Annotated in this window: 76 protein-coding genes and 2 riboswitches; of the genes, 23 read left to right on the forward strand and 53 right to left on the reverse strand. The window is 47.7% G+C overall.

The window, feature by feature from the left end; all coding sequences use genetic code 11:
• Nucleotides 1-504: 504 nt before the first annotated feature.
• Together ABIE27_RS27975 and ABIE27_RS27980 are read right to left on the reverse strand one after the other, a co-directional pair.
• Nucleotides 505-1,881, reverse strand: a complete 1,377-nt coding sequence (locus ABIE27_RS27975) for an NCS2 family permease (RefSeq protein WP_123066895.1) — start codon at nt 1,879-1,881, stop codon at nt 505-507.
• Between the two features lie 38 nt (nt 1,882-1,919).
• Nucleotides 1,920-2,051: a hypothetical protein gene (locus tag ABIE27_RS27980; protein ID WP_429352057.1), complete on the reverse strand. Its 132-nt coding sequence runs from the start codon at nt 2,049-2,051 to the stop codon at nt 1,920-1,922.
• A gap of 13 nt (nt 2,052-2,064) precedes the next feature.
• A riboswitch (purine riboswitch) is annotated at nt 2,065-2,164 on the reverse strand.
• Between the two features lie 545 nt (nt 2,165-2,709).
• Between ABIE27_RS27980 and ABIE27_RS27985 the strand changes: the two genes are divergently transcribed.
• Nucleotides 2,710-3,978 (forward strand): hypothetical protein, encoded by a 1,269-nt coding sequence (locus ABIE27_RS27985; protein ID WP_123066894.1) that lies wholly within the window; start codon nt 2,710-2,712, stop codon nt 3,976-3,978.
• Between the two features lie 194 nt (nt 3,979-4,172).
• On the opposite strand, the gene guaA is transcribed toward ABIE27_RS27985, so the two are convergent.
• The 5 genes from guaA to ABIE27_RS28010 all read right to left on the reverse strand — a co-directional run bounded on the left by guaA (nt 4,173) and on the right by ABIE27_RS28010 (nt 12,788).
• On the reverse strand, nt 4,173-5,711 hold the full coding sequence (guaA, locus tag ABIE27_RS27990; protein WP_123066893.1) for a glutamine-hydrolyzing GMP synthase: 1,539 nt from the start codon (nt 5,709-5,711) through the stop codon (nt 4,173-4,175).
• 718 nt (nt 5,712-6,429) lie between these two features.
• Complete coding sequence (locus tag ABIE27_RS27995; protein WP_161557047.1) at nt 6,430-8,907, reverse strand: DUF4129 domain-containing transglutaminase family protein; 2,478 nt, start codon at nt 8,905-8,907, stop codon at nt 6,430-6,432.
• Between the two features lies 1 nt (nt 8,908).
• Nucleotides 8,909-10,390, reverse strand: a complete 1,482-nt coding sequence (locus ABIE27_RS28000) for a DUF58 domain-containing protein (RefSeq protein ID WP_123066891.1) — start codon at nt 10,388-10,390, stop codon at nt 8,909-8,911.
• On the reverse strand, nt 10,387-11,379 hold the full coding sequence (locus ABIE27_RS28005) for an AAA family ATPase (protein WP_123066900.1): 993 nt from the start codon (nt 11,377-11,379) through the stop codon (nt 10,387-10,389). The genes ABIE27_RS28000 and ABIE27_RS28005 overlap by 4 nt, the downstream gene beginning before the upstream one ends.
• Before the next feature lie 104 nt (nt 11,380-11,483).
• On the reverse strand, nt 11,484-12,788 hold the full coding sequence (locus ABIE27_RS28010; RefSeq protein WP_161557046.1) for a polysaccharide deacetylase: 1,305 nt from the start codon (nt 12,786-12,788) through the stop codon (nt 11,484-11,486).
• Between the two features lie 250 nt (nt 12,789-13,038).
• Between ABIE27_RS28010 and ABIE27_RS28015 the strand changes: the two genes are divergently transcribed.
• The 6 genes from ABIE27_RS28015 (at nt 13,039) to ABIE27_RS28040 (ending at nt 19,123) form a co-directional block, all read left to right on the forward strand.
• Nucleotides 13,039-13,695 carry a DedA family protein gene (locus tag ABIE27_RS28015; RefSeq protein WP_123066890.1) on the forward strand — a complete coding sequence of 219 codons (657 nt, stop codon included), beginning with the start codon at nt 13,039-13,041 and terminating at the stop codon, nt 13,693-13,695.
• 174 nt (nt 13,696-13,869) lie between these two features.
• Nucleotides 13,870-15,384, forward strand: coding sequence for a spore germination protein (locus tag ABIE27_RS28020; protein ID WP_123066889.1), 1,515 nt, complete (start codon nt 13,870-13,872; stop codon nt 15,382-15,384).
• Nucleotides 15,385-15,404: 20 nt separating this feature from the next.
• Complete coding sequence (locus ABIE27_RS28025; RefSeq protein WP_123066888.1) at nt 15,405-16,604, forward strand: Ger(x)C family spore germination protein; 1,200 nt, start codon at nt 15,405-15,407, stop codon at nt 16,602-16,604.
• A 6-nt stretch (nt 16,605-16,610) separates the two neighbouring features.
• Nucleotides 16,611-16,847: a hypothetical protein gene (locus ABIE27_RS28030; protein ID WP_123066887.1), complete on the forward strand. Its 237-nt coding sequence runs from the start codon at nt 16,611-16,613 to the stop codon at nt 16,845-16,847.
• Between the two features lie 19 nt (nt 16,848-16,866).
• Entirely contained in the window at nt 16,867-17,982 is a 1,116-nt protein-coding gene (locus tag ABIE27_RS28035; RefSeq protein ID WP_429352058.1) for a GerAB/ArcD/ProY family transporter, read from the forward strand.
• Between the two features lie 16 nt (nt 17,983-17,998).
• Nucleotides 17,999-19,123: a GerAB/ArcD/ProY family transporter gene (locus ABIE27_RS28040; RefSeq protein WP_123066885.1), complete on the forward strand. Its 1,125-nt coding sequence runs from the start codon at nt 17,999-18,001 to the stop codon at nt 19,121-19,123.
• A gap of 112 nt (nt 19,124-19,235) precedes the next feature.
• Here ABIE27_RS28040 and bcp read toward each other — a convergent pair whose 3' ends face one another.
• The 4 genes from bcp to ABIE27_RS28060 form a co-directional block, all read right to left on the reverse strand.
• On the reverse strand, nt 19,236-19,700 hold the full coding sequence (gene bcp, locus ABIE27_RS28045) for a thioredoxin-dependent thiol peroxidase (RefSeq protein ID WP_123066884.1): 465 nt from the start codon (nt 19,698-19,700) through the stop codon (nt 19,236-19,238).
• Between the two features lie 122 nt (nt 19,701-19,822).
• Entirely contained in the window at nt 19,823-20,608 is a 786-nt protein-coding gene (locus ABIE27_RS28050) for an ABC transporter permease (RefSeq protein ID WP_123066883.1), read from the reverse strand.
• A 4-nt stretch (nt 20,609-20,612) separates the two neighbouring features.
• Nucleotides 20,613-21,407 (reverse strand): ABC transporter permease, encoded by a 795-nt coding sequence (locus ABIE27_RS28055; RefSeq protein WP_123066882.1) that lies wholly within the window; start codon nt 21,405-21,407, stop codon nt 20,613-20,615.
• 1 nt (nt 21,408) lies between these two features.
• Nucleotides 21,409-22,455 carry an ABC transporter ATP-binding protein gene (locus tag ABIE27_RS28060; RefSeq protein ID WP_090924538.1) on the reverse strand — a complete coding sequence of 349 codons (1,047 nt, stop codon included), beginning with the start codon at nt 22,453-22,455 and terminating at the stop codon, nt 21,409-21,411.
• A gap of 229 nt (nt 22,456-22,684) precedes the next feature.
• Here ABIE27_RS28060 and ABIE27_RS28065 point away from each other — a divergent pair, with 229 nt between their 5' ends.
• Complete coding sequence (locus tag ABIE27_RS28065; protein WP_123066881.1) at nt 22,685-23,725, forward strand: LCP family protein; 1,041 nt, start codon at nt 22,685-22,687, stop codon at nt 23,723-23,725.
• A 322-nt stretch (nt 23,726-24,047) separates the two neighbouring features.
• Entirely contained in the window at nt 24,048-25,364 is a 1,317-nt protein-coding gene (locus ABIE27_RS28070; RefSeq protein WP_429352059.1) for a glutamate-1-semialdehyde 2,1-aminomutase, read from the forward strand.
• 869 nt (nt 25,365-26,233) lie between these two features.
• Here ABIE27_RS28070 and ABIE27_RS28075 read toward each other — a convergent pair.
• Nucleotides 26,234-27,625 carry a PLP-dependent aminotransferase family protein gene (locus ABIE27_RS28075; RefSeq protein WP_240037220.1) on the reverse strand — a complete coding sequence of 464 codons (1,392 nt, stop codon included), beginning with the start codon at nt 27,623-27,625 and terminating at the stop codon, nt 26,234-26,236.
• A 247-nt stretch (nt 27,626-27,872) separates the two neighbouring features.
• Here ABIE27_RS28075 and ABIE27_RS28080 point away from each other — a divergent pair, with 247 nt between their 5' ends.
• The 4 genes from ABIE27_RS28080 to ABIE27_RS28095 all read left to right on the forward strand — a co-directional run bounded on the left by ABIE27_RS28080 (nt 27,873) and on the right by ABIE27_RS28095 (nt 32,685).
• Nucleotides 27,873-28,808, forward strand: a complete 936-nt coding sequence (locus ABIE27_RS28080) for a DMT family transporter (RefSeq protein WP_429352060.1) — start codon at nt 27,873-27,875, stop codon at nt 28,806-28,808.
• A gap of 163 nt (nt 28,809-28,971) precedes the next feature.
• The gene (locus ABIE27_RS28085; RefSeq protein WP_123066877.1) at nt 28,972-30,081 is read left to right on the forward strand and encodes a GerAB/ArcD/ProY family transporter; all 1,110 of its coding nucleotides are present in this window, start codon (nt 28,972-28,974) and stop codon (nt 30,079-30,081) included.
• Nucleotides 30,062-31,531 carry a spore germination protein gene (locus ABIE27_RS28090; protein ID WP_429352061.1) on the forward strand — a complete coding sequence of 490 codons (1,470 nt, stop codon included), beginning with the start codon at nt 30,062-30,064 and terminating at the stop codon, nt 31,529-31,531. Before ABIE27_RS28085 ends, ABIE27_RS28090 begins: the two co-directional genes overlap by 20 nt.
• Nucleotides 31,531-32,685, forward strand: a complete 1,155-nt coding sequence (locus ABIE27_RS28095) for a Ger(x)C family spore germination protein (RefSeq protein ID WP_429352062.1) — start codon at nt 31,531-31,533, stop codon at nt 32,683-32,685. Before ABIE27_RS28090 ends, ABIE27_RS28095 begins: the two co-directional genes overlap by 1 nt.
• Before the next feature lie 133 nt (nt 32,686-32,818).
• Here ABIE27_RS28095 and ABIE27_RS28100 read toward each other — a convergent pair whose 3' ends face one another.
• The 14 genes from ABIE27_RS28100 to ABIE27_RS28165 all read right to left on the reverse strand — a co-directional run bounded on the left by ABIE27_RS28100 (nt 32,819) and on the right by ABIE27_RS28165 (nt 49,534).
• Complete coding sequence (locus ABIE27_RS28100) at nt 32,819-33,214, reverse strand: sensory rhodopsin transducer (protein WP_123066874.1); 396 nt, start codon at nt 33,212-33,214, stop codon at nt 32,819-32,821.
• A gap of 433 nt (nt 33,215-33,647) precedes the next feature.
• Nucleotides 33,648-34,832, reverse strand: a complete 1,185-nt coding sequence (locus ABIE27_RS28105; RefSeq protein ID WP_123066899.1) for a rhamnogalacturonan acetylesterase — start codon at nt 34,830-34,832, stop codon at nt 33,648-33,650.
• A 205-nt stretch (nt 34,833-35,037) separates the two neighbouring features.
• Nucleotides 35,038-35,877: a carbohydrate ABC transporter permease gene (locus tag ABIE27_RS28110; RefSeq protein ID WP_090924547.1), complete on the reverse strand. Its 840-nt coding sequence runs from the start codon at nt 35,875-35,877 to the stop codon at nt 35,038-35,040.
• Between the two features lie 2 nt (nt 35,878-35,879).
• Nucleotides 35,880-36,782 (reverse strand): carbohydrate ABC transporter permease, encoded by a 903-nt coding sequence (locus tag ABIE27_RS28115; RefSeq protein WP_090924548.1) that lies wholly within the window; start codon nt 36,780-36,782, stop codon nt 35,880-35,882.
• 139 nt (nt 36,783-36,921) lie between these two features.
• Nucleotides 36,922-38,211, reverse strand: coding sequence for an ABC transporter substrate-binding protein (locus ABIE27_RS28120; RefSeq protein ID WP_123066872.1), 1,290 nt, complete (start codon nt 38,209-38,211; stop codon nt 36,922-36,924).
• Nucleotides 38,212-38,460: 249 nt separating this feature from the next.
• On the reverse strand, nt 38,461-40,014 hold the full coding sequence (locus ABIE27_RS28125) for a response regulator transcription factor (RefSeq protein ID WP_123066871.1): 1,554 nt from the start codon (nt 40,012-40,014) through the stop codon (nt 38,461-38,463).
• On the reverse strand, nt 39,989-41,776 hold the full coding sequence (locus ABIE27_RS28130; RefSeq protein WP_123066870.1) for a sensor histidine kinase: 1,788 nt from the start codon (nt 41,774-41,776) through the stop codon (nt 39,989-39,991). The genes ABIE27_RS28125 and ABIE27_RS28130 overlap by 26 nt, the downstream gene beginning before the upstream one ends.
• Before the next feature lie 1,023 nt (nt 41,777-42,799).
• A complete protein-coding gene (locus tag ABIE27_RS28135) occupies nt 42,800-44,125 on the reverse strand; it encodes a stalk domain-containing protein (RefSeq protein WP_123066869.1) in 1,326 nt (441 codons plus the stop codon).
• A 266-nt stretch (nt 44,126-44,391) separates the two neighbouring features.
• Nucleotides 44,392-44,709 (reverse strand): hypothetical protein, encoded by a 318-nt coding sequence (locus ABIE27_RS28140; RefSeq protein WP_123066868.1) that lies wholly within the window; start codon nt 44,707-44,709, stop codon nt 44,392-44,394.
• A 34-nt stretch (nt 44,710-44,743) separates the two neighbouring features.
• Entirely contained in the window at nt 44,744-45,607 is an 864-nt protein-coding gene (locus ABIE27_RS28145) for an inositol monophosphatase family protein (RefSeq protein WP_240037218.1), read from the reverse strand.
• Nucleotides 45,608-45,716: 109 nt separating this feature from the next.
• On the reverse strand, nt 45,717-46,718 hold the full coding sequence (gene uvsE, locus ABIE27_RS28150; protein WP_123066866.1) for a UV DNA damage repair endonuclease UvsE: 1,002 nt from the start codon (nt 46,716-46,718) through the stop codon (nt 45,717-45,719).
• 195 nt (nt 46,719-46,913) lie between these two features.
• Nucleotides 46,914-47,237, reverse strand: coding sequence for a hypothetical protein (locus ABIE27_RS28155; protein WP_123066865.1), 324 nt, complete (start codon nt 47,235-47,237; stop codon nt 46,914-46,916).
• Between the two features lie 65 nt (nt 47,238-47,302).
• Nucleotides 47,303-48,397 (reverse strand): D-alanine--D-alanine ligase, encoded by a 1,095-nt coding sequence (locus ABIE27_RS28160; RefSeq protein WP_123066864.1) that lies wholly within the window; start codon nt 48,395-48,397, stop codon nt 47,303-47,305.
• 138 nt (nt 48,398-48,535) lie between these two features.
• Nucleotides 48,536-49,534 carry an amidase domain-containing protein gene (locus ABIE27_RS28165; RefSeq protein WP_429352063.1) on the reverse strand — a complete coding sequence of 333 codons (999 nt, stop codon included), beginning with the start codon at nt 49,532-49,534 and terminating at the stop codon, nt 48,536-48,538.
• 435 nt (nt 49,535-49,969) lie between these two features.
• On the opposite strand from ABIE27_RS28165, the gene acnA reads away from it, so the two are divergent.
• Nucleotides 49,970-52,684: an aconitate hydratase AcnA gene (acnA, locus tag ABIE27_RS28170; protein ID WP_123066862.1), complete on the forward strand. Its 2,715-nt coding sequence runs from the start codon at nt 49,970-49,972 to the stop codon at nt 52,682-52,684.
• Nucleotides 52,685-52,785: 101 nt separating this feature from the next.
• On the opposite strand, the gene ABIE27_RS28175 is transcribed toward acnA, so the two are convergent.
• The 7 genes from ABIE27_RS28175 to ABIE27_RS28205 all read right to left on the reverse strand — a co-directional run bounded on the left by ABIE27_RS28175 (nt 52,786) and on the right by ABIE27_RS28205 (nt 57,692).
• Complete coding sequence (locus ABIE27_RS28175; RefSeq protein ID WP_123066861.1) at nt 52,786-53,100, reverse strand: hypothetical protein; 315 nt, start codon at nt 53,098-53,100, stop codon at nt 52,786-52,788.
• Nucleotides 53,101-53,112: 12 nt separating this feature from the next.
• Nucleotides 53,113-53,520: a hypothetical protein gene (locus tag ABIE27_RS28180; RefSeq protein ID WP_123066860.1), complete on the reverse strand. Its 408-nt coding sequence runs from the start codon at nt 53,518-53,520 to the stop codon at nt 53,113-53,115.
• A gap of 475 nt (nt 53,521-53,995) precedes the next feature.
• Nucleotides 53,996-54,205, reverse strand: a complete 210-nt coding sequence (locus ABIE27_RS28185; protein ID WP_123066859.1) for a hypothetical protein — start codon at nt 54,203-54,205, stop codon at nt 53,996-53,998.
• Nucleotides 54,206-54,284: 79 nt separating this feature from the next.
• Nucleotides 54,285-54,926 carry a VanZ family protein gene (locus ABIE27_RS28190; protein ID WP_123066858.1) on the reverse strand — a complete coding sequence of 214 codons (642 nt, stop codon included), beginning with the start codon at nt 54,924-54,926 and terminating at the stop codon, nt 54,285-54,287.
• 19 nt (nt 54,927-54,945) lie between these two features.
• On the reverse strand, nt 54,946-55,815 hold the full coding sequence (locus ABIE27_RS28195) for a M15 family metallopeptidase (RefSeq protein ID WP_123066857.1): 870 nt from the start codon (nt 55,813-55,815) through the stop codon (nt 54,946-54,948).
• A 79-nt stretch (nt 55,816-55,894) separates the two neighbouring features.
• The gene (locus ABIE27_RS28200) at nt 55,895-57,001 is read right to left on the reverse strand and encodes a HAMP domain-containing sensor histidine kinase (protein WP_123066856.1); all 1,107 of its coding nucleotides are present in this window, start codon (nt 56,999-57,001) and stop codon (nt 55,895-55,897) included.
• Nucleotides 56,994-57,692 carry a response regulator transcription factor gene (locus ABIE27_RS28205; RefSeq protein WP_123066855.1) on the reverse strand — a complete coding sequence of 233 codons (699 nt, stop codon included), beginning with the start codon at nt 57,690-57,692 and terminating at the stop codon, nt 56,994-56,996. Before ABIE27_RS28205 ends, ABIE27_RS28200 begins: the two co-directional genes overlap by 8 nt.
• Nucleotides 57,693-57,996: 304 nt before the next feature.
• Here ABIE27_RS28205 and ABIE27_RS28210 point away from each other — a divergent pair, with 304 nt between their 5' ends.
• The 5 genes from ABIE27_RS28210 to ABIE27_RS28230 all read left to right on the forward strand — a co-directional run bounded on the left by ABIE27_RS28210 (nt 57,997) and on the right by ABIE27_RS28230 (nt 61,943).
• On the forward strand, nt 57,997-58,947 hold the full coding sequence (locus tag ABIE27_RS28210) for a helix-turn-helix transcriptional regulator (protein ID WP_090924566.1): 951 nt from the start codon (nt 57,997-57,999) through the stop codon (nt 58,945-58,947).
• A gap of 80 nt (nt 58,948-59,027) precedes the next feature.
• Complete coding sequence (locus ABIE27_RS28215; protein ID WP_123066854.1) at nt 59,028-59,885, forward strand: zinc ribbon domain-containing protein; 858 nt, start codon at nt 59,028-59,030, stop codon at nt 59,883-59,885.
• A 502-nt stretch (nt 59,886-60,387) separates the two neighbouring features.
• On the forward strand, nt 60,388-60,555 hold the full coding sequence (locus ABIE27_RS28220) for a hypothetical protein (RefSeq protein ID WP_161557043.1): 168 nt from the start codon (nt 60,388-60,390) through the stop codon (nt 60,553-60,555).
• Between the two features lie 141 nt (nt 60,556-60,696).
• Entirely contained in the window at nt 60,697-61,374 is a 678-nt protein-coding gene (locus tag ABIE27_RS28225; RefSeq protein WP_123066853.1) for an aspartate/glutamate racemase family protein, read from the forward strand.
• 125 nt (nt 61,375-61,499) lie between these two features.
• On the forward strand, nt 61,500-61,943 hold the full coding sequence (locus tag ABIE27_RS28230; RefSeq protein ID WP_123066852.1) for a hypothetical protein: 444 nt from the start codon (nt 61,500-61,502) through the stop codon (nt 61,941-61,943).
• Nucleotides 61,944-62,597: 654 nt separating this feature from the next.
• Here ABIE27_RS28230 and thiC read toward each other — a convergent pair.
• The 3 genes from thiC to ABIE27_RS28245 form a co-directional block, all read right to left on the reverse strand.
• Complete coding sequence (thiC, locus tag ABIE27_RS28235; RefSeq protein WP_240037216.1) at nt 62,598-64,418, reverse strand: phosphomethylpyrimidine synthase ThiC; 1,821 nt, start codon at nt 64,416-64,418, stop codon at nt 62,598-62,600.
• A 65-nt stretch (nt 64,419-64,483) separates the two neighbouring features.
• Nucleotides 64,484-64,810 carry a hypothetical protein gene (locus ABIE27_RS28240; protein WP_151458122.1) on the reverse strand — a complete coding sequence of 109 codons (327 nt, stop codon included), beginning with the start codon at nt 64,808-64,810 and terminating at the stop codon, nt 64,484-64,486.
• A riboswitch (TPP riboswitch) is annotated at nt 64,807-64,920 on the reverse strand. It overlaps the preceding gene by 4 nt.
• Nucleotides 64,921-65,081: 161 nt before the next feature.
• On the reverse strand, nt 65,082-65,825 hold the full coding sequence (locus ABIE27_RS28245; RefSeq protein ID WP_090924571.1) for an IclR family transcriptional regulator: 744 nt from the start codon (nt 65,823-65,825) through the stop codon (nt 65,082-65,084).
• Nucleotides 65,826-66,248: 423 nt separating this feature from the next.
• Between ABIE27_RS28245 and ABIE27_RS28250 the strand changes: the two genes are divergently transcribed.
• Nucleotides 66,249-67,268 (forward strand): alpha/beta hydrolase, encoded by a 1,020-nt coding sequence (locus ABIE27_RS28250; RefSeq protein WP_429352064.1) that lies wholly within the window; start codon nt 66,249-66,251, stop codon nt 67,266-67,268.
• Nucleotides 67,269-67,566: 298 nt separating this feature from the next.
• Complete coding sequence (locus ABIE27_RS28255; protein WP_123066850.1) at nt 67,567-68,865, forward strand: Fe-Mn family superoxide dismutase; 1,299 nt, start codon at nt 67,567-67,569, stop codon at nt 68,863-68,865.
• A gap of 241 nt (nt 68,866-69,106) precedes the next feature.
• Here the strand turns inward: ABIE27_RS28255 and ABIE27_RS28260 are convergent, their stop codons facing one another.
• From ABIE27_RS28260 to ABIE27_RS28295, 8 genes are all read right to left on the reverse strand, one after another.
• The gene (locus ABIE27_RS28260; protein WP_090924575.1) at nt 69,107-69,331 is read right to left on the reverse strand and encodes a hypothetical protein; all 225 of its coding nucleotides are present in this window, start codon (nt 69,329-69,331) and stop codon (nt 69,107-69,109) included.
• Nucleotides 69,332-69,404: 73 nt separating this feature from the next.
• Nucleotides 69,405-70,277 (reverse strand): lipoate--protein ligase family protein, encoded by an 873-nt coding sequence (locus ABIE27_RS28265; protein ID WP_123066849.1) that lies wholly within the window; start codon nt 70,275-70,277, stop codon nt 69,405-69,407.
• Between the two features lie 275 nt (nt 70,278-70,552).
• Complete coding sequence (gene folE / locus ABIE27_RS28270; protein ID WP_090924577.1) at nt 70,553-71,146, reverse strand: GTP cyclohydrolase I FolE; 594 nt, start codon at nt 71,144-71,146, stop codon at nt 70,553-70,555.
• A gap of 56 nt (nt 71,147-71,202) precedes the next feature.
• Nucleotides 71,203-71,466, reverse strand: coding sequence for a YneF family protein (locus tag ABIE27_RS28275; protein WP_123066848.1), 264 nt, complete (start codon nt 71,464-71,466; stop codon nt 71,203-71,205).
• Nucleotides 71,467-71,642: 176 nt separating this feature from the next.
• Nucleotides 71,643-72,668: an HD-GYP domain-containing protein gene (locus tag ABIE27_RS28280; protein WP_123066847.1), complete on the reverse strand. Its 1,026-nt coding sequence runs from the start codon at nt 72,666-72,668 to the stop codon at nt 71,643-71,645.
• A gap of 15 nt (nt 72,669-72,683) precedes the next feature.
• Nucleotides 72,684-74,633, reverse strand: coding sequence for a tRNA epoxyqueuosine(34) reductase QueG (gene queG, locus ABIE27_RS28285; protein WP_429352065.1), 1,950 nt, complete (start codon nt 74,631-74,633; stop codon nt 72,684-72,686).
• Between the two features lie 184 nt (nt 74,634-74,817).
• Nucleotides 74,818-75,423 carry a signal peptidase I gene (gene lepB, locus ABIE27_RS28290; protein WP_429352066.1) on the reverse strand — a complete coding sequence of 202 codons (606 nt, stop codon included), beginning with the start codon at nt 75,421-75,423 and terminating at the stop codon, nt 74,818-74,820.
• Between the two features lie 300 nt (nt 75,424-75,723).
• On the reverse strand, nt 75,724-76,149 hold the full coding sequence (locus ABIE27_RS28295; protein ID WP_090924581.1) for a GNAT family N-acetyltransferase: 426 nt from the start codon (nt 76,147-76,149) through the stop codon (nt 75,724-75,726).
• A 418-nt stretch (nt 76,150-76,567) separates the two neighbouring features.
• On the opposite strand from ABIE27_RS28295, the gene ABIE27_RS28300 reads away from it, so the two are divergent.
• Nucleotides 76,568-77,179, forward strand: a complete 612-nt coding sequence (locus ABIE27_RS28300) for a superoxide dismutase (protein ID WP_429352067.1) — start codon at nt 76,568-76,570, stop codon at nt 77,177-77,179.
• A gap of 64 nt (nt 77,180-77,243) precedes the next feature.
• Here the strand turns inward: ABIE27_RS28300 and mutY are convergent, their stop codons facing one another.
• From mutY to ABIE27_RS28325, 5 genes are all read right to left on the reverse strand, one after another.
• Nucleotides 77,244-78,512, reverse strand: coding sequence for an A/G-specific adenine glycosylase (mutY, locus tag ABIE27_RS28305; protein ID WP_123066844.1), 1,269 nt, complete (start codon nt 78,510-78,512; stop codon nt 77,244-77,246).
• 173 nt (nt 78,513-78,685) lie between these two features.
• On the reverse strand, nt 78,686-79,102 hold the full coding sequence (gene acpS / locus ABIE27_RS28310) for a holo-ACP synthase (protein ID WP_123066843.1): 417 nt from the start codon (nt 79,100-79,102) through the stop codon (nt 78,686-78,688).
• A gap of 303 nt (nt 79,103-79,405) precedes the next feature.
• Nucleotides 79,406-80,215 carry an ammonia-dependent NAD(+) synthetase gene (gene nadE, locus ABIE27_RS28315; protein ID WP_123066842.1) on the reverse strand — a complete coding sequence of 270 codons (810 nt, stop codon included), beginning with the start codon at nt 80,213-80,215 and terminating at the stop codon, nt 79,406-79,408.
• 187 nt (nt 80,216-80,402) lie between these two features.
• Complete coding sequence (locus tag ABIE27_RS28320; protein WP_123066841.1) at nt 80,403-80,837, reverse strand: BrxA/BrxB family bacilliredoxin; 435 nt, start codon at nt 80,835-80,837, stop codon at nt 80,403-80,405.
• A 221-nt stretch (nt 80,838-81,058) separates the two neighbouring features.
• The gene (locus ABIE27_RS28325; protein ID WP_161557042.1) at nt 81,059-82,753 is read right to left on the reverse strand and encodes a two-component system sensor histidine kinase NtrB; all 1,695 of its coding nucleotides are present in this window, start codon (nt 82,751-82,753) and stop codon (nt 81,059-81,061) included.
• Between the two features lie 195 nt (nt 82,754-82,948).
• Between ABIE27_RS28325 and ABIE27_RS28330 the strand changes: the two genes are divergently transcribed.
• On the forward strand, nt 82,949-84,217 hold the full coding sequence (locus ABIE27_RS28330; protein ID WP_123066839.1) for an NAD(P)/FAD-dependent oxidoreductase: 1,269 nt from the start codon (nt 82,949-82,951) through the stop codon (nt 84,215-84,217).
• A gap of 960 nt (nt 84,218-85,177) precedes the next feature.
• On the opposite strand, the gene ABIE27_RS28335 is transcribed toward ABIE27_RS28330, so the two are convergent.
• The 4 genes from ABIE27_RS28335 to ABIE27_RS28350 form a co-directional block, all read right to left on the reverse strand.
• Nucleotides 85,178-85,588, reverse strand: a complete 411-nt coding sequence (locus ABIE27_RS28335) for a hypothetical protein (RefSeq protein ID WP_123066837.1) — start codon at nt 85,586-85,588, stop codon at nt 85,178-85,180.
• Between the two features lie 239 nt (nt 85,589-85,827).
• Nucleotides 85,828-87,081 carry an ABC transporter permease gene (locus ABIE27_RS28340; protein WP_429352068.1) on the reverse strand — a complete coding sequence of 418 codons (1,254 nt, stop codon included), beginning with the start codon at nt 87,079-87,081 and terminating at the stop codon, nt 85,828-85,830.
• Nucleotides 87,082-87,097: 16 nt separating this feature from the next.
• On the reverse strand, nt 87,098-87,835 hold the full coding sequence (locus ABIE27_RS28345) for an ABC transporter ATP-binding protein (RefSeq protein WP_123066835.1): 738 nt from the start codon (nt 87,833-87,835) through the stop codon (nt 87,098-87,100).
• A gap of 188 nt (nt 87,836-88,023) precedes the next feature.
• Nucleotides 88,024-88,452, reverse strand: a 429-nt coding sequence (locus tag ABIE27_RS28350; RefSeq protein WP_429352069.1) for a hypothetical protein, incomplete at its 5' end; no start/stop codon positions are given.

Below are 88,452 nucleotides of genomic sequence, written 5' to 3' on the forward strand. Positions count from 1 at the left end.
CTCTTTTTTTAAGTTTCTTTCGAAGCTTATTTTCAATTGCTTGCCGCACCGTGTAAACCGTGTTTTCTTGGCCGGAATTAGAATATACCATGTATAACTACCACTTGTAAAGCATTATTTTAAAAATACATGAACAGGTCATAACCTTTACGAGAAGATGCATTTCAGGTTAACTTTACAGCATCCATACTCTAACTTGGAAATGTAATGTAGCAGCAATAACTACCTCTTCCGAATATGTTTCTACTTAATCTCGCAGTTGTCTGGAATTATCATTTCCATTCTGAATTATTTTCATTCTTACAGTCGGAATAATCTTTTCCATTTGGATAAATGACTATATCATTTCATACACGACTCTTTGTCTCTGAAGTCGGAGCGAGTACAAAGGTTCAGAACTGATCCACTTTTCACTTCGCTTTTCAAACACTTATTATAGAAGAAACAAAAAAGCGAAGCTCGATGTGATATCGTAGCTCCGCTTTCTTCATATGCAAACCAAACTTATTCTCCGCCGATAAACACGTAACGGCATATAACGATAACGGCCAGCACCCACATCAGCCAATGTATTTTCACTTTACGCTCAGTAACCAAGTTACTGAACACAGCCAATATAACATAGGATACGATACCTGCCGAGATCCCGTTAGCGATTCCACCTGTAAATGGCATCAGCACAATTGTAAGGAATGCAGGGAAAGCCTGCAGAAAATCATCCCACTCAATACTGCGAACTTGGCTCATCATAAGTACCCCTACGATAATCAGAGCTGGAGCCGTTGCGGCAGAAGGAACAACCAAAGCAAGTGGCGCGATAAACAAAGCAAGAATGAACAGCAAACCTGTGGTTACTGAGGTTAACCCTGTACGCCCACCAGCTTCAACACCCGAAGCACTTTCAACATAAGCCGTAATCGTACTTGTACCCAGTGCCGCACCTGCGCTGACACCGACAGCATCGACGAGCATGGCTTTACCAATCGTTTTCTCACCTTTAGCTTTATCCTTCATAATCCCCATACGTGTTGCCGTTCCAACCATCGTACCGAAGGTATCAAACAGCTCAACGAATGTGAAAATGAAGATGATTTCGAACAATCCAAGGCTAATTGCACCTTTCAGATCAAGCTGTCCGACAGCCAGGTCACTGAAGTTAGGCAGCCAGCTCGCGCTGGACAGACCACTCAAATTGGTTACCCCCATCGGAATACCAATCAGCGTTGTTGCTACGATACCAATCAACAAAGCACCTTTAACACGCATTACCATAAGAATTGCAATCAACAATAACCCAATTAACGCAAGTAATGCATCATGATGTGTAATAAAGTTCCCAAGAGACAAGTTGAAGCTGCTACCTGGAATCGGTTGGCTCAAATCTGCATCCGGTGCGACATTCACGGTTACTGCCACTAGATTGGCAAGTTTAAAACCGATGATCGTAATAAAAAGACCGATACCTACAGTAATTGCCATTTTAATGGATTGCGGAACTGCTACAAGCAACATTTGCCGAACTCGGGTCACGGTCAGAATAATGAACACGATACCCGAAAGGAATACAGCACCGAGGGCAGCCTGCCAGCTAATCGCACCATTGGAGCTCAGAACCACGGTCATAAAGTAGGCATTCAAACCCATACCCGGAGCGAGTGCAATCGGAACGTTCACGAACAACCCCATAATAATTGTCATTAATCCAGCACCAACGGCTGTTGCAAAGAATACTGCATTGTCGGACATCCCTGCCCCATTTTGTCCTAAGAACAATGTGTTTACAAATAGAATGTAAGCCATTGTCATAAAGGTAGTCAGACCCGCAACAATCTCCGTTCTAACATTTGTTCCGTTTTCTTTGAGTTTAAAGAAACGATCCATAATACACTAACTCCTCCTTAGAGATGTTGAAGCCATATTTATTGAAAAACGACAAATGACCCTGAGAAGTACTTTCCCCAGAGTTCAGCTTGACCAGAAGCAGCCACACGGCCTGTGACCAAGAACAAAAAAAATCCTAATGTGCGCGGGTGACTTTCCACCGCAGTCATGTAGAATTCATGTGCTTAGCCTGCTCCTCTTCGTAGCCAGATCATTAGGGTGATCTCGTAGAGACTCCCGGGCCAATCCCCAGGATTATACGAATTAGTATGCGCTTTTTGTTTGTTTCCCATCACCCATTTTAGGAGGGGGCTTCTATTTTGTCAATGACAAAAACGAATGATATATCTATATCATTCAATTAACGTTCGTATTATTTAACAAATCAAACCAGTTCAGCGATTTACATCCCCGATACTTATGCAATTGATAACGGATTCAAGGCCGGATATGTTCATATTTTCAGAGCAGAGCATTCCTTGAGGGGCATCAAAAAAGCCACCTTTTCATTATAAGTAAAACGTGATGGAAACAGCCATTCATTTATTTTTTATTAGAAAAATATACTTGCCATAGGTTTCCGTAATAAAACCCGCTTAGGTACTTTAAACTCATTCGACATGTTACGCAGCATTCTTTAACATACTAGGGCCTAATATAGCTTACAGCTACATCCAAGGAAGACAATCTCTATTTACTTAGCTACCAATTCCAATTCCGGTTCTAAAGTAAGACTCATAGCTCTTCTGGAACCTACGCTGCGCTTCATTTTGTTACATCTCATACCGATATATTAGAGGATAAATCACTTATACCGGAGGTTAAGAAATGTTTTTCTCAAAAAAGATAATTTTAGTGTTCCTTGGAATTACCCTTGCAATGGGAGGCATAGCCAACGCTACCTCCGCTGCTGAGTCAGGAGAATTATCCGTAACCCTGACAGGCAATTCTACCTTAGTTCCTGGTGATGTCGAGCGGGTAGATGTTGCAATCTCTAACAGCCTGGATACTCCAAAAATTAAATCGGCAACTATCGTTTTGAGCTATGATGAAAACATGTTTACCCTTAATGAAGAAGATGAAGAAGACGGATTACTCCGATTTGATGAGAAGTTGAAAAAATACATATGGAGAGACGATACTTTTTACATCCCATCCCATCAGTATGCAAGCAAAGACGACTATATCATTCAAAATCCTTATCCCGAGGACCTTGTCCCAAATGATGGAAAACAAGAGATTGTACTTTCAATTACAGCCAAGGATGGTCATTTTCTGGATTCCGCAGCAGGCGATCCGATTGTATCCTTCACGCTTATTACCAAGGAAAGTAGTTTGAATATGCAATCTTCCATTCAAGTTCTTACGGATAAGACGGTGTTGACTGATCTTGCAGGAAATATAGTAACAGATTATAAAACAGCCTCAGTAGATGTTTTGGTAGCTTTACCTAAAGAAATTTATATCGTAGAGGGTACAATGCGGCCCAGCTTCTTACCATTCATCTTCCCTATTAATACGGGGCAAGAATTGAATGCACTCGCCTACTTCGAGAATGGAGATGTCTTCTACATAACAGATGCCGCAACATGGAAGTCAAGTAATCCCGCAGTGTTAAAACCACATGGAACTGGCAATGTTCAAGCTGTCGGTCTCGGTACAGCGATTTTAAAAGTCACTTATGGTTCTGTCACTGGTGAACATGAAGTTAAAGTGGTGACCGCTGCAACAGCGGCCAAATTAAACGAAGAACCTCAGCCCTATGCTTCGATCATTAGATCTGATGTCAAACCGGAAAAAATTAAAATTATCATTAATGACAAATTAACGCACACCGGCCTTCTCTACAATGGAACAGTATATATTCCAATTCGTTCTGTGAGTGAAGCATTCAATGTTTTCATAGGATATGACCCTGTTAAAAAATTGCCGGTTCTCTTTGGGAGTCCGATCACACAATCCAGAAATTTCGCAGGCACAGCTTATGTTGAGGCCAAAAACCTCCCTTCATTACTCGGTGCGAAAGTAGTCAAATGGGATAACAAGAATAAAACACTATATCTCGAGTACAATCCCAAGAAAGAAGCTGCAAAATAACAGGTTTAGCTAAAAGATATATATGAAAACTCCCATCGTTTTGCATCTGTCTTGCAGACGAGAGGGAGCTTTTTTGGCCCTTCATTTTGTTCGCAGTATCTACGTTACTGCGAACAAAAAAATTGCCGAAAAGCTTGGATTACCAAGCCCTTCGGCATTTGAATGTTATAAGGTTTAACGTCCTGTAGCTAAGCCTACTCCCACTCGATCGTTGCAGGTGGTTTGGACGTTACGTCATAGACGATCCGGTTCACATTGTCCACTTCGTTAACGATCCGTACAGAGATTTTCTCCAAGACGTCCCAAGGGATACGTGCCCAGTCTGCTGTCATACCGTCGATGGATGTTACAGCACGGATACCTACAGTGTAGGAATACGTACGAGCGTCACCCATAACACCAACACTCTTCATGTTAGGCAGGGCGGTGAAGTATTGCCAGATTTCACGGTCAAGACCGGCTTTGGCGATTTCTTCACGCAGGATGTAGTCGGAATCACGAACAATTTTCAGTTTCTCTTCCGTCACTTCACCAAGTACACGGATCGCAAGACCCGGACCAGGGAAAGGCTGACGGTGAACAATTTCATCTGGCAAGCCACACTCCGTACCTACTTTACGTACTTCGTCCTTGAACAGTGTATTCAAAGGCTCGATCAGCTTGAAGTTCATGTCTTCCGGCAGACCGCCCACGTTGTGGTGGGATTTGATCGTCTGTGCCGTAGCTGTACCACTCTCCACGATGTCCGTGTACAGTGTACCTTGAGCCAGGAATTCAAAGTCATCAAACTGCTTGGACTCTTCATCAAATACGTAAATAAACTCGTTACCGATAATTTTACGTTTTTGCTCTGGATCATCCACGCCAGCGAGTTTGGACATGAAGCGTTCTTGTGCATCGATTTTGACAACCTTCATATCGAACTTGCCAACAAACGTCTCCATTACACTCTCTGCTTCACCTTTACGCAACAGACCGTGGTCGATAAACATACATGTCAGCTGATCGCCGATCGCTTTGTGCAGCAATGCCGCAACAACGGATGAATCGACACCGCCGCTGAGTGCACACAGCACTTTACCGTCGCCCACTTTTTCACGAATATCTCTAATCGTGTCATCAATAAAGGTTTCCATTGTCCAGTTACCTTCGCAACCACAGATTTCGAACAAGAAGTTGCGAATCATATCGTTACCGCGAACGGAGTGACGTACTTCCGGGTGGAACTGAACTGCATACAATTTGCGCTCGTCGTTACTCATCGCAGCGATTGGCGCACTTTCCGTGCCTGCATCCAGTTTGAAGCCCGGAGGCAATGTGACAACATGGTCACCGTGACTCATCCATACGGTATGTTCACCTTCGATGCCTTTAGCCAGTGCCGCACCTTCAGCAAACGCCAGATCAGCTTTACCATATTCACGTTTCTCGGAGCGCTCTACTTTACCTTCAAGCTGCTGTGCCATCAGTTGCATGCCATAACAGATTCCGAAGATTGGCAGTCCAAGATCATAGACACCCGGATCAACGTGTGGTGCATTCTCAGCGTATACGCTGGATGGGCCACCGGAGAATACGATCCCTTTTGGCGCCATTTCAGCAATTTTCTCCGCTGGTGTATTATACGGCAAAAGCTCGCTGTATACGCCAAGATCCCGGATTCTTCTGGCGATTAACTGGTTGTATTGCCCTCCAAAGTCAAGGACAACCACAATTTCATTTTGCTTATTCATTACCGTGCCTCCCTCAATTAATGAAACTAATTATACGCAACGACAAAACCTACCGTCAAGGAAAGACAAAACTCCATTTTTCGAGCATATAACGCAGAGATGTGACATCAGGCGACAACTGCTTCCATTCCCTGACCTGAAACTCTCCGGATGCACCTTTGTTCAACAACACCTGCACATATGCTCTACCCCTTATGTCCTCTTATAATTGGGTAAAAGCACCGATTTCATCCGCCATTTGCATAGAATAAAAGTCATTGCAAAGTCATCGTTATCAGCCGAGATGGTAAGTTGGTATTAAAGTTTGAAGAGCACATGTGCCGGCGGCATCACCAAATGAATTTGAACACGCTAACGATCACATCGAACCTTATTTTGCGCTCTAAGCAGTACTTGAAATTCTAACGATCCTCAGAAGCGTTATTTGGACTAGAACTCCCTAAATCAAGCCAAAACCATGTCATTTCAAGTAAATAAGGTTTCTGGTGATCGTTAGAATTTTAAAATAGCAACAAAAGGCTAAATAGCGTCGCTGGTGATCGTTAGAAATTGCGAAGTCTAATCTCGGTACACTGAGGTTTGAAAATAGACTATTGTTCATCTTCCTGTTCACTTCCAACGAGATTCGTTAGCATCCGCTCCGTTGCATCTCGATAGAGTGTAGTGGTGTAAATTAAAAAATCTCGTTCACCCTTGGGCAAACGAGACTGGTCAGGACTTAGCGCTGGCGTCTGGGGGAACGTCGGGCCAGGCGGAGTGCCCGGCGCAAGAAATCAAGACTGTCCGCGCGCAGCGGACGGTCTGGCCCGTATAGCAGCCGCTCCCAGTCGGCTGCAAAGCGCGCGACGTCCGCGCCGTCCGTGCCTGCGGCCACGGCGGGTGACGCTGCGTATTCCCGCAGCGTCATGCCCGGCGGCCGCGGGCCGTACCGGCGCGCAAGCGCGTGCCAGACCGGAGCGGCAGCCTGCAGCAGCCGCTCGCGGTCCGGGAAGCTGCTGCGCGGCCACGCCAGCAGCAGCCCAAGCCGCAGCGCGGGGCGAAGCCGCCGCGTGCAGGCCCATGCAGCGGCGCACAGCAACGCCGCTGCCGCAAGTGCCGTCGCGGCTGGCCACGGCGCCGCGACAAGGGCACGTGCGTGCGCGGCAAGCCATGCGCCCGCACGCTCCAGCCCGCCGCTGCCTGCACCCGGCAGCGGGGCTCCGTCGCCTGGCTGCGCCGAGGCGACCCCTGCGGCGCTGGCATCCACAGCCTGCGCCGAATCAAACCCCGGCGTAGCCTCAAACGGCATCCAGCCCACGCCGGGAAAATACACCTCCACCCAGGAATGGGCATCGCCTTGGGTGACGACAACACGCCCCGGGTTCTGCGGATCCGCTTGTCCTGGGGCATAACCTTTCACCCAACGTGCCGGTATACCCTCGGCACGAAGCAGCACAACCATGGCGGTGGAAAAATGGTTGCAATACCCCGCACGGGTCACAAATAAAAAATCATCCACAAAATCCGTCCCCCGTGGAGGCATTCGGGTATTCAGCGAGTAACGAGCGTTCGCTTTCAGATAACTGCGCACGGCCTGTACAGCATCGTACCGTGTTGCACTTGAACCAATGATCTCGGCAGCAAGATCCCTTACCCTCTCTGGAAGCGTATCTGGAAGCTGTAGATCCTTTCGGCGAATAGAGGCAGGATCGGATGTATTATTTCCGCCAGCATGCTTCTGTCCGCTCACGCTAGAGTTCTTCTTTCCATCCTTACTATCCTTGTCATCCTTGCCAGCACTCTTCCAATCCATTCCTGCACGCTGCCTGAGCTGTTCTGGTGTCACATTCGGCACCATCACATCTACCGTATAATTCCGGACAAGCTCATTCCTGTCCCTTCCCCCTGTAAGCCATAATGTGCCCGTAGATTCATTAGACAGCAGTCGCTTTTCATTCTTTTTATTAAAGGCATCACCATCCTGAAAAGACATACTTACCGGTAATCCTCCCGCAAAAAGTGGATTCGGACCACGCCACTCCCGTTCCATCGTGATGATCTGACGAACACGTTGCCAATAAGGATGCTCCTCCCATCCATCGGAACGTATCAGATCTGATGTGTTCACATAACGAAAGTGTTGCTCCGTATCACTCCAGGCACTCCCATTGTAGTAAGAACGGGTTTCCCCGCGCCAATACGTAGAGACAGGCGTCTTTGCTACAAATACAGGTTCATTCCCCTGTACCAGCGGTGCCCCCATAGGCGCATCAACCGTGCTATATCCCGTCATACTTAGAGAAGCCGGTACACTGCCTGAAGGAGTGTATCCTGCCCATCTAGCCAAACGCTCGACCGTATCCATAACAGAGAGTTGTCCGGCAGGTGACACAACACTGAGCCGTGCAGGAAGTGTAGATATCAACACCACACAGAACGCCGTACCCACCGATACAGCCATCCAATACAAATAAATCTTGCTCCGTATCCGATGGGAGCTGTTCTTTTTACGTCGTGCCACCCTATTGAATGCACTTTCCTGATCCTGCGCATCATGACCTGTTCCTTCCGAAAGTCGCAGCAGGTGAAGCATGCCCTGGATGCATAGCAACCAGCATACCGAACGAACCACCGAGCCATAAGCATCATATCCGACAACACTCTCCAGCAGGATAAGATAAACTAACGTTCCCGTGCCAAACAGAGATATGCTGCGACGAAGCAATACCAAGTACTGTACCGAAGCAAGCAACATGCTCCAGCCGCACAACATAAATAAACCTCTGGTTTCCCTGCTCATCACACGAAAACGTCCTGTGTCGATCCACTCCCCCAGATCAGCATTAAGCACCCCAGGATAAGATAAGCCCCATTCGACAGGATGACTCCCCCCATACATCACACACAGTGCAACGTATATCATAGGGATGCGTAGCGCGATACTGGCCATCCAGCCTGTACGTAGCAGGCCAGCGGATAGAAGGATGGCTGAATAGCCAGCCATGACAGTGGCAAATCGCTCACTGCCTACCTGACCATCAGTAGTCACAGGATATATCCATTCCATGCACAATCCGAGCAGTCCCGCTGTGATAAGCCATAGATATAACACAGGAGTTGAGAGATACATAGACGAAAACAAGAACGGTTTTATTTCCGATCGCTGTGCCTGCACTGACTGTCCAGCAAGAACTGCAGCGTCGGGTTGCTGTTTCATTTTACGCCCCCACATCAACAATCCTCACCTTTCCGCCCAGCAAAGTTCCAACGGTTGTAACAGACTCCTGATAGACCATCTTTACCCCTTTGGATACAAGGCGTTCAGTCCACGCTTGCGAACGGTTCGCCTGTACTACAGACGAACTCAGTGCAGCTGATGCTCCAGGAGGTTCCTCCCCTTTACCCGCCGCTCCCCTCATCTGTCCGTTCATGTGAACTCGCTGACTCGCTCTCTTCCCCGCAGCCTGATTCTCCCGTGAATGAGAGGACAAATATCCGCCGCTTCCGGAGTCTCCATCCATTGTTACGGAATTCCCTGTTAGATAAACACTGGCCTGGAGGCCAAGTGCCAACGCATACTCGATCCATTCGACCAAACGTTCATCCAGCTGTCCGGTGAAGACCATGATACTTGATCCATGTGGAAGATGCTCCAGTCTGTCCACGCCAAGCCGTTCTCCAATCCACCCCTGTTCCTGATGTAATCGGGCATAAGCAAGTCGTCTTAGCGCATCGTCCAAACTGTCGGCATGTTCTCCACCATCCCTCTTTCTTTCACGAACTGCGTAACTGCTACGGTTCGTTTGAGTTTCGTACCCTGCATTCCCTTCTAAAGGCATGTCCAGTTTACCTGCCAGTTCATCTCCACTTAACCAAAGCTGACAAGGCATTTGTGCGTCTATTGCTTCACGTACCCAACTCGCCGCACCAATCACTGCTCGTTCGAACACTTCCTGATCACTTTCCTCTGCCCCAAACCTCTCGTATCCTGAGCTCTCTTCGTATACCATGATTGCGAGTGAGGTACTTTGCGGCATGTCAGGAATCAGCGTATGCAACTTTCCGCTTCTCGCTGAGCTCTTCCAATGAATTCGGTTAAACGAATCCCCTGGTCTATATTCACGAATTTCTGTTCCGGGGACGCCTTGCAACGGATGTAGCACTCCCATACCTTCGCCATGATCCGTCCAAGCTTCCGGCCAGATTGATGTTCCAGCATTCCCGGTTCCAGGCACTACAACAACAGGCTCTTCACCTTTAATTATAGTGTAGACTCTGTTCCAACCAAAAACATCCCCCCAGTACACTCGCCCTTCCTCCCAAACATGCACTCCTCGGGTAAGACCTGTTATCTCATACTGATAAGACCATCGTCTTTTGAAGCCTGGAAAAAGCAATTTGCGATGTATACCCCCAGGGGTGTTATCGCATACCACGAGCCATAGTAGCGGAAGCGGACACCTCACCTGTAAATCAACCCGAACACGGATGCTTTCTCCTGCTGTGATCTGTCCTTGTCGTAAATGTCTGTGTATTTCTATGTGACGGGGACCAAACACTCGCAGGAGTATTCCATATATCACAACAAGCACGGATACCGCTGCCAAGAACAACGCTGATTTTCCGCCATGCCAGAAATAGAGACCACACAGAAGAAGAGCTATCAGCACTTGAGCTATATTCCCGCGAAACCCGCTCATGCGCGTCGTCCCCTTCCCTGCCCACTCATCTGCACAGGTACAGGCACAGACGACAATACTTCACGGATGACTTGCTCTTGCACTGCACTTCCGTCTGCTCTGTTCATTGATTTCAACTGAATTCGGTGGGCGAGAACCGGTACAGCGAGGGATTGCACATCATCCGGCACAACGTAACTACGACCTTGTAAGTAGGCATATGCCTGCACGGCTGTCATCCAGGCCAGCGTCCCACGGGGACTGATGCCCAGTCTTACGGCGTCATGACTTCTCGTAGCTACAGCGACAGCCACAAGATATTGCTTGATCACGGCATCCACATGTACCTGCCTTACTTCACGCTGCATGGCCACCACTTCCTCAGCCAGCATAATCGGACGCATGTTCTCTAACATATCCTTGCTACGCTCACGAGAAAGCAGTTCTACCTCCTGCTCCGGCTCGGGATATCCTAGCGTAATCCGCATCATGAAGCGATCCAACTGCGCTTCCGGCAAACGGTAGGTACCTTCGAATTGCAACGGGTTCTGGGTTGCAAGCAGCAGAAACGGTTTCGGCAATGCGTGAGTTGTGCCGTCTACGGTCACACTGCGTTCCTCCATGGCTTCCAATAACGAAGACTGTGTCCGGGGAGATGCCCGATTAATCTCATCCGCAAGCACGATATTGTTCATCAGCGGCCCGGGTCTGAAGCTAAACTCTCCTGTAGATGCGTGATATATAGATACACCCGTCACATCGGCTGGCATGACATCCGAAGTACATTGAATGCGCCCCATCGCACAGCTTAATGACGAAGCCACGGTGCGAATCAGCATCGTTTTCCCTGTACCCGGTACATCCTCCAACAGAACATGGCCTTCACTAAGCATAGCAGCAATGATATATTGAATTTCCTGTTTCTTGCCAATGATCACATCAGCAATTCGATTGCTGAGCCTGTTTAACAGTTCGGCAGCATGATCATGCTCTATTCTCACTCTGGTCACCTGAACCACACTCTCCTTCCTTGCCTATGAATCCTGATTATCATAATCTATGATTCATTGTTGCCCGGAAGTAGAGAGAATAGTCAGCTGAACTGCTGTTTCTTTCAAATTATGCTATAAAAATGCCTGTGCTCCATAGACGTCCAAGGCGGCTCCACGGTGATTACCCACCCACTGCCCTTGGATTGGACTGTATACTTCTTTGCTCCAAGTTGCTCTATCAAATCACCCGCTGACACCCAGATCGTGCCATCACGGCTCTCCATCACAGCTTGAACCGTCTGGCCATCCTGATCATGCAATCGTTTGGACGTCAATGTTCCCATCGCCGGATTAACTTGCACTATGCGATCTTTCCACCATGTGGTTGCCGTACCTGACGTTTGATCCCAGCTTATACTGCCTTCCAGCTTGTTCATATAACCGCGCAAGGGAACCAATATCGTCTGGTCTTTGATGCGATATTCGTCCGGCTTGAGTTCGACGGTCATATTTCCCAATTGAATTTTGAGTGGTTTGGCTACGATCCATTGCTCTGCATTTGTGTTTACATGTTTGGCAATCCAGCTTGCCGACGGAGACTGGCGATATTTATATTTCACCGCAGGTTTGACCTGGAATTGCACAGGTTTGTCCGAAGCTTGCATCACTTCAAAACGATACCCCTGCTGTTTGTAGTATCGAATAATATCCGGCAATGCCTTGACGGTCTCGGCATGCGCACCCCCATCATGCATCAGCACAACAGCAGAAGACACGCCTGCTGGTACATCTGTTGCATGAGCGACAATGTCGCTAGCGGGCACATTTCTCCGTTTGGAATCCCCGCTGTCAACGTTCCAGTCCATGACAGCGTATCCTCCCTTTTTCAACAGATCAAAATAAGTATGGTCAAAATGTCCATATGTTCCACCAGGCGCTCTGACAAGTGCAGGGCGAATGCCTAAAATGTTGTTAATGATATCTTCCGTGCGCTTGATCTGCTGCCAGAACGTTTGAAAGTTCCGGTATAACTCTTTATATTCATGGTTATATGTATGATTGCCGATAACATGTCCTTCACTTGCAATTCGTTTGATCATTCCCGGCATGCGTTCTGCCTGCTCTCCCAGCACATAAAAAGTAGCCGGAACATCCTCATCGCGTAAAATATCCAATACCTCAGACGTATGTTTGCCCGGACCATCGTCAAAACTCAAGTAGACAACCTTGTCTGATGTTTTGCTTTTCCCCGCTGCTGCTGCGGACGGCACGTTAGCTCCAAACACACCTGCCAGTAGCAATGCAGCGAGTGTGAACCATAAGGATAAATATTTCCGCATACGTACTCTTCCACAGGAATGATTTGAAGTTTGCTGCTCAATCAACTGCCCATTTCGTTGCATCATCTCGTGAGATCCCTGCGTCATTTGTAAATCAACCTCCAGCACTCTATTGAATTTGCTGATAGACTTCAGCAGATTTGTTAGAATTATATGGAGGCAGGTCGCAAAAAAGACGTCAACTCATCTATTATTTTCAACAAATATACCTGACTTCAATATGGGGACATTGATTCTTAATCAGCAATTCGGTAGCATTAGGAAATAACGAACATGAAACGGGCATCATCTACTTCGAAGGCCTGATTCATATGACACCACCAGGAGTGTGAATCTATTGGAATTACTTGAGAAGGTCCAGCAACTATTTGGGTCTTACGGATATAGTGTATTGTTCTTCGGCCTGCTGCTGGAGTTTATTGCTCTTCCCTTCCCAGGCGAAACAACGATGGCATATGCGGGTTACTTGTCGTACAGAGGACAGCTTGATATCGGAACGCTTATCATTCTAGCCTTTCTTGGGACAACGATTGGCATGACCATTACGTATTTTATTGGGGCCAAAGCCGGGCTGCCTTTTATTGTGAAATATGGAAAATGGTTTTTACTCAAACCGGACAAGCTGGACAAGACGCAAAAATGGTTTGCCAAATACGGTTATGGCCTTATATTTATAGGATACTTCATCCCTGGAGTTCGCCATTTCACAGGTTATTTCTCCGGTATAGCTGCGATTCCGTTTCGCAAGTTTGCTTTATATGCCTATTCTGGTGCTTTGTTCTGGGTAGTGTTATTCCTTGGGATCGGTAAGGTGTTCGGTCCTGGATGGAGCGCGGTATTCACACTGGCTCATCAATATACAGCATACATCCTTGCCCTAATTGCATTGCTTGTGATCGCTGGGATCGTCTATCGTTACCGCAAAGCCTTGTTCACTCGTTCCCGTCGCAAGCGCCCCCCTGTTCGTCAGCGCCAAAAACAAAATGCGGACTAATGATGAGTCCATTTAACCTTTAAAAATACAGAAGCCGTGAATATGCGGCTTCTTTTTGTTTGCTTTTATTGGGATATGAAGACCGAATATCCTTTCATTCATATTTTTTTCATAAACTAAAACACTCCCGGTCATACTACTTTCAACTAAAGGATGGGTGAGGGGGAGAAATGGATGGCTAGAGATACACAAATTGCACATGAAACGCATGCCATTCATCCAGATCTGGCTGAGAATATTGCCTATTGCAAAAAAATGATGGGGAATAGCAATGACTTGATGATTCGTCCATTGCAAAGCCTGCACAAATGGCCTTCGATACTGCTATACATTGATGGACTCGTCGATACTCAAGTGGTAAACCAAGCCGTCCTTCACCCCTTGATGCAAGTGCGCAACTTGCCCGATTTCTCAGCGGATGATGAACACCTGAGCTATCTTCAGAATGATGTCCTCACCGCCAGTGAAGTACTGTTCATCGATGATATGGATGCTGCCTTGAAATCCATGCTGGCAGGCGAAGCTATCCTTCTGCTGGATGGATCTACCCGCGGGCTCAAAATCGGTGCTGCAGGTTGGGAAGACCGCGCTGTAGGCGAACCCGTCTCTCAAACCGTTGTGCGTGGACCAATGGAAGGATTCACAGAAAATTTGCGTACGAATACAGCTCTGATTCGCAAGCGCATTCGTGACCCTCAGCTTTGGATTGAGGAGCGTGAGATTGGACGTGTCACCAAAACCAGGGTAGCTGTCTTATATCTGGAGCACACCGTCAACGAAGATGTTGTTGATGAGCTCCGCAGACGGCTGGATGAAATTGATATCGACAGTATTCTGGAGAGCGGGTACATTGAGGAACTGATTCAGGACAAAACCACGACAATCTTTCCAACGGTTTACAACAGCGAACGTCCAGATACGGTATCTGCCGCACTGCTTGAAGGGCGAGTTGCCATCATTATAGATGGTACACCGTTTGTGCTGCTTGTACCTGCATTATTCATGCACTTCTTTCAATCTCCTGAAGATTATTATCAGCGTGCTGATATCAGTTCCCTTGTTCGTTTGCTGCGATATTTATCGTTTCTGATCGCGATGCTGGCTCCATCCTTTTATATCGCTATTTCGACATTTCATCAGGAGATGCTGCCAACCACCTTGTTGATCAGCTTGGCTGCCCAGCGTGAAGGTGTGCCTTTCCCAGCCTTCATTGAAGCGGTTCTGATGGAATTAACCTATGAAATACTGCGAGAAGCGGGCATTCGAATTCCGAGAACGGTCGGACAGGCCGTATCCATTGTAGGCACACTTGTTATCGGACAAGCCGCGGTAGAGGCAGGTGTTGTCTCGGCGGCGATGGTTATTATCGTTTCCATCACGGCGATCTCCAGCTATGTCATTCCGGAGAACGGATTGTCTATTTCGGTTCGTATTTTGCGTTTTATTCTGATGATGGCGGCGGCAGCTTTTGGATTCTATGGCATCCTGATTGCGTTGCTCATTACGTTGACTCACCTTTGCAGCTTGCGCTCTTTTGGGGTCTCGTACATGTCTCCTTTTGCCCCCTTCATTCAGAATGATCTGAAAGATACGCTGTTTCGTGTTCCGTGGTCACATATGAAAACCCGCCCGTTATCCAACGGCACTTCGAACGTAACGAGGCAGAAACGTAAAAAAACCAAGCGTTAGTGAAGGCAGGAGAACAAGTTATGATGAAATGTTTACGCGTCATGCTATCCCTCGTCGTTATACTGCCATTGCTGAGCGGTTGCTGGGATCGCCAGGAGCTGAATCAGCTAGGAATTATGCTTGGTCTGGGTGTAGACCGAGACGGCGACATGATTAAAGTTAGTGCACAAGTGGTTGTGCCTCGTGAGGTTGCCAAAGGCCAAGGAACTAATGCTACATCAGTTACCCAATACCAAGCAAGTGCCCGTACACTGCTTGAAGCGATTCAAAAACTTACCGAGACAAGCCCTCGCGCCATCTTTATGGCTCATATCCGGGTGTTAGTATTCGGAGAAGAGTTTGCGCGAAAAAATGGCATATATGACGTCATAGAAGCACTATTAAGGGAACCAGACGTACGTCCGGACTATTATGTGATGGTAGCTCGTAAAACGACGGCCTCCAACATTTTGAACGTGCTCACTCCGCTGGAAAACATTCCGGCAGAAAAATTGTTTAACGCTCTTGATATTTCCGCCAAAAGCTGGGCTCCGACAACAACCGTGACCAGTGACAAGCTGATGCAATACATTCTTACGCCCAGTATGTCCCCGGTCATTACTGGAGTCGAGCTTGTTGGAAATGAAGAGGGAAGTGGAGAAACCAAAAATGTTGAGAGCATCAAACCACCGGCATCTCTCCATTTTAGCGGCCTTAGCGTGTTTCGGAAAGATAAGCTGATTGGCTGGCTTGATCAGGATAAGTCTAAAGGCTACAACTACATTCGTGACAATGTGAAATCGACAATAGGACCAACCCAATGTCCAGGTGGGGGCTACGTTACTCTAAAAACACTCCGTACCAAGACCGATCATAAGGTCAAAATGGTTCGGGGCGAGCCCCAAATCCATCTGAAAGTCAATACGATCTCCGTCATCGGTTCCGTCGACTGTGAGATGGAGATCGGTTCGATGGAAGCCATCAAACAATTGGAGGAACTGGCACAGGACCGAATTGTCGAATTGATGAAAGGAACCGTAAGTCTGGTGCGTAGCAAATATAAAGTGGACATCTTCGGCTTCGGACAAGACATCTATCATAAACACCCGAAACTCTATAAAAGAGAAGAAAAGAATTGGGATAAATACTTTCAAAATCTAGATATTAAATATGAGGCTAACGTGCAAATCCGTCGCATAGGCACGTTGGACAATTCATTTATGAAAAAAGCCAAGGAGTGAGTGCGCTTGCTGCTATCGATTGCAGTTATCGTTATCGGGTGCCTGATGGGGGTGATCGATCTACCTAAGTTATGGAAAAACAAGGAGTGGAAAGAAGTCACTGTCTATTCCTTGTTATTGCTGACAGGCACCTTTTTTGGTGTTGTCGCGGTCAATCTATGGGAGTTTCCAAGCCCGCTCTACATTATCATCTGGATTTACAAACCCGTGAATCAATTACTGGCTTATATTACGGGGAGCTAGCCAAAGGGGAGTTGACAACATGCTGGAGCAAGGTCGGCTTGGCATTAGACAATTATGTATCTTGACCATTTTGATTATTGCCGGTGACATGATGATGATCTACCCCTCAGTGATCGCAACCTATTCGGGGCAAAATGCCTGGCTTTATGCCTTAATCGGTGTTCCTCTTGGCATGGGCTTAATGTATCTGTTCGTCAAACTCGCAGATACGTATCCAAATGAAAATTTAATTGGCGTTTTTCGCAAAATCCTTGGATTTTGGCCAGGTACAGTGTTATCCCTGTTTTACCTGATGTATTTTATTTTTAGCTCTGCAGCACAATCACGGGTTGTTGGTGATTTCATGACCAGTCAAATTTTTTTATATACGCCCATACGGGCTGTGCTTTTTATTTTTGTAATCCCTATCGGCTGGGCTCTGTATAACGGACTGGAAACCATCGGGCGAAGCAGTGAAATACTCGTACCGATTATTACTACTTTTATGTTTATTTTAGTCGTTTTTTTGTTGCCCGAGGTACAATTAAACCAGCTTGTACCCTTTACGGACACCACCTTTAGCCAGTTTACGCATGGGATTGTGATCGGTTTTATCTATCCGGTCGGTGAAGCCCTTCCCATTCTGATGATTCTTCCATATGCAAGTCAACAAGCTCACCGCACCCGTGATCTGATGATATCTGCCGGATTTGGTAATCTGCTCATGGCCATTCTGGTTACGATTTCTATGCTGGTTATGGGACTTTTTCTTACTCAGCACACGATTTTTGGTTCTTTTGTATTATCCCAAAAAATCAATATCGCTAATTTCTTTCAGCGTATTGAGGTTCTAATGGCTTCTTCCTGGTTGATATCCACCTACTTTAAAGCCACCGTTTATTTGTATGCCTTTGTTCTTGGTGTCGCTGAGCTTTTTCGCTTCAAAACCCACCAATTTCTCATTTTGCCATGCGTACTGATTGTGTATGCGCTATCTAACATTTTGACACCCAATATGCCCTTTTTTAATACAACCGTCATTCCCTATTGGCTCGAGTGGGATTTTACTGTGAGCCTGGTCTTACCTGTCTTGCTGTTAATCATTCATCTGATTAAATCCCGGTTAACAACCATAAAAGGTAAAACAAATTCATAAAAGGAGGGTGAAGATCATGCTAATTAAAGAGAAACTTACCGTAAGGCAATTCGCTGTTCTCACCTTCTTATGCCTGATCGGGGATATGATGCTAATCTATCCTACATTAATTACCTATTCCGGCCGCCAGGATGCTTGGATCTGTACAATCGTCTCTCAATTTATTGGCATGGCCATATTGTGGATTTTCTATAAACTGAATCAGACGTATCCTGGACTTACACTTATTGAAATTTGCTCTAAAATACTGGGCAAGTGGGTAGGTGGAATTTTAGCTGCTTCATACTTGTTTTACTTTCTGATCGGGTCGGTTATATGTATCCGCGAAGTCGGAGATTTTATGACCACTCAGATTTACCTCCACACCCCGATTCGGGCAATCATTCTTCTTTTTGTCATTGCGCTAGGCTGGTCAGCACTCAAAGGATTAGGAACTTTTGGCAGATCCGCAGAGATTTTAGCGCCATTTGTTATCCTTAGCTTGAGCATCTTCATTCTTTGCTTGCTCCCACAGATGGAAATATCCAATATCCAGCCCTTCTTCGACACACCCTTGTTTTCGTTTATAAGCGCGAGTATTCGAGGTGCTACAACTCCATACGGAGAACTTATCATTATCACCATGATTTACCCCTATGTAAATCACGGCATTCACAAGACGAGAGACATGTTTTTAGCCGGGTTGCTTGGCGGGGTCATATTAATATTCATCCTTCTGACCTCTCTGCTTGTGCTTGGGGCTGAACTGACCCAACACAACATCTATGTAACCTACATCCTTGCACAGAAAATTGACATCGGTGGCTTCCTGCAACGAATTGAAGCACTCTCTGCCATAGCCTGGCTCGTATCTACTTATTTTAAGACTTCTCTGTACACGTTTGGATTCATCTTAGGCCTTGCTCAGCTGTTTCGTCTCAAGTCATACCAGCCACTCATCCTGCCGACCACGCTATTATTATTTGGCATGGCTATTGTGCTTTCGCCCGATGTTCTTTTCTACACCCTCGGCATCATGTACCCTTGGTTCTATTGGGACATTACAGTCAGTATCGTCATTCCTTTGTGCTTGTTGCTGGTTTATCACATTAAAGGCCGATTCAAACAACCTAATAACGCAAATGCTGTTTCACAAAAATAAACAGGCTGCATCTCAAGTGGAATGTTATCCATAGATGTAGCCTGTTTATTGTTAACCATGCTAGCTGTATGCGCATGGCTCGTTTTATTTTCACAGCATCAGACCCGATGAATTACAGCCCTTTTACCGTATCCATCGCCTCTTCAATATGTCCCTTCACGCGTACCTTCGTCCATTGCTTGATCAGCTTGCCCTCTTCATCCAGCAGAAAGGTGGAACGCACGATGCCCATATACTCCTTACCGTACATCTTCTTCAACTGCCATGCGCCAAACTGCTCGGCAACCGTGTGCTCCTCATCCGATAACAGGATAAAAGGCAGTCCATATTTGGCAATAAACTTGTCATGTTGTTTCATCGGATCGGTGCTGATGCCTAGAATGACCGTATTCAGCCCCTGAAACTCCTCATGTCGATCCCGAAAATCACAGGCTTGCTGCGTGCAAGACGAGGTCATATCTTTGGGATAAAAATAGATTAGAACTCGCTTGCCGCGAAAATCAGACAACTTCACGGACTCACCCGTGCTGGATGGCAGTTCAAAATCCGGAACTTGTACACCTTCTGCTAAAGTCATTTTCATGTCCTCCTTGGAATTCAAATGATATGATCCTTCAGACTTGCGTGATGTAATCCTTTAAGCTCACTCTCAGAAACCACTGGAATTGGCGTTACGTGACGAAATGATTTCTTAGCAGGTCATGACCCTGCTCCCCGATACCGCTTCACACCGAAGTTCCACAGGGTAAGACCAATCGTTGCAAAAACTAGCCCCATAACCGGGGTGAGCAAAGCCATACGATGCATCTCAGCTCGATCAAGGAACAGTGCTGCCGGATAGATGCCAACAAAGGCAAACGGAATGATCCAGGTGAGCAGCACCTGAATGGCTCTGTTATAGATCGTTACCGGGTAACGTCCATACCCTTGAATATTGTACATCAGCGGCAAAATACCTGTCGGCGCATCGGAATAAAAGGATAGTGACGTCAATGTGGTATAGATGCCCGCATAGATTAGCACTGAACTTAGTGCCAATATAATCAATGCAGGGATATGCCACCATTCCAGTACAAGCCCCATCTCTGCTCCACTGATGATCATAATGATTAACCCGATGAACGACCCCACTAAGGAAGGGGGATCTACATTTTCAAGCAGAATCTGAAAGAGGTTATGTGCCGGTCTTGTCAGAATGCGATCCATCTCACCTTTGACAATGTACCGCTCGCTGAACCCCCACAGGTTGATAAAACAGCTGAAAATGCCGTATGGCACCATAAAGTACCCGTAAACAAACAATACTTCCGCTTCACTCCAACCGCCAAGGTTGTCCGTATGCCGGAAAACGACAAAGATAAAGATCAGATTGGTTGCCTGAAACAGCAGATCCGAGATAATCTCAACCCAGAAGTCGGCCCGGTAGGTCAGACGTGTCTTCATGTAATTTTTTAAATATTCCCAGATTAGACCGATATAGTACATCCGCTTATCCCCCTTGCACGAACAGACGCTTACGCGCCTGCCGCCAGATCAGCACCATGGGTATGAGAAGCAGGATAAACCAGAGCACCTGAATCCCGAGTACATTCCAGATGCCTGTGCCTTCCACTCTACCCGTGAAAACTGAGCCCGGCAGATAAGTAATAGCCTGAAATGGCAGCACCTTCATGATCGTAGACAACCAGTCCGGGTACAAACTGATTGGAATGATCAGGCCCGAAAACAGATCGACGACCACACGTTTCATGCGCATCATACCTTCGTTATTTTCCACAAAAAATGCGGCCAGTCCCGTAATGACATTAATCTGGGAATTAATGATGAAACTGAAGAACAACATGACGAGAAAACCGATCCACGCCGAAGGCGCTGTTGGAAGCTCCACCGGGAACAGCAGAATGGCAATGATCATGCCCGGAATCATAAGCAGTAAGAAGCGGAAAATACCTTCGCCAAGCCCCTGCATCATTTTGACCATCACATAGTTAATTGGCCGGATAAACTGAATCGCAATGGAACCATCCCGAATGTCAGCGGCAATTTCCCGGTCCAGATTGTTAAAGTAAAAAGCACGCGCCATCCACGAGACGGCAACATACGTTGTCATCTGTGCTGCCGTAAACCCGCCAATCTCTCCACTGCTTCCGTAAATAGCTTGCCACGTAAAGTAATACACGCCAATATTCAGCGTATATATCAAAATGCCGGAATAATAATTGACTCGATACGCAAGCATCGTCAGAAAACGAATGCGCATGAAATCGATAAATGCACTGTTCATCTTAGGTAGCACCTACCGCTTCTTTATCTGCCGACACAATCTCCGGGCGCTCCGCCGAACCGGACTGGTAAATGCTGCGCACAATCTCATCCGTATTCGTCTCAATGATCTGAATATCCGTGATATCCGCCTGACCCACCACACGTGCCAGCACATCCGAAACGTTCAGTTCCAGCGGAATCCACACGGAAGCAGACAACTCATTCTCCACAGTCCACCGCACAGGCATCGCCGCTGTCCATTCCTGCATCTGAGTCATCGTATGACCTGTACCAAATTTAAACCGAACCTCGCGCTCCGTGCCCCACTGGGACTTGAGGTGATCCAAGCCACCATCATAGATGATGCTTCCCGCATCCAACATGATGACTCGCGAACATAAGGCTTCGATATCCTGCAAGTCATGTGTCGTGAGCAGTATGGTTGTACCATGTTGCTCATTCATGTCTTTCAGGAACTCGCGGATTTCCGACTTTACCACGATATCCAGGCCAATGGTCGGCTCATCCAGGAACACAATGCCTGGATTGTGCAGCAAGGCCGCTACCAGTTCACAGCGCATCCGCTGTCCGAGACTAAGCTTGCGCACCGGGCGACTAAGCAGTTCCTGTAATTGCAAACGCTCCACCAGCTCGTCCAGCCGTTTGCGGAAGTCCTGCTCTCCCACACGGTACACTTTGCGAAGCAGATGGAAGGATTCAATGACACCGATATCCCACCATAACTGGCTGCGCTGTCCAAACACAACACCAATATTTTTGACAAACTTCTCCCGTTCCTGATACGGAACATACCCACCTACCGATAAATGCCCGGATGTAGGCACCAAAATGCCGGTCAACATCTTGATCGTTGTTGATTTGCCGGCACCGTTCTCTCCAATATATCCGCAGATTTCACCTTGCGGTATCTGAAATGAAATATCATTCACAGCCAATACTTCCTGGTATTGACGTTTGAACAGATCCTGAAACGCGCCCTTCAGCCCGCCACGGCTTTTCTGGACGTTAAACGACTTTCGCAAATCTTTGACATCAATCGCCAGCATGTTTATACCTCACTTGGATTTTGTTGAAATTGCTTGTAGCCCAAAAAGAAATTATAATAGTAACAGTCAAAATTCAGCAAGCTTTAAAAAATAGTTCGAAGTGGCCTCCTCTGCCTTGAGGTTTGGAGGGAAGGCGAACGGAAAGCTTCGAAACTATACGGAAATTCAACGCAACTTTACATGTACTGAAATCGTTTATTTTTTATCTCAAATACAAAGGAGCGCTAGCATGACCAGAAAGACGAAGAGGACCCTATGGATCTCTCTTGCCGCCTTCGTGTTAATTGTTGGAGGGGCAGCGGCCTATTATTTTGGTTCTATTCTTAATCAGTTGGATGGATTGCAGAAAAAAGGCGAGGATTCGCCATTTGCCAATATTGAAAATGTAGAGAAAGTGAAGGCACCCGACCCTCCAAAATGGGAAGGTACCGAAACTGTGAACATATTGGTTATGGGTGTCGATGCCCGCGGTTTGAAAAAGGGTGAAGTGCCGCGTTCCGACAGCATGATGGTGGTATCACTTGACCCGCTGACCAAAAAAATCAACCTCTTCTCGATCCTGCGTGATACTTACGTGACGATCGACGGATATGGTAAAGACCGGATTAACACAGCCATTACCCATGGCCCGAATGTAGCAATGGAAGCCGCAAGTGACTTGCTCGGCATCCCTGTTCAATATTATGTGTATACCGATTTCCAAGGATTCATCAAATTGGTCGATGCGGTTGGCGGTGTAGACTTTGATGTCGAGAAGGACATGCATTATGTGAGTAAAGCCGACAACAATGAGTACGATATTGATCTGAAAAAAGGCTACCAGCATCTCGACGGTAAAACAGCTTTGATGTATGTTCGTTTCCGTCACGATGCAATGTCCGACTTCGCACGCTCGGAGCGTCAGCGTGAGCTGCTCAAAGCGGTAACGGCCAAAATGCAGTCCACGACAACGATTGCCAAGTTGCCTTCCATCCTGGAAGAAGTTAGCCCGTTTGTAGATACCAATCTTACGCTTTCCGACATGTGGAAGCTGGGCGGACTTGGTTACCAGAGCAGCATGAACGGCAGTGAGCAGGTTCCGCCAATGAACCTGTTAAAAGAAGAACGGACTCCTGGTGGTGCACAAGTCTTGTCGGTAACCAGTGAAGAAAAACTGAAACAACATGTTCAGGATATCATTCACCCGCCAGCCAAGACGGAAGACGAAAAAGCCAAAGAAGACAAGACGGCCAGCGGCAATGAAAAGAATGCACAGCAACCCGCAGAGTAAATGGACTCTATGACACGGAGCACTAGTTATGCATGTATGCCATGACATAGGTCTGAGCTAACTTGGTAAATGGTTGATTGGATTAAAACATCAATTCGTGTGGCAGTAAAAGTCACGATACACGGTTACTCGATAAAGGGTACGTAGCCTGTGACTATAAAACATGCCATTTATAACATAGCGATGATCTCATTCATTCTCAGAAGGGCAGCCTATATGCTGCCCTTTCGCTATGCCTGTTCGCCAAAGTATGCGAAAATAATCATATCATGCTATTGTTTGGCTAGTTTAAACTAACGGAATTACGAAAGGAAGTTATCTCATGAATACACGAACGAACTCGGAGTTGTTATATACAGAAGCCCTGGAGCATATTGTAGGCGGCGTAAACAGCCCTTCTCGCTCATTTAAAGCGGTAGGCGGCGGGGCACCCGTTTTTATGAAAAAAGCGCAAGGTGCTCACTTCTGGGATGTTGACGACAACAAGTATATCGATTATCTCGCAGCATACGGACCGATTGTGACTGGACATGCCCACCCCCATATTACCAAAGCCATAACGGAAGCTGCTGCAAATGGTGTCCTGTACGGCACGCCAACGGAGCTTGAGATCAAGCTTGCCAAAATGCTCAAGGAAGCGATCCCGTCCATGGACAAGGTTCGCTTTGTGAATTCTGGCACGGAGGCCGTGATGACGACGATTCGCGTAGCTCGCGCATATACGAAACGGAATAAAATCGTAAAATTTGCCGGATGTTATCATGGTCACTCCGATCTCGTACTGGTCGCTGCAGGCTCAGGCCCATCTACGCTTGGCATTCCCGACAGTGCAGGTATCCCGACAAGCATTGCTCATGAAGTCATCACCGTTCCATATAACGACCTGGGTGGTCTGAAGGAAGCACTTGAACGTTGGGGTGACGATGTAGCGGCGGTTATGGTAGAGCCTATTGTCGGTAACTTCGGTATGGTTATGCCAGAGCCAGGCTTCCTGGAAGGTCTCTGTGCAATGACACGCGCGAACGGTTCACTCGTTATTTATGACGAGGTCATTACTGCTTTCCGTTTCCACTACGGCTCTACTCAGACGTATGCCGGGCTGGACAATCATGCGGAGATCGAACCTGACCTCACTGCACTTGGGAAAATCATTGGCGGCGGCTTGCCGATCGGTGCCTACGGCGGACGTAAACATGTCATGGAGCAGGTTGCTCCACTCGGCCCAGCGTATCAGGCCGGAACGATGGCAGGCAATCCGGCCTCCATCTCGGCGGGGATCGCTTGTCTTGAAGTGTTACAAGGCGCTGGCGTATATGAAGAGATGGAGCGTCTCGCCATCGATCTGACCGCTGGCTTGCAGGCTTCCGCTGACCGTCACGGCATTGATCTGACGATCAACCGCATTCGTGGTGCGTTCTCCACGCATTTCTGCAATCATCCAGTGACGAACTATGATCACGCACAAGACACGGACGGCGAACGCTTCGCGTCCTTCTTCCGCCACATGCTGAATCGCGGCATCAATCTGGCTCCTTCGAAGTATGAAGCCTGGTTCCTGACCACCGCTCATACAGACGAAGACATTGCTGTTACACTCGAAGCGGCTGAAGCTTCTTTTAAAGCCATGGCACAGGAGTAAGAGCAAGAGCCGTCGGGTAGCGTATAAGGTAAGGAAGCGTCGAGTTCTGGAAATAGTACATTGGGTAAAGTTCAGAGTGATGGAGTAGTACATTAGGGTAAAGCGTAAAAGTACATTGTGTAGTACTGGGTTTGAGCATAGCGTATGCGTACAGCTACCGGGTAATTCATGGCATTAATGCTGAGCCTTCGAGTAGCGATGGGAATTTGTGTAGATCTGTAGAGTAGCGCATAAAGAAAGGAAGCCTAGCCCTCTGGGCTAGGTTTTTTTATGGTGACATTGAAAATGGTGTCACTCCGGATGCACACCCTCGCCGCTGATCAACCAAACATAACTGCTTTAACTCGCACTTGCACTTGCGGTCGCAGTCGGCTAACACTCTCAAGTTGAATTGCTAATTGGTCAGCACTCTTGCTATTCAACCTGATGAGCATACTTTTCATCATATCATGCCCCTCCATGCTGCCGAAATTCTAACGATCACAGGAAGCCTTATTTTCCGCTTTTTGGTCGATTTTGAAATCTAACGATCACAGAAGACGTTATTTTGCAAAATGGAGCCCAATTCCCCCCCTCAAAGGGCCATTTCGGACAAAATAGCGTCGCTGGTGATCGTAAGAATATGGATTGGCTGAAAACTGGCCAAATAAGGCTTCTCAGGATCGTTAGAATTTTCCGGCCTAGAATAAGGGATAATGCAAGGCCGCAATCTCATTCAATCCGACAAGACCTAGCCTTTACTTCACCATCCCAATAATGTTTTGGAGATGACTTTATCTCAGGTGCGATGATAGCCCCCACTTAATACCCACCTTTCGCAACATAATTTAAAATTCTAGATAGACCAGCCCATTAAAGGTTGGTCTACTTCACGTTGTGGATCTAATCTGCAATCTCAATATCTCCTCCCGGATGATCTGCATCCCCTCTGCAATACGCTGTTTCGGAACATTGGAGATGTTCAGTCGCAGCATCTGATCCCTGTAGGCACGGTACGTCCCTTCGGGATAATATCGTTCTGTTGTATCGGCAATAATTCCGCGGTTCTGTAAACGGGATATTAAAGTGCGGACAGGTATATTCTCTGGCAAAGGGAGGGCAGTATGTTCCCCACCGGTTCGCGGTGCAACACGAAATGGTTCGAAATCGGAATTAGCTGCCAGCTGTTCATGCACAACTTCCATTCGCGCGGCATAGCGGCTACGAATGATTTTGCGATGGTGGGCAAACATACCGCTATGAATGTACACTTCCAGCGCAGCTTGAGACAGCAGTGAGGTGTCGATATCCAGCATTCTTTTCATTGAACCGAAAGGGGCAATCAAGGCTACAGGCAGTACGGCTACACCAATACGAAGTCCAGGGAACAGAATCTTGGAATAACTTTTCAGATAAATAACACGGTCATGCGTATCATAAGCCCACAAAGGATCTTGTCTCGCGCTGTCCTCCAAATCGGCCAGATAGTCATCTTCGACCAGATAAACATCATATCGCTCCGCAAGTCGAAGAAGTCTCTTCTTTTCCGCCGCCTTCATGGAAGTTCCGATGGGATTGTGGAACCGTGGGATAACATAGAAAAACTTGATATCCCCCTCCGCAAGCTGGCGTTCAAGCGAATCCCAGTCCAGTCCTTCCTCAAACGTTCTTCGTACACCTGCAATAGGCACGTTCAAGCTCTGCAGTAAGGTAGGCATATTGTGATATGTAGGCAGTTCCACCATGACTTTGGTTTTTTCACCGGGAAAAGGCATCAAGGCCAGCGCCGCAAGCGCCTGCTGCACACCAGATGTGATGAAAAACTGTTCCGATCGCGCAAATACCTGATAATCGGCAAACTGTTTCTGTAATAGCTCAATCAGCGAGGGCAATCCTTGCGCGGTGCCGTATAAAAATAGCTCGTCTTGCTTCTGTTTCATCGCCACCTCCACGCAATGCCGAAAATCCGCATAAGGAAACACCCTTGGATCAGGAGCCGCCGACGCAAAATCCAGCGGCTCCTGCCAGTCCATATCCTGTACACCTAAACCATTCTGAACGGCATAATAACCGGATTGGGGTACGGCGTACACCAAATGTCGCTGTTCCAACCATTCATACGCTCGAATCGCTGTACTCACACTGCATTGAAATTGTTCCGCCACACGGCGAACCGCTGGCAACCTTATTCCTTTGTCATCCCACTGGCGGCTCCCCTGCTGAACCATTTGCTCCTGTATCCACTGTTGCAATGCATGAGCAATTACCTCATACTTTTTCACCCTATTCACTCCTCTCTTTGAAATTGTACCGGTACAATCGCTTGTTTTCTGTATTGTAGCACAGCGGAAGCAGAAGTATATTGAATAAGGCTGATATGCTATGTTCCATCGCTTGACACATAATCAGCAAATCTAGTTCATCGGAATTTACGTTGAGTTACCCTAACTCAACTTAGTGTTGACCTTAGTATGAAGCATACGTTCCAAAACGATATCGGACTACATCGCATTACTGGAGGGAAAAGAAATGAATACTACACGTAACCGAACCTATGCTTATATTGCAGCTGTTGTTTATGCCGCCATTATCGGACTATCTTTTTTATTTGTGAAAATGACGGTCACCATTGCTCATCCCCTAGATGTGCTTGCACACCGTTTCGCTCTGTCACTCATTGTGGTGAGTATTCCTGTGCTGTTCGGCTGGATTAAAATCAATCTTCGTTTAGCTGATCTTTGGCGAATCATTCCGCTAGGGCTGCTCTCGCCTGTGCTCTTCTTTGCCTTTCAAGCGTTCGGACTGGTAACCTCCAATTCTTCGGAAGCGGGAATTATTCAGGCGATGGTGCCTGTCTTTACCCTTGCCCTAGCTTCCGTTTTTCTGAAGGAACGTACATCTATTTTGCAAAAAATGTCTCTGCTCCTTTCTGTCGCTGGCGTCATCTTTATCTTTGCCATGAAAGGTAGCGGAATGTCGATGAGTAATATGCAAGGCATTGTACTACTGGTTCTTTCGGCCATCAGTTTCGCAGGTTACGGGGTACTCGCAAGACCACTTACTCGGCAATATAAACCGCTGGAACTGACTTGGGTGACCTTAATGGTAGGGTGTGTTGTGTTTAATGCAATTGCACTAATACGCCATGCATTTACGGGCTCGATGGTTGATTATGTTCAGCCGCTCGGAGATCTATCCTACCTGGGTGCCCTCGCTTATCTGGCTATCTTTTCTACCATGGTATCCACCCTGCTGTCCAGCTACGCCCTGACTCATCTGGAGGCTTCACGTGTCAGTGTGTTCAGTAATCTGTCTACACTCATCTCCATCGCAGGCGGTGCACTGATTCTACATGAGCCTGTTCAGAGTTATCACTATGTAGGTGCGATCCTGATCATCATCGGTGTACTTGGCACCAATATGAGCGGTCGCAAACGTAGGTTGGTCAATCATGCTAAAGCATGATGCCCGCCAAGCCAGAAACACCGCAAAAAAACGAGGCTTGAAGTACGCGAGGCGATGGGTATCCGGTATTTCGATCTTTGATGATATACAGGGTCCTGTATGAAGCTTCCCAAACACGTTAACACTGCTGAGGATACTCTACTCTGAAAAGGAGTTCCTCAGCATGAAGCGTACACAACCTTCGTTCTTGCAAGCCATGATGTTAATCATGTTATCTGTAGGCCTGATTAGTCATGTCTTAATTATCCCTGCCCTTCTAAGTGCAGCTAAAAGAGACTCTTGGATTTCCGTGCTTTTATCAACCGGACCACTGCTGCTCTTTGCTTGTATGCTTGCTTTTGTATCCCGCTTTCTACAACATCAGACTTTACATGATTGGCTGTCTTCCCATCTTGGTAAACCCGTAGGTTTTCTGTTGCGGGTGGGAAACAGTCTCTTTTTTCTATGCGTCATCTACTTTACACTACGTGACACCACGACCTGGGCCAAAACGAACTATCTGACCGAAACGCCTGTGATCGCAACAACGATCGCACTTATGGCTTTATGCGGATATGCTGCCTATAAGGGTATGCGTGCGCTGGCCTTTACCGCCGGACTGATTCTGCCGCTCGTCGTGCTGCTCGGCTTCTACGTCGCCATTGTCAATTCCCAGTATAAAGATTACAGCCGCCTTCTTCCTGTGCTCGAGCATGGTTGGTCACCTGTATTTCATGGCATGATGTACAGTCTGGCAGGCATGTTTGAATTGCTTTTCCTCTGGTACATTCAACCTCATCTCACCAAACGTATAAAGTTATGGCAGTATCTAATGCTTGCATTGATCATGGTTGGTTTAACAACAGGCCCGCTCATTGGAGCGATCGTAGAATTTGACCCTTATGAAGCAGCCAAAATGAGATACCCTGCCTTTGAAGAATGGCGTATCGCCTCCCTGGGCAAATATATTGCGCAGACCGATTTCTTTTCGATCTATCAGTGGCTCGCAGGTTCATTCACTCGGATCAGTCTGGCCATGTATATTGTGGTAGAAATTTGGAATATTAAGAGCACTTCCAGAAGGATGATTGCTTGTGCGTCTTTGGCTGTATTCTTTATTTTATCCATGCTGTATCCTCTGGACGATATTACTTTCGCGAAGATTCTGGTTGACTACATCTTTCCATATAATCTCGTATATCTGAGCGGATTTGCGGTTCTGGCAACGATCGTTGCCTTCATCCATTCACGCCAGCAGAGGAGGAAACAACACCATGGAGAAACGCCCGATTGACACGACATCTTATGACACCCTGCTTGCCTCCCTGAGAAAAAACTTTGAATCCTGTGCGGATGTCGTCATCCAGACATTCTCTGCCCAAGATGAGACGGTTCGGTCTGTCATTGTGCTCTATTGCGACGGTCTGGTGGACAGTAAACAAATCAATCAATTCATTATTCCACGGTTAGAAAAACATACATTGATTATGGAAGAAGCTGTACCCAAGGAACTTGGGCTTACGCTGAATCCCATAGAGGACATTTCTGATCTCCAGAACATAAACATGCTCCTGTTTAGCGGGCAGCTGCTACTTATTTTTGAAAACGGTGTACAGGCCTGCAGTCTGGATATTGCCAATATTCCGGGACGCACACCAGAAGAGTCCGCCATCGAGACGTCCGTCAAAGGACCGCGTGATGGTTTCACCGAAGAACTGTCCACGAACATCGCCTTGGTTCGCAAACGATTGAAAACGTCATCCATGTGTTATGAGAAAATTATAAAAGGGGAACGGACACAGACAACGATCGGCCTCTTATATGTCAGAGATATTATTAATCCCGAAATTCTAGAGACCGCTCGAAGCAATCTGAATCAGATTAATGTCGACGGAATTATGGGCACCTCTATCATGGAACGTGCCGTCATGGGAGGGGTACGAAGTATCTTTCCGCTGACGGATAATTCTGAACGTCCAGACTATGTCGCGGACTCCTTGATTAACGGACGGTTTGCTGTGCTCACGGATGGATCACCCGTAGCCGTCATTGCACCGACAACACTGTTCAATCAGTTGAAATCCCCTGAAGACGAGAGCACTCCATTTTTCATCGTGACCTTTGAACGGATATTACGGATTGCCGGACTGCTTATTGCCTGTTTTTTTCCGGCTTTCTACATCGGTCTGACCAGCTTCAATCTAGAACAAATTCCGCTTCCGCTGCTTGCAACAATTGCTGGAACGCGGATGGGACTGCCTATGCCGGTTACCCTTGAAGCTTTCCTGATGATTTTCATGTTTGAACTGTTCAATGAGGCTGGACGAAGGCTGCCGCGTGCATTGGGACAGACCGTCAGTGTGGTTGGTGGCTTAATTATCGGGGATGCGGCCATTCGTGCCGGAATTACGTCTCCCACAATTATTGTCACAGTAGCGATCTCCGTGATCTCCAGCTACATTCTGGTGAACACCGTTCTTGGAGGGGCTACATCCCAAATACGTATCGGGATGCTGATCGCTTCTTCGATCTTGGGTTTATTCGGATTTATGGTTGCCCTGTTTGCCTTGTTAGTCCATCTCGTATCTCTGGAGTGTTACGGCGTATCCTACCTCTCCCCTGTATCACCGTATATTCCGGGAGATTTCACACAGGCCGTATCCATGCCACCTTCCATGACACGCACCAAACGCCCAGCTGTATTACGCACACAGGACTCTACCCGTCATAAGGAAAAACCTTGATGAGAAGGGCTTGCGTAAGTAGCATAGTTGCGGTTTGTGTCATGCTGCTAACGGGATGCTGGGATTCCAAGGAAGTGCAGAGCATTAACTTTATTACAGCCATTGGCATCGATTATGCGGATAATCAATATACGACATACGCCCAGTTAATCGATTTTTCCAGCATCGCAAAACAGGAAGGTCCGACACCAAGAGAAGGCAGTCAGATATGGATCGGAAAAGGCACCGGCACAACGTTAAGTATGGCGATCAACAATCTGTATGAGACGTCGCAGCAGCAAACGTTGTGGACTCATGTGAAAGCCATTGTGCTGTCCAAAAATGCATTGGAAGGACGACTTGAGGATATTTTTAACACGTTACTTCATTCCGGACAGCTGCGATATACACCATGGATCTATGCAACGGAACAAGATATGTCCACATTACTCTCTCCTTCCGCGATCCTGAACCAATCGGCTCAAACGATTGAGTTGTTTGAACCGATGAGGCTGTATAGGCAGCATTCCGGGTATGAACCCATTCGTCTTCATCAGCTGCTGGATAGTCTGAGAGAACCTGCATCTGTGGTGTTGCTGCCTTCGGTTTCCACTAAAAATCAGACGTGGCATAACGGTGAAGAGACCCCGCCGCTGATTCGAATGGATGGATTTTACGTCGTGAGCAATGGAAAAAGTCAGGGGAAAGTCTCTGGTGCCGAAGCAGACGGCGCCCGTTACGTAAATTATGACCATGTGTACCAATATCCGCTGTACGTTTATGGGAAGCATGGTAGTACTCCTGACCTTACATTGACTCTTCACAAACCCAAAACGCGTATAAAGGCGAGAAAAAGCATCAACGGTGTCACTTTTGATCTGTTCACTTCAGTGAAAGGTACGATTGCTGAGGACCACGGCTCCTATCGATCTCCTCGTGTAATGGAACAGGAGGCCGGCCGGCAGATTGAGGCTCAAATCCGTAAGACGTTTACTACAACCAAAGCGCGAAAAATAGATTCATTGGGTCTTGTAGAGCATCTCTACCGGCATCATCCCGATTGGTGGAGAGCTGAGGTTGCCCGGCGGGCAGAACCCCTTGCTCGTATTCATCTCGGCAAAGTTGAAGTCGACGTGAAAATCCTGAATGCCAGTACCTATAAATATGGGGAGTAAATGGATAAGCAAAGACCTGTAATCTGCATCGAAACTGTCGCAGACTACAGGTCTTTCTGTGCTTGGTCAGTGCTTGTTAGCGTGGCAAGATGAGTAAGACACCGTACAATATTCAATAGTTAGCTCTCTTCGTTTATGCCAAAGGGTACGCCATGACACTCATTAACGCCAGTTCCGGCTGGGTTGTATCCAGGCGGCTGTACTGAATGATGACGGGTACATCACTTGAAACCGTGATGGCATACGGTACACCAGAGGGGATTGCTTCTTTCCCAGCACGTAGCGATGCAGTACGGATATGTTTTGTTCTTCTAGCCGGGACTTCGGCTTGAATATGCTCTAGCGGTTCGCGGTCTTCAAAATAAATCGTGATGTCCAGCGTTGCATCTTCACTGCCTGTATTCAATACACAGATGCTCTCATGGCTTTCCAACGAGCCTGAGCTATCCGGCGGGATGTAACCGTCTGGAATAACCCAGTACGTATGACCATGGGTTGAAGCTCTTGAAAGACTGGTGTGGTCTTGCATGGTACACTCTCCTTTATCTCATTGCGAAGGTGATGTGAGTTAAAACCATCTCTGTGGCTCGCGGGCGGACGCTCGGTGGGCGGATCGGGCTTTGGGCCACTGTTGGTCCGGGATTTCTTCTATTCCCCCTCCATGGGGGAAATCACGTGCCAAACGCGGACGCTCTGCTCCCTTTTCCCGATTCCGCCCCCCTCGCCGCCTCGCTTGCTTTTTTGGTTTTAAGAAAACATGGCCTTCGCTTCGCTGGGTCATTTTTTGTCGCTCGTCGCTTCGCTCGACTCGCGTTTCATCTTTTCACAGTTGCTGTTCAAGTGAACTCTACTTTTAATTTTTTGATTAAGCTAAGACGCACAAGACTTAAAATCCTGCGGTATCTGATCTCAGTAGCTTAAAAATTAGATCCTGACCTAAACAAATACTGCTACATTCGCTCTTATCTGAGGTACATCTGCAATGGCTGCAAATGCAGCTCGCGGATAGCTTCAGCCACCTGCTCTGCCAAGCGGCGTGCGCCTCGCTCCTGAAAATGTGTGTTATCTTCCATCCCTGTCGGGAAGTTGATATATTCGCCGGGCAGCACCCACATAAAATCATCCTTGGTGCCTTCTTCATCCGCCTGCTCAAACATCAGGCGGCTGCGTTCAGCCAGATCAATTAGCGGCACCTCTTCATCTGCCGCAAGTTCGCGCACGGCGGTAATATAATCGCCGTGTGTATCGGTCAATGTGCCATCTTCCGCAAAGTATCGGCGATGCACTGGCGTGATCAGCACCGGACGCGCCTTAACCTCGCGTGCGGCATCGATATATTTTTTCAGATGCTGCTTATAAGTGGTGAAAGGCTCCGTTCCCCGTTCCGGGTCAGGCTTCTCATCGTTATGTCCAAATTGAATAAACAGAAAGTCATGGGGCTTTAATCGCTGCTTAATTGCATCCAAGCGACCTTCATGAATAAAACTGCGGGAACTTCGCCCTGACTGTGCATGGTTATCCACGGCCACGTCATGTTTGAACTGTGCAGGCAATAGCTGTCCCCAGCCGCAATACGGGTACCCGCTCTCCGGCTGATCCGTTACCGTTGAATCCCCCGCGAGAAACACGGTCATCGTTTGATTTGCCAGCGTTATTTCCAGTGCATTGATTCGAGGTGCAGGACCTGAGAAGGTCAGGCGAAGATTGCCCCCGCGAACAACAACGGCAAACCGCATTTCTGCGTATTGCCCAGCCACCGTGCGAATTGTGGGTAACATCAGCCGGCCTTCCCCTGCTTTCACACGTGTGATTGTATCCGCGAGCGGATCTCCGGCAATCAGTAACACCTGATACGTTCCGTCGGGCACATCGACGATAAATGATGCCTTAAGCGGGATACAAAAGCTGGAACGCAAGCGGACAGACATCGTGGTCTGCCCCTGCGGAGAATAAATCCCTTTTGAGGAAAACCCTTCAGTTTCCTGCTCATCATACCGCTGCTTCTCATATACCAACGAACCTGGCTGGAATCCGAATCCCTTGTTCTCATCGTATATCGTTGTTGACGAAACAGCCACATAGCCATCTGCTTTTCCTACATTCGTATGGATGCCTTCTTTGCCAACTTCCTTTTCGGGTTTCCTCATAGCTAAAGTGGATGCCGATAAGATTTCTGATCTATGATCAGCTTGAGCGATAGGACCAAAACTAAACTTCCACGAGGAACTTTTTTGTTCGACTTGTTCTCCATGTTCTGCGTTTTCCAATTCTGCTGCATCCACTAATTTTCTCCTCCATGTATTATTATTAGTTTGATGCGACCTTGTTTTGGAATGTTTCGATCTTGCCTCGTTACCCCTTCAAACCACTCGTGCTCATGCCTTGCACAATCTGCTTCTGGAAGATGAAGAATACAGCCACAACCGGCACCAGACTGACAATCGACATCGCGAACATCGCCCCCCAGTTGGAGGCAGATTCACTATCGAGGAACATTTTAAGCGCCATGGATACCGTATACTTGTCAGGCGAGTTCAGATACAGCACGGGTCCGAGCAAGTCTTCCCATCTCCAGTAAAAGGAGAAGATTGCCGCTGTCGCCAGCGAAGATTTGATCAGGGGCATGATGATCTGAATATACAGCCTAAACTTGTTACATCCATCAATCGTTGCGGCTTCATCCAGCTCTTTAGGAATCGTGCGAATAAACTGCACCATCAGGAAGATAAAAAACGGCATCCCGAAGAAGGTAGGCACAACAATAGGCAGAATCGTGTTCAGCCAGCCCAGCTTGGTAAAGATAATATACTGCGGAACCAGTACGACGTCATGCGGCAGCATCAGCGTAAGCATCATCAGAGAGAACCAGAAGGTACGTCCTTTAAAATTCAATCTGGCAAAACCAAACGCGATCAGTGACGATGACAGCACTGCCCCAATGGTAGAGATCACCACAATGATCAGTGAATTGGTGATATAGTCCATAAACGGCCGTCCAGCCGTTCCCTTCCAGCCATCCACATAGTTCGACCAGATCCATTCGGTCGGAAACAGGCTCTCTGCCGTTACAAAAATCGTGCGGCTCTCCTTGAAAGAACTGAATAACATCCACAGCACCGGGTAGAGCATCAGAAGGGCAAGTGCGGCAACGAACAGATGATAGATTGGCCATTTTACATTTCTCCACACCATGATTACTTCCCTCCTTCAGATTCGTAGAACACCCAGAACTTAGATGTCAGGAACACAGCCGCTGTAAGCACACCAATCATGATCAACATCACCCAAGCCATCGCAGAAGCATAACCCATGTTGTTAAACATAAATGCCTGACGGAACAGATATAACGAGTACAGCATCGTACCGTCCATCGGGCCGCCCTCTCCTTTGGAGATGATGTAGGCAGGCACAAAGGTCATAAATGCACCGATCGTCTGCATAATGAGATTGAACAGTACGATTGGGCTGAGCAAGGGCAGCGTAATGCTGAAAAATTTTCGAACCGGATTTGCGCCATCCACACCTGCAGCCTCATACATCTCGGGGGAGATGTTTTTGAGCCCTGCCAGAAAGATCAGCATCGATGAACCGAATTGCCATACCGATAGGGAAATCAGCATGACAAGCGCCGCATCCGGATCGCCAAACCAACTGATCGGCCCAATGCCGATCGCGGTCATCGCACTGTTAATGACACCTTCATTGCTGAACAGGTTACGCCACATAATGGATACGGCCACGCTGCCGCCGATGATGGAAGGCAGATAGTACAATGTACGATACGTTCCCACCATACGAGAACCCGTATTCAGAATCATCGCGACAAAGAGGGCAAAGATCAGCCTTAACGGCACCCCGATGAATACATAGAGAAACGTAACCTTAACCGAATTCCAGTATTTTGGATCATCAAAAAACATCTTGGTATAGTTGTCCATCCCAATCCATTTTGGAGAGGTGAACAGGTTATAACTTGTAAACGACATGTAGAGGGAAACGAACATCGGGATGAGCGTAAATCCAAGAAAACCAATAATAAATGGGCTGATAAAAGCATATCCCGTCAAGTTTCTGCGCAATGAAGAATACTGCCTCAAGTGGAACGTACCTCCTTTATGGATCAGCTTGCTCCCGTCTTCATGTTACAGATAGGACGGTGAAAGGCCCTCGCCGTCAGCGAGCAGCCTGGTTCCCGTCTATCCCTGCATGCGGGACGAGCAAGGCATCATTCAATTGTTATTTATTGTTGGCAAGCACGGATTCTGCATTTTTGCGGAACGTCTGTGCCGCCTGTTCGGCAGTAATCTTGCCAAAGTTCAGCTCCTCCACTACATCAGCGAGTGAGGAAATGACCTCCGGTGATCCAACCGGTGGTGGTGGGCTCATTGGAGAAGCTTTTGGCTCCATCGATGCCACGAATTCAAATACCTGTTTCGTTGCATCACTCAGTTCAGGAGCAATAGCCTCTTTGATTTTCCCGGAGATCGGTACACCGCGCTCCCCTTTGATCAGTTTGTTCGCCTCTTCGTCATTCACCCAGAAGTCAATGAACTTTGCTGCTTCTTCCTTCACCTTGGAGTTGGACGTTACACCCCAGTACATACTTGGCTGCATGTAAAGTCCTTTTTCCATATCGGGCCCTGGCATTGGGGCAATCGCAAGCGGACGGTTAGCGACCTGTTGCAAAGCGACGAACTGGTTCGACCATTGCCATACGCCAATGCCTTTTTCTTTGACCAGATCCGACTCTTCAATGATACCTTTCGTTTGGTTAGCTACATCCGGTGAAGGCGCAGCCTTCTGCTCGATCATCCGTTGCATTAATCCGAAAAACTCTACGAACAGGGCATCGTCATCATAACCAAGCCCGGTTCCTTCCGGGTTGTAGAGCGATTTGCCTTTGGTACGCAGGAAATAGTGGAAGAAGATATCTGGCGCTACACCGCCATCCAGATACAGTCCCTTCTCTGCTGCTTGTTTGCCAAGCGCTTCGTAGGATTCCCATGTCAGATTTTCCGGCATGGCATCTACGCCAGCTTTCTTGAGCAACGCAGGATCATATTGGAAACCAAGTACGTTAACCCCAGCAGGTACACCGTACTGTTTGCCGTTAATAACACCTGTACTGATGACATTCTCGGCCACATCATCCACCTTGATCTGATTGCCCAGATACGGTGCGAGATCTTCAAGCTGACCGTTCTGTGCATATTGGCTGATGTAGGAAATATCCATCTGAATAATGTCAGGCAGCTGGTTGGCTGCGGCTTGCGGGGCAAGCTTTTTCCAGTAGTCATCAAAAGAAGCATATTCCACATCAATTTTGACGTTTGGATTTTTGGTTTTATACAGGTCGATGACCTTCTGTGTATATTCATGACGTGTATCCGAGCCCCACCAGGCAATTCGCAGATTCACTGATTCATCTTTGCTCCCAGATCCTTGTTCGCCGCCTCCGCCTGAGCTACACGCTGCTGTAAATACAAGTAACGCAGCCATCATCAGGAATATTGCCTTTTTCACCATGCCAATCTCCCCTTTTTATACTGATATGGTATTGTGAACGGGTTATCTCCATCTTGTTAACGAGACACTGATAACGCTTTCACGAACTTGATATTGTCATTTTCGCAAAAGTACGATCCAAGTTGAATACACAAAACCGTCTTGTTGGTTCAAAAAACAGAGGAGGACATCCCTGACGCTGCAAGCGTCGGTTATCCCCCTCTTAAGATATGACATGACATCGCTTTGCATTGCATTGCTAATTCCCTCTTAGATGCCGAATCTGCGGTATTCAGTCGGTGTCATCCCGGTCCATTTTTTAAACACCTGACTGAAATATTGCGAGTTACCTCCAAAACCGAACAATTCGGCCAGCTCGAACACCTTCACATCTCCGCCCCTGCGGATATGTTCACACGCCCGTTCAATGCGTAGACGATTGACGTAATTAGAGAAATTTTCGCCGGTGACTTTTTTGAAAATTTTGCCGAGGTAGTCTGGATTCATATACAACATCTGATGCGCCACTCCACTCAAGGAAAGGTCAGCCTCACCATAGTGACGGTCTACGATGTCCATCATTTTCTCCACTGCCGATGATTGACGACTGATGTAATTTTTATAATAACCCGCAGTTAAACGGGTGGCACTGTCTGCTACAAATGTATTCAAATCAGCTAACGTATCCATATGCGTCAGTTCCGCCATCCGCTGCGTGAAATCGGTTGCCTCCTCTGGCGGGCAGACTTGAATCATGGCAGAATATAACTGCACTACATAGGCGCGTGTCACCTCAATATCCAGCTTCTGATCTGCCAGTTGCTCGAACAGACGATGTACCTCGGCGGCAACTCCCTCCGTATTGCCCGATTTAATTAACTGGCACAGCTGATCAGCATCCTGCTCTACATTCACACCGTCACATTCCCCTGCCAGCACCACATCATTCTTGGTTATAAGTTTGCCCTCCCCAATGAAAAAGCGATGATTCAAGTACTGCATCACTTCGCGGAACAACCGCCGGGACTGGGTCATATGGTCCGCTTCACTGAGCGCAGCCGTCAGCTCTAATCTGTACAGACGGGTAAATGTCTGGCGAACCGCTTCAATTCGCTCCTGCAACATATGCACATCCGCTGGTTCTGCCAGGACAATCAGGAGCTTGCCTTCAATGGTTGTGCTTAACAGAACATCAGGAAGCATGTCAGCCGCTATATTTTTGATCGCAAACAAATGACTGTAATCATGCTCTTCCACAATCCGAACCAGCAGTAACCGAACGCTTTTCTGCTGCAGCTCCAGATTGAATAGATCCTGATAATATTCCAGATCCATCGGTCCATATGTACGGTTGGTCATGAACTCCAGCAGAAACTGTTCCTTCACATGGGGAAGTACTCGCTGCAAACGTTGCTTGATCTCTCCCGCAACATGTTCTTTCACCTGCGCATCCTGACGCTCCTGCAAAAGCTCAACCAAGGCATCATGAATCTGATTCTCGTTGCAAGGTTTCAGCAGATAATGCTTCACCCCATATTGCATCGCCTTGCGGGCATACTCAAACTCCTTGTAGCCAGACAACATGATAAATCGTACCGCCGGATAAGCTTCGGAAGCCTTCTCGATCAGACCCAGACCATCTAGACCCGGCATGGAAATATCGGTAATGATGATATCGGGTTTGGCACTTTCGATTTTCCCCAGTGCTTCCACTCCGTTTCTGGCCGTATCCACAAGTTCTGTCCCTGCGGCCGCCCAGTCAACCACCTGAGAAATCCCCTCCAGTATGACACGTTCATCATCTACGAGCATCACTTTGTACATCGTCATCGTCCTCTCTGATCCAAGGTATGCTGATCGATACTACAGTTCCTGATCCAGGCTTGCTGTTTATGCTCATGGTGCCTACATCGCCAAAGGTCAGCCTTAGACGTTCCTGAATATTCGTAAGCCCTATGCCCTGTCCTCTGGTCTGAATCTGCCCTTCCTGTAAACGTTCCATAAATTCGGAGGTCATGCCCGGCCCGTTATCCTCCACCTCAATCCGAATATGCTCCCCTTCTGCTCTGGCACGGATTCGAATCTGACAAGGCTCGATGCTCGGCTCAAGTGCATAATGAATGGCATTCTCTACAAGCGGCTGTAATGTTAATTTGGGAATTCGAGCAGTTCCAACCTCAGGCGCAATATGCATGTCAAAGTCTAGTCTTTCCTCGAACCGGGTACGCTGAATGGTAACGTAGCTGCGCACGATGTCCAGCTCCCGTTCCAGCGTAATCCATTTCTCGGACATATTGACCGAGCTGCGCAGAAGGAAGCCAAGCGCTTCGACCATCTCGGAGATTTGATGCTGTTTCTGCACTTTGGCAAGCCAGTTAATGGATTCGAGCGTGTTATACAAAAAGTGTGGATTGATCTGTGCTTGAAGCGCTTTCAATTCTGTCTCGCGAATAACAAGCTGCTTTGCATAATTTTCATCAATCAGCTCTCGAATCCGCTGCAGCATCATCTTGAAGGTTCGATGCAGCAATCCCACTTCATTCTGCGGAGATACGGGAACGCTGCCAAGAGCGGCTTCTTCCAGTTTATCCAGGTCCCCTTTTTCAATATTACGCATTTTCTTAATTAATTGGGCAATCGGATGGGTGATACTGCGCGAGAATTTGGCTCCAATCACAAGAGCCACCAGAAAGATCATAATAAAAATGGCCATGACGAGCTGTTTGACAAACTGAATCTGCTTGAACATCTGATCAAATGGCGTAGTATATAAGTAATTCCAGCTGGTATACGAGGAGTGAGCTCTCGCAACAAAAAATTTGCCCTGCTCTAACGTGGTGATTCCGTAAGGCTGCGTCCGCTTCAGCTCTGCTGCGATTTCGGACCTGCTGACCGTTGATTCGGTCGGATAGATGACCTCTGTCCCGTCAACAATGAGCAACTGCGAGTCCTCCGCTGGTTCCTGCATCTGATCCTGGACGATACGATCCAGCCGCACACGAATAATCAGGGTACCCAATTTTTCCAGCGTAAATGCTCCGCCCGTAAAGGACTTCACCTGTCTGACCGACAGCAACCTCGCCTGTTGGTCCCCACTTGCCAGCCATACGTTGGAACCTGCATATTGCTCACCGAGCGAAATTAGTTCCTGTTGCTTCGCCTCTGAGATGCCTTCCCGATTACCTGCGGCCATGACATTGTTATCGTTGTCGATAAACATCATGGAGTACACGTATTTCTCGGAACCCGCATAGGCAACAAGTCGGTTTGTCACTTTTTTACGAAGACTGTTCCGCTCGTATCCGGTCTCCGCCTTCTCCAGTTGCAGCAGATACTGTTGCAGCGGCTCATCCGACATCACTTTGAAGGACAGATTGGATAACTCGCGGAGCTTGTTCTCGATGCCAACCGATGACATATTGAGCACCTGTGATGACTTCTCATAGATCTGGCGGTCATAAATATTTAACACGTACTGCATGACAGATACGTAGAAAGCAAAGCTGATCAGCATCAAAAAACCGATCAGTAACATCGTTTTGTGGTGAATGGGTAGTGTGGTGAAAGCGTTTTTAAATTTACTCATTCAGGAGCGCTCCTTTGCTTGGCGAAGGGTTGCTGGTTTAGAGGGATACCGGCCTACGATGAAGCTGATAAGGGTCTGAATTGGGTAGTACACGCAGCGTACTTGTAAGTTATTTTCATATTTACACATCCATGGTCGGATGACAAGTCATATTTATGCAACCTACGGAGTCATCTTAGCAGGTATACAAGCATCAAGGTAGGTGACTATAACACTTTTTAGCGGAACAAGTTACCTGCGTTGCAACCTTGGTTAGCTTGCAGGGTGAGGGTGACTTTTAATGCTAGGAGAGGTTCGTTCCTCAGTGGGGAAGGCGATATAGCTTTGGGCTGGACTGTTGTGTTACTTGGGAGCGGATGTGGCTGTTTGTTGGAGATTCGTGTTCCTCAGGGGGCGATATCGGACCATAGATGTGCGGGCATTTAGGTTACTCGAAAAACGAAGAGATTCAGGGGAAAGTCGATGTATTCATCACTTTACTTTGTTGCGAGACACGATTTCGGAGAAATGCTATGGATATATTACTCTTGCTGTGATCTTGAACGCTCTTGCAGTGCTCTTATTGTCTCTTGGATCTCTAACGATCACCACAGACCTTATTTGGCCATTTTGACGTGGTTTCAAAATCTAACGATCACCCGTGACGCTATTTGGGTCATTTCCATGTGAAAAAGGGTTAAACCTTAGAGATTTCTCTAAATAACGTCTCTACGGATCGTTAGAATTTCAAAAGTCTTATTTCAAGCCAAATAAGGCTTCTCCTGACCGTTAGAATTACACTTCCCCCTGAATTCTCAAGACTAACATCATTTCTTGAATCTCCTAATGATTTCACTAATCTAATCCACTAAAAAACACCGAAAAAAGTGACGAGTCAGGAACAAGTCCTGCCTCGCCACTCCATCCTACCTTTAGGGTAAAATCACTTCTCACACATTCATTTTTAAACATTCAATCTCGCACGTTGAATCTTACATATTCAATTCCTGAATGTTCATTCATAGGAGTGCTCTCTTAAAAGCCTTACGGATTCACAAATACCGTCTTGAGCTTCGCGATATACTGCACGTCAAAACCAAGACCTTCGGCTACCATGGCCACAGGTACATACGTTTTGGCTTCCTTGCCTACTTTGTTCAGGAAGGCCGGAGTGTCCACTGCAACGGATGCACCGTTCACTTTCACGGCATTCGCTCCAATCTTCACAGCTACTGTGCGGTCACCGTAGGTAATGGTTGCAGTTGACGTTTTGTTATCCCAAACGGTTTTGGCACCCACTGCATTCACGATATCCTGGATCGCGACGAAGTTTTTGCCGTTACGAATGACTGGTTTATACGGTGTGCTCAGCGTCTTGCCACTTACGATGATGTTCATTGGCTGGCCTGCATCTGGCGCGGTCAGTTTCGTGTAGTCACCCCAAATGGTTTTTGCAAATTCTTCAGCAATAGCAGCATATCCAAGCTGATTCGGGTGGAAATCCCGATTTTTGATCATATGTGTCATTGTGCCTTCACCGCCAACAAAATCTTTGGCTACATGAGCCACTTTCACATCAGCACCCTGAGCTGTGAACTGAGCAGCAATGCCATCAATCGTTTGTGTGAAGCCCTGAGAAGCCTGCATCAACTTGGCATACAGCTCTTTGCCTGCTACTGCTGGCATCGGCTGGTACTGGTCAGCAATAACAATCCGGGCAGATGGATTAATCTCATGAATATTATTAATGATCGCAGTAACATTGGTTGTATACATTGACAGCAATTCTTTCACTTTCTCTTGCAACTCTTGGTCGCTCATGGTGTTTGCTGTGCCCAGAAGCTCCGATACATCATTGCCGCCAATCGTCATCGCTACGAGATTAGCCTGTGCAATGCTTTCGCGAATCGCGGTTGTGTTTGCCCCAATCTGTCCTGCTCGCGGATCAGGCAGATTCGGCTGAATTGCTTCGGAAGTCAGCGTCTTACCTTCCTTGATCGCATCCGTAAAGGTCTTCAAACCGCTCGTTTTGAGTCCAGCGATGCCGAAGTTATCTACTTGTGTACGCCCATGGAGCAAGCCCTGTTCCTGCAAACGCTCAACGTAACCATAAGGCAATGTGGTCATCTTCGGCTCATATCCTACAGTAATGGAGTCACCCAATGTAACGATCCGGAATTCTTTGGTTACAGCGGCGGCATCTTTCTTTGTTGTTGTAAGTGATGCTTCATTTGAAGCCACAGGTAATACGCCCGTTTTGGCATCAGCAGCATGTGCCGGTAAGGCGGACGGTGTGAGCAACAACATACCTGCCAGCATGCTTGCGCTCAGGCCTGCGGCGGTGTTTTTCCAAATACGTTTACGCTTCATTCTTATGACACTCCCTTAGTCAAATCTACATTTACACGTTTATATAGTACATCCGTCGTTCCGATGACATATGCTTGTGTACCTCTATTCTATCACTTCAAATATAGCTTTGTCCTCTTGCCTAAATGTGCACGCAAAATAATAGACTTCCCTTTGCAGGGAAGTCTATTATTGTTAGAATCTGACTCTATTGATGGGAGCAATTCTATTGATAATGTGTATACTTATGATGGTATGCCCATTAATGGTCATATGTTTCCTGTATGTTACGCTTCGCTGTCCGAATCTGAATCCCTAACTTGATCTTGATCTGCACGCTGACTTGACGTTGGTTCGCCATTTGACTTGGTTTCCTGCCCAGCAGCACGATCCAGATACCGGTCATATCGATCATCCAGTTCACGAGCCATCGTACGAAACTTTAACGTTTCCTCCACAATCGGGTCTCGTTCTGTCTGAATACGCACCTCGTACTTCGGAGGAATGAGCTGACGTTCACGCTCTTCAGCATCATCGGACGCTTCCATGTCTCCTTCCGTCAGCATGTCGCTAAGCCGTCGTTCCAGTTCTTTGGATTCATCCATCGTAATTTACTCCTTCAATATAGTGGTATATGATTTACTCCAGTCCGGTAGCCTTGGCTTCCTTCAAAACTTCCGTCAACGCATCATGAATCTTGCCATTGCTGGCAACGATATGATTCACAGCTAGCGTATATGGTGTTCCCTTCGTATCCGTCACTTTACCGCCGGATTCCGCAACCAGGAGTGCACCTGCAGCAATATCCCACGGTTTGAGGCCAACTTCCGTGTAAGCACTCAGACGTCCAGCAGCAACATAAGCCAGATGAATCGCAGCCGAGCCACCTGCACGCAGATTGCGCACCTGCGGAGCAAGGGCCTGGACAGCAGCCATATTCAGCGGCAGCGCAAAGGTGGTATCTGCCGGGAAGCCTACCGCCACAAGGCTCTGTGCCAATGTTTCCTCACCCGATACTGTCATCCGGTTTCCGTGTACATAGGCTCCTTTTCCTTTTTCCGCAACAAATAATTCGTCACGGGAAGGATCATAGATAACACCCACAATTACTTCACCCTTATGCGCGAGGGCAATGGACACCGAATAGAATGGGAATCCGTGCACAAAGTTCGTCGTTCCATCCACCGGGTCAACAATCCAGAGGTACTCTTCCTCTGCTGCCTCTTTCAGCGCTCTTGCTGAAGCTTCGGGTCCTGGCTCGACTCCTTCTTCCCCCAGAATAGCGTGGTCTGGAAAATGGGTCAGAATCAAACGGCGAATCATCTGCTCTGCCCCTTTATCCACTTCCGTCACCAGATCTTGAGGAGAATACTTCGTTCCGAGTTCACTTACCGTACCCAGACGGCTCTTGATCCACTCTCCCGCCTTGGAAGCAGCATTAATAGCAACGGCAGTATAGCTTTTGCTTGTCACGACATAAGGTACCTTTTCCTTTTCACTCAAAGCGTTCACTCTACTTTCTATATCAATCTACGAAAAAGTTAAAAATACTTGTTAGAAGTATACGTCTGAGCATTCGTAAAGTTTCTTGCTGTCCAAGCCCCTTTTGGCTTCACGGATGAATTCGTACCGTGGACTCATCCACCCATTCAACGCCTTCATCCTGATAAAAGGCCAGTTTTTGCATCAGCTGCACCAAGGCCTCATCCTTGCGTTTTGCCTCGATCATTACATCAAGTGCTGGTGTATCCGCAGCGATATGACGAAGAAAATCAAGTAGTGGCTCGACTTCCACCCCATCGGCATGTCCGCGAAGGTCCTTTTCGCTCTTCGGGCTGGACACATGAATTTTTGGAACTAATGGTCGATCTGGCGGTGCATCGGCTTGTGCGAGCGGTAACTGCCAGGTTTTTAAAATATCCGGCCACAGCTCCCATGGCTGCTCGCCTTCGTTGTTCACCCACTGGTGATGAATATCCAGTACCATCGGCAACCCAATGTTCTGACATACCGCAAGTGTCTCAGGTGAATTAAACGTTTTGTCATCATTTTCAAGCGTCAGCCGCTCCTGAATATCCCGGTCCAGCTTCCAAAAATTTTCTTCAAAACGCCGTGCCGCTGAAGGCTTGTCCCCATATGCACCACCAATATGAATATTGTTCTTGGCTGTCGCATTGAGGCCCATGGCGTCCAGCATTCGGACATGATGACGAAGATCCTTCATCGAGTTACGCAGCACCTCTTCGCGAGGGGTACTCAGCACGGTAAAATGATCCGGATGAAAGGATACGCGCATCTGATTTTCCTTCACGAAATCACCAATCGCTTGGAAATCCGGTTTCAGTGCCGGAAAAGGGTCCCAATCACTCAAATCTTCATGGGTAGCCAGTGGAATTAATTTCGAAGAAAAGCGATATACATGAATATGACTTCCTTTGTTGTGCCGGAGCAAACGTAAGGTATTATGCAGGTTCTCGGCTGCAATGCGTTCCAGCTTGCGAATAGCCGCTTCCCTGTCTCCGATTTTATTAAAACTGGCCATCGTCATCGTCCGGGAAGGCGAAGCATTCTCCACCAGCACCGACATCGCCACGTAACCGAAACGTACAAGCATGAATTTCTTCCTCTCTGTTTAGGACGGACAGACTTACACGACAGAAGACAGCCGCGAAGCTAAGCCGACATGGTATATAACCAAGTTTTACCCTAAACAAGGGAGCGTAATCGCATGATTGTAAAACCGTCCAGCCGCTCTGTGAAAGAAGTTACCCGTAAAGCTAAACTCCAGTGATAGCCCTATCAATAGGCTCTATTCCTGCGCCTGTTCTCCAAAGAACATCTCATCAGCAAGCGCCGTCTGGACCCGTGATTCTTCCTCGGTCAGCTTGCGAATAAGCTGCATCTCTACTTCCGTTACTTCTTGATTCTGAAAATTGATCTCCGCAATGGAAGCCACAATTTTCACAATCGCGACTGCTACATTGTCCGGAGTGTAGGCAATGACCTTTTGCCCGGTAGGAAACACCCGGAAGCCTTGTTTGACCATTTTGCCGCGACCGTATTCCAGCAGTTCAAATAACTCTTGCTCGCTTTTGAATTTACATACGGAATTAAACTCTGTCTGAAATCCCATGCACATTCCTCCCAATCTCCTGATAGTGGAAATCTAGCTTGGATAGCGGATCGTCCAGGCTATGCCTAAACGCCGTTTTCGTAATTCAGTGCCTGTTTACGGTTATACCGCTCCAGTCCCAGTTCGATCATGCGATCCAGCAATTCGGCATACGACACACCTGTCTCGCGCCACAAGAGCGGGTACATGCTGTACGGGGTGAAGCCAGGCATCGTGTTCACTTCGTTAATTAGCAGTGCGTCATCCGATTTGCGAATGAAGAAATCTGCGCGGGAGATTCCGTTACCCTCAATAGCACGGAACGCTTGCAAAGCCGCTTCACGAATACGGTCTGCTGCCTCAGGGTCGAGCGGTGCAGGAATCAACATCTGAGACTGACCATCGATGTATTTGGCTGCATAATCGTAATACTCACCAGAGGATACAATCTCGCCTGGAACCGAAGCCATCGGTTCATCATTTCCAAGAACACTAACTTCAACTTCGCGTGCTTCCACAAATTCCTCAATGACTACTTTGGTATCATACCGGAGTGCAAACTCAATCGCTGTTTTCAGTTCATCGCGGTTACGCGCTTTGGAAATACCTACACTGGAACCAAGGTTGGCTGGTTTAATGAAGCAAGGATAACCCAGCTGATCTTCAACCTGTACGATCATTTCGTGTTCAGTCTGTTTCCATTGTGTTGCGTTAAAATACGTGAAGGCACACTGGTCAATCCCGGCTTGAGCAAACAGTTTTTTCATAACTACTTTGTCCATGCCGCCTGCCGAAGCCAGCACCCCTGCGCCAACATACGGCATATCCGCCATCTCAAACATCCCCTGGATCGTGCCGTCTTCACCAAACGTGCCGTGCAGCAACGGGAACATAATGTCCAGTGCTTCCGCTCCGCCGTATAAACGTGCGAATAATGCATTCAGCGCGTCCTGTGTGCCGCCCGCGAAGTTTTCCAGTTTCAGATCTTCAATACGTGCAAAAGGTGCATTCATCACGGCTCCTTTTTTCCACGTCCCCTGCTTGGAGATATAAAAAGGAACCAGTTCATACTTCTCGTAATCAAATGCATTTGTTACAGCAAACGCCGTTTGCAGCGATACTTCGTGCTCGCCTGATTTTCCGCCGTATACGACGCCTACTTTTAATTTATCCATACTCATGCGTAACCTCCGATTATATCTGTACGTGATGCTATCTGCGCAGCCGTTACAGGCTATTGCCCTGCTGCTTCCGGTCTCTGTTCTTATTTTACACGGAACGGGCTGTCTGCGTCACCGAATCTCGCAAATCTTTCCCTGTTAAAATTCGTCCGCGATATGAAAAAGTCGATATACCGTCCGCTCCGTCCAGGCATAGGAATCCCGGTAATCCCAGTAACGATGGCGACTGCTCACCGTATGTGCATTTACCAGCGGCATGCCCCCCGCGTCAAAAGCGGTGACCACCGTGCTGTGCTGGAATCTTCCATCGCCATCCCAATCGTAGAAAATAACGTCACCAAGCATCAGCTGCTCAGGACGATCCACCTCGGTGGCCGTCAGCCCCCAGCTGCTGCCCGACAGATATCTTGCCAGACTGTTGGATACAGCCCAGCTGTAACTCCACATTTCCGCGCCGTTCACATACCCTTTATACCACCAGCCCGCTTCTCTTCTACCAGTATAGTGGATGGGTGCTTCCCCTGCAAAGAGACACTGGGACACGTAATTCGTGCAGTCCACATCAAATTCTTCATATGCCGGATTACCTGCATTCCACCATCGATCTGCGTAGGCTACAGCCAGATCCCGGCGATAAATATGCCTTTTGGCACTTCTGCCTTGACCCAATACTTCCCGATTCAGAAGCGGCCGATTCACCGCCTGTACAAAATCGGCTTGTTGATAAGGACGCCCTTCCCCCGCTGGACGGCGCTCCGGCACTTCTCGTTCCACACGCGCTATAATCCAATGCCCATTTTCACGCAAAAAAGTTAATCGCTCCCGTTCAATCCGATCTTCCCGGTGGGTGATGCCACTCTTCTCATAGAACAGCCTGCTGTACAGTTGCACTTCCGCCACCGCTTCTTCAGATCCATCAATGAGTGTACGCACAAGCTTGGCGCTGGTCTCGCTGCGAAGAGGTACAGCGCGCCGTTTGCGATACCATTCATCCAGCCTTGCCATGCGTTCTCCCCGTTCCATCACAAATTCGGGATCGGTGACGATCCGTTCACTCGTCTGTGGACGGTAATCGATCTCACAGCGATTGTACTGGTTGACGTACGTGTATAAGGCACTCTTCCATTCGCGTTCCAAGCTTGTGTCCCCCTTTGGCATGAGTTCGGATCTGGATCACCCGTATTTTGGATAAATGCAATTCGCTAAGCCGACGAACACTCTCACTGCTCAATCGATACAGTGAACTCCTATTATTCATATGAAGGGGACCTAGTTTGTATGTACACAGTCAGATGACGTGCCTAAATATGTGACCTGAAAAGATCAATATCACCCACATTCACACCAGAATCCAGAAAACGCCTTCATCTGTTGAAACGCTTGCTTGCACAGGCAAAAAGCCCTTTACGTACGGATGTGAAAACGGTATACTTAGAACTAAAGTTATGATTTTGAAATTATGTTTCATCTGATGAAACCATCGAACAAGAACACGGAACGGTGAAGGCCTGTTCTTCATTTAGCAATGAACGTTTTCTTCATCTCACCGACACATTTTAAGGAGGTACATGTATGTCAGCCAAGAACCATTTCTCCGCCGCTCGTACGCTTGAGGTTGGAGGCAAGTCTTACCGCTACTACAGTCTTGATGCTCTTCAGGAAGGCGGCCACGGCGACCTTTCCAAGCTTCCCTTCTCGATTAAAGTGCTGCTTGAAGCAGCGATTCGTCAATTCGACGGACGTGCCATCACCGAAGAACACGTTAAACAACTGACCGGCTGGGCAGAAGGCCGTGATAATAATAAGGAAATCCCGTTTATCCCTGCGCGGATCGTATTGCAGGATTTCACGGGTGTACCGGTTGTTGTTGACCTTGCAGCAATGCGTGACACCGTGAAAAAAGCAGGCGGCGACCCAAAACAAATCAACCCGCTCGTTCCTGTTGATCTCGTTATTGACCACTCCGTTATGGTTGATGCTTTCGGAACCAGTGATGCACTGGATTACAACATCAAAGTTGAATTCGAGCGTAACGAAGAGCGTTACCGCTTCTTGCGCTGGGCACAAACAGCATTCAACAACTTCCGTGCTGTTCCACCATCCACAGGGATCGTTCACCAGGTTAACTTGGAGTACCTTGCTTCCGTGGCTGCAACCAAAACGGTTGATGGCGAAACGGTTGTATTCCCGGATTCCCTCGTAGGTACAGACTCCCATACCACTATGATCAACGGTCTCGGCGTTGTCGGCTGGGGTGTAGGTGGTATCGAGGCCGAAGCAGGTATGCTGGGCCAACCGCTTTATTTTGTAACACCAGACGTTATCGGTTTCAAATTGACAGGCAGCCTGAGCGAAGGCGCAACAGCAACTGACCTCGCGCTCACCGTTACCCAAATGCTTCGTAAAAAAGGCGTTGTCGGCAAATTCGTTGAGTTCTACGGACCGGGTCTTGCCAACATCGGCCTTGCTGACCGTGCAACAGTTGCCAACATGGCACCGGAATACGGCGCAACGATCGGTTTCTTCCCAGTAGACAGCGAAACGCTGAACTACCTGCGCAGCACAGGACGTTCCGACGAGCAAGTAGAACTGGTTGAAGCTTATTACAAAGCTCAAGGCATGTTCCGTACTTCCAGCACCGTTGATCCGGAGTTCACTGATGTTATTGAGCTGGATCTCGGCTCCGTTGTACCGAGCCTTGCAGGACCTAAACGTCCACAAGACCGTATCGAGCTGACTCAAATGAAAGAAAGCTTCAACAGCATCATCCGTACACCTGTCGACAAAGGCGGATATGGACTGAGCGATGAGAAGATTGAACAAAAAGTGCCTTTGAAGCATCCTGACGGTTCTACAAGTGAACTGAAAGCTGGAGCTGTAGTGATCGCGGCGATCACAAGCTGTACGAATACATCCAACCCTAGCGTTATGGTCGGCGCAGGTTTGCTGGCGAAAAAAGCAGTTGAACTTGGCTTGACTAAACCAGGATATGTGAAAAGCAGCTTGACTCCAGGTTCACTCGTCGTTACCGAGTATCTGGAAAAAGCCGGTCTGATCCCTTATCTCGACCAACTCGGATTCAACGTTGCCGGTTACGGCTGTGCAACATGTATCGGTAACTCCGGTCCACTGCCGGATGAAGTAAGCGAAGCGATTGCTGCCAACGATATGACTGTAGCGGCTGTATTGTCCGGTAACCGTAACTTCGAAGGCCGTGTACACGCTCAAGTAAAAGCCAACTATCTGGCTTCTCCACCGCTGGTTGTTGCTTACGCACTGGCAGGTACAGTGGATATTGACTTCGAAACCGATCCAATCGGTCACGACCAAAATAATCAACCTGTATTCCTGAAAGACATCTGGCCTAGCTCCGAAGAGATCAAGGATGCGATCGCAAGCTCCTTGAATGCACAGATGTTCCGCAACAAGTACGAGAACGTATTTACTGCCAATGAACGTTGGAACCAAATTGCTGTACCGGAAGGCGAACTGTATGAGTGGGATCCGAACTCCACATACATCCAGAACCCACCATTCTTCCAAGAACTTGGTGACAAGCTGAACGATATCTCGGATATCCGCGCTGCACGTGTAATGGCATTGCTGGGTGACTCCGTAACAACGGACCATATCTCACCAGCAGGTAACATTGCTCCGTCCAGTCCAGCCGGTTTGTATCTGAAAGAGCATGGTGTAGAACGCAAAGACTTCAACTCCTACGGTTCACGCCGCGGTAACCATGAAGTCATGATGCGTGGTACGTTCGCCAACATCCGTATTCGTAACCAGGTAGCTCCAGGTACTGAGGGCGGTATTACGAAATACTTGCCAACAGACGAAGAAATGTCCATCTACGATGCTTCCATGAAGTATCAGGCTGAAGGACAGAACCTGATCGTTATCGCAGGTAAAGAGTATGGTACAGGAAGCTCCCGTGACTGGGCAGCCAAAGGTACGTTCCTGCTCGGCGTCAAAGCGGTTATCGCGGAAAGCTTCGAGCGGATTCACCGCAGTAACTTGGTCGGCATGGGCGTTATGCCATTGCAATTCCAGGAAGGTCATGGCTGGTCCAGCCTCGGCCTGAACGGACGTGAGACGTTTGACATCACAGGTCTGAGCAACGATGTGAAACCAGGTCAAGAATTGAAAGTAACCGTAACTCGTGAAGACGGTACACAGTTCGACTTCCCTGTTATCGCTCGTCTGGACAGCATGGTTGATGTGGATTACTATCACAACGGTGGTATCCTGCAAACGGTACTGCGTCAAATGATGAAAAAAGCGTAATCCCCTTCATCTTTTATGGGATAAAATGATATAACAAAGCCCCGCCTCATGTGCAGACTGCACGATGAGGCGGGGCTTTTGATTTTGAGACTACCGTCTGATCAAAAATCGATCCTGATTCCTACCTTGGAATCGTCTGGTGGTGCAGGAATACGATAGATCCCCCTACATTTTAACTTTTCCACGTTGATCCAATCCATAAAGTCATCCCCGCCGTAACTGCGAATAAACACCCCATATTCCAATTCATCATCGAAATTAATCGATTCCATATATTGAGTGAACGGATGTTTACCTTCAATGCTTTGCAGAAAATCAGAAAATTCAATTCTCCACGCTTCGATCTGCTCTGCATGCTGGTCAGGGACATAATAATAGAAACCGTCAGGGGTGTAATACGAAATTTTCATTATCATCCGATCTACCTCCTAGATTTTCAAAATATCCATGCCTTCCTTCAGTTGTTCAGAAACAGCCGTATAATACTCAATTCTATCTGCAAGCTCGCGTTCCGTTTTATGTACCAGATAATATGAATACTTCTGCATCAGCTCATGCTCATTCAACTCAATAGGCAGGTGAATGATCTCGTAATAATCTGAATGCTCTGAGTTGGCATAATAACGATAACCTCTTTCGCATCGGCCAACATTCATTACCGTTTTGATGACTAATAATTCATCGCGTGTGAAGCTGCGAATCTGTGTGGACCTTTTCTCTTCCAACTCTCGTATGGCCTGTTCCTCTTCTTGTCTATGTGTTGCGTCTGCGATCTCACTTTCGATTGCGATCAATGCTCTCATTCTTCCAGCAAGCTCTCTAGCTAACAAAATCAATTCGAGCCCTCCTCCGAGTATAGTGAACATACAAGTATTGGCGAACAAATCCAAATTGTATCCGTCGCAGGAAGGAACTACAGTTAAGAAATCGACATCAACAAAATGGGCAGTCAAAATGCTAACGACTCTAACGATCATGAGAAGCCTTATTTCGCTCCAAAACAGCCTTTTGAAATTCTAACGATCCGTAGAGACGCTATTTAAGTAAATCCCCCTCGTTTTATCCCCATTTCAGCTAAAATTGAGCCGAATAGCGTTTCTGGTGATCTTTAGAATTTGTAACTCGGCAAAATCAGCCAAATAAGGTCTGTCATGATCGTTAGCGCCGTGAGGGGGACAGATCTCTGAAGTCTACAGGGTAGAGTTAAGGTTTTCATATTTCCCATGTTTTTAAAGCACTCACCTCCATATCTCTATAAAAAAACTCTCCCTCACGCAACGCTACAAACAGTGCGTTCACAGGGAGATTCGCTTAATGCCCAATATAATGTGAAGATTCATCGAACAGTTGCATCGTGCCCATCAACAGAAAGAAACACGACATGACGATCAAAGCTGCTCCAACCCACCTTGCCGCAGATCGACGGTTCTTTATTTGCTGGTCTGCAGCACCTGCTGTACTCTGCGGATATACCAGAAACATAAGCCCTGTACTAATCAACAGCACAGCCATAATAATCAATGTAATCTCTCCTTAATCATGAAGTGAGACTTGGATCTCTTCTCACAGTTACTCTCCTAGTGGTTTCATCGCCAATCACCTAGTTATTTGCAGCCACTCTTGATTTCAACCCTGTAAATAGCTTGTTCATAACCAACAACACCGTATACACCAGATATCCGATCATTCCGCCAAGTGAATTCAGCATGAGATCATCCACATCAAAGATACCCATTCCCGTCAGCAGCTGTGTCACTTCATATCCCAAGCTAAGTAGAAAGGATAGAAACAGCACATGAATCCCGGCGAAAAAAGAATGGCGTACCATACACGTAACCCATACACCAAACGGCACAAATGCAAGGATATTGCCTACTAAGTGAATTGCTGTTCCTGATCGGTGATGAACGGACAGACTGTGCCAGTCTCGTTTGATCTCCTGAAACGGCGTCAGATTTACAGTTCGTGTATGGATCAGATCCGGTTGACGCAGTAGCCCCATCACTCTGTCCCATACCACACCTGCATCCACGGGCCCTCCTTTAAACAAAATCAGTTTGGTCAGCAAATAGAGATAGATCACGAATAGGGCAATCCAGAGGATTCGAAGCGGATTGGGCCTTATCTCTTTGCGATGATGACTATGATTCTTATGACGTTGGTTGACATCAAAAAGTTTGATTTTTTTATAATTTTTTTGACCCTGTTGCCTATACTGCTCGTTCGTCTTGTTCTGTCCCATGCTGTCTCTCCCTCCATCATCAAGAGGATTTTTCAACCGTAACAATAACCCCTTGCATATTATCACCGGAGATGTCATAGGCATCATTCTCTGGCAGATAAATCTTCGCACCCTTCGACACCTGATAATAATGGATATCATATGTAATGCCGTTCAGATCAACGCTAACGTCTCTCTTTTCTCTTAACATCTCCAGATACTCTTCCAAAACCATCTGATTCTTGTGCATCACCGCACTATGCGGCATGCCCACATATCTGAAATGCCAGGGTTCATACTGGATGCCTGTCACGTTCACTTTATCTTTGGGATATCGCAAAATAAAACCGTATTTCCACGCATTTTTCTCCAGCCACGCTCCCTCAGGAGCCTCACTCATTGGGGCCAGACTTGAACCTATATCCAGGGATAACCCCAGATTGTGCTCGCTATAGCCCGCAGGCAACGCGTAGTCCGAACCCTTTTGCCGATACAGCTCGTCCTGCTTCTCAAAATCTCTGTACCCGCTACTCATCAGAAAATAGCGTACTCCCTCTTTACCGGCAGCCTCAACCATCTTCTGAAATTTTGCTGTGACCTCACGGGACAACATCAACGTCTGATCCATGATTCCGAAGCCTTGAAGCAGGTTTTCCTCGTCAGCCACATATACAATATCGGGGCGAACGCCTTCAGGATGTATCGGATGCTCGGAATTAACTAAGACCAGACTACCTTTATGTATTTGCTGTTTCATTTCTTGTGTCGCCGCTTCTCGGTACCCCGTGTATTTCTCATCGGTGTCCAAAATAACAATCGGCAACTCTTCCTTCTGCTGCAAAGCTGCCGTTGATTGCGTTACGATATATCCAATCAAAATGATGCATATCAGAAAGCCCCACTTTTTCATGATTGTTCCTCCTTCCTCTCATGATTCAAGGATAGACAAAACAATTTAAAGAAAACGCAGGGCAATGTTTAAATTTTTCTTAAGTTTCATGAGAAAGCTGCTGGAAAACAGGCAGGCGAACCTCAAACATCGTATGTACCACATCACTTACAGCCGATATTATACCTTCATGCTGCTCCACGATATTACGCGCGATAAACAGTCCAAGACCCGTACCGCCTTCTTGCACGGTCCGTGCCCGATCTCCGGTGTAATACATGTCAAAGATGTGCGGCAGATCATCGGGATGAATATGTCCCCCATAGTTCGTCACCTGAATGACAACCCGACCACTATCGTGAAATCCTTTGATGTCTACGTACATACCATCCTTGCCATGCCTGGCAGCGTTGATTAGCAGATTCTCGAACACACGCGCAAGCAGTTCACCATCTCCTGATACGGTAAGGTCGTTATCAATATGTAAACGGGTGACCAGATTATTTTTTTCAAAAACAGGATAAAGTTCCTCATTCATCTGCTTCAACAGCTCGCTCAAGTCCAGCCGCGTTTTGCGTACAGGTAACATGCCATAGTTCATTCGTGTAATCTCAAACAGATCATCAATTAACTTCTCAAGCCGCTGGGACTTGGTGAACGCAATCGCTATAAAATGCCGCGCCTGTTCCTCTGTCAACTGCTCATCCTTCATCAGCAAATCCAGATATCCCAGTACCGAGGTCAGCGGTGTGCGCAGATCATGCGCAAGGTTTACGATGAGCTGGTCTTTGCTGTTTTCGGCAAAATCCCCTCGTTTCACCGCTTCTCGCAGCTTCTGGCTCGCCATATTAACACTTTCCGCAATCGTACCCAATTCGTCTTTGGCCACAATCTGTACCTGATGATCAAAATCCCCGTTAGCCAAGTGATTAATGCCTGCGGAAATCTCTTTGAAATACGTAACGTAACGTCTGGTAAACAAGTAGAAAAATAAAATCGCAAGTGGGATGAAAAGCAGCATAAAGACATATAAATCGCCAATACTTCTCATGATATTACGATATTCTGCCAGCGGGTCTTCCCGCCTCACCCCTGCGTAGTACATCTGCAACAGCTTATACACGATAAACGTGACGACGCCAGAAGCTAGCATGCTCAGACCAAGCAGCATAATCATTGTTGTGCGAAAACTTCTCCGTTTAGTCATTGAACGTGTACCCCACACCCCAGATGGTTTTGATGAACTTGTTCTTGTTCACATCTTCTCCGAGTTTCTTGCGCAGCGTGCGAATATGTACCATGACGGTATTGCCGCTTTCAAAATACGCCTCGCCCCACACCTTTTCAAAAATGCTTTCTGCGCTGAATACCTGCTTTGGATTGCTGGCAAGCAACACTAGAATGTCAAATTCCTTCGGTGTTAACTCCAGCGGTTTACCGTAAAGCGTTACGCTGTGCTGGTCGGGTACAATAACAAGTCCACCTTTTTCCAAAACCGAGCGCTGTGCTGTAGCTGTGGACTGGCTGAACTGCAAAGCACGCCGTAGTTGAGAGTTGACGCGAGCCACAAGCTCCATCGGATTAAATGGCTTGGTCATATAGTCATCGGCACCCATCACAAGCCCTGTGATTTTATCCATGTCCGATGTTTTCGCACTCAGGAAAATGATTGGAAAATGATGCTGTTCCCTGATTTTACGGGTCACCTCATACCCGTCCATACCCGGCATCATAATGTCCAGTACCGCCAGATCGATGGCTTGTGTCTGAACAGCCTGCAGTGCTGACTGTCCGTCAGATGCCTTGACGGTATGATAGCCTTCCTTTTGTAAATGTAAAGCAACCAGATCCGCGATCTCTATTTCATCGTCCGCAATCAGAATCGTAATTCGCTTCATTGCTTATTTCACTCCTATATGGGATGCTGGGCATATAATACCTATGAATCTAACAGATAACTCCCACATACACAATTGAAAGCAATGTTATATAAGTTTGACTTTTCTTTTACACTTTAACGGAGAGGACAGAAAAAACCTGAAAAAGCGAAGCGTTCGCCTTTATCCCCGGATTTTCCCCTTTGGAAAAGGGAATCCAAAAAATCTGGGGATAACAGCGATTGAAAGGTTATTCTGTCATTGGAGTGTTCAGTGTAAATGCTGTCCAATTCTATAGACACTATTAAAAAAGGAAGATATAGCTATGAAACTGGAGCGTTTGTTAGCCATTGTGGTACTGCTCATTAATCGCAGGCGTTTGCAGGCCAAAGACCTGGCCGACATGTTTGAGGTATCCATACGTACGATTTATCGGGACATCGACACATTAGGCCAAGCTGGAATTCCCGTGGTGACATATCAGGGCGCAAGCGGTGGAATCGGGCTGGCAGAAGGTTACCGGCTGGATCGCAACTTGTTAACGGACAAGGATCTTGCTTCCATCGTTACAGCACTGCGCAGCATCTCAACCACTCATACGAATACTGCGCGTGAGTTATTGGTAGAGAAGCTGAGCAGTATCGTGCCAGAAGCCAAAAATGAAGATTTCCAGGCAAGCACGCACCGATTCATCGTGGATTATTCAACGTGGACACACCCTGAAGCACTGCAACAGAAATTAAAAGTCATCGATCAGGGAATCGATCAACTTCAATGCATTCATTTTGCCTATTGCAGCGCCGAAGGTGCAGAGACCTGTCGTACGGTTGATCCACACACCCTTGTGCTGAAAAGGCACGCGTGGTATCTGTACGCCTTTTGCCACGAACGGAATGAATTCCGCATGTTCAAACTGGTGCGCATGAAAGAGGTTGTGCTTGCTGAGCAGCATTTTGAACGCCAATCCATCAACCTTCAGGACAGGCCGTGGCAGCAGGAATGGAGCCGTCCGAACAATCACATTGGACTCACACTGAAATTCCATGCCCGTGCCCGTCATCTCGCGGAAGAATGGTTTGGTATTGAAAATGTATTGCCTGACGGCAACGGGTATTATATTAGCCAGATTGCTTTTCCTGAGGATAACTGGCTATATGGCTTCATTCTCGGCTTTGGCGCAGACGTGGAGGTACTGGAGCCTCTGCATATTCGGGACAATGTATGCCGTATGGCAGAGCAAATTGTGCAAAATTATAAAACCTCAGCTCAAACCTGACAGACAGCTGTCCAGTTCCTCCCCGTATACTTCAACTATGTTCACGTTGAAGTTGTACAATACCCAAGGAGGAATGAATCATGAACGTTACCGTATGTCAGAGCTGTGGAATGCCGCTAACCAGCACCGAGCAATTTGGCACGGAGTTAGATGGCAGCCAAACCCGCGAATACTGCATTTATTGTTACAAGGATGGTAAGTTTGAGCAACCGGGGATGTCACTAGAAGGCATGATCGAGATGTGCACCGCTATACTCAAAGAAGAAGGGATGGACGAGGAATCAGCTCGCTCAATGCTGCGCAACCAGCTGCCTGTTCTGAAACGGTGGCGGAATGCAGGAAATGCTCAAAGTGCTGAGGACGGGACTACTGCGCCCTATAACACCTTGGCAGGAAAAATAAGTTCAAACGAGCCATTATCTCCATCAGATGCATATAATCCAGCAAGGGACGCTCCGTTTTACAGCGAGCCTGTCCGTTATGTAACCCTTCCTGGCAAACGCCTAGCCGGGCTGTCAGCACGTACAACCAACGCGATAGAGATGAGCGGTCAAGGCAGCATCGGCGCGTTGTGGGGGCGTTATTTTGCCTCCGAACATATACCAGCACCCGATGCTCCACGCTACGGCTGTTACACGGATTACACAGACGGTATTGCTGGTGAATATACCATTTTGATCGGGCATGAAGTTGGCAAGGAAGATCGTTTACCTGAAGGATTCGATGAGGTGCAGCTACCTCCTGCTACCTATGCGGTATTCACTTCACGAACTGGACCCATGGTTGAGGTAGTCAGTGAAGTATGGGGGACGGTGTGGACGTGGAGCCATCAGCAAGACCGTACATTTACCGGCGATTTTGAATACTACGATCAACGCAGTCTGGACCCCGAGCATACACAGGTGGATGTTTATATTGCGGTAAAAGAACGCAGATAACGTTTCTCTTCCCTCTTTCTTATCAAGGAGCAAGCGAATGAAAGAGGCGAGTTGAATAAGGAAATCAGCAGCTGTCAAGAAATCTTGGCAGCTTTTTTGACATTTTCCGTTCCATATCCCCCGACCATAGTACCAAGTTAGTTAGCATTTTTCATACCTAGTCACTTGGACATATGCCTTAGAAGCAAGCACCATTGACTTCCTCAAAATTAGGACCATTCGCATAACAACCGTTCCCCTGATCCCATATTCCCCGTTTTATATCAGGTTCTTTGTTCCTGAATTTCCCTAAAACCGTTTACATCTCCAAAATACCGGGTAAAATCACTACATCCAAGTCGGATTTCTGACTTCATATGAACCATTTCATGTAACAAGTCATATGTACCTATATGCGCACTTGACTCAGCTATCTTCACTTTATATCACCCGACGTAACTCATTATGAAATACATATTATACAAACGATGCATGTCTATCATGCATGTAAGGAGGAACCAAGATGATCCGCATGCCTATTCAGCAAATGATCCCGTATCACCACCAATATCCGCGCAACACGGCGACCGCTGCTCCGAAAAAGGAAAATGAGAACACTCAAGGCTTATCCTTCCATGAAATTTTACAGCAAAAAATGGCGAAGAAAAACGTCTCAATGAACATGAGATAACGCTTTACATCACTAAGGCGGCTCCCTATACTACGGGTAAGGGTGACCTTTCATCTACGATGATGCCTACCTATGTATCACTCATGGCGATGAACTGTCGTGCCTTCTACTTATCTCTACATAAAGGAGACCGCCTATCCTATGAGCACGATTGCCTGTTTCCACGCGCATCACTCCAATATCCGCTTGATTGAACAAGCTCTGACTTCCTATAATATCGAACTGGTTCACTATGTAGACCCTGGTCTGGATCGGCTAAAGCATGATGAGGATTTCAGCAGTGCCCTTGTTCGGGAAAAAGTAAATCAGACGCTGCAATGGATAAGCCGCTGTCACGCAGATGCCATTCTTGTCACGTGCACCTTGTTCGCAGCCGTGCTGGATCAGACGAAAGAACCGTTGCCGATTCCGGTAACGGGTATTGACGATTCACTGCTCACCATGATGCTAACCCATCCGAAGAGGTATTTGCTCGCGTTCACCAACCCCGCCACCGTACAACCTACAATGGCTCGATATCGTGCGTATATCGATCGACATTCGGCAGCAAAGGACAAGCCTGAGCTTGAATCCGTGTTGTTGCCAGGTCTATTCGACATGGTTATGCGTGGCGATCAGGAAGGCTACCTCGCGGCATTGAAAAATGCATTGCAACAGCTTGCTCTTGAACGCAAGGATACCTGTCTTGTTACTGCTCAGCTCTCGATGGCCCCAGCCGCTGAGCAGGTGTCTGCTGATGCAGACGTTACCATCTATACTCCTCTTTCGGGGTTAGGTGCGAGTCTGGAGCAGGATATCGGTATCACGAAGATCGTTTAAGAGACGAACATAACATCCTTGTTGTGCTTTATCTCATCGTGTACTCAGCACATCCGTTTCACATTGTACTTATTTCATCATAGCTCTACATGCATGTACACTTTTATTTCGGAGGGAACGAAACCATGAAACGTCTCGCTGTAGAACCAGGTCAATCCATCGGGGATATCCGGCTAGGCATGACACAGAATGAAGTTGAACAAACGGAGGCTTTCAGCTTTGATCCCAAAGTGGAGTATGATGCTCAAGGCAAGGCACATTTTATTGAATTTTATGAAAGTGATGAGTATACGTGTATGCTGGGAGAACTCGATCTGCTCGGCACCGAAGCTGACGTTCTGATTCCGCAATTGGATGCCATTGCACCATACGATCGTGAAGACCCAGAGCTCGGATGCAGTTTCCAGTTTGATCAGATCGGCTTGATTCTGTGGCGTCCAGTACCCATGAACCGAGAGGATATGAAGGAGCCGTGGTTTCTGGAGATGCCGCCCGAAAATCAGCAGGATGAAATGAAGCATCTCTGCTTCTCAACAGCAGCCGTTTATGCGAAGGGATACTACGAGTAAGCATGATGCGATTCCTGTTAGAGGATTTATACAATCAAAAGATGATCGCAGGAGAATTCCGATAGCCCCTTCTTACCGCTAACGATCTGAGAGAACGCTATTTGCCTCATATCAGCTTCATTGGAATTCTAACGATCATGAGAAACCTTATTTTAGGTTTTCAGCAGCGAATCACCCCTTTTTCGGCTAGTTTCAGCGAAATAGCGTCGCTGGGGATCGTTAGAATTTTTTTCGCGGCAAAAGCGCCAAAATAAGGTTTGTGGAGATCGTTAGAATCTAGATTATTCTCTGTACAGATTGGGGAACCACCTGACACCTTAATATAAAGATACGAGGTAATTAATATTATGAAATTTCTTTATATTCTTATCCTGTTCATATTAGGTATGAGTTGTTCCGCTATCCTGCATGCAGGTAATTTAAGATTGTCCGACGGTCTATTATTTGTAATCGCTGGTATCTTGTTTCGTATATGGAACAAAATTGATTAGGGCGTGTCTGAAAACGCTGAAGGAAGCCTATTTTGCCAAACATCCGTTCCAAGCTACGAAGTTCCCCACAGGCGTGCCAGGGCACGTCAAGGGAAACTGACGCAATAAAGGGCAAAAGGCCGGTAAAAGATTCACTTCAGTGGTTTAAAGACACGCCCTAGTATTACCTCGCCCGGTACTCCTCAGCCTTCGCCTGCATCCCGGCGGCAACCGCTTCCTCGTCGTTCAGGCCGCGATCAGCGGCAAAGGCACGGATGTCCTGCGTGATGCGCATACTGCAGAACTTCGGTCCGCACATGGAACAGAAATGTGCCTCCTTCGCCCCTTCTGCGGGCAGCGTCTCATCGTGGTAGGACAGCGCCCGTTCCGGGTCCAGGGACAAGTTAAACTGATCTCTCCAGCGGAACTCAAAGCGTGCCTTCGACAGCGCATCATCCCGGCGCTGGGCGCGCGGGTGGCCTTTGGCTAGATCGGCGGCATGGGCGGCTATTTTATAAGCAATAACCCCTTCACGCACATCATCCTTGTTCGGAAGCCCCAGATGCTCCTTCGGTGTAACATAGCAGAGCATAGACGTACCAAACCAGCCAATCATCGCCGCACCAATGGCAGACGTAATATGATCGTATCCGGGTGCAATGTCTGTAGTCAGCGGCCCGAGGGTATAAAACGGTGCTTCCTGGCAGATTTCCATCTGCAAATCCACATTCTCCTTGATCTTGTGCATCGGTACATGCCCCGGCCCTTCAATCATCACCTGTACATCATGCTTCCACGCGATCTGTGTTAATTCCCCGAGCGTTGCCAGCTCTGCCATCTGTGCCTCGTCATTGGCGTCGTAGATGCTGCCTGGACGCAGTCCATCCCCAAGCGAGAATGCTACGTCATACCTTTTCATAATTTCACAGATTTCTTCAAAATGGGTATACAAAAAGTTCTCCTGATGATGTGCCAGGCACCACGCCGCCATAATTGACCCGCCTCTAGACACAATGCCCGTCATCCGTTTCGCTGTCATCGGAATATATCGGAGCAACACACCTGCATGAATCGTAAAATAGTCCACACCCTGCTCCGCCTGTTCAATCAGCGTATCTCGGTACAACTCCCAAGTGAGTGCCTCCGCCTCGCCATTCACCTTCTCCAGCGCCTGATAGAGCGGTACCGTACCAATCGGCACTGGGGAGTTACGGATGATCCATTCCCGTGTCGTATGAATGTCTTTGCCTGTAGAGAGATCCATCACTGTATCCGATCCCCAGCGCACAGCCCAGGTCATCTTCTCCACCTCTTCCTCAATGGAGGAAGATACGGCGGAATTGCCGATATTAGCGTTGATCTTCACGTGAAAATGACGACCAATCAGCATCGGCTCACTCTCCGGGTGATTGATGTTGGATGGAAGAATCGCCCGGCCACTCGCCAGTTCCTGCCGCACGAATTCAGGCTCTACGCCTTCACGAATAGCGGCGTACTCCATCTCTGGCGTAATCACACCCTGCCGCGCATAATGCATCTGCGTGACACACCGCCCAGCCTGGGCACGTAACGGTTGCCCGCGGAATCCCGGATACTCCTCTGCCCCGGCTCTTCGCCCTCCAGGCTTCAATCCGTTATCCTCCGGTTTAACCGCTCGCCCCTTATATTCTTCTACGTCACCGCGCTCCATGATCCAGTGATTTCGGAGCGCAGGTAATCCTTTACGAATATCCATCTGGAATTCGGGATCGGTCATCGGGCCGCTCGTATCGTAGACACGCAGCGGCTCATTATGCTCCACCCCTTGGGGAGTATGGGTATCATGAAGGGCAATTTCACGCTCCGGTACAGCAATGTCCGGTCGTGAGCCCTGAATGTAGACTTTGCGGCTGCCCGGGAAGGGTTGAACCCCTCCAGCCGCTCCGGTTTTCTTTTCCACCGGATGACCATCGCGAACTATTTCCTCAATTCCTATCTCTTGTCCCGTTTGGTTGCTTGTATTCATGTCTCCTGTTTCCTCCTCTGTGATCTTCTTTAGCCCATGTCGTCCAACATTATGACAGCTTTGACTTACACACCTGTCTGGATAAATGCAGAGCACAGAAGCACAGCAGGAATGACCCTGCACAAGCAGCCAAAATGATCCAAGAGACAACTTTTATGTACAGTCAACGAGAGAACCGCGATCACATCACCTAGAAATCCAGGCATGTATGCCGCAATTGTTATGCTGTCACTGCCATGGTGAAACACAACACATGAATCTCTGCTTGCCGCTGTAAATAAAAAAGCCGGTTCCGAAGGAACCGACTGATGTCCATCACCATACACGCAACAAGGGCATCTTCTGCCATACAGCATTGATCCCGGGTTAACGACTGTGGTGTTTGTGGTCATGTGGCCGATTACTTCCCTACGCTGGTATGATCCAGATCAGGTGCAAAGGGTCCGGAATCTCATGCGATCCCGTCTCAGTCCGGACAATTCGGACTCCCCCAGTAACGTAAACGTATTGCGGCGATCAAGCCGCTGTTCAACTTGAAAAATAACATTCAACCGACCCCGCCGGGTCGTCCATTACAGAGTAGCGTAATCTGGACATAAATACAACCTTAATATTCCAGAGAGAAAATTCCTTTTGAGCAAAACTTCAAGCAAGAGCCCGCCCCTATGGCAACATCAATCCCATTTGCACCGCTGCTTCTTTCAACACAGGTGCGTACTCATGTAGTGTCTCTTGCGAGAGCCTGCTAACAGGTCCAGACACGGAAAGTGCTGCTGCAATGTTGCCTCTGCGATCCATAATTGGCACGGACACAGCGGCAGCTCCCGGCTCGCGCTCCTCATAACTCGTTGCATATCCGCTCACACGAATGTCTTCCATCTGTGCCAGATACACGGCCGGATCGATGAATACAGGCCATTCCGGCCCATTCATCAGTTCCTCCCGATCCTCATCTGCGGCAAATGCCATTAACACTTTGCTGGAAGCGCCTACGGAAAGCGGCAGTCTGACACCTACAGGCGCGACCCGCCGAATCGCCTGATCACTCTGCACGGCCTGAATCCGAATCCGCTCACCGCCGTCACGAAGATAAAGACTTACCGTCTCGCCCAAACGATCGCGCAGTCTCTCCATTGCAGGTAAAAGCAAAATTGCAGGATCATCACTACGTGACATATGCGCTGACAGCTCCCAGATCCGAATACCCAGCCGATACTTTTCGGTTGCTGCATCACGTATCACGAACCCCCGATCCTCCAGTGTAGCCATCAATCGATGCACCGTACTTTTGTGCAAACCGATCTGGCTGGCAATTTCGGTGAGTCCAAGATCACTGCGCGTGGTAAAACATAATAATATATCCAGCGCCCGTTCTACAGCCCGGACGGTTAACTTGCGGTCTTCCATGGCATGATGCCCTCCTCATGTTTCATCACATGAAACTTGGTTACATAAATTATATGAGAAACGGTCTCATCTGTAAACCAGAAAGAAGCGTTTTGAAGATGATTTGCAAACAAAGAAAAGAACAAGGATATCCATTTTGCCTATCGTAATCTCCTGTAATTTACACACTATGGAATTGTTACCTCTACATCTTAAGCACTATATAACAATTGCGTAACAAATGCCTCCAATCAATTGACTTTGACTATATCGGGACATACGATAAAGACAGGGAACCAATTCAGATAAAAGAACAAAAGCATGACTTTAGCATCAGAATGTCATCGTCATGAATACGTGCTAAAAAGCACCTATATGCTATTTTCACACTGTTATGATCTTATCCATATTTATCCTCAACCGAAACTCAAAGGAGGGGCGTGCATGTATTCGACATCCCAGAGTGAAGCCCCGCTGCATACCAAAGTGTCCGATCTGCCCTCTTCGTTGTCACCGAGGCTGATTCGGTTCAAACATATTGTCGTAGCGTTGCTGCTCTCCGTTGTATTTTTTCTGTTGTTTTGTTTTATTGCCTTACACGGTTATATTGCATGGGTACTCTCCAACCCTACGGTCGCACCGGTATTTTCAAACCCGATGCAGGCCAAAAACATGAAATATGAGAATATTACATTCCCTGCAGCCGACGGCAGCCGAACGATGCAAGGCTGGTATATCCCTGCGAATACCGATACAGGTAAAACGATCATCTTCAGCCACGGCTATGGGGCGAATCGTGAGGAAACCTGGGTGCCTATGTATGACCTTGCCCATTACGCGCACCAGCTCGGGTTTAATGTGGTCATGTTCGATTACGGCTTTGCCTCTCAGGTGAACCGGGCGGTAGCTACTGGCGGTAAAGCCGAGTCTCAGCAATTGCTGGGAGCCATTCAGTTTGCAAAACAGCGCGGTGCGCAGGAACTGGTTGTCTGGGGATTTTCCATGGGCGCAGGGACAGCTCTGCAAACTGGACTGCTGACCAAAGAAGTGGATGCTATGATTCTGGACAGCACCTTCCTGCTGGAGCCGGATACGTTGTACCACAACATTCATAATCAGATTAATTTGCCGCGTCAACCAACGCTGGAGATTATGAAGTTGCTCTTCCCGGTCTTGAACGGTACCGGCCTACAACAAATACCCTATCAGGAAGTGAAGAAAAAGGACTATCCGTTCCCGATCTTCTTTATTCACGGCACAGAAGATGAGAAGGCCCCTTACCCGATTGCTGAACAGCTTGCCGCCAATCAGACGAATCCTTATTCAGAAGAATGGATTGTGCAAGGCGCGCATCATGAACTGATCTTTCGTGAGCACCCGAAGGAATATCTACGCCGCGTTTCGACTTTCCTTAGTCACGTGACGAAGACAATCAGTGAGGAAGTACAACAAAATCAACAGTAATAAGTTAATTTAGCCCGTAACCCTGTTATGTTATCTTGTTAACTGGCAGATCAACAAGCAAAGATCACGAGCGATTCAGAAATTTTCCGTTTCACCAATCAAAATGGTATACAGCATTCGATGTGTTTAGAGCCCTCAGGGGCTCTTTTTTTATACACATAGGACAATACTTCACAAGAATACATTGTTGAGACAGAGCAATGGCACTTGAACGAAGAGCGGATTTGTATTTTGGCACATGCCTTGAAAGAAGTGGTTTTTTATTCAAAAAATCTGAAAGATTGGAGGTATAACACATATGAACTGCGATGGATACGGCCATTTGTTGCCTCTGCGGACGCTGGAAGAAATCCGTTTCTGGAAAGAGCAAGAAAAAGAACATACACTCATCATTCGCACACTGATTCCTGACCTCGAGCCCTCCTACGTTAAACTTCTGGAGGAATGGGAAGCAGCCTTTGCGAACAGTGAGCGAATGGCGAATCAGCTGATAAAACAGCTATTGCCTGCAACGCAGCCGCCAGCTCCCTATATCATGCGAAGTATCGATCAACTCGTCCGGACAGCACAGCATCAGTCCAGAGAGTTTATAAAGCAGCTGTATATCATGCTTGAGCAAAGTACAGCGGTGCGCGCGGTCCCACTTGCTAAAACCTTCATTTTGCATATCATCCGCGAGTCGGAGTATTTCCTGGGGGTATTAGAAACGCTGAGCCAGCCCGGCATTTTGCGGGAAACAGAACCAGCCTCATCGATGCTGCTAGAGAATGCACTGCACAACATTAACTCCAAGGCGGCTTCAGACGTACGTCTAGAAGCAGCGGAGTCACAAACATCTTCGGCCGGGCAAACCAATGCCAATATATCCCCTTCGGCTTCCGCGCAGGTGCAATCGTCGCCACTCCAACCTTCGACGGGTGGTACCGCTCCTGCCGAAACTCTGCCTGCTTCTGCCCCGGTAAAAGAAAAGCCGGTTCCTATTGGCGGGCATACGTTACCTCCGCTCCCTTACGCGTATAATGCGCTGGAGCCGCATATTGACGAACTAACGATGCGCATTCACCATGACAAGCACCATCAGTCCTATGTGGACGGTTTGAACGTTGCGGAGAAGAAGCTGGCTGAATCCCGGAAAAAGAACAATTTTGAACTCATCAAACATTGGGAACGTGAGCTAGCTTTTAATGGAGCAGGACATTATCTGCATACCATCTTCTGGACCATTATGAACCCGGTAGGTGGCGGTAAACCTACAGGCATGCTTGCAGAGCAGATCAAACGTGATTTTGGCAGCTATGAAGCTTTCAAAAATCAATTTACCGAGGCGGCAAACAAGGTGGAAGGCAGCGGCTGGGCAATGCTGGTCTGGAGTCCGCGAGCTCACCGCTTGGAAATTTTGCAGGCTGAAAAACATCAGAATCTGTCCCAATCGGATATCGTTCCACTCCTGCCACTGGATGTATGGGAGCACGCCTACTATCTCAAGCATCAAAATGAACGCAAAAAGTACATTGAAGACTGGTGGAATGTCGTCTACTGGCCTGCTGTTGCTGAACGGTACGAGACCGCGCGCAAGCTGCTATGGCCGCCTTATTAGAATGTTGTAGCACCTGTGGGATATTAAATCCAATATCTAACTAAAACAAATAAAAAATGAGATATCTCCAGTCTATGACTGAAAGATATCTCTTTGAAACCTGTTGGCGTTATTTCTATAATAGGATAAAACCCATGTATATGCGATGTTATCTGCTTGAATTGTAGAAGAAATAACAAAAAAAGCGAACCTCTCATTAGAGATTCGCCTAAATATCGACTTCATACATAATATACCTATGTTAAGAAGCACAGCCCTCGCAAGCTACATAGTTGTCCCCAACCTGTTTGCTGATGGCGATCAGATCGCCCAGTTTGATATCGGACTCTTCTGTGAACTCCAGATCAGCAATACGTGCCACAATCAAAGCAGCAGCCTCTTCTTTACTGGTTGCCATTTGGCTAAATTCTGATTTTTCACCTGTCGAAATGACTTCATACAGGTATGTATATCGCAATGTTTCCACTCTAAATCCTCTCCTTCCGAAATCACATCATACCATCTCTCTTCACCAATTCCAAGCCTACCTGCAAAAGAACTCAGTCGTAGCGCTGTTTCATCTGTTCTGTCGTCAGAGACACATCATCCGCATCAACAGAAAGCACCCGTTCTGTCTCTGCATGAGGATATCTGCTACGCAGTGTGCGTACCAACGAAGCCGTATACGCAGCCGTGGATGGCACCCCTGCCAGCTCTTGCAAACTTGCCATAGTTCCGGGCTTTACCTCAGGATATCCCTCGGCTACTCCCCCCGAGGCCTCTTCATAGAATTTACGCACCTCCGCAGCAAGCCGATCCCCCTGACCTTCCACAATGATAAATGCTGTAATGATGTAGGCTTTGGCCTGACGCCGCTGGGCAATGCCGCAAAATTTCAAACCACCCACACTGACATCATAATCCCCAGGACAGAACGCCCCCTGTACTTCTCCGGTCTGCGCCTGAGTTGACCAGGGAGTTAACGACTCGGCAATGATCGAAGCCATCTCGCGGAAATCATCATGAATATTAATGGCGTGCCCCGGATTGGGCAAAATCAGCGACACATTGACAACACCCGGATTCAACGGAACTGCGGCACCACCAGAAGGCCTTACACAGACAGCCGTCCCCTGACCTCTAATAGCATCCATCGCTTCGACTGCCCGAGGCAGCCTTCGGTCGCGTAAGCCGGCCACAAAGGCATCTGGATGCCGCCATATATGAGCAACAGGCAGATGGCCTGCCCCCACGCGTCTGCACATCACTTCTTCCCATGCAAAAGCGTCAAGCACACTGCTGTCACGACGCATAAGCGGTGTCTCCCAAATTTGCAAACGCAGCGATGAATGCTTCTCAGCGGATATCCTTTGTACAATCAACTCGCTCTTCTCCGGCTCAGGCAGTTGATTGGATTGGGAAGGTATATTCATCGTCCATAACCTCCGACTATCGAATTCATATGTAGTTTCAGTCCCTCCGACAAATACGAAAAAAAGCCCTATATAAATAAGCCGGTTCCCCAAGGAACTCGGCTTATTTAGGGCGTGTCTGAAAACGCTGAAGAAAGCAGATTTTTCCAAATTTCCGTTCCAAGCAAGGAAGTTTCCCGCAGGCGTGCCAGGGCACGTCAAGGGGAAGTGACGTAGCAGGGGGCGAAAAAGGGGGAAAAGATGCACTTCAGTAGGTTTCAAGACACGCCCTAGTATTACTCTTTGACCAAAGACAGAAACTCGGCACGCTGTGCAGGATTATCACGGAAAGATCCACGTACAGCAGAGGTTACCGTCTTACTGCCCGGTTTCTTCACGCCGCGGGAGCACATGCACAAGTGCTCACCTTCAACGACAACCATCACACCATGCGGTGCAACCGCTTCTGTCAAAATGTCCGCAATCTGTGATGTAATACGTTCCTGTACTTGAAGACGACGCGTTACCGCTTCAACCAGGCGTGCCATCTTGCTCAGACCCACAATTTTTCCGCTAGGTATATATCCAATATGGACTTTACCAAAAAACGGTGCCATATGGTGCTCGCACTGGCTGTAGTACACGATATCTTTCACGATAACCAGCTCTTCGTGATTCTCGTCAAAGGTGACACCCAACACGTCACGGGGATCTACTTCATATCCGCCAAAAATCTCTTCGTACATCCGGGTTACACGCGCAGGCGTTTCCAGAAGTCCTTCACGTGTGCTATCTTCTCCGATCAATTTGAGAATCTGTTCGACATGATACTCGATCTTCTCCCGATTGTCGGATACTTTGGAATTCAAATAATCTTTCACGCCAGCCACTGCCAAGCGCCTCCTTTCGAACCACATCCTGCAAGCGATTTAATTACCCACAGCTATTATTTTCGGCGGCCCGAGTTTTTACGCGCAGGATGTTGAGTCGGCTGAGGCATTTTTGCGCCTGGCTGCTGGTTCTTCATCATCTGCTGGGCACGCTGCATTTGCTTGCCATTCAGGTTATAACCCATTTGCTTCGCCATTTTCTGTAACATGTCAGGGTCGCTTTGCATTTTCTCAAGCTGTTTACGCAGGTAGAACACCCCGATGAAAAATCCACCGACCAGACCCACAATCAATGTAATAATCGGTATTACAATCTCCATCTCTTAGACACCTCTGTATGCAATATGCAATCTAAAAAAACTGATGATCTGTGCTTGTACACATCATGAATGATGAAGATTATACCACGATGCAAACATAACACTGACCTGATTTCCTGAGAGTTATCATAGCATTTCCACACGTCCTGAGCAAACGCATTTTCCAGTTTTCCTGCTTAAGTCAGCACACCTTCGATAAAGACCGTTGTTTGCTTGGCCAGATCAATCTCAACGACATCCAGCGAATAGCGTGTGCTGCCGCGAGCCACCCGAATGATCGGTCTGCCTGGCAGACCCCGGTGTTGCCGAACAATGACGCCCGTTTCCTTCGTAGACAACCGAACAGCCGTCCCGTTAGGATATACGGATACACTTTTGTTAAACTCAATCAGGATATCCCGGTCCAGCTTCGTTCCGGACATCGCCATCATCTCCTCACACGCTTCGTGCGGCAACATGCTGCTACCTGACAAACCGTTAATGAGATTATCATAGATGTTAGCCGCACTGACAATTTTGGCGAATAGATGGATATCTTTGCCCCTGATGCCCCTTGGTACACCACTGCCATCTTCATGTTCATGATGCTGTAGCGCAGTGTGAGCAACAAGCAAGCTGAACTCACGTTTATTCTTGATCACTTCAAAGCCACGCCATGTATGATGCAGCTTTGAAGAAGGCATCGTGCCAGGAGTTTCACCTACTTTTCCAATATCATGCAGCAGGGCGCCTACAGCCAGATCCTTGAGCTGATTGTAGTTAAGCCCCATATTCAGCCCAATAACCGAAGACAACAAACAGACATTCATCGCATGAACATATTGTGCATTGTCTTGGGTTCGGATATCGGTTAACTGCACCAGCAATTCTCGCCCGTTTAGCACATCATTCAATAATTTGTCTATACTGAGCGCAACTTTCTTCGGGCTCCAGTCTTTCCCGGACCGGACCGCTTCCAGCGTAACGCTCATCTCATTGATAATGGCCCGTTTCGTGGCTTCATCCAGAATATCTTCTGTATCCACATCTTTAAACGCTTCATCCTGGATGTACAGCGTGGTTACCCCGATACGCTTCAGCGTATTGACCATAAACACGGTAAGTTCGACTCCGGCAGACAACAATACCGTACCGTTACTGGAGTACACCGTCTTGCCCAGAATCTCACCCGCCTCCACGCTTTCCACGTTTACATACTTCATGAACGTCCCCCGCTCTTACGATTGCTGCTCCAATGCGAGCAATTGCTCCTTGGTTTGCAGACCGCCTGCGTAACCCACCAGGGTGCCGTCTTTACCGCTCATGCGATGACAGGGAATAATAATCGGGATTGGGTTCTTGCTAATAGCATCCAAAACTGCACGTACAGCTTTGGGCCTGCCGATCTTTTCCGCAACCTCTTGGTGGGTTAAGGCTTCTCCATAAGATATATCGGACAGAACCTCCCAAACTTGTAGCTGGAATGCAGTCCCATACTGCTTAAGCTTCAAGTCAAATGTCGTTCTTTCCCCAGCAAAATACTGCCCTAGCTGTTTAGCAGCTTCGCTGAGCCTCTCTTCATTTTTCTCATATCGATATTCACCGACCCACGTACGGGCCCATTGTTGCAGATGAGCTTCCCGAACATGAAAAGCACCAAAATCGATATGACACAGTCCTTCATCGGTTGCACATACGGTAAGTGTCCCGATCGGTGTCAGCACCTCATCATAATACACAGGCTTGCCGTGAAGCCCAGTTACTGCAGACGGCTTCCATGCAGCTGCTTCGGATCTGCCAGAGGAGACGGACTGCTCCGGCTCACCTTCACCTTCACTCTTACTACCGTTCGTAGTCCACTGAATGTCCTTTCCAAACTCCGTATCTCTTATCTGAGATAAAAATTCGGTTTGTCCGTCTTTCACAACGCCCTCTATGTCTACTCGTTCTTGCTCTATCGCGTGCACTTGCTTCGCCACATTCACTTGTTCCGCCTGTGACGGATCGGGTAAGGTCTCGGACGATAACAATCTCTCCTTGGCCTTCTGCAGCATACTTAGCACGTTCCCATCTTGTTCGATCGCGGCAGCTTCCCCAATAGCTCTCATGGCATCTTCTCCTCCAATTCTGCTCAGCGCCCAGGCAGCGGTTCCCCGCAGTTCCGGACGCGGATCACGCTTCAGTACCTGCGTTAGTTTCGGTACAGCGCTTTTGTCTTTGAAATTGCCTAGTGCAATGACCGCATTGCGCTGGATCGGCTTTTTGCCCCGCCAAGCGGCAGAGCTTTGACCGAAACGTTCCTTGAATTCACGGTTGCCGATATCCAGCAGCGGCAACAGCAAAGGTTTTACAACCTCAGGATCGGGATGAAACTCGGGATGATGATCCCAGTTTTTGCCCCGATTTTTCGGACATACAATCTGACATGTATCACAACCGTACAGGCGGTTGCCTATTTTCAACATAAACTCTTCATCTAAGAACCCTTTTGTCTGGGTCAGAAAAGAAATACAACGCTGCGCGTTCAATTGGCCAGGGCCAACCAGCGCACCTGTAGGGCAGGCATCAATGCATTTCGTGCATTCCCCGCAATCCTCAGTTACGGGAGTATCCGGCGGGAACGGAATGTTCGTGACAAGCTCCCCCAGGAATATCCACGAACCGAATTTGGGCGATATAATCGAGCAGTTCTTGGCACTGAACCCGATCCCCGCCCGTTGCGATACGGCACGATCCACAAGCACACCTGTGTCCACCATACTTTCAATGATCGCTTCCGGTACGCGTTCACGGATAAAGTTCACCAGCTTGTCCATCGCCGCGCGAAGCACCTGGTGATAATCCTGCCCCCAAGCCGAACGAGCAAAAATGCCGCGGTACGCGCCAGGCTCCGACTTCGGCGGATTAACCATTTTGGACGGATAAGCTACAGCTATGGCGATCAGGGAAGCAGGTTCGCTATCCGGCAGGGCGGGATGCACTCTTTTTTCAATATCCGCTTCTTCAAATCCTGACGCGTATCCCTTATCCCGAGACTGCTCCAGCAGTGACTTCAAAGAAATAAAAGGGTCCGCTGAAGCGAATCCAATATCATCTATTCCCAGTTCCGGGCCTGCCGCCTTGATCTCCTGCTTTAACGCTTCCCATACGGAGGCGGCCTGTGCTGCCCCGGTCCGTACGTTCGTCATTGTTCTTCCCTCTTTTCTATAAGGCACGTAATCTCGTTATCTTTAAACAATGAACGCCCGCCTCACTTAAGAGACCAGGCGCTGAACTATAACGATATATGTCTTGCATCAGATTAAATGTACAGTCTACGTGCCTGTATGGTTAAACGCAAATTGCGCTTCGAAGTTGTTGTAGTCCAACATTTTACAGCTTTTTCATCTCGGAGAATGGCCAGAAAATAAACTCGGCTTTGCCGACAATCTCGCTGGAAGTTATACTCCCAAACACACGGCTGTCCTTGCTTTTGCCTTCATGACGATTATCTCCCATGACGAAGAAATGATCCGATGCCAGCGTAAGCGGCCCAAAATCAGGGTCCTGTACCTCAATGTCGGTGTAACTCTCTGCCTGCTGAACACCATTTACATATAGATGATGGTCTTTGACCTCAATTGTATCTCCAGGAAGTCCAACGATTCGTTTCACCAGAAAATCCTTCTTGCCTGCATCTTCACTCGGATCACGAAGAACGATCACATCCGACCGGGCTGGTTCACCGAAATGATAGACCATCTTGTTCACAAACAGACGATCGGACTCGACCAGCGTTGGCTGCATAGACTGTCCTTTGACCATCGACAGATTGAATACAAACAGGTTCAGCAACATCATGATCACAAAGGCCACCACAATGGTCTTCACCCAGTCCCACAATTCAGCTGTCCAGGACTTTCCTGCTTGCTCTGGGACAGGCTTCTGATTTTGCTCCTCAAACGTCGAATGCTCCATAGAAGGCATATTAGAATTCAAAGAGACACCTCATTTATCAGTTTGTAGATTATAACGTATAACCTTGGTCGTACTCCTTTTCAGTCTACTCTATTTGGAAGAGCGAAACAATTGGAGATGGTCACCAGAATTCTGAACCATACAATCTTTATAAGTGCACGCTTTGGAAAAATAAAAAAAGGATGCATATCTAGCGCTGCCTCCTCATATAAATAGAAAAGGCATATCTATCACGCCATGATGCGTGAACAGACATGCCTAATATGAAAATGAAACTCTCTTTATTTCTTTATCTAACTACACCGAATTTACCTGCATCGATTAAGCCTTGGACAAAATACTAAGTTTCTGGAAAGCACTCAGGATCTTATTGGCACCATACCCCATTGCTTCGTACAAAGGCATGGCTGCTTTGTTGTGCTCATCACCGGCCACCCATATCTGGCTGACTTTGCGCTGCTGGAATCGCTGTTCCATAGCCTCGACAAGTGTTTTGCCGACACCGCGGCGACGATAGTCTGGATGAACCGCAATACGATAGATGCATCCCTGGTTTTGATCAATCGTACCGATCAATGCGCCGACGAGGTCTCCCTCTTCTTCCGCAACCATGATCAGATCAGAATCCCATGACAATTGACGGGCAAACGGGCCCATCGTGTTTTCATAACACTCTTCCGATAGTGCAACCTGGAGAAGCTCCGTCATCTGGCTTGCATCACTCAACTGAAAGGAACGAACGTGCATGTTTGAAATCTCCCTTTTCGTTAGCTTAAGATGAGGTTTTACAAAAAAGGGAATCCCCTTTTACCAAAAACCCGATGTTCATATAATGACAAAAAACGAGAAAATACCGCTTCTCCGTCAATTAAACCATACTTTACTCCAGAAAACACGCATTTTCTTCTGTAAGCGCTTTATTGTAAACGTTTACAATGATTAACTTTGATTTTTATCGATTATTTCCGTCAAAATATTATAATTTTAGTCATAATGGGTAAAATATGTTTGTTATCTCTGGCCTAGCTTTTGATTAACGGTTCGAGGGACTTAATAAACAAAAATGTTGATTAATTATCCCGAATGCGGTTTAATAATAGTGACAAGGGTATTATTACATATGTACCTTAACAACAAATCACAAAATCTCAGGAGGTATTTCACTATGGCTTTTCAATTACCGGCACTTCCTTACGCTAACGACGCACTGGAACCACATATCGATGCGCAAACAATGGAAATTCACCACGATCGCCATCACAACACTTACGTAACTAACTTGAACGCAGCTCTGGAAAGCGCTCCTGAACTGCAAAGCAAAAGCTTGGAAGATCTGATCGCTAATCTGGACAGCGTACCGGAAAGCATCCGCACAGCGGTTCGTAACAACGGCGGCGGACATGCTAACCACAGCTTGTTCTGGGAAATCATCGGACCTAACGGCGGTGGCGCACCTACAGGTGACATCGCAGCAGCAATCGACAGCGAACTGGGCGGCTTTGACAAGTTCAAAGAAGACTTCGCTAAAGCAGCTACAACTCGTTTCGGTTCCGGCTGGGCATGGCTCGTTGTAGGCAAAGACGGCAAATTGTCCATCACTAGCACGCCTAACCAAGACAGCCCGCTCTTCGAAGGTCTGACTCCAGTTCTGGGTCTTGACGTATGGGAGCACGCGTACTACCTGAAATATCAAAACAAACGTCCTGATTACATCGGTGCATTCTGGAACGTAATCAACTGGGATGAAGTAAACAAACGTTACGCAGCAGCGAAGTAAGACGCTGTTCGAATAAAAGAGCCTGAATCGATCCTTGTGATCGACTCAGGCTCTTTGTTGTTGATTACTCCGTTGCCTCATCATAGGCGCCAGCAAAATAGTTCCGAAGAAGCTTCAAAAAGACATTAGGGAAAGCCAGCTTCTCCATATCTTCCGGGCCAATCCACTGATACGTGAGGCCATCGCCTTTACCTGTCAGGGCTTCCTGCGCCGCACGAGCGGCGGTAGATGCAGATGACTCTGCAGCTGGAGCTGCTTCCGCCTGTGATGCCGCCTGTGCATCGTAGGCGGCTCTAGCTTCCGCGGCGATCAGCGGAAGCTCACTGCTCTGGTCCTGCTCGGTGCACTTGTACACCTGCAGGCTCCAAACAATGTGGCTGAACACATGCTCCGCATGGGTAGCCAGCCCTTCCGGGCGGGCAGCGAAGCCTTCCGCCCACAGACTGCCGGCCAGCAAAGCCATGGCCGGCTCATCCGCCAGCGGCGCTGCCGCCTTACCCGCTGCGGCAGGTGCCGCCAGCACATGCGGCAGCTCCCACATCCGGGCCAGCAGGCCTGTCTCTGGGCGCTGGCGCACAAGCACACGGCCGCGATGAGCACCGCGGCCTTCCACCAGGGCAACCAGCCGCTGCTCAGGGCGCGGCGGCTTCGCTTTGGTCTTGACCGGCAACGTAAGCTCCCTTCCGGCAATTCTGCCGGAACATTGCTCCATCACCGGGCAAGTCAAGCAATGCGGCGCTTTGGGTGTGCACACCAGCGCGCCAAGTTCCATTAGCGCCTGGTTGAAATCACGCGCCCGCCCTTCCGGAATGAGCTCTCCCGCGAGCTCTTCCATCAAAACCCGGGTGCTGCCCTTCATAATATCCTCATCAATGAGGAAATATCGGGACAGCACCCGCATCACATTGCCGTCCACCGCTGGCTGCGGCTGGTTGAAGGCAATGCTGAGAATGGCGCCGGCTGTATACGGGCCGACTCCTTTTAACGCAAAGACGCTCTGCTTGTCTTGCGGCATCTCTCCGCCGTGCAACTCCATAACCTGCTTAGCCGCCGCCTGAAGATTACGCGCCCTCGAATAATATCCGAGCCCTTCCCAATTTTTCAGCACCTCTTCCTCCGGTGCCTCGGCAAGAGCCTGAACAGTCGGGAAATTCCCGATAAATCGGTTAAAATACGGAATCACCGTATCTACGCGCGTCTGTTGCAGCATAATTTCCGAAACCCAAGTAAAATACGGATTGTTGTGGCGGCGCCACGGCAAATCCCGACGATTAATCATGTACCACTCCAGCAAATTCACGCTGAAATGTCGTTTCTGTTCTTGTAAACCCATATGCCCTTCCTTCCCTGTATCCCCAATTTTCCGAAAAGTTCACTATATAAATGAAAAGGCGGTGCCACGGCTATCTGGTCTAATGATTACGGCTATCCGTCGACCTCAGCCATGCGGGTATTCCTCAAGCGGGTCAACCGTACTCTGCACCTATTCATACCTGTCCATTTCCCTTACGTCTCTTCCCCGTTCACTTCATGTATCTGCTCCACAATGGCAAATGCGGCCGCCAGCTCCGTCTGATGTGTAATGCTTAGGTGAATCTGGTACCTCTGAACACATGGTAGCCGAAGCCGCTCCCAGGCCTGACTAGACACTGTAGCGACCGGACGACCGGACGGATCAGGTAACACTTCGATGTCTTGAAAACCCATGACAGCGCCGATCCCACACCCGAATGCTTTGGACACTGCCTCTTTGGCCGCAAAACGTCCGGATACAAACTCCGCCATTCGTTTCCCGCGCCTAGCCGCAATTTCTCGTTCAGCCGGAGTTAAAATACGCTTCATAAACGCCTCTGCCTGACGACCAGACAGCAACCTGCGCGACCGTTCAATCTCTAATACATCGTTGCCAATGCCATATATCATAACGATTCACCTGCTTAATCTTTTAGGCTGTAAAAGATAATCCTTACTTCAACGAATCCGTATCTTTCCGAACACGTATTCTATTGTAGCAGGAGGCGTGCATGGATGCGAGCACCTGTTATCCACATTCCCACTTTTGCTAAAATTTTCTGATCCGCAAGTATTCACCGTGATAATAACGAGTAGCGCGGTTGAGATCATACAACAAAAAGAGCCGCTGCTCAGGGCAGTGACTCTTTTTTCAAGCAACGAATCATTTTCAAAATAAAACACGTTGCTCGAATTTATTCTAAATTCCCGGCATTAAATACCAGGAATCGCATTCCGTTTGTGATGTGTGCGTGTGTAAAACGCCTCTAAGCGCTCTTGTGCAGCCGGGTCAATCTGCTTGCCCTCAAGGTAATCGCTGTTCGCCTCGTATGAGATGCCCAGCTCGTCCTCATCCGTTTGCCCTTCCCATAGTCCAGCCGAAGGAGCTTTGTCCAGAATGGATTGCGGCACTTTCAGGTAAGCAGCCAGCTGACGAACCTGACGCTTGTTGAGTGTGCTCAGTGGCGTAATATCCACCGCTCCATCGCCCCATTTGGTGTAAAAGCCTGTAATCGCTTCGGATGCATGATCCGTACCTACGACCAGCAGGTTTTCTTCAAATGAAAGCGCATATTGCATCACCATACGTGTTCTGGCTTTCACATTACCTTTGCCTTGGTGAGTCATGTGGCGCGGACTCCCCAGGGATTTGAAGCCCTGCTCCACTTCCAACGCAATTTCATTCACGGCATCTTCGATGTTTGTTTCCACGACATATTTCAGATCGTATGCTTTCGCTACAGCATAGCTATCCTGGATATCCGCTTGCTCTCCATAAGGCTGGAACACACCCAGCGTTTTGTATTCTTGATTGTTTTCTGCAGTAAGCTCGTCCGTGGCTTGTTTGCAAAGGGCTGTCGCTACAGCACTGTCAATACCGCCGCTAATAGCAATGAGCAGTCCTTTGGTGCCGGAATTTTTTACATACGTTTTCAGAAAGTCCACACGCTTGCGTACTTCCTCAGCTTCATTAATGCTCGGTTTAACCTTCAATTCAGCGATGATCTGTTGTTGCAAACTCATCGTTCATACACCCCGTTTCTACATGAATAGGATTTTGATGCCCCATTTGAAAGGTATTTTGATACTTGGCTTGAAAGGTGATTTGATGTCCAGCTAGAAAGGTTCGAAAGGTTCAATAACCTGATCTGTCCAAAATGAAACGCCCCGGCATCGGGCATCCGAGGTGCGGGGCGTTCTATGAAGCGGATTAACGGCAGTAACGTTCAAACGCACTTGTCAGGTCAGCCGCGATCTCCTCTGCAGAACGATCTTCCACTTGGTGACGCTCGATAAAGTGAACGAGTTCTCCGTCTTTCATCAAAGCAATCGACGGTGAGGATGGTGGATATGGCGCAAAGAATTCACGAGCCTTTGCCGTTGCTTCCTTGTCTTGACCTGCAAATACGGTGTAAAGGTGATCCGGTGTAATATCGTTCTGAAGTGCCTGAGCAACCCCTGGACGACATTGACCTGCTGCACATCCGCATACAGAGTTAATTACAACCAGTGCTGTTCCTTTAGCATCCGGCAAGCTTGCTTCAACCTCTTCCGGTGTGCGCAGCTCCTGGATTCCCAGACGAGTCAGCTCATCCCGCATTGGCTGAACCATATCTCTCATGTATTGATCAAATGACATCGACATTCAGTTTCACTCCTTATAATGGTTGTTCTATGATCTCGTTTGAAAAGTTAGAGGACAATAGCTATGCACAAACGAATGCGTCCATATCGAAAAAAATGGATACACGCTGTGCTATTCCTATTATACATCCCCATGCAATGAAAGCAAGGTTCAGACAACACCTGCGGAACAGCTTTCTCTCACTTATTATGGCTAATGGTCTGGCAAAATATGCTGACACGCTAACGCTGAAAGGCAACCTTGAACGTCGTTCCATGCCCTTCTTCGGATTCAACGGTAATTGTGCCATTATGGCGTTCGACAATGCTCAGACACATGGATAATCCCAGTCCGGTTCCTTTTGCTTTGGTTGTATAAAACGGTTCAAACAGCTTTTCCTGCTTCACTGGCGGTATCCCCGGCCCCGTATCGTGTACACACAGTTCCACCCTGTCATCAACCATCCGGGTTTCCAAGGTAAGCACACCTTTTTCGGTCATCGCTTCCATTCCGTTACGAGCAAGATTCAATACGACCTGTTTGATTTCTTTCGCATTTAGATGCAGCTTCGGCACATTATGGGCCAGCATCAGTTCGATGCTCTGACCTCTTAGGTTGGCGTCTGCCCATAGCAAAGGACTAAGTTCATGAATGATATCGTGTAATTGTGATTCTTCTTTTTCTGCTATACGGTTCTGAGCCAGGGACAGAAAATCATTGATGATACTGTTCGCTCTGTCGAGCTCCTCCATAACGATTCGATAATAATGATTCAGGGAATCAGGACTCTTTTCCTGCATTAACTGCAGAAACCCTCGCACCACAGCCATCGGATTGCGTACCTCATGCGTGATGCTTGCCGCCATCTGTCCCACCAAGCTTAGACGATCCACATTATCAAGTTCGCTGCGCAGCATCTCAAGCTCGGTAACATCCTGAATAATGAGTATTGCTCCCGAGACTTCCTTCGAGCCTTCCGCAGCATAAGCATAGATCGGCACAGTTCGGGAAAGAAATACATGCGAGCCGTATCGCACCGTCAGCACACTTACTTCACCATGCACAACCGCTTGCTGGATGCTGTGCTCCATCTTATCCGCCTGTTCTTGCTCAACAAATTGACTGGCGTGATGCCCAATTAAGTTATGTGCCGATGTGCATGGAAGCTGTTCTTTTGCCGTTTGCTTCATCAGTTCGTTTACAAACACAACTTTGCCTTCGACATCTACCGTGGCTATAGAAAGAGGTACTGCATTCAAAATCTGGTGCAGTTTCTCTGTTTCACTCATGTAATGGTGATGCACCTCAGACAGTTGCTGTTCCATTCCGCGATAACGTCCCATCCGATCCAGCCACAACTGACTCATGCTCCCAGCAGCCAATGCACCTGCCATATATCCAAGTGCTGACAAAATCAGATAAAGCTTGGAATATGTCGTATCAGGATAGACATAAACCATCCATAACAGACTTGCAACAGCCAGTTCAGCGGTAATCAGCGCGATGACCGTATTCATTTTGCGGGAACATGTATTATGCTTGAATCGTTTGGCAGACAACCATACAATAGGATAGAGAAGTATTCCCGTATGAAGAAGAAATCCGTACAGATTATAGGGATGTGCTAATAGAAAATAGAAGAGAATATGTAGAATGGACAAGGCAGCGCCTATGTGGGCTTTACAATATAGAATCGCAAGAGTGACCGGGATAATACTCAGGGATATAGGAACGGTCTCGGAACCTACGGATAATGCAAAAATCAGACAGAGCAGCATGCTGATGACACTTGTTGCCGCAAAGCTGAAATTGACTTTATCTGCGTGATCCATTCGCATGACCTGTTGTTTGGAGAGACCCAGATAAAATAAGGGAATCAGGAATACTGCCGATCCGGCCAGCAGTACTTGTAAAAGAATGTCCTTTAACGCAACCACAACGTCATCTCCTCCTCTACCTGCACATTCCCTCATTTAATTCTGATTAAAACATAGGCGACAGTATATTACAATATATCGCTTAAGACTGCAAAATAGAACACCGTATTACCCTGTCTGATTTCAGAAAAAAGCAGCAGCAGACATTGTCTATAAAAACCAGACAAAATTAATCAAAAAAGAAGGTAATTATATATGTATGACGTTATCGTAATCGGCGGCGGTTCAGCAGGTCTGATGGCTTGTGTAGCTGCGGCCGAGCATGGAGCCTCCGTCCTGTTACTGGATAAAGGAGATCAATTGGGACGTAAACTGGGTATTTCCGGCGGAGGACGCTGTAATGTAACCAATGCCAAAGAAACGGATGAACTGATTCGACATATTCCGGGTAATGGACGGTTTTTATACAGCTCGTTTCAAAATCTGGACAATCAGGGCATCATGCGTTTTTTTGAAAATCTCGGCATTGCCTTGAAAGAAGAAGACAACGGCCGAATGTTCCCCGTCACAGACAAAGCCAAAACGGTTGTTGATGCGTTAGTCGGGAAAATTGTATCCCTTGGCGTCGAGATTCGTACTAAAGAACCTGTGAAAGAAGTTATTCAGAACGGTCAGCAAGTGCAGGGTGTTAAGCTGGCTTCAGGCAAAATCATTCACGGCCGCTCCGTCATTATTGCAACAGGCGGCAAATCTGTGCCGCAAACCGGTTCCACAGGTGACGGATACCCTTGGGCTGAGGCAGCTGGTCATACCATCACAGAGTTATATCCAACCGAAGTGCCAATTGTATCTGGAGAGAGCTGGATTCAGTCTAAAGAACTGCAGGGCTTGTCCCTGCGTGATATCGCACTGTCTGTACTCGATGCCAAAGGCAAAACGGTTATCTCCCATCGTGGAGACATGCTTTTCACTCATTTTGGCGTATCTGGCCCGGTTGCTCTGCGTTGCAGTCAATTTATTCGCAAGGTTCAGATGAAATCAGGGAATACACAGGTCACCATGAGTATCGACCTCTTCCCTGACTTTACCCCTGCTGCGCTGGAAGCACAAGTGAAGCAAGGCCTAGAGCAAGAGTCGCGCAAGGCTGTCAAAAATATTTTGAGAACATGGGTGCCTGAGCGTCTGATTCCTCTATTGATGAAACGTGCCGAGATCGGGGATGATCTGACATTTCACCATTTTCCAAAAGGTATGTTAAACCATCTGTGCGAATTGATGAAGTCCTTTACTTTCCGCGTAGACGGCACAAGATCGCTTAAAGAAGCCTTTGTTACCGGAGGTGGGGTTCACTTAAAGGAAATATACCCTAAAACGATGGAATCCAAGCTGCTGCCTGGACTATTCTTTTGCGGCGAGGTACTCGATATTCACGGTTATACTGGCGGCTATAACATCACCGCTGCTTTCTCTACAGGGTATACTGCGGGTATGCATGCCGCGGAGTACAGACATGCTAACGTGTAGGTAATTTGGTGTTTGATGTGTGGTGTGTGGTGGTTGGTGTTTGGTGGTTGGTGTTCTACTTTTCACTTTCGTCGGCCATGGTCGACGGCAAGTGCCTGTGCCTAACGATGTTGACGTAGGGTGAGCGAAGTATGTCTAGGTGCAGACTGCTGTGGTGGAATGTTGCTTGTCATTTGTCAGGTATCGGTGTTGTATGCACGTTGTAGACGTGGCTTTAATGTGCTCATCAATACATTGGCTAGTGTCGGGTGTTGTGGTCCGTTTCGGTGTGATGCTGATAGTTGGTGAGTCGCTTTGAACGTGGTCCAAGCGCTAACGATCACCACGAACCTTATTTCGTGAAAATTGACCCTTTTTAAATTCTAACGATCACCAGGAACGCTATTTGGCACCAAACAGGCCTTTCCAGCTTGAAATGATTCATTTCTGCCAAAATAACTTCTCTGGAGATCGTTAGATTTTCAAACACCTCAAAATCGAGCAAATAGCATTCCCTGTGATCGTTAGAAAATGATCAGGTACAACACTGGCCGATGGGCCAATGACATAAAATGCATCATACGATTGTGCAAAAAAAGGCACCCCATATGTCATTATCCATGATCAGGGTGCCTTTTGCTCTGCTTTAACAACTATTCTTTACAGCTCTAATTGGAGTTCCAGATACACCTTGCCCTTTAATGCAACATAGTTGCGGGCTAGTATGTTGGTACAGGACTGCAATTGGTAGTGTTGTTAGGACTGTTTTGGTTACTGTTCTTGGTACTGTTCTTGGTACTGTTCTTGGTACTGTTCTTGGTACTGTTCTTGGTACTGTTCTTGGTACTGTTCTTAGTACTGTTGTTGTCACGTTATTACAGTTGTTGATGGCATCCGGTACTGATGTTGTGGCCACTTTCATTCTAACCTTTGGTACCGTCTTCCTCTTTTCCCCATCTCCACTAGTTCGTAGTTCTCACCTCAGGCTTTAACGCTACCGGAAAATCCATCTGCCGAATCATCATAAACCGGATCATCACTATAATTATGCTCTCCCTGATCTACACTTTGATCAATGTTGTGACCGTAATTTACCGTTTGGCTCCCGCCGCGCGCATAGCTCTCGTCCCAGTCCTCGTTCACTACATGTGCCGGAATGGATACATTTTGGAACTGATCCGGTTCATCCACTGAGGAAGCAAACACCGCACTCCCTCCATGTGATTGCACGATCTCTACTGCGGATTGCGGGTCCTGCCGATCCGTCGGAATATATAATTCAAGTGGTGCAGATTGATATGGCTTATAGCCTAATTCCTCCAAGGTTGCTTTTGCCTCAAGCAGTGCCGAAGGATCGGAAAAATGCACTTGAAGCTCACCGTTATCCATCATACTCTACGCCTCCTTACTATAGATATTTCTATCCTCGGTCTGTGAAACCTATTGAAAATCAAGACATCCATGAATCAAGACATACATGAACAGGACACCCATAACATTCATGACTCCTATGACACTTATGACTCATGACACTGATGTAATTCACAAAACCTTTCTTCTATAGGATGGGCAGTAAACATATGTGATATGCGTCCTCGGTAGCAAATCCTTTCAAGCACGTTTTTGCAAAATCATGAACGGGTCTGTCTGATCAAGCCTTCAACGGACACTACAACATAACCCAATGCCGCCGTGCATGCAGCAGTCAGAAAACCGGGAAGCCAGCCCAGCCAAAACACTCCCATGACATATCCCATCAGCGCAACAAGTGGAAGTAACAACATACGCACCATGATGGAGCCTGCCTCATGCAGCGCAGCAGAATCATAGGTGACAAGCTGAACATACTCCGAGGTTGCCAGTCCATCCCATGCACGGTACAACATCACGGTGAGCATGATCACCAGTAACCCACACACGATGACATTGACCGGAAACGGCGGCAAGGCTACCGCTGCGATAGACAACCCACCTAGTTGCAAATACAATTTCAACGTCTCGGAATTACGAAGAAATGCTTTAAATGCGATCTCCGCTGTCCGATTTCGAATGGAGCGTTTACGGAATAACTTGCGAGGTTTACGGAATACGATTGTTCGTGTCTGCGGAGACTTCGGCTTGCTCACGGCCTGACTTAACATCAGTGCGGTCAACCTGAGCCTGCTTCGCAAATCCTCGCGCACATCGCCCTCAAACGTACCTTTCATACGTAATCTCATCTGGATCATCGTAATGAGCAGCAGCAGAACGGCGGCAATACTGAGCATCATTTTCCACGTATACATGTCCCCTAACATCCAAGCGGATGTGCGAACAGTCATCCATCCCATGGCGATCACAAGTGAGGCCAATGAAAGCCAGCGCCGCCATCCCGTATATCGAACTTTAATTATATGTATAGCAATGACTTGAAGTGACGCTACGGTTCCCAACCAGAAACTTGTCAGCACAATCTGTAAAAGAGACATCTCGTATACACGAACGAGCAGCGGCGCAACAAACGCGGTAATAAGCATCATTTTTCCAAATTGTAACACCGTCACCCGCCAAAGCCCGCGCATCATCAATGTTCGCATCCAGACCGTTCTGGATTTCAAGAATAATACATCGGCTTCCTCGATAAAAAGCAGAACTCCACCCGTCAGGATGATCAGTTCGAGAATCCCCGTTAGTAGAGGGAATGATATACTGGTTGCCCATGTTGGCAATGCGTTCGTCCACAGACTGGCATACCAGCCGATAAAATATAGCAGACCTGGAATCAGCAGATACAGCCAGACTGTCCAGTCCACCACAAGTTTGAAGTTGCGCCACTGTTCTCGAAGATGCTCTTTCTGTCTTCTCTGATATAGAAGATGCGGGGTATAACGTTTGGGCTCAACCATCAGGTTTCTCCTTTCTTCAATCCGATGTTAACGTGTCAAAGCAATCAAACAAAGATGCTTCCGGCATTCCCGCCGTAGCACGAATTTCATTCAACGTTCCTTCCGCAGCCGACCTGCCGGCAGCAATCAGAATAAAACGGTCACAGATCCGTTCAGCCGTATCGAGCACATGTGTAGACATTAACACGCCCGCTCCTCGGCGGCGCTCATCATCAAGTAATTTCAGAAAATCCTTTGTTGCACGTGGATCTAAACCGATAAATGGCTCGTCCACAATATAGATATCCGGTGAAGAGAGAAATCCGATCATGAGCATCATTTTCTGACGCATGCCCTTCGAGAAACTCGCTGGAAGATCATTACGGACATGATCCATACCAAAACGGGCTAACAGTTCTTCTGCTCTCGAAACAAATACCTCTTCTTCTATTTCATATGCTGCGGCGGCCAGATCAAGATGTTCCCACAAGGTCATGTACTCGTAAAAAACAGGCTGTTCGGGAACGTAGGCGTAACGCCCTTCCCCACCAATGGTTACATCATAATCGGCATGCTCCAGCAGGCCAAGCAATGTCTTGATGGTTGTACTTTTACCTGCACCATTGGGCCCGATAATCCCGACCAACTCTCCCGGCGCCACGTGCATTCGAATATTCCGGATCGTAGACTGCCCTGGTGCGTAACCTGCTTCGCGAATATGTACGTTCAGAATGGAATTAGATAAAGCTGTTTCTTCCTGCGATGCATATTGCATGGCTTAACCACTCCTGTTCTTATCCATTTTTACGTGATGAACTATTTATATTGTAAATGAGTTTTGAGTATCATGTTTGATCAAATTGAGCAAAAAGTAAGCCATTCAATTCTATTGTTTCTAATCCCATAAAAAGAAGCAGGGGTTCCGGAGCCCCTGCTTCTTCATGTTACAGTGAAAAACTCATATTACCGATTGCTCTCCACCATGGTCATCGTTTCGCTTTCTGCATCCGCATTAGCGTTCAGACCCAGATCGAGCTTACCCCGACTTTCGCTGGCATAGCTGCTGCTTGCGGTACGCTCACGGTCATTCCCGTTACTGTTGCGCTCGGATTGAGCCATCGTTGCACTCTCTCCTTCCGCTTTCGCGTTCAGACCCAAATCCAGCTTACCGCGGCTTTCGCTGGCATAGCTGCTGCTTGCGGTACGCTCACGGTCATTCCCGTTACTGCTGCGCTCGGATTGAGCCATCGTTGCACTCTCTCCTTCCGCTTTCGCGTTCAGACCCAGATCGAGCATGCCGCGGCTTTCGCTGGCATAGCTGCTGCTTGCGGTACGCTCACGGTCATTCCCGTTACTGCTGCGCTCGGATTGAGCCATCGTTGCACTCTCTCC

This window comes from Paenibacillus sp. 4624 (assembly GCF_050435065.1).
Classification (GTDB): Bacteria; Bacillota; Bacilli; order Paenibacillales; family Paenibacillaceae; genus Paenibacillus; species Paenibacillus amylolyticus_D.

Bases quoted from the DNA above. Each gene is read 5' to 3' on its own strand.
- ABIE27_RS27975 (WP_123066895.1), bottom strand. From the start codon at position 1,881: ATGGATCGTTTCTTTAAACTCAAAGAAAACGGAACAAATGTTAGAACG.
- ABIE27_RS27980 (WP_429352057.1), bottom strand. From the start codon at position 2,051: ATGACTGCGGTGGAAAGTCACCCGCGCACATTAGGATTTTTTTTGTTC.
- ABIE27_RS27985 (WP_123066894.1), top strand. From the start codon at position 2,710: ATGTTTTTCTCAAAAAAGATAATTTTAGTGTTCCTTGGAATTACCCTT.
- guaA (WP_123066893.1), bottom strand. From the start codon at position 5,711: ATGAATAAGCAAAATGAAATTGTGGTTGTCCTTGACTTTGGAGGGCAA.
- ABIE27_RS27995 (WP_161557047.1), bottom strand. From the start codon at position 8,907: ATGAAACAGCAACCCGACGCTGCAGTTCTTGCTGGACAGTCAGTGCAG.
- ABIE27_RS28000 (WP_123066891.1), bottom strand. From the start codon at position 10,390: ATGAGCGGGTTTCGCGGGAATATAGCTCAAGTGCTGATAGCTCTTCTT.
- ABIE27_RS28010 (WP_161557046.1), bottom strand. From the start codon at position 12,788: ATGACGCAGGGATCTCACGAGATGATGCAACGAAATGGGCAGTTGATT.
- ABIE27_RS28020 (WP_123066889.1), top strand. From the start codon at position 13,870: ATGGCTAGAGATACACAAATTGCACATGAAACGCATGCCATTCATCCA.
- ABIE27_RS28025 (WP_123066888.1), top strand. From the start codon at position 15,405: ATGATGAAATGTTTACGCGTCATGCTATCCCTCGTCGTTATACTGCCA.
- ABIE27_RS28035 (WP_429352058.1), top strand. From the start codon at position 16,867: ATGCTGGAGCAAGGTCGGCTTGGCATTAGACAATTATGTATCTTGACC.
- ABIE27_RS28040 (WP_123066885.1), top strand. From the start codon at position 17,999: ATGCTAATTAAAGAGAAACTTACCGTAAGGCAATTCGCTGTTCTCACC.
- bcp (WP_123066884.1), bottom strand. From the start codon at position 19,700: ATGACTTTAGCAGAAGGTGTACAAGTTCCGGATTTTGAACTGCCATCC.
- ABIE27_RS28050 (WP_123066883.1), bottom strand. From the start codon at position 20,608: ATGTACTATATCGGTCTAATCTGGGAATATTTAAAAAATTACATGAAG.
- ABIE27_RS28055 (WP_123066882.1), bottom strand. From the start codon at position 21,407: ATGAACAGTGCATTTATCGATTTCATGCGCATTCGTTTTCTGACGATG.
- ABIE27_RS28060 (WP_090924538.1), bottom strand. From the start codon at position 22,455: ATGCTGGCGATTGATGTCAAAGATTTGCGAAAGTCGTTTAACGTCCAG.
- ABIE27_RS28065 (WP_123066881.1), top strand. From the start codon at position 22,685: ATGACCAGAAAGACGAAGAGGACCCTATGGATCTCTCTTGCCGCCTTC.
- ABIE27_RS28070 (WP_429352059.1), top strand. From the start codon at position 24,048: ATGAATACACGAACGAACTCGGAGTTGTTATATACAGAAGCCCTGGAG.
- ABIE27_RS28080 (WP_429352060.1), top strand. From the start codon at position 27,873: ATGAATACTACACGTAACCGAACCTATGCTTATATTGCAGCTGTTGTT.
- ABIE27_RS28085 (WP_123066877.1), top strand. From the start codon at position 28,972: ATGAAGCGTACACAACCTTCGTTCTTGCAAGCCATGATGTTAATCATG.
- ABIE27_RS28090 (WP_429352061.1), top strand. From the start codon at position 30,062: ATGGAGAAACGCCCGATTGACACGACATCTTATGACACCCTGCTTGCC.
- ABIE27_RS28095 (WP_429352062.1), top strand. From the start codon at position 31,531: ATGAGAAGGGCTTGCGTAAGTAGCATAGTTGCGGTTTGTGTCATGCTG.
- ABIE27_RS28100 (WP_123066874.1), bottom strand. From the start codon at position 33,214: ATGCAAGACCACACCAGTCTTTCAAGAGCTTCAACCCATGGTCATACG.
- ABIE27_RS28105 (WP_123066899.1), bottom strand. From the start codon at position 34,832: ATGAGGAAACCCGAAAAGGAAGTTGGCAAAGAAGGCATCCATACGAAT.
- ABIE27_RS28110 (WP_090924547.1), bottom strand. From the start codon at position 35,877: ATGGTGTGGAGAAATGTAAAATGGCCAATCTATCATCTGTTCGTTGCC.
- ABIE27_RS28120 (WP_123066872.1), bottom strand. From the start codon at position 38,211: ATGGTGAAAAAGGCAATATTCCTGATGATGGCTGCGTTACTTGTATTT.
- ABIE27_RS28125 (WP_123066871.1), bottom strand. From the start codon at position 40,014: ATGTACAAAGTGATGCTCGTAGATGATGAACGTGTCATACTGGAGGGG.
- ABIE27_RS28130 (WP_123066870.1), bottom strand. From the start codon at position 41,776: ATGAGTAAATTTAAAAACGCTTTCACCACACTACCCATTCACCACAAA.
- ABIE27_RS28135 (WP_123066869.1), bottom strand. From the start codon at position 44,125: ATGAAGCGTAAACGTATTTGGAAAAACACCGCCGCAGGCCTGAGCGCA.
- ABIE27_RS28140 (WP_123066868.1), bottom strand. From the start codon at position 44,709: ATGGATGAATCCAAAGAACTGGAACGACGGCTTAGCGACATGCTGACG.
- uvsE (WP_123066866.1), bottom strand. From the start codon at position 46,718: ATGCTTGTACGTTTCGGTTACGTGGCGATGTCGGTGCTGGTGGAGAAT.
- ABIE27_RS28155 (WP_123066865.1), bottom strand. From the start codon at position 47,237: ATGGGATTTCAGACAGAGTTTAATTCCGTATGTAAATTCAAAAGCGAG.
- ABIE27_RS28160 (WP_123066864.1), bottom strand. From the start codon at position 48,397: ATGAGTATGGATAAATTAAAAGTAGGCGTCGTATACGGCGGAAAATCA.
- acnA (WP_123066862.1), top strand. From the start codon at position 49,970: ATGTCAGCCAAGAACCATTTCTCCGCCGCTCGTACGCTTGAGGTTGGA.
- ABIE27_RS28175 (WP_123066861.1), bottom strand. From the start codon at position 53,100: ATGATAATGAAAATTTCGTATTACACCCCTGACGGTTTCTATTATTAT.
- ABIE27_RS28190 (WP_123066858.1), bottom strand. From the start codon at position 54,926: ATGGGACAGAACAAGACGAACGAGCAGTATAGGCAACAGGGTCAAAAA.
- ABIE27_RS28195 (WP_123066857.1), bottom strand. From the start codon at position 55,815: ATGAAAAAGTGGGGCTTTCTGATATGCATCATTTTGATTGGATATATC.
- ABIE27_RS28200 (WP_123066856.1), bottom strand. From the start codon at position 57,001: ATGACTAAACGGAGAAGTTTTCGCACAACAATGATTATGCTGCTTGGT.
- ABIE27_RS28205 (WP_123066855.1), bottom strand. From the start codon at position 57,692: ATGAAGCGAATTACGATTCTGATTGCGGACGATGAAATAGAGATCGCG.
- ABIE27_RS28210 (WP_090924566.1), top strand. From the start codon at position 57,997: ATGAAACTGGAGCGTTTGTTAGCCATTGTGGTACTGCTCATTAATCGC.
- ABIE27_RS28215 (WP_123066854.1), top strand. From the start codon at position 59,028: ATGAACGTTACCGTATGTCAGAGCTGTGGAATGCCGCTAACCAGCACC.
- ABIE27_RS28220 (WP_161557043.1), top strand. From the start codon at position 60,388: ATGATCCGCATGCCTATTCAGCAAATGATCCCGTATCACCACCAATAT.
- ABIE27_RS28225 (WP_123066853.1), top strand. From the start codon at position 60,697: ATGAGCACGATTGCCTGTTTCCACGCGCATCACTCCAATATCCGCTTG.
- ABIE27_RS28230 (WP_123066852.1), top strand. From the start codon at position 61,500: ATGAAACGTCTCGCTGTAGAACCAGGTCAATCCATCGGGGATATCCGG.
- thiC (WP_240037216.1), bottom strand. From the start codon at position 64,418: ATGAATACAAGCAACCAAACGGGACAAGAGATAGGAATTGAGGAAATA.
- ABIE27_RS28240 (WP_151458122.1), bottom strand. From the start codon at position 64,810: ATGACCACAAACACCACAGTCGTTAACCCGGGATCAATGCTGTATGGC.
- ABIE27_RS28245 (WP_090924571.1), bottom strand. From the start codon at position 65,825: ATGGAAGACCGCAAGTTAACCGTCCGGGCTGTAGAACGGGCGCTGGAT.
- ABIE27_RS28250 (WP_429352064.1), top strand. From the start codon at position 66,249: ATGTATTCGACATCCCAGAGTGAAGCCCCGCTGCATACCAAAGTGTCC.
- ABIE27_RS28255 (WP_123066850.1), top strand. From the start codon at position 67,567: ATGAACTGCGATGGATACGGCCATTTGTTGCCTCTGCGGACGCTGGAA.
- ABIE27_RS28265 (WP_123066849.1), bottom strand. From the start codon at position 70,277: ATGAATATACCTTCCCAATCCAATCAACTGCCTGAGCCGGAGAAGAGC.
- ABIE27_RS28275 (WP_123066848.1), bottom strand. From the start codon at position 71,466: ATGGAGATTGTAATACCGATTATTACATTGATTGTGGGTCTGGTCGGT.
- ABIE27_RS28280 (WP_123066847.1), bottom strand. From the start codon at position 72,668: ATGAAGTATGTAAACGTGGAAAGCGTGGAGGCGGGTGAGATTCTGGGC.
- queG (WP_429352065.1), bottom strand. From the start codon at position 74,633: ATGACGAACGTACGGACCGGGGCAGCACAGGCCGCCTCCGTATGGGAA.
- ABIE27_RS28295 (WP_090924581.1), bottom strand. From the start codon at position 76,149: ATGCACGTTCGTTCCTTTCAGTTGAGTGATGCAAGCCAGATGACGGAG.
- ABIE27_RS28300 (WP_429352067.1), top strand. From the start codon at position 76,568: ATGGCTTTTCAATTACCGGCACTTCCTTACGCTAACGACGCACTGGAA.
- mutY (WP_123066844.1), bottom strand. From the start codon at position 78,512: ATGGGTTTACAAGAACAGAAACGACATTTCAGCGTGAATTTGCTGGAG.
- acpS (WP_123066843.1), bottom strand. From the start codon at position 79,102: ATGATATATGGCATTGGCAACGATGTATTAGAGATTGAACGGTCGCGC.
- nadE (WP_123066842.1), bottom strand. From the start codon at position 80,215: ATGAGTTTGCAACAACAGATCATCGCTGAATTGAAGGTTAAACCGAGC.
- ABIE27_RS28320 (WP_123066841.1), bottom strand. From the start codon at position 80,837: ATGTCGATGTCATTTGATCAATACATGAGAGATATGGTTCAGCCAATG.
- ABIE27_RS28330 (WP_123066839.1), top strand. From the start codon at position 82,949: ATGTATGACGTTATCGTAATCGGCGGCGGTTCAGCAGGTCTGATGGCT.
- ABIE27_RS28335 (WP_123066837.1), bottom strand. From the start codon at position 85,588: ATGATGGATAACGGTGAGCTTCAAGTGCATTTTTCCGATCCTTCGGCA.
- ABIE27_RS28340 (WP_429352068.1), bottom strand. From the start codon at position 87,081: ATGGTTGAGCCCAAACGTTATACCCCGCATCTTCTATATCAGAGAAGA.
- ABIE27_RS28345 (WP_123066835.1), bottom strand. From the start codon at position 87,835: ATGCAATATGCATCGCAGGAAGAAACAGCTTTATCTAATTCCATTCTG.